Below are 110,703 nucleotides of genomic sequence, written 5' to 3'. Positions count from 1 at the left end.
CCGGGAAGAAGGACGCGAGCGGCACATCCAGCGCCTTCGCGAGGCAGGCGAGTGTATGTTCGGTCCGGGCCGAATCGGCGGATGACGCGGGCCGCTGGTTCGGCCCGTGCGAGCAGCGGAGCGCCATCGCTCAGGCCGCCCGGTGGCCGAGCTGGATCGCCTTGGCGATCTGCGATCGCTTGGCGGCGTAGCCCGGGGCGACCATCGGGTAATCGGCCGGCAGCCCGTATTGGAGGCGGTAGCGCTCCGGGGTGAGCCCGTGGGCGGTGAGGTGGCGCTTCAGGGTCTTGTAGGACCGGCCGTCGATGAAGCTGATCAGGCCATCATGCTGGATCGAGGCCTCGACCTGCCCCGCATTCGGCCCGGCCCAGCTCGATCCGACCTTCGCCTGGCCGTCGCGCAGATCCGAGATCGCCATGTGCACCTGATCGATCAGATCCGGCAGATCCGCGATGCCGACGGCGTTCCGGGACACGTAGGCCGCCACGATGGCACCGACCTTCTGCAGCATGAAGGTGGGGTGGTGTTCTTTGAGGTTGTCCATTTCGAGCATCGCCATCTGTTGAACCTCTGCGGGATCGTCGAGTTTTTCCCGTAGTGCCTTGCGGCAGATCGGGAATCGCTCGGATCCGAGAGGCGCTCGGGAGACCGAACTATTGTTTACCTCAAGTACGTTTCCCGTCACTTCTTGAGGATGCAGATGATATACAATATGTGTCGATTCGTGCTTGTCCGATGGCGCGAGGATTCTTGACCAGCTGCGCAAACGGGTGGGCGTAGGGGTAAATTTACCAATGCAGCCGCTGTTTTCGACCGACGGTACGCACCCCAAAGACAGCTTCCCGCTCTGGCGCGACCTCCTGCGCCAGCGGCAGTTGCCGATCGAGGTCGAGCGCCTCGATGATTCTCCGTTCGAAGGCCGGCTCGATGTCGCCGCGGTCGGCCCGCTGCTTCTGACCCGCATCGCGCAGGGCGCTGTCCGCAACGAGGCCACGCCCGAACTCCTGCGGCGCCTCAGGAAGGGCGACACGCTCGTCGTGCTGTTCAAGCTCGCCGGATCCCTGCTCGTGCAGCAGGACGAGCGCACGGCGGGCCAGCGGCCGGGCGATGTCTGCGTGCTCGACCACCGTCCGGCCGTGCTCGAATCCGGTCCGGGCAGCCAGTCCATGTTCCTGGAACTGCCGCGGCAGCGCCTGGAGAGCCGGCTCGGGCCCGCCCGGCTCTACACGGCCCTGCCCATCGGCGCGGAACTCGGCTCCGCGACGCTCGTCAGGACGTTCTTTCACGATCTGATCCAGGTGCGGCGACAGCTCACCCCGGACGCCGCGGCCCGGATGGCGGATGTCGGTGTCGATCTGATCGTGGCCAGCATCGCCGAGCGGCTGGCGCAGGAGGTGCCCCAGCCCCTGCACGGCACCGTCGTGGTCCAGCGGGCCAAGGCCTATGTCGAGGCCCATCTCGGCGATCCCGACCTGGACCCGCCCCAGCTCGCCGCCGCCATGGGCGTGTCGCTCCGGCGCCTGCAGGAGCTGTTCCACGAGCACGGCCAGCCGATCTCAGACTGGATCTGGCACCGGCGCCTGGAGGCGGCCGCCCGGCGGCTGGCCGATCCGAGCTGCGGCCATCTGCCGATCGGGACGCTCGCCTATGGCTGCGGCTTCGCCAGCCAGGCGCACTTCGCCCGCCGCTTCAAGCACCATCATGGACTGACGCCCAGCGAATACCGGCAGGGCGCCGTCTCGGTGCGGATCTGAACCGCCGTCCCGGCCGGGTCCGGGCCGGCGCCGGTCAGACCGCGCGGTCGTTGCGTCGCAGGCTCGCCGGCATGGCGAAGAGCGCGAGCGCCGCGGCCACGAGGCAGAGCGCGCCGATGCCGTAGAGGGCGGGCGTGGTCGAACCGGTCAGGTCCTTGACCCAGCCGACCATCACCGGGCTGACGATGCCGCCGAACTGGCCGAGGGTGTTGATCAGCGCGATCCCGCCCGCCGCGCCGACGCCGGTGACGAGCTTGGCCGGCAGCGTCCAGAAGGTCGGGATCGAGGCCACGATGCCGGCCCCCAGCAGGGCGAGCGCGAACATCAGCGGCACGATGTGCTTGTCGAACAGGCCGGCGCCGAAGAAGCCGAGCGCCGCCGCGATGGCGAGCCCCGCGACGAATTTCGGCCGCTCCCCCGAGGCGTCGGAGAGGCGCCCGACCACCACCATGCTGATCGCCCCGCAGATGTAGGGGATCGCCGTCAGGAAGCCCACGGAGGCGGCCTGCGCGCCGCTCGCGGTCTTGATCAGGTCCGGTCCCCAGAAATTCAGGCCGTAGGAGCCGATCTGCAGCAGGAAGTAGATCAGCGCGATCATCAGGAAGCCCGGCTGGCGGATCGCCCCGAGGAGCGAGTGGTCGCCGATCTCGCGGTTGTGGTGGGCGATGCGGCTCGACAGGAGCGCCTTCTCGGGCTCGGACAGCCAGCCCGCATCGGCGATCCGGTCCTCGAGCCGCGTCAGCACCAGGAGGCCGAGGACGAGGCAGGGCAGGCCGCCGGCCAGGAACAGCCATTGCCAGCCGGCCAGGCCCCCGACGCCGTTGAGGCCGCCGAGGATCAGCCCCGCCACCGGCGCCCCGAAGATGCCCGAGAAGGCCGAGGCCACGAACATGAAGGAGGTGATCCGGCCGCGATGCGAGGCCGGGAACCACAGGGTCAGGTAGTAGAGGATGCCCGGTGCGAAGCCCGCCTCCATGGCGCCGATCAGGAAGCGCAGGGCGTAGAAGTGCCACTCGCTGCGGATGAGGATCATCAGGGCCGTGGCGATGCCCCAGGAGATCATGATCCGGGCGATCCAGCGCCGTGCCCCGACCCGGTAGAGCATCAGGTTCGAGGGCACCTCGAAGATCACGTAGCCGATCACGAACATGCTCGCGCCGAGGCCGTAGGCGACGTTGCTGAAGCCGAGGTCGCTCTGGAGCTGGAACTTGGCGAAGCTGATGTTGATGCGGTCGAAGAACGCGAACATGTAGCAGATCATGATCAGCGGCATGAGCCGCCACGCGACCTTGCGGATGACGGCGTTCTCGGCCACCGCGCCGGCCTCGACGGCCTCCGGCGACCCGGACAGGGCTGCGGTCATGGTTTCCTCCGGGGTTGTTTTTTTGGACTTGGGTGAGCGGTGTCGCCTTCGGATGGGCGGCTTCCGGTGGTTCGGTTAGGCTTGCGTGAATCGGACCGCCAGCCAGGGCGCGGGCCCCTCCCCCCTCTGCGGGGGAGGGTGGCCCCTGCGTCAGCAGGGGTCGGGCCGGGACGAAGTCCCGAAAGAGGGGAGCGACGCTTCAGGACTGGACGCGACCCGCATGACGGGCACAGCACGATCCTGCACCGTCGCGCCGCCCCTCTCCCGACCCCCTTCGGGGGCCACCCTCCCCCGCGGAGGGGGGAGGGAGGGCGTCGCGTCCGTCAGAGACATCAGCGCTTCACCGTCGTGGGTTCACGCCGCCCTGGCGGGCGGCGGATGCAGGTCGCTGGCGCGTCCGGCCTTGGCGACCTGGCCGGGCACGTCGTGGCCGACGAGGCGGGGCAGGTCCCGCGACAGGCCGATCAGCGCGGCGAGGTCCAGGCCGGTCGGCACGCCCATCTCGTGGGCCATGTTGACCAGATCCTCGGTGCAGATGTTGCCGGTGGCGCCGGGGGCGAACGGGCAGCCGCCGAGGCCGCCGAGCGCCGCGTCGAACCGCCGGGCGCCGGCCTCGTAGGCGGCCAGCACGTTGGCGAGGCCGAGGCCGCGCGTGTTGTGGAAGTGGAGCGTCAGGCGCCCGGACCCGACCAGCGGCAGCACCCGGGCGACCAGCCGTTCCACCTGCCGGGGATTGGCCATGCCGGTGGTGTCGGCGAGCGTCACCCCGTCGACGCCGAGCGACAGGTAGCGCTCCACCTGAGCCAGGACCTTGTCGGCGGGCTGGTCGCCCTCGAACGGGCAGCCGAAGGCGGTGGCCACGGTGGCGTTGGTGCTGACCGGCGCGCCGTGCACCGCCTCCATGATCCGCGCGAAGCCGGCAATCGAATCGGCCGGGCTCATGCCCATATTGGCGCGGTTGTGGGTCTCGCTCACCGAGGCCACGAGGTTGACCTCGTCGACCTTGGCGGCGAGCGCCCGCTCGGCGCCCTTCGGGTTCGGCACCAGGGCGACGTAGACCGTCCCGGGCCGGCGCCGGATCCCGGCGAAGACCTCGGCGGCGTCTGCGAGCGCCGGCACGGCCTTCGGCGAGACGAAAGAGGAGACCTCGATCCGGGTGAAGCCGGTCTGCGCCAGGGCGTCGATCAGACGGATCTTCTCCTCCGTCGGCACGAAGGCGGCTTCGATCTGGAAGCCGTCGCGGGTGGCGACCTCCTGGACGATCAGCGTGTCGCTCGTCGGGGTGCGGGTCGGGGCGCTCATGCCACGGCTCCCTTCGCGCGCAGGGCGGCGATCCGCTCCGGGTCGAGGCCGAGTTCGGACAGAACCGCGTCCGTGTGGGCGCCGAGCGCCGGGCCCTGCCAGCGGATTTCGCCGGGGGTGTCGGACAGCTTCGGCACGATGCCGGGCATCTTCACCGCGGTCCCGCCGGGCAGCTCGGCCTGGAGGATCATGTCGCGGGCCTGGTAGTGCGGGTCGGCCACGATGTCGGCCACCGAGTAGATCCGGCCCGCCGGCACGTCGGCGGAATCGAGGGCCGCGAGCGCCTCCTCGACGGTCTTGGTCTTCGACCAATCGGCAATGACGCCGTCCAGCATGGCGGATTGCTTGGAGCGGCCATCGTTGTTGCGCAGGCCAGGATCCTCGGCGAGGTCGGGCTGGCCGATCGCCGTCATCAGGCGGCGGAAGATTGGGTCGCTGTTGCCGGCGATGACCACGTAGCCGCCGTCCCGGGTGGGATAGGTGTTCGACGGGGTGATGCCCGGCAGCGCCCCGCCGGTGCGGGTGCGGACCTCGCCCAGCAGATCGTATTCCGGGACGAGGCTCTCCATCACGTTGAACACGCTCTCGACGAGGGAGACGTCGATGACCTGGCCGGCGCCCTGGCCGGTCTTGACCCGCAGGAGCGCCATCAGGGCGCCGATCACCCCGTGGAGCGAGGCGAGGGTGTCGCCGATGCTGACCCCGACCCGCGCCGGGGGCGAATCCGGGCTGCCGGTGGTGAAGCGGATGCCGCCCATCGATTCGCCGATGGCGCCGAAGCCCGGGCGGTCGCGGTACGGGCCGGTCTGGCCGTAGCCCGAGATCCGGACCATCACGAGGTTCGGGTTGAGGGCCGAGAGCACGTCCCAGCCCAGCCCGAGCTTCTCCAGCCCGCCGGGGCGGAAGTTCTCGACCACCACGTCGGCGCTCCGGGCGAGCTGCTTGACGATGTCGAGGCCTTCGGGCGACTTCAGATTGACGGCGATCGATTTCTTGTTGCGCGACTGCAGGTACCACCAGAGCGAGGTGCCCTCGTGCATCTTGCGCCACTTGCGCAGGGGGTCGCCCTCGCCCGGGGGCTCGACCTTGATCACCTCGGCGCCGAACTCGGCCATCAGGCGCGTCGCGAACGGCGCGGCGATGAGCTGACCGAGTTCGAGAACACGGATACCGCTCAGCGGACCGGACATGCGCTCCTCCCTGTTTTGTTGACCGATGAATACTATCGCACCCGGGTGGAAGTCCAAACGCCATCCATCATCGTGCGTTCTCCGGCGGAGAACGCTGGGCCGCGGCGGCGCACAGGTGGTCGCGCAGGAGGGCGGCGGCCGGGGGCAGGAAGCCGGGGCGGACGACGAGGCTCAGCGTGCGCTGCGCCCAGGGGTCGGTGAGCGGCACCGCGGCGAGGCGCATCGACGGTCCGAGCAGGGCGTAGACGGGCTCCGGCACCGTGCCGAGCCCCAGCCCGACCTGCGCCATCCGGCAGATCGCGTCGAAGCTCGGCACGTGCATCCGCAGGCGGAGCGGCCGGCCGAGGCGCCGGGCCTCGTCGCGCAGGGCGGCGTAGATCGAGCTCTCCGCGTGCAGCCCGACATGGTCGTAGTCCAGGGTGTCGGCCAGGGCGACGGCGCCGCGCGCGCTCAGGGGATGGCCCTCCGGCATCACCAGGACGAGGCGGTCGGTCCGGTACGGGCAGACGGCGAGCGTGCGCGTGTCGGTCCCGCCCGCGCAGATGCCGAGATCGGCGAGCCCCTCCTCGACCCCCGCCACCACGCCGCCGCTCGGGCGCTCCTCCAGGTCGACCCGGATCCCGCCCTGGGCGGCCAGGAAGGCCCGGAGATCCTCGGGCAGGAATTCCACGATGGCCGAGAGGTTGGCCAGCACCCGCACGAAGCCGCGCACGCCCCTGGCATGCTCGGCGAGTTCCAGAGCGATCTGCTCGGCGCTCGCCAGCATCCGGCGGGTATGGTGGAGCAGCGTCTCGCCCGCCGGCGTCAGGCGCATGCCCCGGGGCTCCCGGGTGAGCAGCGCGCAGCCGAGGGCGTGCTCCAGCTCGGCGAGCCGCTTGCTCACCGCCGAGGGGGCGATGGCCGCCCGCCTGGCCGCGCCGTTGAGCGTGCCCTCCGCGCAGATCGCCGCGAACAGGCGCAGCGTCTTGAGGTCGAGGCGGCTCAGGACCGCGGCGGCGGGCAGGTCGGCGGACATCCGGTCTCCCCCGAAACCGAGGCGGTCAGTCCCGCGATCCGACCGGCTGGCCGTAATGGCCGTGGCCGAGCTTCGCGCCCTGCCGGTTGACCCGGCCGAAGCGCAGCACCGCCTGCTCCAGATAGGCGATCGCGTCGACGAGATGGGTGCGCGCCGACGCGATGGTGTCCTCCCCCTCCTCGACCGGGGTCTCGGCGAGCTTCACGGCGGCGATCAGCACCCGGTCGCGCTCGTCCTCGATCCGCGGGTCGCGCTCGACATGGCTGCGGACCCGGGAGTCGTAGGCCTCGATGACCGACCAGGGCAGCGCGTCCTTGCCGGCCGGGGCCCGGAAGGCCAGGGCGTGGCGCCGGGCGGCCGCGCTGGCGGCCCTGACGTGGTCGGCGAGTTCTGCATCCATGCCTGGTCTCCGCGGCACTGCTCCGACGTCGCCAACGTGTTCCGGCGCCCTCCGTTGCCCTTACCGGCCGGCGGCGGCGCCCTTCAAGGCAGGCGGGGGTGGGGCTTACCTTGGTGGATCGACTCCGCGGATCGACTCGGCGGTTCGAATCGGTATCTGTCGATGCCGTGATCGACGGGCCGGGATTCGCCCGGCGAACGGGGGACGGAATGACGACGACATCCTTGGCCGGCGCGCTGCGCCAGCCCTCCTCGGCGGCGCGCCTCCTCGGCGTGATCGCGATGCTGCTGGTGGCCGCCGGCCTGTCCGGCTGCGGGGCGGTCAACCAGGTGCCGACCCTGCAGGAGCAGGCGAAATCCGCCTGGAGCGAGGTGCAGAACCAGTACCAGCGCCGGGCCGACCTGATCCCCAACCTCGTCGAGACCGTGAAGGGCTACGCCCAGCAGGAGAAGGACGTGCTGATCGGCGTCACCGAGGCGCGCGCCAAGGCGTCGAGCGTGAAGGTCGACGCCGCCACGGTCAGCGACCCGCAGAAGTTCAAGGACTACCAGGACGCGCAGAACCAGCTCTCCGGCGCGCTGGGGCGGCTGCTCGTGACCGTGGAGCGCTATCCCGACCTGAAATCGAACCAGAACTTCCTGGCCCTGCAATCGCAGCTCGAAGGCACCGAGAACCGCATCGCGGTGGCCCGGCGCGACTACATCACCGCCGTCCAGGCCTACAACACCGAGGTGCGCACGATTCCCGGCCGCTGGATCGCGGCCATCCTCTATCCGGACGCCAAGCCGATGGAGACCTTCACGGCCACGCCCAACGCCGACCGGCCGCCGAACGTGAAGTTCTAGGGACCGTCCGTGGGCCAAGGCATCCCGACGCGGGTGCGGCTCGCCCTCGCGCTCGCCGTCATCGCCGCCTGCCTGGCGGTCTATGCGGTCGGGGCGCTGGCGGCCGACCTGACCTTTCCGCCGCTCACCGGCCGCGTGGTCGACGCGGCCGGCATCCTCACGCCGGACCAGCGCCAGGCCCTCGACGCCAAGCTGAAGGCGCACGCGGACAGGACTTCGGACCAGGTCGTGGTCGCGACCGTGCCGAGCCTCCAGGGCACGACGATCGAGGATTACGCCAACCGCCTGTTCCGGGACTGGAAGCTCGGGCAGGCCAAGACCAACAACGGCGTCCTGCTCCTGGTGGCCCCGAAGGAGCGCAAGGTCCGCATCGAGGTCGGCTACGGCCTCGAAGGCGCACTCACCGACGCCCTGTCCCGGACGATCATCGCCGGCGCGATCACGCCGCGCTTCAAGACCGACGATTACTTCGGCGGCCTCGACGCGGGCGTCGACGGGATCCTGTCGATCCTGGCGGGGGACGCCGAGGAGTGGCAGCGCAAGCCGGAGGTGCGCGCCGACGAGGTCGATCCCGTGCAGGTCGGGATCTTCATCCTGCTGCTCCTGATCGTGGTGGTGGCCGCCTGGCGCATGACCCGGATCGCCGGACGGGCCGGGCGCGGCGGCGTGGTGGTGATCCCGACCGGTTCCGGCTCGGGCGGGTGGGGCGGCGGCTTCTCGGACGGCGGCGGCTCGGGCGGTGTCGATGACGGCTTCTCCGGCGGGGGCGGCTCGTCGGGCGGCGGGGGAGCCTCCGGTGACTGGTAGCCCCGCGGATGCGCTGACGCCGGAGGTGCAGGCCCGCCTCGCCCAGGCCGTGGCGCGGGCCGAGGCCGGCACGTCCGGCGAGATCGTCGTGATGGTGGTCGCCCGGGCGGGCGCCTATCGCTCCCTCGTCCTGCTGGCGACCCTGGTGGCGGCCCTGATCCTGCCCTGGCCGCTGATCGCACTGACGGCCTGGAGCGCGGTCTCCCTCTGCCTGGCGCAGGCGGCCCTCGTGGCCGCGGTTCTCCTGGCGAGCCTGAACGCGCGGCTGCGGCTCGCCCTGGTGCCGCGCCGCCTGCGCGGCGACCGCGCCCGGGAGGCGGCGCGCCGGGCCTTCCGGTCCCGGGGCCTGAACCGCACCCGGTCCCGCACCGGTGTGCTGCTCTACCTGTCGCTGGCCGAGCGGCACGCGGAGATCGTCACCGATCTGGGCGTGCTCCGGCACGTCCCGCAGGCCACCTGGGATTGCATCCTCGCCGATCTCACCCGAGCCCTCGGCCAGGGCGCGACCGAGGCCGCCCTGACCGCGGCGATCGCGGCCATCGGGGCCTGCCTGGCGGAGCATCTGCCGGCCGGTCCCGGCGATCCGGACGAGTTGCCGAACCGGGTGATCGTGGTCGCCTGAGGCGCCGCAGCCGGCGCTCGCGCTATCGACGGTTCGTGGCGGCCGGCCGCGGGACACGGCGACACCGGGGGACGGCCGCGCTTTTGTGCGCCGCCGCACAAAATGTTTCCGGCGCCGTAACCACGTGAGACCACGGGCGATTTCCCCTTCGAGGCTTCGTGCCCCGGGGCGCCCGCCCGCAGGGGCGCCGAGACCCGACAGAGAGCGCTGCCGGCAAGGCTGGCCGCGCTCGAGGAGAGCCCGATGAAGATCCTGATCGCCGCGACGCCGCTCACCGGCCACCTGAATCCGCTGCTCGCCATCGGCCGCACCGTCGCGGCGCGCGGCGACGATGTCGTGGTGCTGACCGACGAAGCCTTCCGCGGGAAGGTCGAGGCGGCGGGCCTGCGCTTCACGGCCTACGCGGATGACGGCGCGGCCACGTTCCGGGAGACCACGCTGCCGGCCGGTCCGGAGCGTTACCGGCGCGAATTCGAGCGGCGCTTCATCGATCCGATGCCCGGGCAGGCGGCGGTGCTGCGCCGCCTGATCGCCGACGAGGCGCCGGACGTGATCGTGGCCGGCAGCATGTTCCTCGGCGTGCTGCCGCTGCTCCTCGACACGGCGCCCCGGCCGCCGATCGTGACCGTCAATATCAGCTTCCTGTTCCTGGAGCGGCCCGACCACGCCCCGGTCGGCCTCGGCCTGCCCCCCGCCCGGGACCAGGCCGAGCAGGTCCGCTACGCTGCCCTGAAGGCCGGGATGGACGCGGCCTTCGCCAACCCGGTGCGCGCCTACACGGACGGCCAGCTCGCGCGGCTCGGCCTGCCGCCGCTGCCCGCCTCGCTGCCCCATTCCATCGTCGTGCTGCCCGACCTGTTCCTCCAGCCCACCGTGCCGGGCTTCGAGTACGATTACGGTGCGCTGCCGCCGGGTCTGCGCTTCATCGGGCTGCTGCAGCCGCCCGCCCCGCCCGCGCCGCTGCCGGAATGGTGGCCGGAGCTGGAGGCGGCGAACGCCGCGGCCAAACCCGTCGTTCTGGTGACCCAGGGGACGCTGGCCAACGCGGATTTCGGCGAGCTCATCGAGCCGACCCTCGCGGCCCTGGCCGACCGGGACGATCTCCTCGTCCTGGCCACCACCGGCGGACGGCCCGTCGAGACCCTGCGCGGGCCGATCCCGGCCAACACGCGGGTCTCGCGCTTCCTGCCGTTCCGGGATCTGCTGCCGCGGGTGAGCGTGCTCGTGACCAATGGCGGCTACGGCAGCGTTTCGCAGGCGCTGGCCGCCGGCGTGCCGATCGTGTCCGCGGGGCTGACCGAGGACAAGGCGGAGGTGAACGCCCGGGTCGGCTGGTCCGGGGTCGGCCTCAACCTCGCCACCAACGCGCCGAGCCCGGACGCAGTGCGGGACGCGGTCGGCCAAGTGCTCGCCGAGCCCCGATTCCGGCAGCGCGCCGGCGCCCTGCAGGCGGCCTTCGCGACCCGGGACGCCATGGCGGGCATCCTGACGGCGGTGGACGACCTCGCCCGCTCCGGGCCGGTCCGCGGCGGCCGGACCGGCGTCGCGGTGCCGCTGGCGCGGTCGGCATGACTACCCCCGCCGAATCAGAGGCCCTGCGCGTCGTCGTCGATCTCAACCGCTGCCAGGGCTACGCCCAGTGCTGCTACGCGGCCCCCGAGGCCTTCAGCCTCCACGGCCACGAGATCCTGTTCTATGATCCCGCCCCGCCGGCCGAACGGCGCGGCGCGATCGAGCGGGCGGTCCAGGCCTGCCCGGTCCGCGCCATCAGCCTCCAGGCCGGCCCCGATGACGGAGACGCGCCGTGAGCCCAGAGCCCGCCGGCATCGTCGTGGTGGGCGCCTCCCTGGCGGGCCTGCGCGGGGCGGAGGCCCTGCGGCGGGGCGGCTATGACGGGCCGCTCACCCTCGTCGGCGCGGAGCCTCACCGGCCCTACGACCGCCCGCCCCTGTCGAAGCACGTGCTGGCCGGGGCGCTGGATGCGGGCGCGACCCGCCTGCCGGAGCTGACCGCCCTCCGGGCCCGCTGGCGGCTCGGGACGGCGGCCGTGGCCCTCGACCGGGCGGCCCGCACGGTCCGCCTCGCCGATGGTGCGGTGCTGGCCTACGACAAGCTCCTCGTGGCCACCGGCGCCGAGGCCCGGCCCTGGCCGGCCGCGACCGGGGGCGGCCTGACCGGCATCCACACCCTGCGCGGCCGCGACGACGCCCGCGCCCTGCGGGCGGCCCTGGTCGCCGGCCCGCGGCGGGTGCTCGTCGTCGGCGGCGGGCTGATCGGGTGCGAGGCGACCTCGTGCCTGCGCGACCTCGGCCTCCCGGTCACCCTGGTCGATCCCCATCCGACGCCCCTGGCCAACGCCCTCGGCACTGTTGTCGGCGGCGTGATCGCCGATCGCCTGCGCGACGCGGGCGCCGTGTTCCGCCCCGGCACGCAGGTCCGGGCCTTCGAGGGCGACGCGTCGGGCCGGGTCGTCCGCGCCCGGTTGGCGGATGGCAGCGCCATCGAGGCCGATCTCGTCATCGCGGCCCTCGGGGCGACCCGCGCGACCGGCTGGCTCCGGGGCGCCGGGCTGATGGCCGATCCCGGAGGGCTCACCTGCGACGAGGCCTGCCGCGCCCGCGACGCCGACGGCACGCCCTGCCCGGACATCTACGCGGCCGGCGACGTCGCCCGCTGGCCGATCCCGCTCTACGGCGACCGGCTGGTCTCGGTGGAGCATTGGGGCAACGCCGTCGCGCAGGCCAGCCACGCCGCGCGCAACATGCTGGCCGGTCCCGGGGACCAGCGTCCCTACGCGCACCTGCCGGCCTTCTGGTCGAGCCAGTTCGGGATCAACATCAAGCTGGTCGGCCTGACCGCGGGGGCGGACACGGTGGCCGTGGTGCAGGGCTCGCTCGCCGCGCGGCGGTTCCTCGCCGTCTACGGCCGGGGCGGGCGCAGCATCGCGGCCGTGTCCTTCGATCAGGCCCGGTGGCTGCCCGCCTACGCCGAGGCGATCCTGACGGGCAGCCCCGTCCCGCCGATCACCGACGCCACCGACCAGCCCCGCATCGCCCGGGCCGATCCCGGATTCCCGCCGCCGCGCCGGGCGGCCCCGGCACCGTCCCTGGCCGAGACCGCCCATGCCTGACGACGCCCTGTTCGCCGCCGTGACGGACCCGGCCAACCGGGCCGATCCCTATCCGCTCTACGCCCGTCTGCGGGAGCGGCCGGTCGCCCGCCAGCGCGACGGCAGCTACGTGGTGAGCGGCCACGCGGCGATCCGCGCCCTGATCTTCGATCCGCGGCTGAGTTCCGAGGATCTGCCGCCGTTCCGGCGCCCGCCCACCGGCAATCCGATCCGCGACTGGATCCTCAATCCGATCCGCAGCCGGATCGCCAGCGCGCACCGGCCCCTGATCTTCCGCGATCCGCCGGACCATGACGCCCTGCGCGCGGCGGTGATGCGGGAATTCACCATTCCGCGGGTCCAGGCCCTGCGCCCGCGCGTGGTCCGGGAGGTGGACGCGCTCCTCGACGCCTGCCGGGGGCGCGAGCGGATCTGCCTCGTGGACGACCTGTCCTATCCGCTGCCCGTCTCGGTGATCTGCGACTTGCTCGGGGTGCCGGAATCCGACGAGCCGCAGTTCCAGACCTGGGCGACGCAGCTCGCCACGGCCCTGGAGCCCGACGCCCGCGGCGACGTCGAGACCCGCCGGCACACGGTGGCGGCCTTCGACGCGATCTCGGATTACATGCGTGGCCTCATCCGGGAGAAGCGCCGCCGCCCCACGGGCGACATGCTGAGCGGGCTGGCCGCCCCCGGGCCGGGCGGACGGAAGCCGATGAGCGACTTCGACCTGATCGCCACCGCGATCCTGCTGCTGGTCGCGGGCCACGAGACCACCGTGAACCTGATCACCAACGCCATGCTGACCCTGCTCCGCCATCCGGAGGAGCTGGCGCGGCTGCGCGCCGATCCCGAGCGCGCCCCGCGGCTGATCGAGGAGGTGCTGCGCTTCGAGCCGCCGGTGCATTTCCGGACCCGCAAGGCCCTCGGCGCGATCACGCTGGCGGGCGAGACCATCCCGAAGGGCGCGCCGATCATCCTGCTCTTCGCCGCCGGCAACCGCGATCCAGCCCGCTTCGACGCCCCCGACCGCTTCGATCCCGACCGCCCGGACCTCGAGCATTTCGGCTTCGGCGGCGGCCTGCATTACTGCGTCGGCGCGCCCCTCGCCCGGATCGAGGCGGAGATCGCCCTGGTGGCCCTGAGCCGCCGCCTCGTCGCCCCGCGGCTGATGCACGATCCGCCGCCCTACCGCCCCGGCGCCTCCCTGCGGGGCCCCGAGCAGCTCCATATCGGCATCGACGGGATCGACTGAGCCGGCGTCCGGCGCGCGGTCGTGCCCCTGTGGGCTCCAATGATCACATCACGCTGACGGATGCGCGCGCGGACGCCGGGCCGGCCCTGATCAGGCGTGAAGATTTGGTGAGGACCACGGTTTCACGTGAAACATCTGTAAACCATGACCCTCTCCGCCGCGTACGGCGTGTTCAGCGCCGCACCGAAACCGGCCCGTTCATGCCCGGCCAGTCGGAATAGCCGTTGGCCCCGCCGCCGTACCAATAGGCCTTCGGCGCCTCGGCGATGGGGGCGCCGGTGGCGAACCGCGCCACGAGATCGGGATTGGCGAGGTAGGAACGGCCGAAGCTGAACAGATCGGCCCGGCCGGCGGCCAACTCCTTCTCGGCGAGATCGAGGGTCAGCCCGTTGTTGCCGATATAGGCGCCCTTGAACCGCCGGCGCAGGGCCGCGAGGTCGACGCCCTCCGGCGCGTCGCGCGTCTGCTGCGTCACGCCCTCGATCGCGTGGACGTAGAGGAGCCCGAACCCGTTGAGCGCGTCGATATAGGCCCCGTAGGTGGCGTTCGGATCGGAATCGAGGGGCGTCTCGCCGGGCTGGGTCGTGGCGGGCGAGATCCGGATGCCGACACGGTCGCCCCCGCCCCAGACCTCGGTCACCGCCTGGACGACTTCCAGCGGGAAGCGCAGGCGGTTCTCGATGGAGCCGCCGTAGCGGTCGGTCCGCCGGTTGGTCGAATCGCGGACGAATTGCTCCAGCAGGTAATTGTTGGCCGAGTGGATCTCGACGCCGTCGAACCCGGCCCGTTTGGCGTTCTCGGCCGCCCGGCGGTAATCCGCCACGATGCCCGGGATCTCGTCGGTCTCGAGGGCGCGCGGCGTCACGTGGGGTTTCATGCCCTCGCGGGTGAAGGCGGTTCCCTCCGGCCGGATCGCCGAGGCCGAGACCGGGGGCTTCCCGCCCGGCTGCAGGTCGGGATGCGAGATCCGCCCGGTATGCCAGAGCTGAAGGAAGATCAGCCCGTCATTCGCGTGGATCGTCCGGACGATCCGCGACCAGCTCTCGACCTGCGCATCGGACCAGATCCCCGGCGTGTACGCGTAGCCCACGGCCTGGGGCGAGATGTTGGTCGCCTCCGCGATGATCAGACCGGCACTCGCCCGCTGGCCGTAATAATCGGCGGCGAAGTCCGGGGGCACGCCGTCGTCGTTCGAGCGGCTGCGGGTCAGAGGCGCCATCACGACGCGGTTCTTGAGGCTCAGGCCACCGATGGTGACGGGCTGGAGGATCGGGCTGTTCGGCATAGGAACTCGCAAAAAGGGCTCGGCGATATGGGCGGCGGCGCGCGCGCCCGAGGACGGCACTAGGGACCGCCCCGCATTCTGACGAAGGGACGGAGAACCCTGCCGCCAGGCTGACAACCGGTGTGGACCGGGTGCGGGTTCCGCCTGGGCGCGCGGCTGCGGCGTGCCGGCCCGCATCGGGACGAAGCGCCGCTGCATCGGAACTTGGCCGTACCAGACGGGGCTTACCCTCCGAGACGGCCGCGCGCGGCCCTCACCCCGATCCCATCTGGAGCTCCTCGCCATGAAGGCACTGTGCTGGCACGGCCGAAACGACATCCGCTGCGACACGGTCCCGGATCCGGTCATCGAGGATCCCCGCGACGTGATCATCAAGGTCACGAGCTGCTCGATCTGCGGCTCCGACCTCCACCTGATGGACGGGCTCATGCCGACCATGAAGAGCGGCGACGTGCTCGGCCATGAGTTCATGGGCGAGGTCGTCGAGGTCGGTCAGGGCTTCACCATGTTCAAGAAGGGCGACCGGATCGTCGTGCCGTTCAACATCAACTGTGGCGAATGCCGGCAGTGTAAGCTCGGCAACTTCTCAGTGTGCGAGCGCTCGAACCGCAACGCCGAGATGGCCGCGGCGCAGTTCGGCTACACGACGGCCGGGCTGTTCGGCTACTCGCACCTCACCGGCGGCTATGCGGGCGGCCAGGCCGAGTATGTGCGCGTGCCCATGGCCGACGTGGCGCCGATGAAGGTGCCGGACGGCATGGACGATGAGTCGGTCCTGTTCCTCACCGACATCCTGCCCACCGGCTGGCAGGGCGCCGAGCATTGCGAGATCCAGGGCGGCGAGACCATCGCGATCTGGGGCGCCGGGCCGGTCGGCCTGTTCGCGATCCAGTCGGCCAAGATCATGGGGGCCGAGCGCATCATCGCCATCGACACGGTGCCGGAGCGCCTCGCGCTGGCCCGGAAGGCCGGGGCCACCGACATCATCGACTTCATGAACGAGGACGTGTTCGAGCGCATCAAGGAGATCACCAAGGGCCAGGGCGCCGACGGCGTGATCGACTGCGTCGGCATGGAGGCGAGCGGCGGCCATGGCGGCCTCACCGGCATGCTCTCCGCCGTCCAGGAGACGCTGACCGCCACCGAGCGGCCCTATGCCCTCGCCGACGCGATCAAGGCGGTCCGGCCCTGCGGGATCGTCTCGGTGCCGGGCGTCTACGGCGGCCCGATCCCGGTCAACATGGGCTCGATCGTGCAGAAGGGCCTGACCCTGAAGAGCGGCCAGACCCACGTGAAGCGCTACCTCGAGCCGCTGACCAAGCTGATCCAGGAGGGCAAGATCGACATGACCAGCCTGATCACCCACCGCTCCCACGACCTCGCGGACGGGCCGGACCTCTACAAGGCCTTCCGGGACAAGACGGATGGCTGTGTGAAGGTCGTGTTCCACCTCTGAGGCGCCGGTGCCGTTCCCGATCGCATCGCGACCGGGAACGGCCGTCGGTCCGCGTTCCGTCGCGTGCCCCCCGGCGGGTGCGCTCCGGGCGGCGGATCACCGGCCCCGGCACATGGGCGCGGGACAGCGGTTGCACCCCTTTTCCGCGACGCGCGAGACCCGGCGGCATCGCCCTGACGGTGCCGGCCTGGGCGCGTCCGGCAGCGGTCCGATCGGTGGGCCGCAGCGATCCTCGATCTGCAATCGGCACAGATCTGATCTCCGGTGTTCGAAGACAGGCCCCAGCCCACCGGACACTTTAACCAGCGGTTACAAATTATATAGACAGATTTGCATTTCTAAAATGAGGAAACTCTCCTCAAAATCAAATAATAAGTAAAACAACGCCTTCATTTTTTGCGATCAATCGCCCGCGATCTATTTAAAAGCGAACAAAAGCGATAGAAAATCTTGTACCCAGAAGAACAAAAACGACGTAAGAGGGCAGCCGTTCCGTCTGGTTCGTAGACATTCGGCAAGCAAGCGACAGCCACCAAGCGGGGGAGCGCACTGTCAAATGGCGATTTTTTCTGATCGGTGGACGGCCTCGAAGCTCGACGCCTTGGACCGGTCTCAGGCCGTGATCGAGTTCGGGGTCGACGGGACGATCCTGACGGCCAACAAAAACTTCTGCGACGCGCTCAACTACCGGATCGAGGAGATCCGCGGCCAGAAGCACGAGCGCCTGGTCGATCCGACCTATCGCGACAGCGCGGCGTATCGGGAGTTCTGGTCGGCGCTGCGGGGCGGCGTGTTCCAGGCGGGCGCGTTCAAGCGTATCGGGAAGGACGGCCGCGAGGTCTGGCTGCAGGCCACCTACAACCCGGTCCTCGGCCGCGGCGGCAAGCCGGTCCGGATCGTCAAGTTCGCCAGCGACGTCACCGAGCAGGTGATACGCACGATCGCCTATGAGGGTCAGATCAACGCCATCAACCGGTCGCAGGCCGTGATCGAGTTCGGGGTCGACGGGACGATCCTCACCGCGAACGACAACTTCCTCACCGTGATGGGCTACCGGCTGGAGGAGATCGTGGGCCACCGCCACAGCCTGTTCATCGAGGCGACCGAGCGCGACGGTGCCGCCTACCGGACCTTCTGGAGCCGCCTGGCCAGCGGCCACTACGAGCTGGCCGAGTTCCGGCGCGTCGCCAAGGACGGGCACATCGTCCACATCCAGGGCTCGTACAATCCGATCTTCGACCGGGACGGACGCCTCCTCAAGATCGTCAAGTTCGCCACCGACGTCACCGCCCTGGCGCAAGACCGCGACCGCCGCGCCGAGTTGCAGGGTGTCATCGCCCGCGACCTGAACGCCATCGCGGAGGCCTCCGCGAACGTCTCGCAGCAGGCCGGACAGGCGGCAGGCGCCGCGACGGAGGTCGGCAGCGAGATCCAGGCGGTCGCGTCCGGGGCCGAGCAGCTCGCCACCTCGGTCACCGAGATCAGCAGCCAGGTTGCGCAGGCGTCCGAGATCTCCGGCCGGGCCGTCGATCAGGCCAGGAACACGCAGACGATCATCGGCGGCCTCAGCGCGGCGGCCACGCAGATCGGCGAGGTCCTGGCGTTGATCCAGAGCATCGCGGCGCAGACGAACCTCCTGGCCCTCAACGCCACCATCGAGGCCGCCCGCGCGGGGGATGCGGGACGGGGCTTCGCGGTGGTCGCCGCGGAGGTCAAGGCCCTGGCCGACCAGACGGCCCGGGCGACCGAGCAGATCGGGACACAGGTCGCCGGGACCCAGGAGGCCACCCGGGAGGCCGTGACGGCGATCGGCACGATCCAGGCCACGATCGTGCGGCTGAACGCGGTGGCGGGGGCGATTTCATCGGCCGTCGAGGAGCAATCCGCGGTCACGCGCGCGATGTCGGCGAACATGCAGACGGCCGCGCAGGGGGTCGGCGCGATCGCCAGCGGCCTCGGCGCCATCGCCCATTCGGCCCGGGAGGCGGACCAGGCCACGCAGAAGCTGCGCACCGCCGCCCAGAGCCTGGCGTAACCGGACGCGCGGGCGCGGCGCACCGTTGACGGACCCACGCCCCACGCCGACAAGGGCGCGGGATTCCGGGCGCGGCCAAGGCCGGGCCGCGGTCCGGACCGGCGGGACGCGCCATGTGCAATCTCTACAGCCTGCGCACCGGACCGGCGGCGCTGCGCCGCGCCCTCGGAATCGCGCAGGACCGCACCGGCAACCTGCCGCCGCTGCCGGCGATCTTCCCCGACCAGATGGCGCCGGTCGTCCGGACCGGCGAGGCCGGACGGACCCTCGCGATGCTGCGCTGGGGCATGCCCGGTCCGAAGGCGTTCGGCGAGCCCCTGGTCACCAACGTGCGCAACGTCGGGAGCCCGCATTGGCGGCCCTGGCTGGGGGCCGGCCATCGCTGCCTCGTGCCGGCCACCGCCTTCAGCGAATATGCCGACACCAAGCCGCGCAAGACGCCGGTCTGGTTCGCCCTCGGGGCGGACCGGCCGCTCTTCGCCTTCGCGGGGATCTGGCGGCCCTGGACCGGCATCCGCGGGACGAAGCGCGAGAACCCGGACCGGGTCGAGGCGGAGCACACGCTGTTCGCCTTCCTGACCACGGAGGCCAACGGCGTCGTCGGACCGGTTCATCCCAAGGCGATGCCGGTCCTGCTCACGACACCGGAGGAATGGGCGACCTGGCTCGAAGCGCCGGCCGCGGAGGCGCTCCGCCTGCAGCGCCCGCTGCCGGATCCGGAGTTGCGGGAGGTGGCCCGGGGGGCGCGGTCGGACGGGCCCGACCCGGAGGCGGAGGACGCGCCCTGAACCGCGGTCGACCCGGCCCTCACCCGCCCGCACGGCCCGTGGCGGCCGCGGCCGTCACTGAACCGGGTCGCCGTGCCGTCCCTGCAGCAGGCGGATGGCCTCGCCCAGCACCGTGTGGAGGTCCGCCGCGCCCTGTGGACTGAGGGGCAGGCCGACCCGCTGGCCGTGGATCGTGTCGAGCACGACCACGGCGAGATCCTCGCCGATCAGCAGGTTGGGCTGGGGCAGGCAGAGCGGCAGGACGAAATCGCCCTCCACCTCGCCGAGGATGTCCACCGCGTCGGCGGGGCGGAAGGGCGGCTTCGTCTCGGTCATAGCGGCTCCCCTCCGCGATCCCGCTCCGGCAGGCGCAGCGACCGGACCGTGAGCCTGTCGATCTCCAGCGACCCGATCTCCAGGGCGCCGATCCGGGCGCGGCCCACGGAGAGACGGCCGATGGCGAAGGCCCCGAGCGCCACCGCGCCGAAGGCCACCACCCCGAGGGCCAGCGCGCCGATCGCCGAGGCGCCCACCGCCCCGGCCCCGACGGCGCCGGCGCCGAGCACCGCCGCATCGCGGGCGAGCGGGGCGCCCGGCTGCCCGCTCGTCGTCTCAAGCACCCTCGATGCGCGCATGTGCGACCCTCTCACGGCCGGTGGGAGACCCCGTATACCCGACGTTAACCGGGTTTTCACGTTAACCGGACGACGGTGAAGCCCGATCCCGGCCGGCCCGGACCACCCATCCATCCGCCCGAGAGGACGCCGCCGTGTCGCACCTGTTCCCGGCCATCGCGATCTTCGCCTTCGGTTGCCTGCTGATCCACGTGGGGCGCGCCTATGCCCGCGCCACCACTCTGATGCTCTCGGCCACCGCGCTGATGCTGAGCGTGGCCCTGGGCACCGTGGTCTGCCAGCGGATCGGCGTTCCGGGCGGCCGGGCCATGCCGTCCCTGGCGGCCGCCATGGGTCCCAGTCAGTAGAGCCGCGTCCGGTAGGCCTCGGCGATCGACGCCTCCGCATCCGCGACCTCCGCGGCCGCCGTCTGCTCGGCGAGGATGCGGCCGAGGCTCGGGAAGGTGCTGCGCGCGACGTGGCGCGCCGGATCCCACAGGCCGGCGCGGATCATCGCCTTGCCGCAGTGGAAGAACGCCTCCCGCACCTGCACTACGAGTCCCGCCGCCGGGACCTTGCCCGCGGCGGCCAGGGGTTCGAGCAGCGCCGGATCGCGCGTCATCGCGGCGGTGCCGTTCACCCGCAGGGTCTCGTTGATCCCCGGCACCAGGAAGATCAGCCCGAGCCCGGGGCTGTCGAGCAGGTTGACGAACGTGTCGATCCGGTTGTTGCCGCGCCGGTCCGGGATCACCAGGGTGCGCGGGTCCGGGACGGCCACGAAGCCCGGCGCGTCGCCCCGGGGGCTGGCATCGACGTTGCCCGCGGCATCGGCGCTCGCCACCACCACGAACGGCGACAGGGCGATGAACCGCCGGGCGTAGGCGTCGAGATGGTCGAGCACCTTGCGGGCCGCCAGGGGCCCGACGGCGCCGAACTGCGCGCGCAGCGCCGTCGCATCGGAGGTCGCGGAGGGATCGGGCGTTTCGGCGTCCATGGGTACCTCGTCGCCCCCCCGACTCGCCCGGTAGGGGCGGCCGCGTCAAGGGCGATCAGGGCCAGACCCGGATCGCCACCGGGCGGCGCAGCAGGTCCCGGTCGGAGGTGATCGTGCAGCCCTCGGTCCGCAGGCTGGCATAGGTCAGGAGCGCCGAGTCGCCAACATCGTCGAAATTGCGCCCCCGTGCATCCGGGTCGAGGAGCGACGGGTAGGCGATCAGCGGCCCGGTCGCCGTGCAGGGATCGTCGTAGAGGGTCGCGCCCGCGACGAGCAGGCGCGGGCTGTCCCAGGCGATCAGGTCGCGGGAGCTGGTCCAGTAGAAGCCGGAGCGCGCGAAACCTTCGCCGGCCTTGGCCATAAAGACCGCGATCCAGGCGCCGCTGGCCCGGTGGCGGACCACCGCCCCGACCGGACCCGGGAACGGCCCCACCGGCCGGCAGGTGGCGGGCCTGGGCGCCGGCGCCCGGTAGGGATCCGGGAAGGCGGCGGTGAAGCCGGTGCCGGTCCAGGCGCGCCAGCGGGTCGGGTCGGCGGGATCGTCGCTGCGGAACAGGCAGACGCCCGCCTCCTGGTCGCTGCCGGGGCGGGTCCAGCCCGTGGTCGAAGCCATAACATAGCGCCAGCGCCCGTCCGCGACGATGTTCGAGGGGTTGAAGAAGCCCCGGTGCCGCCCCTGGTCGACCTCCTGCCGGAACGGGGCGCCGGCCACCACCACCGGCGGGCTCTGCCGCGTGAAGCTGCGCCCGCCATCGGTCGAAGCGGCGGCGGTGATCGTGTTGTACCAGCAGGCCATGTAGGAACCGGCCGAGCAGCGGCCGGGATGCTCGTTGGCCTGGTATTCGTGGTGCAGGAGCGCGGCGACGCGGGTGCCATCCTCGGTCCAGGTCGCGGTGATCCAGGACCGGTCGTCATAGGCCGCCGGATCGGCCTTCTCGCCCGAATCGAGCACCACTGTGCAGTCGATCGTGAGATGGCCGAGATCCGGGCCCCGGAGCGCCCGGTTGCGGTAGTGCAGGCCGTAGAGCGCCACCGCACCGGACGCATCGCGAAAGGCGCGCGCCGGCGCATCCGGGACATCGGCCCCGTCGCAGGCATCGCGCCCGGCCTTGAAGACCGGCGACGGCGGCCCGACCAGCGTCAGGGCGGACAGGGGCGGCTCGGAGGCGGCCCGGGCCGCCGGGGACAGGAGCAGGGGGACCGCCAGGAGCGTCGCGGCGCGCAGGCCGGGACGCAGCCGGCTCCCTCCCCTCTCTGCGGGGGCGGGTGGGCCGGCCGTCAGGCCGGGTCGGGAGAGGGGAGCGCGGGTGCCGGAGCGGTCACGACAGGCGCGAAACCCTGACGCGCCGCGCGGCCCCTCTTGCGGGACTTCGTCCCGCCCCGCCCGGCTTCCCAGGGTCCCCTCCCCCGCCGGAGGGGGCGGGAGAAGCGGCGTCGCCGTGAGCACCCGCCTGGTCAACCGATACGCCCAGCCCATGGTGGTCATCCGGGTGCGTCCCGGCCGCGCCTGGACAAAGCGCCCGAGATTCGCTTGAGAACCGTTACAGAGTGCTTGCCGTCCGGCCGCCGTCCGAAAGTTCCTCATGCTCCTTCTGATCCTCGGGCTCGTGCTGTTCCTGGGCACGCACGCCTTCTCGATGGCCCGCCACCGGCGCGCCGCGATCGTGGGCCGGATCGGCGAGAACCGGTACAAGCTCGGCTACACCGCCCTGTCGCTGCTGGGGCTGGTGCTGGTCGGGATCGGCTTCCACGATTACCGGCTCGCCGGCTACATTCCGGTCTGGGACCCGCCGATCTGGACGCGCCACCTGGCCCTGACCCTCGTCTGGCTCGCCTTCATCTGCCTCGCCGCCGCATATCTGCCGGGCCATATCCGGGCGAAGGCCAAGCACCCGATGCTCCTCGCCGTGAAGATCTGGGCGACCGCGCACCTCCTCGCCAACGGCGACCTCGGCTCGATGCTCCTGTTCGGCGGCTTCCTGGCCTGGGCGGTGGCGGCCCGGATCAGCGCCAAGCGCCGGGCGCTGGCCCCCGGGGCGGTGGTGGCCCAGCACGGCGGCGCCGTCGCGGCCCCGATGGGCTGGCGCAACGACATCCTCGCCCTGGTGATCGGCACGGCCGCCTGGTTCGTCTTCGCCCGCTACCTGCACTACCCGCTGATCGGCGTTTCGGTCTGGCCGGGGACCGCCTGAGACGCGCCCTGTCGCCATCGCGGCCCCCGTGTGTTAGGCGCGGGGCCCGATCGAGGTACGAGGTGGCCCGCTGAAATCATGCGGGCCGGGACATGATGGCCGAGAACAACGAGTTCCTCCGCGAGGTCGACGAGGATTACCGCCGCGACCGGATCCTCCAGATCTGGAAGCGCTACAGCGGCGTGATCATCGCGCTCGCCGTGCTCGTGGTGGCGGGCGTCGCCGGCTGGCGCTACTGGCAGAATCAGCAGCGCGTGGCCGCCGAGACCGCCTCGGTGCAGTTCGACGACGCCAACCGCCTGGCCCGGGACGGCAAAGTCGCCGACGCCGACAAGGCCTTCGACGCCCTGGAGGCGCAGGGCCCTGCGGGCTACCGCCTCCTCGCCCGGTTCCGCGCGGCGGCCGAGACCAGCAAGCGGGACCCGGCTGCGGGGGCCGCGGAATTCGACACGCTCGCCGGCGATACCGGCCTCGGCGACGGCCTGCGCGACCTGGCGCGCCTGCGCGCCGCGCTGCTGCGCCTCGACGGGCCGAACCCGGATCCGGCGCTCGCCAACCTGCAGGGCTTGGCCGCCGGCACCCCGTTCCGCCACACCGCCCGCGAGATGCTGGGCCTCGCCGCCCTGAAGAAGGGCGACTACGAGGAGGCCGGGCGCTGGTTCGACCAGATCGTGGCCGATCCCGACACCCCCCGGAACTTGCGCGAGCGCATCGAGGTCTACGCGGCGATCGTCGCCGGCGGCCCCGTCACGGTGACCGAGGCCAAGCCCGAACCCGCCGCCCCGCCCCCGCCGATCACACGCTGATTCGCTTCGGACTTCGAGACACACCATGGACATGCCGACCGTCGCGATCGTCGGGAGGCCGAACGTCGGCAAGTCGACCCTGTTCAACCGCCTTGTGGGCAAGAAGCTCGCGCTGGTCGACGACCGCCCGGGCGTGACCCGCGACCGGCGGGAGGGCGACGTGACCTTCGGCGGCCTCCGGTTCCGGGTGATCGACACCGCCGGCCTGGAGGAGTCGGACGCCGCGACCCTCATGGGCCGGATGCGGATGCAGACCGAGGCGGCGATCCTCGCCGCCGACGTGGTGCTGTTCGTTATCGACGCCCGCGCCGGGGTGCTGCCGGCCGACCAGCCCTTCGCCGAGCAGGTGCGCCGCGCCGGCTGCCCGGTCATCCTGATCGCCAACAAGGCCGAGGGCGGCACCGGGCTCGCCGGGGCCTACGAGGCCTTCACCCTCGGGCTCGGCGACCCAATCCCGTTCTCGGCCGAGCATGGCGAGGGCCTGGGCGAGCTGCACGAGGCGCTGAAGGGCGCCCTGCCCCAGACCGACGACGAGGACGACACCGACGCGGACGCCCCCGGCGGCCGCGCCCTGAAGGTCGCCATCGTGGGCCGGCCGAATGCCGGCAAGTCCACCCTGATCAACCGCATGCTCGGCGAGGATCGGCTGCTGGTCGGCCCCGAGGCCGGCATTACCCGCGATTCGATCTCGCTGGACTGGGAATGGCGCGGGCGCCGGATCAAGCTGCACGACACCGCCGGCATGCGCCGCCGCGCCCGGATCGACGACAAGCTGGAGAAACTCGCGGTCTCGGACGGGTTGCGCGCCGTGCGCTTCGCCGAGGTGGTGGTGGTGCTGCTCGACGCCACGATCCCCTTCGAGAAGCAGGATCTGACCATCGTCGACCTCGTGGAGAGCGAGGGCCGCTCCCTCGTGATCGGCCTCAACAAGTGGGACCTCGTCGCCGACCAGCCGGGCCTGCTCAAGCAGCTGCGCGAGGATTGCACCCGGCTGCTGCCCCAGGTGCGCGGCGTCGCGGTGGTGCCGCTCTCGGGGCTGGCCGGCGACGGCGTCGACAAGCTGATGCAGGCGGTGGTCCAGGCGGCGGAAGTCTGGGACAAGCGGATCTCGACCTCGCGCATCAACGACTGGCTGAACGAGGCGACCTCGCGCAACCCGCCCCCGGCGGTGTCGGGCCGGCGGATCAAGATCCGCTACGCCACCCAGGTGAAGAGCCGGCCGCCGCATTTCGCCCTGTTCGGCAACCAGCTCAATGCCCTGCCGAAATCCTACACCCGCTACCTCGTCAACGGCCTGCGCGAGGCCTTCGAGCTGCCGGGCACGCCGATCCGGCTGAGCTTGCGAACCTCGCAGAACCCGTTCGACAAGGGCTGACGGCGGCCGAACGGCAGGATCCCCGGCACGTCCGCATCAACGTCAGCGGGCCGCTTCGGCGATCCAGTCCACGGCCGCCGCGAGGGCTGCGCGCTCGTCCTTCCCGTCGGCCAGCGCCGCCTCGTAGGCCGCGACCTGACCGTCCGCGCTGGTGCCGTCCGCGACGATCGCCCGGGCGCGGGCGACATCCGCGGTGCAGCCGAGCGCCGCCGCGTCCTCCGCCACCAGGGCGAGCAGAGCCTCCAGGGCCTCGGGGAACGGCACCGCTTCCGCTGTTGCCTCGTCGATCAGGCTCGCGCGCACGCCGCTGTGCTGGGCCCGCCACAGGTTCTCCGAGGCCAGCGCCCGCGAGACGCTGGTCAGGCCGGCATTGAGTTCTGGCCGGCGCACGCACAGGCGCACGAGGCAGCGGTACAGAGCGGCGACGCACAGGCAATCGTCAAGGCGGGTGCAGGCATCGGCGATGCGCAGTTCCAGGGTCGGGAACTTGATCGACGGCCGGAGGGACCACCACAGAAAGCTCGCATCGGCGATGGCACCCGAGCGGGTCATGATATCCACGAACCGCGCGTGGGCGGCCGCGTCGGCGAAGAGCTCGGGCAGGCCGGTGCGGGGCAACTCCCCGAATACGCTGAGCCGGTAGGCCATCAGCCCGGTCGCCTCCCCCTGCCAGAACGGCGAGGAGGCCGACAGCGCCAGCAGCAGCGGCTGGAACGGCAGCAGCCGGTTCATCAGGTCGACCCGCGCGTCGGGGTCGGGCACCTCGACATGGACGTGCATGCCGCAGATCAGCGCCCGCCGGGCCGCGATGCCGACATCCGACAGGATGCCCTGGTAGCGTTCGCCGTCGGTGGCGGTCTGGCGCGACCAGCGGGCGAGCGGGTGGGTGCCGCAGGCGAGCAGGCTGAGACCGTTCTCCGCCGCGATGCCGGCGAGCTGCGCCCGCTGCCCGCCCAGGTTTTCTCGCGCGGCCTGCGCATCGTCGAGGGGCGGCGTGCACAGCTCGACCTGGGCGGCGACCAGCTCGCGCCCGGTCTCGGGCAGTTCCGCCTTCACCCGGGCGTGGAAGCCGGCCAGATCGCCCCGGGGCGTGCCGCGGGTCTCGGCATCGGCGAGGAAGTATTCTTCCTCGATGCCGAAGCGGTAGCTATGGGCGCTCATCTGCGTCTCCGGCCGGCCATCGCACCCACATAGCAGCAGCAGGATCGGTTTCGACGGTGGCGCGACGACCTATCCGGCGACGACCGGAAGGCCGAGGGTGCGCGCGACGGCAGCCATCTTGTCGTCGAACGTCGCCAACGTTGCGGAGACGCGCCGGCACAGGGCGAAGTTGAGGGCCTCGGGCGTCCGAAGCGTGATGTCGAGGCGGCGCAGGAGGCTTGCAGCGGCCGCCGCATCCGTCGGGTCGAGGTCGACACGCTCGGCGACCGTGTCGCTCCAGCCGTCGAGATCCGCGAAGGCCATCCGTGCACGTTCGGCAGCGATCTCGCCCGTTCGCACCCGACGGCCGAGGGCGGACGCGAATTCCGCCGCCGCGAAGTTGCTGACGACGGGGATGGGCGCCAAGGCCCGGAAGGGCGCGTCGGCGCGTGCCGTCAGCGGGTCGTCCGTCAGCAGGGCGACCAAGACACCGGCGTCGAGATCGGCCCTTACCACTCGTCGTCGCGAAGGGCGCAGACCAGCTGCCCGGCATCCTGCACGGGTGCCCGCATCGGCACGCGCCGCAGGGCGAGCCAATCCAGGTCTTCGGCGGTGATCGGACGTCCGGCCCGACGGATCGGGTTCAGCGTCGCCACCGGATGCCCGTCGCGCGTGATCACGACGCCCTCGCCCGCGAGCGCGCGGTCGATCAGGTCCGTGAGGTTTCGCTCCGCATCCTGGACGCTGTGCTCGCTCATACCCGATGATAGGAAGCGCGCCGGTGCCCTGTCCAGCGATTCAGGCCGCCCGCAGCGCCCCGCCCACCAGCCAGGCCGGGTCGAACCAGCGGTCGGCCTCGCCGTCGTAGGGCAGGCGGGTGATGTCCCAGTTCTGAATGTACTTGGCGTAGACGTTCCACACCGCGATGCCGCCGCCGACGAAGATCCGCCGGCCCGGGTAGCGCGTGAGCACCGCTTCCGGATCCTCGTGGCTGCGGATCACGTCGATGGTGCGGTCCTTGAAGGCGAAGTCCGGGACCGAGGCCACGGTCTTCGGCCCGGCGATCAGCACGTGGCCCATGGTCAGCGCGAAGAAGCGCGTCACGTCCTCCACGAACAGCGGGTCGGTGTTGCCCTCCCAGGGCAGATGCCCGTTCAGGCCGAGCTGGCCGCGCAGGCCGATCGCACAGATGCAGCGGACGTCGATCATATGTTTGGTCCGGTTCGCCAAGCCAGCGCACCACGCGGATCCCACCCATCCCCTCATCCTGAGGTGCTGCGCAGCAGCCTCGAAGGAGGGCTCCAGAGATCGCGCGCCACCTGGAGGGCTCCTTCGAGGCCCGCTGGCGCGGGCACCTCAGGATGAGGGTGTTGGGTGGGATCAGGTGTTGCGCAACAACAGGTCAGGTCATTCGGGCGCGCGGAACTGCAGCACCCGGTCGGTGGGGAAATCGTAGAGCTTGCCGGTCTCGCTCCAGTCCGGCGCGGCCAGCCGCACGAAGTGGGGGGCGAGGTCCTCGGGCGTCTTGAGCGTCTCGGGATCCTCGCCCGGCATGGCCGAGCGGCGCATGCCGGTGCGCAGCGGCCCCGGGTTGAGCAGCATCGCCCGGATGGCGGTGCTCTCGTTCTCGGCCGCATAGGTGCGCACCAGCGCCTCCAGCGCGGCCTTCGAGACCGAATAGGGCCCCCAATAGGCCCGGCATTTCGAGGCCGCCCCCGAGGAGACGAAGATCGCCCGGCCGGCATCGGACATGCGCAGCAGCGGGTCCAGCGAGCGGATCAGGCGCCAGTTGGCGGTGACGTTCACGTCCATCACCTGGCCCCAGACCTTCGGGGTGATGTGGCCGATCGGCATGAGCGCGCCGAGGATGCCGGCATTGCCGACCAGGATGTCGAGGCGCTTCCAGCGCTCGTTGATCGCCGCGCCGAGGCGGTCGATCGCCTCGTAATCGGCGAGGTCGAAGGGCACCAGCGTGGCGCTGGAGCCGGCCGCCCGGACGGCGTCGTCCAGCTCCTCCAGGGCACCGACCGTACGGGCCACCGCGATCACGTGGGCGCCGGCCCCGGCGAGCGCCAGGGCGGCGGCGCGCCCGATGCCGCGGGATGCGCCGGTGACGACCGCGACGCGGCCTTCGAGCTTTCTCTGAGGATCAGCCATGCCGTGGACCTAGCGCATTTCAGCGCCAGGAGGACCGAAAAATTCCGGTTTCAAAAGGTCCGTGACCTTTTGCGGGGCGGGGTGGAAGCCTGCACAGACCCAGGGGCTCCGCCAAAGGGCTTGCCCTCTGGGAACCCCGTCTCGCGAGGTCAGTCCGCCTCGGCCAGCATGGCGAAGCGCTTCGGGCCGGCGATGGAGAGATCGGTCAGGCCGGTCGGGTAGTCGCCCGTGAAGCAATGGTCGGTGTATTGCGGGCAGGCCGAATCCCGCGCCTCCTCGCCCATCGCCCGGTAGAGGCCGGGGATCGACAGGAAGGCCAGCGAATCCGCGCCGATATACCTGCGCATGCCCTCGAGGTCGTGGGTCGCGGCGAGTAGCTTTTCCCGCTCGGGCGTGTCGATCCCGTAGAAGTCCGGATAGGTGATCGGCGGCGAGGCGATCCGGAAATGCACCTCGGCGGCACCGGCCTCGCGCATCATCCGGACGATCTTCACCGAGGTGGTGCCGCGCACGAGGCTGTCGTCGACCAGCACGATGCTCTTGCCTTCGATCGCCGCGCGGTTGGCCGAGTGCTTCATCCGCACGCCGAGTTCGCGCACCGACTGGGTCGGCTGGATGAAGGTCCGGCCGACATAGTGGTTGCGGATAATCCCCATCTCGAACGGGATGCCGGTCTCCTGGGCGAAGCCCAGCGCCGCGGGGACACCGGAATCGGGCACCGGCACGACGATGTCGGCGGCCACCGCAGCCTCGCGGGCGAGTTCCCGGCCGATCGCCTTGCGCACCGCGTAGACGCTCTTGCCGTTCACCACCGAATCCGGCCGGGCGAAATAGATGTACTCGAAGATGCACGGCCGCATCGGCATCGCGTCGGCGAAGCGGATCGACTCGACGCCGTCCTCGGAGATCACCACGACCTCGCCGTTCTCGACGTCGCGGATGTAGCGGGCGCCGATGATGTCCAGCGCGCAGGTCTCGGAGGCCAACAGGTAGCGGCCGTCGAGCTCGCCCAGCACCAGCGGGCGGATGCCCAGCGGGTCGCGGGCGCCGATCAGCTTCTTGTTGGTGAGCGCCACGATGGCGTAGGCGCCCTGGATCGCCTGCAGGGCGTCGATGAAGCGCTCGACGATCCGCGGCTTCCGGGAGCGGGCCGCGAGGTGGAGGATCACCTCGGTGTCGGAGGTCGACTGGGTGATCGCGCCGTCGCGCACGAGGTCCCGGCGGATCGACAGGGCGTTGGTGAGATTGCCGTTATGGGCGACCGCGAGGCCGCCGCTGGCGAGTTCGGCGAAGAGCGGCTGGACGTTGCGCAGGATCGTCCCGCCGGTGGTCGAGTAGCGCACGTGCCCGATGGCGGCGCGGCCCTTGAGGCGGGCGATGGTCTCGCCGTCCGAGAACGAGTCACCCACCAGGCCCGGGCGCCGCTCGGAATGGAACACCGAGCCGTCGAAGGAGACGATGCCGGCCGCCTCCTGGCCCCGGTGCTGCAGGGCGTGCAGGCCCAAAGCCACGATGGCCGAGGCCTCCGGATGGCCGAAGATGCCGAAGACGCCGCACTCCTCGCGGAGCGTATCGCCGTCGAGATCGAAATCGGCCTGCGGGTTGGCGGCGTGTGACATGCTGCGGTCGATCCCTCACGGGTCCCGGCGGCGACGGGCCGGCGCGCCGGTCGCCGCGGATGCAATCCGTTCGTCCCCGGACCCGCTATCTAGGCGTTCCACGCGCCGCAGCCTACGGCGAATACCGCAGATCAGCGTCGCGTCGGGGCCGGTGCGGTCTCGGTCCGGCGCTGGGGCAACGGGTCGGTCTCGGCCGGGGCGTCGGCGGCCTCGTTGGGCGGGGTGACGACCTTGGGCTTCTTGAACTGCTTCAGGAAGCCTTCCGGGTTCTCAGGGAGCTGCGCCACCAGGGCGTCGCCGGATTTCTCCAGCATCGGGCGCGAGCGCGCCTGCGCGGCCCAGTCCGGCACCTTGCCCTGCACCAGCCAGGACAGGAACACCCAGCCGATCACGCAGATCAGGAAGCCGCGGGCCGCCCCGAACAGGAAGCCGAGCGAGCGGTCGACCGCGCCGATGCGCGAATCGAGGACCACGTCCGAGATCTTCACCGTGATGATCGACACCACGATCAAGGTCCCCAGGAAGATCGCCGCGATGGAGGCGACGAGCGCCACGGTGTCGCTGCTCACGTGCTGCTTCACCGTGGGAAGCAGCATCGGATAGAGGGTCCAGGCGACGGCGGCGGCCGCCACCCAGGCGACGATCGCCAGCACCTCGCGGGTGACGCCACGCACGGCCGCGAGCAGCGCGGAGACCGCGACGATGCCGAGCACGACGAGATCCAGGACGGTAAACGGCATCGTTGAGCTTTTTCGTACCCGCGGGGATGCCATGCCGGCCATGCGGCTCCCCCGGACCGCGGTCGATTTATACCAAGCCGGACCTCGGCCGTCACCCTAGGGGGGTCGACCGGGCAGCCTCTGTGCCACGAATGCATCAATTCTCGTTGCAGCAAAGTGTGTGCAACGCTGGCGTGCCGGGCGCGACGACGGCATTTTGACGATCACTGCGTCAGCCGCGGCCAGCCGCGATCGTTCGATCGCTGACTGGAAAATGGCTGGGCGATGCGTCCATCAACAGCCGTCAAAAAATCTATCCGCTCCGATGAGCATATCACGACCGTTCTTGGGTACCGGAAAGCCGTACCCGTCCCCGGATTTCTCCCATCGCAAGTCGCCAGACAGGTGATAGGGACTGACATACAGCTCCATACCTATCTTTTGGAGGGCTAGGTAAAGCGCCTGAACGGCGTCAACGCCAGCAGCAAAGCTTTCCCTTGCTTGGCTTGGCCATTCGATCCTATATCGACACATCCACATCCCATCTTGCAATTCGGGAGCATGAATAGAGACATCGATGCGCTTCTCGCCCCCCGAAGACATCGACGTCAGATTTCTGATTGCGATGATCATGCTTGGCGCCTCAGAAATTTAGTGGTGGAATCGGATGGCCGCGCTCGCAGGCAACAAGCCTGACCATTGCCTGAGCGTAGCAAGTGCGTAGTCCTGTAAATTTACAAACACTTAAATCGCGGCGGTATTGTTCGTCGCAATCTTTTTGAGAAGCGGCGAGCGCAAGCGGTAGATTTGTCTGGACATTCTGATTCTGCGGCTATGAGACCGCATCAGTAACGTTGCCATCTGTCCACCGCCCGGCGCCCGTCTGCCCAGCACGCACGCGCGGCTGATTTGGATTATATTCCTTGAATAAAACTGTGTCTTTGATGACGGCCATTCTCAATTCCAGCAAGCAAAGCTCTATTTGTCTGCTGGCAATTTCTGATCTGATTTTGAGACCGTTTTTCATATCCCGCCCCCGAGAACAAGATGGTCATATATAATTATATTCCTATTATCAAGCGCTCGGTTCGTTGAGGACTGGGCGAGCAACGTTCGATGGCGTCACCAAAGTCGGCGAGATTGCAGAGGAAGTATCCGCGCCAGGACCAGGCGCCGGTATTGAAGTATCCCCTGTCTAACCGCCCCAAAAATTTCTCCGCTGACTTCCAACTCTTCGCTCCCCGCCCCAGATTGATGTCCATCGGAGATCCAAGACGGCACGTGTTGCGTGTCGGCAGGGCATCAATGAGATGATATGCGTTGCGGAATGACCGAGCCCAAACCCATCGACGGCGCCCACGGCGCCCGCCTGACGATCGACCTCGGGGCGATCGTGGCGAACTGGCGGATCCTGGCCGACCGAGGGGGCGCCCCCTGCGCCGCCGTGGTGAAGGCCGATGCCTATGGCTGCGGGATCGGGCGGGTCGGGCCGGCCCTGTGGGCGGCCGGGTGCCGGACGTTCTTCGTCGCCCACCTGTCGGAGGGGGTCGCCGCCCGGGCCGTCCTGCCGGAGGCGGCGATCTACGTCCTGAACGGCCTGCTCCCGGGCACCCTCGAGGCCTACGCGGCGCACGGGCTGCGCCCGGTGCTCGGGAGCGTCGCGGAGATGGCGGACTGGGCTTCGTTCTCGGCCGGACGCCGGCCCGCGGCACTCCACGTCGATACCGGCATGAACCGCCTGGGGCTGCCGGTGCCGGAGGCGCTGGAGCTGGCCGGCACCCCGGGCATCGCCGCCTGCGGCATCGACCTGCTGCTGAGCCACTTCGTCAGCGCCGAGAAGCCGGAGAACCCGGTCAATGCCCGGCAGATCGCCGACTTCGCCCGGGTCCGGGCGGCCTATCCGGGCCTGCTTGCCTCGCTGGCGAATTCGTCGGGGGTGTTCCTCGACGGTGCCGGGCACGACCTGCTGCGGCCGGGCTACGCCCTGTTCGGCGGCAACCCGAGGCCGGGATCCATCAACCCGATGTGCCCCGTCGTCCGGCTGGAGGCCCTGATCGCCCAGGTGCGCGCGGTGGAGACCGGCGCCACGGCCGGCTACAACGGCCGCTGGACCGCTTCCGCCCCGAGCCGGCTGGCCACCCTGTCGCTCGGCTACGCCGACGGTTTCCCGCGGGCGATCAGCGGGCGGGGTCAAGCCCTGGTCGGCGGCGTGCCCTGCCCGATCCTGGGCCTCGTCTCCATGGACCTGATCATCCTCGACGTCACCGCGGCGCCCGCGGCCGAGCGCGGCGCGACGGCCGTGCTGATCGGCGACAGCCTGGATATCGACACGGTCGGCCAGGCCGCCGGCACGATCGGCTACGAGATCCTCACCGGCCTGGGTTCTCGATATGTTCGAACTTATGTAGGCTGAACCGATATCCCCGCGGACAGGCCGGACAGCCGGCGCCGGACCCGAATGGCCAAGATCCACCAGACCTTCGTCTGCCAGTCCTGCGGGGCGGTCTACAACCGCTGGCGCGGGCGCTGCGAGGCGTGCAACGGCTGGAACACGATCGTCGAGGAGGCCGCCGCCGCGCCGGGCCAGTCCGGGCCGGTCGCGACCCGGCCGTCCCGGGCCCGCGGCCGGGTCTTCCCGCTGGAGGGGCTGACCGGCGAGGCCAAGGAGGCGCCGCGCATGCCCTCCGGGATCGGCGAGCTCGACCGGGTGACCGGCGGCGGCTTCGTGCGCGGCTCGGTGATCCTGCTCGGCGGCGATCCCGGCATCGGCAAGTCGACCCTGCTGATGCAGGCCTCCGCGGCGATGGCGGGCACCGGCGAGCGGGTCGCCTACATCTCGGGCGAGGAGGCGGTGGGGCAGGTGCGCCTGCGGGCCGAGCGGCTGGGCCTCAGCACGCACCCGGTGCAGCTCGCCGCCGAGACCAATGTGGAGGATATCGTCGAGACCCTGAGCCAGGGCCGGCCGCCGGCCCTGGCGATCATCGACTCGATCCAGACCATGTGGACCGAGACCGTCGAATCGGCCCCCGGCACGGTCACGCAGGTCCGCTCCTCGGCCCAGGCCCTGATCCGCTTCGCCAAGACCACCGGCACGGCGGTGATCCTGGTCGGGCACGTCACCAAGGACGGGCAGATCGCCGGCCCCCGGGTGGTGGAGCACATGGTCGACGCGGTCGCCTCGTTCGAGGGCGACCAGGGCCACCATTTCCGGATCCTGCGCGCGGTGAAGAACCGCTTCGGACCCACCGACGAGATCGGGGTGTTCGAGATGACCGATGCCGGGCTCGCCGAGGTGCCCAACCCCTCGGCCCTGTTCCTGGCCGGCCGCGACCAGCAGGCCGCCGGCACCGCGGTCTTCGCCGGGATGGAGGGGACGCGGCCCCTGCTGGTGGAGATCCAGGCGCTGGTGGCGCCCTCTTCGCTGGGCATGCCGCGCCGGGCGGTGGTCGGCTGGGACCCGAACCGGCTGTCGATGGTGCTGGCGGTGCTGGAGGCCCATGGCGGCATCCGGCTCGGCACCCACGACGTCTATCTGAACGTCGCCGGCGGCTTACGGATCACCGAGCCGGCGGCGGATCTGGCGGTGGCCGCTGCCCTGGTCTCGTCCCTGTCGGGGGCGGTGCTGCCGCCCGAGACGGTGTATTTCGGCGAGATCGGCCTGTCCGGGGCGATCCGGCCGGTGGCCCAGGCGGGCGCCCGGCTGAAGGAGGCCCAGAAACTCGGCTTCGCCAAGGCCCTCATTCCGCAGGGACGCGGCGAGGGCGACAAGGCCCTGTCGGTGGAGACCCTGCGCCACATCGCCGACCTGGTGGCGGGGATCAGCGCGGGCGCGCCGCGGAAGGGCTCCGGACCGCGCGGGCGGGCCCAGACGCGCTACGCCGACGAGGAGGTGTGAGGGGCTTTCCCCTCCCCCCGGATCTACGGACGACACAGGTTTGCGGCACCAGCGCTGTTTCAAGCCGCGACGCGCCCCTCGCCCGCACGGGAGAGGGGACCGGAGCCTCCTGCCGCAACGGCCTGACTGCGGCCACGAATGAAACCGGTGTGGCCCGTAGCCCGTGGATGTTCGGTGGGGTTGGGCGGTGCGGGAGTTCCCCACCGCCGGCTCCTCCCCACGAGGGGGAGGAGCGCGGGTCGATGATGCGAGCGGAGGGATCCGCCCGGTCTGTCAGGCCGCGAGGGAGCGCAGCACGTAGGGCAGGATGCCGCCGTTGCGGAAGTATTCCAGCTCGTCGAGGGTATCGATCCGGCAGGTCAGGGGGACCTGCTTCACCGAGCCGTCGGCGGACTTGATCTCCGCGGTGAGCGTCTGGCGCGGCTTCAGCTCGCCCGCCAGCCCCTTGATGGTGACGGTCTCGTCCCCCTTCAGGCCGAGCGACTGCCAGGACGTGTCGCCCTGGAAGACCAGCGGCACCACGCCCATCCCGACGAGGTTCGAGCGGTGGATGCGCTCGAAGCTCTCCGCCACCACGGCGCGGACGCCGAGCAGCTTCGTGCCCTTCGCCGCCCAGTCGCGCGACGAGCCGGTGCCATATTCTTTGCCGGCGAAGATCACCAGCGGCGTCCCCTGCTCCGCGTATTTCATCGCCGCGTCGTAGATGAACATCTTCTCGCCGGTGGGCTGGAAGTGCGTCCACCCGCCCTCGACCACGCCGCCGGAGGCGTCCCGCACCATCTGGTTCTTGATGCGGATATTGGCGAAGGTGCCCCGCATCATCACCTCGTGGTTGCCGCGCCGCGTGCCGTACTGGTTGAAGTCCTGCACGCGCACCTGATGCGTCTGCAGGTATTCACCGGCCGGGGAGGCCGCGCGGATATTGCCCGCCGGCGAGATGTGGTCGGTGGTGATCGAGTCGAGGAACAGGCCGAGGATGCGGGCCTCGGCGATGTCCTCCACCGGCTTCGGGGTCTTCTCCATGCCGACGAAGTACGGGGGGTTCTGCACGTAGGTGGAGCCGGGGTTCCACGCGAAGGTCTCGGCCTCGGTGACCTCGACGTCCTTCCAGTTCTGGTCGCCGCCGAACACGTCCGCGTAGCGGGACTTGAACAGCGCCGAGGTGATGTTCTGCTCGATGAACTGCTGCACCTCCTCCGAGGACGGCCAGATGTCCTTGAGATAGACCGGCTTGCCGTCCGAGCCCTGGCCCAGGGGCTCCGTGGTGATGTCGATCTGCATCGAGCCGGCCAGCGCGTAGGCGACCACGAGCGGCGGCGAGGCGAGGTAGTTCGCCCGCACGTCGGGGTTCACCCGGCCCTCGAAGTTGCGGTTGCCCGAGAGCACTGCGGCGGCCACGACGTCGTTGTCGTTGATCGCCTTGGAGATCGCCTCCGGCAGCGGGCCGGAATTGCCGATGCAGGTGGTGCAGCCGAAGCCGACGAGGTTGAAGCCGAGCGCGTCGAGGGGCTCCTGCAGGCCGGCCTTGTCCAGATACTCGGCGACCACCTGCGAGCCGGGGGCGAGCGAGGTCTTCACCCACGGCTTGGAGCGCAGGCCCTTGGCGACGGCGTTGCGGGCCAGCAGCCCCGCGCCGATCATCACCGAGGGGTTCGACGTGTTGGTGCAACTGGTGATCGCCGCGATCACCACGTCGCCGTGGCCGATGTCGAAGTTGGTGCCCTCGACCGGATAGCGGCGCGCGATGTCGGCGGCCTTCTTGAACTCGCTCTCCATCGAGGCCGCGAAGCCGGGCTTGGCGCCGTCGAGCAGCACCCGGTCCTGCGGACGCTTCGGGCCGGCGAGCGAGGGCCGGACCTCGCCCATGTCGAGCGCCAGCGTATCGGTGAAGGCCGGGTCGGGGGTGTTGGCGTCGCGCCACATGCCCTGCGCCTTGGCATAGGCCTCCACCAGGGCGATCCGCTCGTCGGACCGGCCGGTGACCTTCAGGAAGTCGATGGTCTTCCGGTCGACCGGGAAGAAGCCGCAGGTGGCGCCGTATTCCGGGGCCATGTTGGAGATCGTGGCCCGGTCGGCGACCGCCATGTCGTCGAGGCCGGGGCCGTAGAACTCCACGAACTTGCCGACCACGCCCTTCTTGCGCAGCATCTGGGTGACGGTGAGCACGAGGTCGGTGGCGGTGGTGCCCTCGGGCAGCTTGCCCGACAGCTTGAAGCCCACGACCTCGGGGATCAGCATCGACAGCGGCTGGCCGAGCATGGCCGCCTCGGCCTCGATGCCGCCGACGCCCCAGCCCAGCACCGCCATGCCGTTGACCATGGTGGTGTGCGAATCGGTGCCGACGAGCGAATCCGGGTAGGCCACCTCGGACCCGGCTTCGGACTTCGACCAGACGGTCTGCGACAGGTATTCCAGATTCACCTGGTGGCAGATGCCGGTGCCCGGCGGGACCACCGAGAAATTGTCGAACGCCGATTGGCCCCACTTCAGGAAGGTGTAGCGCTCGCCGTTGCGCTCGTATTCCAGGGCGACGTTGTCGGCCAGCGCCTTCGGGGTGCCGAACTCGTCGACGATCACCGAATGGTCGATGACGAGGTCCACCGGCACCAAGGGGTTGATCTTCTGCGGGTCGCCGCCGAGCGCCACCATGGCGTCGCGCATGGCCGCGAGATCGACCACCGCGGGCACGCCGGTGAAGTCCTGCATCAGCACCCGGGCCGGGCGGAAGGCGATCTCGACCTCGGCCTTGCCCTTCTGGTCGAGCCAGCCGACGGCGGCCTCGATATCGGCCTTCTTGACCGAGCGGTCGTCCTCGTAGCGGAGCAGATTCTCCAGGATCACCTTCATGGAGAAGGGGAGCGCGGTTGCGGAGGCGAGGCCGTTCTTCTCGGCCGCGGGGATGGAGTAGTAGGTGTAGGTCTTGCCGCCGGCTTCGAGCGTCTGGCGGGCCTTGAAGCTGTCGAGTGAGGGCACGGCTGGTTCTATCCTCGCTGCGGTTGTCGAACACGCGCAGGCAAGTCCTGCGCTAGGAGATCCGTGTTCGGCCTGTTTAGCGCCCGACGGGCGCGCGCCGCCCCGGGAGTGCCCGGGCAGGAGACGATGCGCGGGGGCGATTTGGACGCCCGTGGAGCCGCGCGGCGCAGCCAGGTAGGGATATAGAACGTTTCGAATCTGGCCGCTACCGGGTCGCGATGACAGGCGCGTTTTCCTGTCCGGGTGGCGCGGGGGCGCCCGTCTGCGCATGGCCCGAGAGCGGGGTCACGCATCTGCGTGGGAGACGCGGGCGGCCGGACTCGCCCTCCTGCGGGGGAGGAGGGTCACACATCTCCGGCCGCTGGGTTCCCTCCTCCCCGCCAGGGCTGCGACATTCACACATCGCTGGCCGAGACGCTCTCGTCCCCCTTGCGGGGAGGAACCGGAGGTGGGGGTGGCGCAGGATGCGGCGCGGCGGTGCCTTCTGCACCACCCCCACCCCTGACCCCTCCCCGCAAGGGGGAGGGGAAAAGCGCTCCGTTGTCATGATGTTGATGTCAGACTGAGACGTGTGAATCCGGCAGCCCCAGCGGGGCGGAATGGGCCCTGCGTCGGCAAGGGCCGGGGGAGGCCGACGCGCCTGGGTCCGGCCGTGACCCGCCTCGGGCCTAAACGGAGCGCTTGGCCACGGTCGCGCGGGGCGCCCTGACGGATCCGAGGATCGCCGGCCGTTCGGCGGGCGCTTCGCCCATCCGGTAGGCAGACCGCAGGGCCGCTTCCGCCCGATCCGCGGCGGCCTCGTCGGCCGCGTGGACGATTCCGAGCAGACCGCCCGACGACCCCGGGGCGGCGAGATCCGTGAATCCGACCCGGGGGTCGATGGAATCCTCCGGGCGGGTCCGGCCGCCACCGAGCCCGATCACCGCCAGCCCGATCGCCCGGGTCGCGATGCCGGCCACCGTCCCGGCCTGATGGACCGGCCGCTGCACCGGCGCGGCGGGCAGGTGTTTCTCCGGCTCGTCCAGGAGATCGGCCGGACCGCCCAAAGCCGCGACCATCCCGGCGAAGATCTCGGCCGCGCGGCCCGAGGCCAGGACCGCTTCGAGCCGCTCCGCGGCGCCTTCGGCGTGCTGCGCGAGCCCCCCGGCCACCAGCATCTCGGAGGCCAGCGCGAGCGTGACCGCGTGGAAGCGCGGCTCCCGGCGCAGGCCCTTCAGATAGGCGATGGCGTAGGCGACCTCGATGGCGTTGCCAGCGGCGCTCGCCAGCGGCGCGTCCATGTCGGTGATGAGCGCCGCCGTGCGCAGGCCCGCCCCCTCCGCCACCGTGACGATGCTCTCGGCCAGCGCCCGCGCTTCGGGCAGGCTCGCCATGAAGGCGCCGGAGCCCTGCTTGACGTCCATCACCTGTCCGTCGAGCCCGGCGGCGAGCTTCTTCGAGAGGATCGAGGCGGTGATGAGATCCAGCGACTCGACGGTCCCGGTCACGTCGCGGATCGCGTAGAGGCGCCGGTCGGCCGGGGCGAGGTCGGCGGTCTGGCCGATGATCGCGCAGCCGACTCGGGCGACGACGTCCCGGAAGGTGTCGAGCCCCGGGGTCGCATCGTAGCCCGGGATGCTGCCGAGCTTGTCGAGGGTGCCTCCGGTATGGCCGAGGCCGCGCCCGGAGATCATCGGCACATAGCCGCCGCAGGCCGCCACCATCGGGGCGAGGACGAGGCTCACCGTGTCGCCGATGCCGCCGGTGGAGTGCTTGTCGAGCACCGGCCCCGGCAGCGCCCAGGTCAGCACCCGGCCCGATTCCGCCATCGCCCGGGTCAGCGCCACCCGCTCGGGCAGCGCGAGGCCGCGGAAGAACACCGCCATGGCGAAGGCCGCCGCCTGCCCCTCGCCGACTGTGCCCCGCGTGAGGCCCGTGACGAAGGCCCCGATCTCCGCGGCATCCAAAGTCAGGCCGTCGCGCTTGGCCCGGATGGTTTCCTGCGGGAGGCGCATGCTCAGAGCCCCCGGGCCTGCATCAGGGCGCCGAACAGGCTGCTCGCCCCGAGCCGGAAGGTTTTTGGAGTCACCCAGTCGGGGCCCATGATCCGATCGGCCAGGGCGAGATAGGCGGCGGCGTCGGCGACGCTGCGCAGGCCGCCCGACACCTTCAGGCCGGCGGGGCTGCCGCGCGCCAGGATCTCCGTCAGCATCAGTTCGGCGGCCTCCGGGGTCGCCGAGACCGGGCTCTTGCCCGTGGAGGTCTTCAGGAAGTCGGCCCCCGCCTCCAGGGCGAGCCGGCTCGCCGCCCGGATCGTCACCGGATCGGCGAGTTCGCCCGTCTCGAGGATCACCTTGAGGGTCGCGGATCCGCAGGTGTCGCGCACGGCCTCGACCATGTCGCGGGCCAGCGCCGCATCGCCCCGCTGCAGGGCGCGATAGGGCAGGACGAGGTCGATCTCGTCCGCGCCGTCGCGCAGGGCCTCGGCGGTGTCGTCGGTGGCCCGGGCGCAATCCTCGCCGCCGTCGGGGAAGTTGATCACCGTGGCGATCCGGAGGCCGGTGCCGGAGAGCGCCCGGGCGCCCTGCGCGACGAAGCGCGGCCAGACGCAGATCGCGGCGACACCGCCGGCCTTCGCGTCCCGGCACAGGGCGTCGATCTTCGTCTCGGTGCAGGTCTCGCCGAGATCGGTGAGATCGAGGAGCGGCAGCGCCCGGCGGGCGACCGCGCCGGTCTCGGGATCGGTCATGGCGTGTCTCCGGCGGGCGGATCTCTGGCGGGCAGGTCTCCGGCGGGCAAGCCGGCCACGAACGCCCGGATCAGGCGGCCGAGATCCGCCGCGGCCCGGGCCGCCACCGCTTTGGTCTCGGCGTGGTGCGGGGCGCCCCCGGCGATCCCGGCGGCGAGGTTGGTCACCACCGAGACCGCCGCCACCGGCAGATCGAGGAAGCGGGCGAGGATGACCTCGGGCACCGTCGACATGCCCACGAGGTCGGCCCCGAGGATGCCGGCCATCCGGACCTCGGCGGGCGTCTCGAAGCTCGGGCCGGAGAACCACGCGTAGACCCCCTCCCCCAGCGGCAGACCGCAGGTGGAGGCCGCCGCGCGCAGGCGCGCACGCAGGTCCGGGTCGTAGGCCTCGGTCATCGGCACGAAGCGGGCATCGCTCGCCTCGCCGATCAGCGGGTTGAGGCCCGACAGGTTGATGTGGTCGGACAGCAGCACGAGGCTGCCGGGGCCGGTCTCCGGCCGCAGGGATCCGGAGGCGTTGGTCAGGAGCAGGCGCCGTGCCCCGATCTGTCGCGCGCAGGCGAGCGGCACGCGCATCACCGCCGGGTCGCCCCGCTCGTAGGCGTGCGCCCGCCCCTCGAAGACCAGGACGGGCCGCCCGGCGAGCGTGCCGCGATGAAGCCGGCCGCCATGGCCGCTGACCCCAGCCCCCGGGAAGCTCGGGATCGCCGCGTAGGCGAGGGAGACGGCGTCCTCCAGGGCGGCCGCGATCCCGCCGAGGCCGGTGCCGGTCACGAGGGCGCAGGCGTAGTCCCCCGCGAAGCCGGCGGCACGCAGCGCGTCGAGGGCGGCGGCCTCACTCACCGAGCGTCTCCGGACCGAAGGATTCGGGCAGCAGGTCCGCGAGCGTGAAGGTTCTGGCGATGCCGTCCGGGGTGGCGGCGTGGATCGGCGTGTCCGGCCCCGCGAATTCCCGGATGCGCTGGCGGCAGGCGCCGCAGGGCGTCACGAGGCCCGCGCCGTCCCCGCAGACGAGGATCGCCGCGATGCGCCGCCCGCCGGCCGCCACCATGGCGGCGATCGCCCCGGCCTCCGCGCAGGTCCCGACCGGATAGGCCGCGTTCTCGACGTTGCAGCCGGCATGGAGGACGCCGCGCTCGTCGCGCAGCGCCGCGCCGACCCGGAAGCGGGAATAGGGCGCGTGCGCCCGCTCCCGGACCGACCGCGCGGCCGCCAGCAGGGCCGCCCCCTCATCCGCTTGTGCTGAATCCGCAGCCTGCATGGCCGATCTTTGGCACCCGCCGGGGCTGGATGTCGAGGGTCATGGTGGGCCGGAGGAGGCGTCGCGATGCGCGCATCGCTCAGCCTTGTGTCGGACACGCGGCCGAAATATTTACACCATCCTGTACAGCTGAGGATGGGTATGAGCCAGGTCAGCTACACCGAGTTCCGTGCGCACCTCGCGACCTACCTCGACCGTGTCGAGGAGGATCGGGCGGAGCTGATCGTGACCCGGCAGAACCGCCCAGACATGGTGGTCATGCCGCTGGCCGAGCTGAACAGCATCCGCGAGACGCTGCACCTGCTCTCGACGCCGGCGAATGCCAAGCGTCTTCTGGACGGTGTCGCACAGCTTGATGCCGGGGCCGGCACCGAACATAGCCTCATCGAGCCGTGAAGCTCGTCTGGTCAGTGACGGCCTGGGAGGATTACCTGCACTGGCAGGCGACCGACCGGGATACGCTTGTCCGCATCAATGATCTGATCAAGGCCAGCATGCGAACGCCTTTCTCGGGCGTTGGGAAAGTCGAACCTTTGCGAGGCAACCTCAAAAGATGGTGGTCGCGCCGGATCACCGGGGAGCACCGCCTCGTGTATCGCGTGAAAGGCGTCGGAGAGGATCAAGTCCTCGAGATTGTCCAATGCCGCTGGCACTACGACGCCTGAAGCGGGCGCGGCCTGTCGCAATGTGGTCGGGACGAGCGCCGGAAGTCTGACTTCACCGCTTCAGCGCGCCGACGGCTCAGCCCCGAGCAGACCCGCCACCTGCCGCAGCGCCGCGTCGTCCCGCGGGCCGATCAGCGCGTAGGCGGTGTCGCCCGCGTTCCAGGAGATGACGTCGCCGTCGTCGGAGCCGGTAAGGGCCGTGGCTCCCCCGCGGAGGCCGCGCGTGGCGAAGAGCGACGCCTCGCCGAAGCCCCCGGCCTCCAGGGCGATCTCGATGCCGGTGCCGTGGCGGGCGGGGAAGATCTGGATGTCGCGCACCCGCCAGCCGTCCGGGAGCGTCGGCAGGTCGATGCCCGTGACGGCGCGCAGGCGCGTCCGATCGTAGACCGGCCCCTCGGCCTGGCCCGCGGCCTGTCCCGTCACGCTCTTGCGCAGCTGCGCCACGGCGCGGGCCTGCCGGGCGTCGGCGATCAGGACCGGATCCGGCGTCGCCGCCTGGGTGTCCGGCACGCCGAACCGCCCGATCTCGTCATGGGCGAGCCAGCCCGCGCCGACCAGCACCGCGATGGCGGCGGCCCGCTTGAGGCGCGCGGCGACCCGGCGCCAACGCAGGTTGCGGTCGAACCGGCGCGCCAGGACGACGGTCCGGTCGGGCCCGGGCCCCGGGACCCGGGCGAAGCAGGCCCGCAGGGCGTCGCGATCGTGCATCTCGGCCATCACCCGGGCGGCGGCGGCGGGATTGGCGGCCAGATGGGCCTCGACGTCGAGGCGGCGCATCGGGTCGATCTGGCCGTCGACGAAGGCGATGAGATCGTCGTCTGTGATCGGATCGATCATCGTGGGGTCCTCGAATCCAGCGTGCCCCGGAGGCGATCCGCCGGTCGCAATCGTCAGTGGGCGCCGGCACCCCTCGGTGCCGGTCCATCGTCATGCCTGTGCTCAGGACTCCCCGGCGGCGCGCCGGAGGGGCCAGGCGGACCGGCCCCGCGGCGGCGCGTCGGAGACCACGAGCCGGAGGGTGGAGGGCGGCCCGCGCCGCGTCTCGGAGGCCGTCGCACCGGCCTCGGATTCCCCGGCAGCCCGGGTCCCCTCCTCGAAGGCCCGCAGGGCCGCCCGGCCGCGGCCGAGGCGGGACATCAGCGTGCCGATCGGGATGCCGAGCACGGACGCCGCGTCGGCATAGGCCATGCCCTCCAGGGTGACGAGGTGGAGCGCGGCGCGCTGCTCCTCCGGGAGGGTCAGGAAGGCCTGCCGGATCTGGGCGAGGCGGACCTGCCCCTCCTGGGCCGGGGGCGCCGTGTCCTCGGCCATCCGCACCAGCGTATCGGCGTGGCGCGCCTCGACCTGCCGGCGGCGCTGCTCGTCGATGAAGGCGTTGTGCAGCACCGTCATCATCCAGGTGCGCAGGTTGGTGTTCGGGCGGAGCGTGCCCTGCATTTCCAGGGCGCGCACGAGCGTGTCGTGCACGAGATCGTCGGCCCGCAAGGCGTCGCGGGTGAGGGACCGGGCGTAGCGCCGCAGGGGCACCAGCAGGTCGAGGATGTCGGGGTGCGTCTGCGTATCCGATGCCATGGGGTGTGAACGCCGGGGCGCGGCGCTTTAATCCCGCCGGCGGGCGTTCAGGCCCGGTCGAGGGCGGCCGCGATGCCGGCGATCACCCGCGGATCGGTGGGCTCGACCTGCGTGGCGAAGGCCGCCGCCAGGGTGCCGTCCCGGGCGACGAGATATTTGTGGAAGTTCCAGTGCGGGGTCTCGGACGGGCGCTCGGCGGCGGCCCAGCGGTAGAACGGGTGAGCGGCCGGGAGCTTCACGTGCGTCTTGGCGGTGAGCGGGAAGGTGACGCCGTGGTTCTTTCGGGCGGCCTCGGCGATGGCAGGCCCGTCCAGCGGCTCCTGATTGCCGAAATCGGGGGACGGCACGCCGATCACCGTGAGACCCCGGTCACCGAAGCGCGTCCACAGGGTCTGGAGATTGGCGAGCTGCCCGGCATAGCCGCAGGCGGTGGCGGTGTTGACCACCAGGATGGGCTTGCCCGCATAGGCCGAAAGCGGCATCGGGCCGCCCTCCGGCGTCGCGAAGGCGAAGTCGGTGGCCCGCGTGGCCTCAGCGGCGCGGGCGCCGCCGGCGAGGCCGGCGCCGATCAGGATCAGGGCCTCGCGGCGCAGCAGCGTCATGGGGGCGGCCTCGTTTCGCGCAGGACCCAATACCGGTATCCCGCTGAGCGATAACGCGCCAGGCCGACCCGCGTTTTGCCCGCCGGGAGGGCGGCTTCGTCGCAGTCGCGGGGCAAGCCGTCCCGGCGGGGGGACCGGCTCAGGCCGCCCGGACGGTTTCGAGGAAGTCGTGGACCTCAGCGTCGAGCCGCCGCGCCTGCACCGAGAGGTCCGAGGCGGAGCCGAGCACATGCGCGGCGGCCGCCCCTGCCCCCTGCGCCGCCCGGGCGACGCCCGCGATGTTGTGCGTCACCGCGCCGGTGCCGGTCGACGCGTGCCCGACGTTCCGGACGATTTCCTCGGTGGCCGATCCCTGCTGCTCGATCGCGGCGGCGATCCCATCGGCCAATGCGCTGATCTCCTTGATGCGGGAGACGACCACGACGAGGGCCCCGGAGGCGTCCCCGGTGCAGGATCGGATCTCCCCGATCTGGCGGGCGACCTCCTCGGTGGCCTTGGCGGTCTGAGCGGCCAGTTCCTTGACCTCGGTCGCCACCACGGCGAAGCCGCGGCCGGATTCCCCGGCCCGGGCGGCCTCGATGGTGGCATTGAGCGCCAGAAGGTTCGTCTGTGCGGCGATACCCGAGATGAGGCCGACGACGTCGCCGATCCGCGCCGCGCTCGCCTGCAGGCTCTGCATCAGGTCCGAGGATTTCCCGGCTTCGGCGACGGCCGCGCTGGCGACGCCGGTCGACGCCTGCACCTGGCGGCCGATCTCGCCGACCGTCGCGCCGAGCTCCTCGGCGGCGGCCGCCACCGTTCCGACATTCGCGGCCGCCTCCTCGGCCGCGACGGCCACCGAGGTCGATTGGCTCGCCGTCTCGGCGGCGGCCGCGCTCATGGTCTCGGCGGTGGATTGCAGTTCGGCCGCCGCGGCCGTGACGGCGCGCACCACACCCCCGACCGCCGCCTCGAAGCGGTCGGCCATCTCCCGCATCGTGGCCTTGCGCTGCGCCTCGTGGGTGGCGTGCGCCTGGGCCGCCTCCAGTTCCAGGGTCTTGGCGCGCGCCAGGCCGTCCCGGAAGACCTGCACGGCGTCGGCCATGGCCCCGATCTCGTCGCCTCGGCCTACGCCGGGTACCTTGGCCGAGAGGTCGTCCGCGGCGAATTTGCGCATCGCATCCGTTATGGCGCGGATCGGCTTGGCGATGCCGAGTTGCAGCAGCACCAGCCCGGCGAGGGCAATCACCGTCATCAGGCCGAGGCCGCCGAGACTGGCCAAGCGCGATGTGGCGATGGCCTCCGCGGCGGCGACGGCGCGTTCCTGCATCAAGGCGCGCTCGGTCTGTGCGATCTCGGCCGTCTTCGCGCGGATGCTGTCCATCAGCGCCTTGCCCGCGCCCGCACTGACCTGACGGCGTGCCTCCTCCCGCGTCGCGGCATCACCCATCAGCGCGATCTCGCTGTCGGCGATCTCGTGGCTCCAGCGCTCGGCCGCGCTCCTCAGCGCCGCGAGCCGGGCCTGTTGCACGGGATTGTCCGCGGTCAGTTGCTGGACAGCCGCCCACGTCATCGAAAAGGTCTGTTGACCCGCCGTTTCGGGCTCGAGGAAGCGCGGATCCGCGGAGATCAAGTAGCCGCGCAGGCCGGTCTCGCGATCGATCATCGCGGCGCTCATGCGCTCGACCTCGACCAGCAACGCCTGCGTGTGCGCGTTCCGCTCCTCGGTCTCCTCGATTCGCGCTATATTCTTTATTGAAATCGCGGAGACGACAATCATTACAGCCATCAGCGCGCTTATCACGAGCGCGATCTTGACGCTGATTCTCATTTTTACCAAATGAAATGGCATGATACGCCCCCTCCCGGCACGGTTTTCCGTGATCGTCTGGGCCTCCCGAACCCAGACAAAGACGCATATAGTCCGCACGTGAAGGTCTTATTATTGCTAAAATAGCAGATATTCGTAGCATCTGGACAAAATCACGGCTTGAATGCCGCGATATTATACCGATACAGACCTTTAGTTGTGATTCGCGCCCTGGACGATTACTGAACGACGGCCTGCCGCAGCGATGGCGCGCGGTGGCCCGCTCACTGATAGGCCTGTTGTAGGTCGATCGAGCAATCCCGGCCGATCGCCTCATAGGTCTCGGCGAGCCAAGACCGTGCCGCCCCGCGGCCCTTGTCGCGCAGGCGCTTGAAGACGGTCCAGCGGGCGTCGAGCTTGGAGGCGGCGTTGTAGTCCTCCAGGGCGTCGGTGCCGTCGATCCGATGCACCAGGACCCGGCGGTACTGCCCCTGGCCGAGGGTGCCCTCCTCGATCAGCCCGTCGACGAAATCGATGGCGCGCAGTTCCCGCATCAGATTGGCGTTGAAGGTGATCTCGTTGAGCCGGTCGCGGATCTCGCGCTCCGTGCGCGGGGTCTCGCGCCGCTCGACGGGGTTGATCTGGACGAGCACGATGTCGCGGGTCTGGGCGCCCCGGTGCAGGGGGTAGAGCGGCGGATTGCCGAGATAGCCCCCGTCCCAGTAGGGCACGCCGTCGATCTCCACCGCCTGGAAGACCGTGGGCAGGCAGGCCGAGGCCATCAGGTGGTCCACGGTCAGGCGCTCGCGCTCGAACACCGCGAGCTTGCCGGTCCAGACGTTAGTCGCCGAGACGAACACGCCCGCCGTGTCGGCCGCGCGCAGGCGCTCGAAATCGACCTGCTCGGCCAGGGCCTTGCGCAGCGGGTTGATGTTGAGCGGGTTCGACACGTAGGGGCTCGGCGACAGCATCTTGGACCAGAATTCGGCCACCGGGTTTCCCTTCCACAGGTTGAACAAGCCGCTGACGAGGTGGCGCTGGGCCGGGCCGAGGTCGCCGTCGAGGCTCACCTCCCGCCAGAATCGCTCGAGACCCTCGCGGGCCCCGTCCGGGCCGCCCTTGAGCCAGCCATCCACCAGGACGACGGCGTTCATCGCCCCCGCGCTCGCCCCCGTCACCGCCTCGAAGCCGAGGCGCCCGTCCTCGATCAGGGCGTCGAGCACGCCCCAGGTGAAGGCGCCGTGCGCCCCGCCCCCCTGCAGCGCCAGGGCGACCGGCTTCTCGGCCCCGGGGCCGGCCAGCATGTGGCCCGGCATCTGCCCCGGCTGCGCGTCGATCGCGTCCGAGACGGGCGTCTCCGGCACGGCGGTGGCGGGATTGTGCGGCTCGGCGCCGCCGAAGTGCTGGCTCATGTCGGCCTCCTGGGTCAGACCGTTAAAATGGATATGCTGCAGCGCAGCATCAACCGCGCGGCAGGGTTGCGGCCCGCCGCCCGGCGGCGCGCCCGCGCGAGCGGATCGGCAACAGCGGCGGACGAAAACCCCGCCGGCCGCACGGCAAACTCGACATCCGCGCGCAGATGCGACATGAGATCCGCGATGTTGTCCTGCGCGATGCTGTCCCGTGGGGCACCGGCTTGACGCCGCGCCGGGTCGTCCGCACCTCCCCCGCGGCAGCCCCGAAGTTCCGGCGCGGCGTGTCCCCGGGACAGGCCCGACGGCTCTGACGGCTCCGGCGCCTCGCGAGGCGCGCACGCGAAGGTCCACGATGGAAGTCATGGAAGCCACCCGTTCCGACACCGCCGCCGAAATCCCCGCCGCCGGGAACCCCCTGGCCGCGGGCGGCCCGGAGATCGCCGGCCCCGCGCCGCGCCACCGCACGGTCGGCGTCACCGTCGGCGCGGGTGAGGGCGCGGTCATGGTCGGCGGCGGTGCGCCGATCGTCGTCCAGTCGATGACCAACACCGACACCGCCGACATCGACGCCACGGTGGCGCAGGTCGCCCAGCTCGCCCGGGTCGGCTCGGAGCTGGTCCGCATCACCGTGGACCGCGACGAGGCGGCGGCCGCCGTGCCGAAGATCCGCGAGCGCCTGGACCGGATCGGCGTCCACGTGCCCCTGATCGGCGACTTCCATTACATCGGCCACAAGCTGCTCGCCGACCACCCGGCCTGTGCCGAGGCTCTGGCCAAGTACCGGATCAACCCCGGCAACGTCGGCTTCAAGGACAAGAAGGACACCCAGTTCTCGACGATCATCGAGCAGGCGATCAAGTACGGCAAGACCGTGCGGATCGGTGCCAACTGGGGCTCGCTGGACGGCGAGTTGCTCACCCACATGATGGACGAGAACGCCAAGGCGCCCCGGCCGATCGATGCCCGCGCGGTGATGCGCGAGGCGATGGTGCGCTCGGCGATCGGCTCCGCCGACCGCGCCGTGGAACTCGGCCTGCCGCAGAACCGGATCATCCTCTCCGCCAAGGTCTCGGCGGTGCAGGACCTGATCGCGGTCTACCGCGAGGTGGCGCGGCGCTCCGACTACGCGATCCATCTCGGCCTCACCGAGGCCGGCATGGGCTCGAAGGGCCTGGTCGCGGCCTCGGCGGCCATCGGCGTGCTGCTCCAAGAGGGGATCGGCGACACGATCCGCTACTCGCTCACCCCCGAGCCCGGCGGCGACCGGAGCGTGGAGGTGAAGGCCAGCCAGGAACTCCTGCAGACCATGGGGTTCCGCACCTTCGTGCCGATGGTGGCGGCCTGCCCCGGCTGCGGCCGCACGACCTCGACCACCTTCCAGGAGCTGGCCCGGGACATCCAGAACTGGATCGTCACGTCCATGCCGGAATGGAAGAAGACCTATCCGGGGGTCGAGGGGCTGAACGTCGCCGTGATGGGCTGCATCGTGAACGGCCCGGGCGAATCGAAGCACGCCGATATCGGGATCTCCCTGCCCGGCACCGGCGAGACCCCGACCGCGCCGGTCTTCATCGACGGCAAGAAGGCGATGACGCTGCGCGGTGCGACGCTCGCCAAGGATTTCGAGACGATCGTGATCGACTACATCGAGCGCCGCTTCGGCCAGGGCGGGACGCGCACCGCCGCGGAGTGAGGTTCGGGTCGCGGGGGAACGCGCTGCCCTGCGATTTTGCCGTCATGGCAACGCATATCCGCCGCGCATCCTCCCTCCCCCCTTTGCGGGGGAGGGTGGCCCCCGAAGGGGGTCGCGAGAGGGGAGCGACGGTGCAGACAAGGCTTTGGCCTTCAAACCTGCTCCGCGCCGTCCTGAGGCCGCACTCCCCTCTCCCGACCCGGCCTGACGGCCGGCCCACCCTCCCCCGCAGAGGGGGAAGGGAGCGCGCGCGATTCCTCTGAGACCCCGGCCTTCGATGCGCAGCTGCGACACGGCGATCTTCGCGTCGCACCCGGTTCCCGGCCGACCGAGGCCGTGATAGCAAGGCGCCACGATCCCGTGAGCGGTCGGCCCGGTGGCCGGCCCGCGCGGTTCGGCGGAGTCTTCGCGTTTTCTGCCCGGCCCCGACTGGCCCCTGAGCCGAACCGCGAAGCGCCGGCCACGCCCGAGCTTCCGACATCCGCATGAGCCAAACCTTCGCACCCGGCGTAGCACCCCAGCCCGCGCCCGACGCGTCCGACGGCGCGCGGCCCGCGGCCGAGGGGGCCGAGAACCAGACCTTGACGCAGGGCCCGGCCACCTCCGGCACCCTCGACGCCCCAGAAAAAGCCGAGACCCGGCAAGGCCATGCGGGCTTCTGGACGCTGCTCGTCGGCTCCGTCGGCGTCGTTTACGGCGACATCGGCACGAGCCCGCTCTACGCGTTCCGCGAGGCCCTGGTCCCGGCCCGCACCGACGGCATCCTGCTGCCCGAGGAGGTGATCGGCACCGTCTCGCTGATTCTGTGGGCGCTGTTCCTGATCGTGACCGTTAAGTACGTCGCGATCCTGCTGCGCATGGACAACAACGGCGAGGGCGGCATCCTCTCGCTGATGGCGCTCGCCCGCAAGGCACTGGGCGGCTCGCGCATCGTGTTCATGCTCGGGCTGCTCGGGGCCTCGCTGTTCTACGGCGACGCGGTGATCACCCCGGCGATCTCGGTGCTCTCGGCCGTGGAGGGCCTGAAGCTCGTCACCCCCGCCCTCGACGATTACGTGCTGCCGATCACCGTGGTGATCATCGTGGCGTTGTTCCTCGTGCAGAACCGCGGAACCGGCAAGGTCGCGGCCTTCTTCGGCCCGGTGACCATCGTGTGGTTCGTCGCGATGGCGCTGGCGGCGCTGCCGCATATCGCCCTGCACCCGGAGGTGTTCCGGGCGCTCAATCCCTGGCACGCCGTGGTCTACCTGCTCGGCCACGGCACCGGGGCGCTGGTGGCGCTGGGCGCGGTCTTCCTGGCGGTGACCGGGGCCGAGGCCCTGTTCGCCGATCTCGGCCATTTCGGGCGCAAGCCGATCCAGCTGGCCTGGATCGGCCTGGTCTTCCCGTCGCTCGCCCTCAACTATCTGGGCCAGGCCGCCCTGGTGCTGGAGAAGCCCGACACCGCCGACCCGTTCTTCCAGCTCGTGCCGGCCTGGGGCCTGCTGCCGATGGTGATCCTCGCCACGATCGCCACCGTGGTGGCGAGCCAGGCGGTGATCACCGGCGCCTTCTCCCTGTCCCGGCAGGCGATCCAGCTCGGGCTGCTGCCGCGGCTGGAGATCCGCCACACCTCCGAGTCCCATGCCGGCCAGATCTACCTGCCGCAGATCAACGGGCTGCTGATGGTCGGCGTCGTCCTGCTGGCGGTGCTGTTCAAGACCTCGTCGTCGCTGGCCTCGGCCTACGGCATCGCGGTGACCGGCACGATGCTGCTCACCGCCGCGCTGACCTTCCTGGTGATGTGGCGCATGTGGAACTGGTCGCCGGTGGCGGCGGCGGCGGCGATGCTGCCGTTCATCGTGGTCGAGTTCCTGTTCCTGCTCTCCAACCTGATCAAGGTGGTGGAGGGCGGCTACGTGCCCCTGCTGCTCGCGGGCGGGCTCGTGGTGGTGATGTGGACCTGGGTGCGCGGGGTCACGATCCTGTTCAACAAGACCCGCAAGACCGACGTGCCCCTCGTCGAGCTGGTCGGCATGCTGGAGAAGAGCCCGCCCCACCACGTGCGCGGCACCGCGGTGTTCCTGACGAGCGACCCCGAGATCGCCCCGGCGGCGCTCCTGCACAACCTCAAGCACAACAAGGTGCTGCACGAGAAGAACGTGATCCTCACCGTGGAGACGGTGGACACGCCCCGCTCCAACGAGGCCGACAAGGTCCGGATCGAGCCGGTGGGCCCGCATTTCTACAAGGTGGTGATGAAGTTCGGCTACATGGAGACGCCGAACATCCCGAAGACCCTGGTGCTGCTGCGCCGCCAGGGCTTCAAGTTCGACATCATGGCGACCTCGTTCTTCCTGTCGCGCCGCTCGATCCGGCCGGCGGCGCATTCGGGCATGCCGCTCTGGCAGGACCGGATTTTCATTACGCTGGCCAAGAATGCCAACGACGCGACGGACTTCTTCCAGATCCCCACGGGGCGGGTGGTCGAGGTGGGCACGCAGGTGACGGTGTAGGAGCTGCCGCTGGTGTAGATCCGCATGGGGGATTATCGACATCGCCTGTCGAGGGCGAACCGGCATGCCGATCAACGTCAACAATTCCGAAGCCGATGCGCTGACGCGCCGCTTGGCCGCCATGGCGGGTGTGGGCATCACGGAGGCGATCGTCATCGCCATGCGGGAGGCGATCGCGCGCAGGCACCAGAGCGAGACGCCACAGGCGACTGCGGCGCGGTTGCGCGAGAGGCATGGCATCACGCTCGACAAGGCCGCCCGGACGCCCCTTCCGAGGGAAGTTTACGACGCAATGTGGGAGCGCGGCTGATGTTCGTGGACGCCTCGGCGATCGTCGCCCTGCTGGCGGACGAGCCGGAGGCCGACCGGATCGCCACTGCGCTCGCCTCGGCCAGCCGGTGCAGAACCTCGCCGGTGGCGGTCCTCGAAACGGTGCTGGCCCTGGCGCGGCCCGACAAGTTCGACATGACGGTGGAAGCTGTCGGGCCGATCGTCCTCGAATTCCTCGAAGCCCGCGGCATCGAAGTTTGCAATCTTCCACCCGCCGACGCGACGACAGCCCTCGCCCTGTCGGCGGCGCATCGATACCGGGCAGGCCGTCACGGTCTCAACCTCGGCGACTGCCTCCACGACGCGGCGGCGCGGTTCTTCCGTGTGCCGATCCTCGCCACGGCCGACGCGTTTCGCAGGACGGATCTGGGGACCGTTCCATAAACGGTCCGCCGATGGATTGATCCTCCGTGGGCGATTTACGGGGTGGGTGTTTCCAGCCGGCGCCCCCTGCTTGCACCGCTTCTCTCCCCGCCCAGGCTCGATGATCGGATTGAGCCCGAGAGGCATGCCGCGTGCGGCGGCGCACGCGGCATGCCTCCGGCGCAGGACTCCGGCGGCCCGACGCCGCGACCTTGCGTTGCACAATCGTCCCGCGCTGGATTAGAATCATTTCTATTCCGAACCCGAAGACCCGTTCACCGGGTTAGCCCCCCATGGGCGGCTGCGTGGATCAGAGGAGCGGTCGGCGCTTCCGGCTCGGACCCGACTGAACGCCGCTCCGGCGCCGCCAGACAGGATGCATCGATGATCAAACTCACCGTGAACGGGGCTCAGCGCAGCTTCGACGGCGATCCCGACATGCCGCTGCTGTGGTACCTGCGGGACGAGCTCGGGCTCACCGGCACCAAGTTCGGCTGCGGCGTCTCGCTCTGCGGGGCCTGCACGATCCATCTCGGCGGCGCCGCGACCCGCGCCTGCATCACCCCGCTCTCGGCGGCCGAGGGCCAGGAGGTCGTCACCATCGAGGGGCTGTCGCCGGACGGCAACCACCCGGTGCAGGCGGCGTGGCGCGACCTGAACGTCGCCCAGTGCGGCTTCTGCCAGTGCGGCCAGATCATGCAGGCTGCCGCCCTCCTGAAGGACACGCCCAAACCCTCCGACCAGGACATCGACGACACGATGAGCGGCAACATCTGTCGCTGCGGCACCTACCCGCGCATCCGCGCGGCGATCCATCAGGCCGCCGGCCAGACGGCCCCCGCCAGCAAGGGAGAGCGCCTGTGATCCACGACGCACAGATGATGGCGGATCTCGCCACGGCCAAGCCGGCCCTCGACAACGTCAGCCGCCGCGGCCTTCTCGGTGGTGCCGGCGCCCTGGTTCTCGCCCTGTCGCTCCGCCCCGCCCGGGCCGACGAGACCCAGACCCAGGAGCAGAAGGAGCAGAAATTCGGCGCCGACGGCATGCCGCACGGCTGGCGCGACGATCCCAAGGTCTTCGTGTCGATCGCCCCGGACGGCACCGTCACGGTGACCAACCACCGCTCCGACATGGGCCAGGGCATCCGCACCTCGGTGGCCTTCACGGTCGCCGACGAGCTGGAGGCCGATTGGTCGAAGGTGAAGGTGGTCCAGGCCTGGGGCGACGAGACCCGGTTCGGCAACCAGGACACCGACGGCTCGCGCTCGACCCGCCACTTCTTCCAGCATTTCCGCCACGCGGGCGCCGCCGCGCGGCTGATGCTGATCCAGGCCGCCGCTAAGCAATGGGGCGTGCCGGCCTCCGAGGTGAGCGCCGTCAACCACACCCTGACCCACGCCAAGTCGGGCCGCACCCTTGGCTACGGCGCTGTGGCGCAGGCAGCCGCCGAGCTGCCGGTGCCCACCGACGTCACGCTGAAGGATCCGAAGGACTTCCGCTACATCGGAACCGGCAAGGTCGGGCTGATCGACAATTTCGACATCACCACGGGCCGGGCCGTCTACGGCCTCGACACCAAGCTCGACGGAATGCTCTACGCGGTCGTCGCCCGCCCGGCCGTCTACGGCGGCAAGGTGAAGTCGGTCGACGACAGCGCGGCCAAGAAGGTCCCCGGCGTCGTCAAAATCTTCACGATCGACGGCGGCGAGATCCCCTCGGAGTTCATGCCGCTCGGCGGCGTCGCCGTGGTGGCCAAGAACACCTGGGCGGCCCTGAAGGCGCGCGACGCCCTGAAGATCACCTGGGACGACGGCCCGAACGCCGGCTACGACACCGACGTGTTCCGCAAGGAGCTGGAGGCCGCGGCACGCAAGCCCGGCAAGGTCGTGCGCAACCAGGGCGACGTCGACGGCGCCATGGCCAAGGCCAAGACCAAGGTCCAGGCCGAGTACTTCGTGCCCCACCTCGCCCAGGCGCCGATGGAGCCCCCGGCCGCGGTAGCGCGGGTCAAGGACGGGTTCTGCGAGGCCTGGGCCTGCGTCCAGGGCCCGCAGGCGGCCAACGACCGCCTGATGAAGGCGCTCAAGCTCCCCGACGACAAGGTCAAGGTGAACGTCACGCTGCTCGGCGGCGGCTTCGGCCGCAAGTCCAAGCCCGACTACGTGGTCGAGGCGGCGCTCTGCTCGCAGGCCGTCGGCGGCGCGCCGGTGAAGCTCGCCTGGACCCGCGAGGACGACATCCACCACGGCTTCTACCACACGATCTCGGTGGAGCATCTGGAGGCCGGCCTCGACGAGAAGGGCATGCCGGTGGCGTGGCTGCACCGCTCGGTGGCGCCGACGATCGGCTCGATCTTCGCACCCGATCCGAAGCACGAGCTGCCGTTCGAACTCGGCATGGGGCTGGTCAACACGCCGCTGAACATCCCGAACATGCGGCTGGAGAACCCCGAGGCCGCCGCCCATGTCCGCGTCGGCTGGTTCCGGTCGGTGTCGAACATTCCGCACGCCTTCGCGATCCAGTCCTTCGTGTCGGAACTGGCGCACGCCGCCGGCCGCGAGCCGAAGGAATACCTGCTGGACCTCCTCGGCCCCGACCGGAAGATCGACCCGACCGAGATCGGCGACGTCTGGAACTACGGCGAGGACCCGAAGCGCTACCCGATCGACACCGGCCGCCTGCGCGGCGTGATCGAGGCGGCCGCGAAGGGCGCCGGCTGGGGACGGGACATGCCCAAGGGAACCGGCCTCGGCATCGCCGGCCACTACAGCTTCGTCACCTACACGGCGGTGGCGGCCGAGGTGGAGGTCGACGACAAGGGCCAGGTGAAGGTGAAAGCGATCGACATCGCGGTGGATTGCGGGCCGCAGGTCAACCCGGAACGCATCCGCTCGCAGATGGAGGGTGCGGTGGTCATGGGGATGGGGCTCGCCCTCACCTCCGAGATCACCTTCAAGCAGGGCCGCGCGGTGCAGAACAACTTCGACGGCTACGAGATCATCCGGATCGACGCCGCCCCGAAGGTGATCCGTGTGCACCTCGTGTCGTCCGGAACCTTTGACGGCCCCCTCGGCGGCGTCGGCGAGCCCGGCGTGCCGCCGGTGGCGCCGGCCATCGCCAACGCGATCTTCGCGGCCACGGGCCGGCGGGTGCGGCAATTGCCGATCCGCGATCAGCTCAGCGCCTGAACCCGCAAGGCTGGTGAGACGTTGGGGGCCGCGGGGGATCCGCGGCCCTTTTTTTGGAAAGAACCCGACACGATGATGCGTTCCGCCGCCCTCACGGCCTGCCTGATCCTGACGGCGGCCCCCGCCCTCGCCTCGCCCTGCGGCGACCGGATCGATGGCGTCTCCAAGCGGGTCCAGTCCGAGCTGACCCAGTCGATCTCCGCCTCGACCAGCGGCCAGGGCAACGCCGCCAAGCGCGGCAGCGAGGGGATGACCGGCACGGAGGGGGAGCGGGCGAACGAGTCGCCGCAGGCCCCGCCTGACAAATCCGCCCAGGCCGGCCAGGGAGCGGACGCCGCCCAGCAGGCGAAGGTCGCCCTGGACGAAGCGCGCACGGCGGATTCGAAAGGTGACGCCACGGGCTGCGAAGCGGCCCTGTCCCGCGCCGAGCAGCAGTTGAAGAAGACGCCCTGAGGCGCCGAAGCTCGGCAGGGGTTGAGGTCACGGTTCCAAAAAGGTCCGTGACCCAGCCCTGTCAGGGTGTTTGCCCCGTAGGGTGGGTGAGATCGCGATCTGGAAGGGAGAAGCGCCCCTTGCCCGGACGCCTGGAACGAGATCCGGCGATTGTCTTGCGGGTGCGAGGCCGAGCCCCTGCGCTGAGGCGTGCCCGGATGCGCCGGGGTTACGCCCTGGCACCCTGCCAAAGGGCTCACCCTCTGGAATCCCGCGTTGGCGTTCGATCCGCAGCGCTCACCGCTCGAGGGTGCTGATCTCGATCACGACGTTTCGGTGCCGAGCCCGCGAGGCGTCGCCGTAGCCCGCCGCCGCCAGCAGGAATGCCCCCGGACCTCGCGGGGCTGCGCGGACCTGTTGCCCGGCCCGGCGAAACTGGCCTTTCGCGGGAGAGAGCCCCGGCGCGCGCCCCCGGAGCGGCGCAGCCTCAGGCCGCCTTGGCCGCCAGGGCCTGGCGGTGGCCGCTCAGGCCGGCACAGAGATCGTCGATCTCCGTGAGGTTCAGGGCCTCGCCGGTCCGGCCGGCGATCGTGTCGATCAGGTGGTCCTGGCGCGGGTCGAAGGGATGTCCCTGCATCCGGTAGAATTGATAATAGCGCAGCGCCGCCAGCACGGTGTCGCGCTCGCGGTCGGTTACGGTGAAGTGCTGCATGGGTCGTCGCTTCCCCTGTGGCTTCAACGAACGCCCGGGAGGGCCGCGATGCCGAACCCGAGCTTGGCCGTTGTAACTGGTGGGCAACGGGCCGAACAGTTCTTGACAGGTCGCGGCGACGTGATTCGCGTCATTTGAGATTTTGGTCCTCGCCAGGGAATCCCGCGACGAATCGAAAAGGCCAAGCCCCGCAAGCCGTTCCGGCTGCGCCGGGCGCCTCACAATCCGAGATCGGCGAGATAGCGCGGCAGCGCCTCGCTCGCCGGCCCGTAGCGGGCCATGTCGAACGCGTCGGCGTTGTCCGAGGGATCGAGGTTGATCTCGCAGGTCGGGATCCCGAGCGACCGCGCCTGCCGCACGTAGCCGGCCGCCGGGTAGACCGCCCCCGAGGTGCCGACCGCCACGAACAGGTCGGCGGCCGCCAAAGCCGCCTCGATCGCGTCGCGGTGCATCGGCATCTCGCCGAACCAGACCACGTCGGGCCGCATCCGGCCGGCGGTGCCGCAGGCCGGACAGGCCTCCGCCCGGCTCAGGTCCGCCCGCCAGGGCGTGACCGCGCCACAGGCGCAGCAGCGGGCTTTGAGCAGCTCGCCGTGCATGTGAATGATCCTCTGGGAGCCTGCCCGCTCGTGCAGGTCGTCGACGTTCTGCGTGCACAGGAACAGGGTCCCGCCCCGCTCGGTGAGACGCGCCTCGGCCCGCGCCAGGGCGACGTGCGCGGCGTTGGGCGCGGCCGCGATCACGCCGCGGCGGCGGTGATCGTAGAAGTCGAGCACCGTGTCGGGATCGGCCGCATACGCTTCCGGGGTGGCGAGTTTCATGGGATCGAACCGCGCCCAGATCCCGCCGCGGTCCCGGAACGTGCCGAGCCCGCTCTCGGCCGAGACGCCGGCCCCGGTCAGCACGAAGATCTTTTTTGGAGTGCTCATGCGGCGCTCTCCGCTGAAGGGCCGGATCTGTCCGCCGGCTGGCTGCGCGGCTTCTTTCGCAGCTCGGGCCAGGGCGCGATCCTGCCGGTCCCGTACCACCCGGGAGACACGAAATGTCTGATGGTGCGCTGCTGATCATCGATGTCCAGGACTCCTCGTAACCGGTCGCGTGTCCAGGGCGGAGCCCTGGGTGCCTTCAGGGGTTCCACCCCCGGAACCCCGCCAAAGGGCATGCCCTTCGGGAACCCGTGACCGCTCTGGACCCCACCGGACGGCTGTGCCCTCCTCGCATCGTCCGAATCGGCGCGGACGATGCATCGGCCTGTCCCGACAGGCGCCGGGTGGCGCGGAGGAGTGAGCGGCATGCCCGAATTCGATCTCGCCATCCGCGGCGGCACGGTCGTCACGGCGAGCGACACGGTGCGGGCGGATGTCGGCGTGCGCGGCGGACGGATCGTGGCGGTCGCCGAGGGCATCGCCGACGCCGCCCGGGTGATCGACGCCTCCGGCCTCCTGGTCCTGCCCGGCGGCATCGACAGCCATGTCCACATCGCCCAGGATCCGGGCCCCGGCATCGTCATGGCCGACGACTTCGCCAGCGCCACGCAGGCGGCGGCGGCCGGCGGCAACACCTGCGTGATGCCCTTCGCGGTCCAGCCCCGGGGCGGGTCGCTGCGCGGCGCGGTCGACGCCTATCGCGCCAAGGCCGAGGGCCAGTGCCACGTGGACGTGGCGATCCACATGATCATCTCGGACCCGAGCGAGGCGGTGCTCGGCCAGGAGCTGCCGGCGCTGGTGGCCGACGGCTACACCTCGTTCAAGGTGTTCATGACCTACGACGACCTGGTGCTGAACGACCGCCAGCTGCTCGACGTGTTCCACGTCGCCCGGCGCGAGGGCGCCCGGGTGATGGTCCACGCCGAGGGCTACGACGCGATCCGCTATCTCAGCGACCGGCTGGAGCGGGCCGGCGAGACCAGGCCCTACGGCCACGCCCTGTCCCGCCCCGAGGTGGTCGAGCGCGAGGCGGCCCACCGGGCCATCAGCCATGCCGAGCTGATCGATCTGCCGATCGTGATCGTCCACGTCTCGGGTCGCGAGGCCACCGAGCAGATCGCCTGGGCGCAGGCGCGCGGCCTGAAGATCCGGGCCGAGACCTGCCCGCAATATCTCACCCTCACCGCCGACCACATGAAGGGGCTCGGCCTCGACGATCCGATGGCGGGGGCGAAGTACGTCTGCTCGCCGCCGCCCCGCGATGCGGAGAGCCAGGAGGCGGTCTGGTCGGGGATCCGGCGCGGGATCTTCGACGTGGTCTCCTCGGACCACTCGCCGTTCCGCTACGACGACCCGCAGGGCAAGCTGAACCCGCGTGGAAAGACCTCGTTCCGCTGGATCCCGAACGGCATCCCGGGCATCGAGACCCGGCTGCCGGTGTTCTTCTCCGAGGGCGTCTCGAAGGGGCGGATCAGCCTCAACCAGTTCGCCGCCCTCACCGCAACGAACCACGCCAAGATGTATGGGCTGTACCCGCGCAAGGGTTCCATCGCCCCGGGCTTCGACGCGGACCTGACCCTCTGGGATCCCAACAAGCGCGAGACGATCCGCCAGGAGATCCTCCACCACGGCTCCGACTACACGCCGTGGGAGGGGTTTGACGTCACCGGCTGGCCGGTGATGACCATCGCGGGCGGGCAGGTGATCGCCGAGGACGGCAGGGTGCTGTCCGAGCCCGGGCGCGGGCGGGTGCTCGACCGGGCGGTCGATCCGGCGGAGCGGCGGGGCGCATGAGGGCCCCTGGCCCGGCCCTTGCTCCGCGGAAACGGGCTTCAAAGATTGGCAGTCCGGATCTCCCACGCACCCTCCCTCCCCCCTCTGCGGGGGAGGGTGGCCCCTGCGTCAGCAGGGGTCGGGTGAGGGGAACCCGGCATCAGGAAAGAGCAGAGCCGTGGTGAGCAGCGCGTCTTTGCCGGCATCGTCGCTCCCCTCTCCCGACCCCCTTCGGGGGCCACCCTCCCCCTCTGTGGGGGAGGGAGACGCGCGGATCCGGCCGCTCGTATGATCCAATGGAGACGTGTGAAGGCGGTCGGGAAGCGGGGGAGCTTCGCATGAATGTCGAGCTGATCGGCCTGACCAAGCGCTACGGCGCGGCCATCGCGGTCGATGGCATCGACCTGAAGGTGCCGTCGGGGTCCTATTGCTGCCTGCTCGGGCCTTCCGGCTGCGGCAAGACCACGACCCTGCGGATGATCGGCGGCCACGAGCGCGCCAGCGCGGGCGACGTGGTGATCGGCCCGAAGGCGGTGGGCGACGCCGCACCGGCCGCGCGCGGCACCGCCATGATGTTCCAGAGCTACGCCCTGTTCCCGCATCTCGATGCGCGCGACAACGTCGCCTTCAGCCTCAAGATGCGTGGAATCGGCAAGGCCGAGCGCCGGGCCAAGGCGATGGCGATGCTCGACCTCGTCCAGATGAGCCACCTCGCCGGGCGCCTGCCGGCCCAGCTCTCCGGCGGCCAGCAGCAGCGCGTGGCTCTGGCCCGGGCGCTGGTCACCGGCCCGAAGGTGCTGCTGCTCGACGAACCACTCTCGGCGCTGGACCCGTTCCTGCGGGTGCGGATGCGGGTCGAGCTGAAGCGGATCCAGACCGAGCTGGGGCTGACCTTCATCCACGTCACCCACAGCCAGGAGGAGGCGATGGCGCTAGCGGACCTCGTGGTGGTGATGAATGCCGGCCGGATCGAGCAGGCCGCCGACCCGCGCACGGTGTTCGAGCGGCCGGCCACCGCCTTCGTGGCCCGGTTCATCGGCGGCCACAACGTCATCCGCCTGCCCGACGGGATGATCGCCGTGCGGGCGGACCGGATGCGGCTGGGTGCAGAGGCCGGCCCGGAGGCGCGGCCGGCGCGGGTGGTGGCGGTCGAGTACCAGGGCACCAGCGTCCATGTCGGCCTCGACGCCGACGGGCTGGAGCGCGCGCCCGAGTGCCCGGCCGCGCTGACCGCGATCCTCAGCGACGCCGCCTTCGCCGCGCGCCCGCTCAGGCCGGGCGACACGGTTCCGGTCGGCTGGGACGTCGCGGCCGCCCACCGCCTCGACGCGTAACCAGTACGGAGACGACCATGGACCTGTTCCCGAAGCCGAGCCGGCGCACGCTGCTCAAGGGCGCCGCGGTTCTGGCGACCACGCCGGTGACCGGCTTCCCGGCGGTGCACGCGGCCGAGCCGGTGACGCTGCGCTACCTCGGAACCGCAGTGAGCCAATCGGCCGACATCGCCCGGAAGGTGAAGGAGGATCTGGGGATCACCCTCGACTACATACCGGTGGTGACCGACGAGGTGACCAAGCGTGTCGTCACCCAGCCGAACGCCTTCGACCTCGTCGACACCGAGTATTTCAGCCTCAAGAAGATCATCCCGTCGGGCAACCTTCAGGGCATGGACGCCAAGCGGATCAAGCTCGCCGACAAGATCTCCTCGGTGTTCACCAAGGGCGAGGTCGCCGGCAAGACGATCGGCGACCAGGGTACGGCGCCCAAGAAGGTGTTCTACCTCAAAGGCCAGACCGGCAAGACCTTCGCGTCCGCGCCGACCGAGTGGCTGACCCTGATCCCGACCACCTACAACGCCGACACGCTGGGCATCCGGCCCGACCTGATCAAGCGGCCGGTGGAGAGCTGGAAGGATCTGCTCAACCCCGAGTTCAAGGGCAAGGCGTCGATCCTGAACATCCCGTCCATCGGCATCATGGACGCCGCCATGGTGGTGGAGGCCACCGGCGACTACACCTACGGCGACAAGGGCAACATGACCAAGCCCGAGATCGACCGCACCATCAAGGTGCTGATCGAGGCCAAGCGCGCCGGCCAGTTCCGGGCCTTCTGGCAGGACTTCAACGAATCCGTGAACCTGATGGCCTCCGGCGAGACGGTGATCCAGTCGATGTGGTCCCCCGCCGTCACCAAGGTGCGGGCGCAGGGCGTGGCCTGCATCTACCAGCCGCTCAAGGAAGGCTACCGCGCCTGGGCCCAGGGCTTCGGCATCCCCAAGACCCTGAGCGGGAAGAAGCTCGACGCGGCCTACGACTTCATCAACTGGTTCCTGTCCGGCTGGGCCGGGGCCTACCTCAACCGCCAGGGCTACTATTCCGCGGTCCTGGAGACCGCGCAGGCGAACATGCAGCCCTATGAATGGGCCTTCTGGATGGAGGGCAAGCCCGCCGAGAAGGACATCCTCGGCCCCGACGGCACGCTGATCGAGAAGGCCGGCGCCACCCGCGACGGCGGCTCCTTCGACCAGCGCATGGGCGCGGTCGCCTGCTGGAACGCAGTGATGGACGAGAACACCTACATGGTGCGCAAGTGGAACGAGTTCATCGCCGCGTGAGCGAGATGCGCGCACACGGTCCCGCACCGGATCTCGGGCAAGCCCGAGATCCGGCTCCCTCCCCCCTCTGCGGGGGAGGGTGGCCCCTGCGTCAGCAGGGGTCGGGAGAGGGGCAGCGCGACGGTTCAGGATTCCACTCCTGTCGCACTCTTTCCGGAAGCGGCGCTCCCCTCTCCCGACCCGCTGCGCGGGCCACCCTCCCCCGCAGAGGGGGGAGGGTGGCCGCTGCGCCGTCGAGGGCGATCCGGTGAGCGACCTCGCCCTCCCCCACACCGCCGAAACCGTTGCTGTGCCGGTCGCGGCCGCCCCCCGGCGCCGTCGGCCGAGCCTCGCCTATCTCCAGGCCGCGCCGCTGGCCCTGGTGTTCCTGATCTTCCTGGTAGTCCCGCTGCTGCTCACCGGCATCGTGTCGTTCTGGGAGTACAACGAGTACGCGATCACCCCGGCGCTGACCCTGCAGAACTACGCCGACCTGTTCGACGGCTGCCTGTCGGCCGACCTCTGCACGACACTGCGCACCTATCTCTCGACCCTGAAATTCGTCGCCCTCACGCTGGCGATCACCCTGCCGCTCGGCTTTTCCATCGCCTATTTCCTGGCCTTCCATGTCCGCTCGGACACGGTGCGGATGGGCCTGTTCCTGCTCTGCACGATCCCGTTCTGGACCTCGAACGTGATCCGCATGATCTCGTGGATTCCGCTGCTCGGCCGCAACGGCCTGGTCAACGACACGCTCCGCAGCCTCGGATTGATCAAGGCGCCGATCGAGGGCCTGCTCTATTCCGACTTTTCGGTGGTGCTGGCCTTCGTGCACCTCGACACGGTGTTCATGATCGTGCCGATCTTCAACAGCTTGGCCCGGATCGATCGGTCGCTGATCGAGGCGGCGCGCGATTGCGGCGCCTCGGGGTCCCAGGCCCTCTGGAACGTGGTGCTGCCGCTGGCCAAGCCCGGCCTCGCCATCGGGTCGATCTTCGTGGTCACCCTGGTGATGGGCGACTTCGTCACGGTCGGCGTGATGGGCGGCCAGCAGATCGCCAGCGTCGGCAAGGTGATCCAGGTGCAGATGGCCTACCTGCAATTCCCGGCCGCCGCCGCCAACGCGGTGGTGCTGCTCGCCGCCGTGCTGCTGATGATCCTGGGGCTCACCCGGATGATCGACCTGCGCAGGGAGCTGTAGGATGGACCGCCCCCGCGGCTTCGCCTTCTACGGGCTCGCCGGGATTTTCTCCCTCTACGTCCTGTTCCTGTACGGGCCGACGCTGACGATCCTGGCTCTCAGCTTCCAGGGGCCGTCCGGCGGCCTGACCTTCCCGATGAACGGGGTCTCGACGCACTGGTTCGCCAAGCTGTGGGCGGGAGTCGGCGTCGTCGACATCTGGGCGGCGCTCCGGCGCTCACTGCTGCTCGGGCTGGTGGTGATGGCGCTCACCGTCGCCCTCGCGTTCTATGCCGGCCTCGCCTTCCGCAAGGGGTTTGCAGGCGCCGGCTTGGTCTTCGCCCTCGCGGTGTCGAGCCTGATCGTGCCCTCGATCGTGGTCTCGCTCGGGATCGGGCTGGAATTCCGGCTCCTCGACGACGGGATCAAGGCGCTGGCGGAGGCCACCGGCTGGGGTGTCCTGCAGGACCACGGCACCGTCATGGGCCTCTTCACGTCGGCGCTGGGGGCGCATCTCACCTGGACGCTGCCGTTCGGGCTGCTGATCATGTTCGCGGTGTTCAACCGGTTCAGCCCGGCCTACGAGGAGGCCGCCCGCGACCTCGGCGCCACCGGGGCGCAGACGCTCCGGCACGTGGTGGTGCCGATCCTGGCTCCCGCCCTGATCGGCGTCGCCCTGTTCGGCTTCACCCTGTCCTTCGACGAACTCGCCCGCACCAGCCAGGCGATCGGCGGCCGCAACACCCTGCCCCTGGAGCTGCAGGGCCTGACCACCACGGTGACGACGCCGGAGATCTACGCGCTCGGCACCACCACGACGGCGTTCTCCGCCCTGGTGATCGGTACGGCGCTCGGCCTGACCGTGTGGCTGCAACGGCGCCGGGCCCGGCGGGCGCTGGCGGAGCCGCGGCCGTAGAGGTCTTGGGCTTGGATACGGCCAAGTTCCTACAGAGCCGTTCGACCCGGTCGATAAAATCTCCAGCGCGCTCTGGGCCAGACCTGCTCTCGATGTAGGCGTAGATGTCCAAGAGATCCGTACGCGCCAGCGGATGAAAATGGACGCTACGCGCCACGCTTGGCAGCTTTCATCCGCCCGGCGTGGTGGGCGCGCAGCTCGGCGAACACCTCATCGGCGGGAATAGCCGGCCGAGGATCGTCCAGCGCCTCCTGCACCTTCTGTCGAAGGACGATATCCAACGCCGCCTCCTCGCGGTCGAGCGCTCGCAGACCGGCCCGCAGCACCTCACTGACGCTGGCATAACGGCCGGATCTCACGCGGGCGTCGACCCCCTCCTGCAATTCGCCGAGGGTTACCGTCACGGGCTTGCTTGCGCGCATCAATCAAGCTTCCTTTGGCCCTTGCTGAACACGCGTATGACTTTATCATACTTTGACGGGCTGATCAGGAGCCTAAGTCGATGCGATCGTCATTGAAGGAGGCGCTCGAACGACGGGGGCAGGACCGAAACGAGGCCGGCGACCGCCGCCCTTCCGGTATCCCCATTGATCTCGTTCTGTGGGCGCCAGGCGCGATCGAGCATCCGGTCAGCCTTGTGCGGGCGCTGGTGACCTTCGGCCTGGATTTGCGCGAGGCGCACGACGGGGTCGATCGATTGGCTGCCAGGGAGAGCGTCGCCGCCACCCTGATCCTGACGCCGGAGAGCGAATCGTTCTTTTCCCTGCAAAAGCTCGGCGTGACCGCGGCCGCCCCGGCGGGAGATGCGACCCCGCCGACCGGCGCGACCGCAATTCCCGGGGATGTGCTGAGCGCGATCGATGCGTGGCGCTTGTCCAGGCCGGAGCAACCGACACGGGACGAGGCGATCCGCATCATCTTCCGGCGGGGCCTCGCAACCGCGTAGCGCGGCCCCACCCAAACGTTGCAAATCCACCCCCATCCGTGTATGCGCACGGCGCGCCCTCCGACACCCTTGGAGGCAGGGGCGCACCGGGAAGGTCACAGCCGTCCGCGTCGGGCGGCTTTTTCGTTTTCCGGATCTCGTCATCATCTGAAGGATCACGCCATGAGCGCAGTCAAGACGCTTGAGGCCGTGGCACGCGACCGGGTCGGCAAGGGGGCCGCCCGGGCCGTTCGTCGCCAGGGTCAAGTTCCCGCCGTCGTGTACGGAGGCGGCCAGCCGCCGCAATCCATCGCCATCGACCTCGTGCGCGCCCGCACGCTGATCTATGCCGGCGGCTTCAAGACCACGCTGTTCGAGATCAAGGCCGGCGGCAAGACCGTCCGGGCGATCCCGCGCGACTTCCAGCTCGACCCGGTCTCCGGCGTCCCGCTGCACGTCGACTTCCTGCGCGTCGTCTCCGGCCAGACCGTCACCGTCGAGGTGCCGGTGCACTTCATCAACGAGGACGAAGCCCCCGGCATCAAGAAGCTCGGCGGCACCCTCAACATCGTCGCCCACACCCTGACCCTCGACGTCGCCCCGGACCAGATCCCGGACGCGATCGAGGTCGACCTGACCGGCCGCGAGATCGGCGACGTGATCCACGTCTCCGACCTCAAGATCCCGGCCGGCACCCACACGGGCGAGCCGACCGACCCGGTGGCCAACATCGTGCCGCCGACCGTGCTCGGCGCCGAGGTGGAGGCCGAGGAAGCCGCCATCGCCGAGGCGCAGTCGGCCGAGGCCGCCGAGGAGAAGGCCGAGGCCGAAGCCGAGGACGCCGAGGGCGAGAAGAAGGACGGCGAGGAGGCCTGAGCCGCCTCGCGCCCTGTCTGCACACCGAGAGCCCCGGCCCAGCCGGGGCTCTCTTCGTTTCAGGGATAGAGGCGCGCGCGGCTCCAGCCGTCACCGGTCCGGGTGAAGCGGACCCGGTCGTGGAGGCGGAAATCGCCGTTCTGCCAGAACTCGACGCTCACCGGTGCGATGCGGAAGCCGGTCCAGTGCGCGGGCCGGGGGATCGGCCCGTCGCCGTAGCGCTCGGAGAGTTCCGCCACCGCGCCCATCAGGGTGGCGCGGTCGGCGAGCGGGCGGGATTGCTGGCTGGCGATGGCGCCCAGCCGGCTCTCCCGGTGGCGGCTCGCGAAATAGGCGTCGGCCTCCTCCGGCGTCACCGGCGCGACCGCGCCCCGGGCGCGCACCTGCCGCCGCAGGCTCTTCCAGTGCAGCACCAGGGCGGCCTTCGGGTTCTGCGCCAGTTCCTGGCCCTTGGCGGATTGCGTGTTGGTGTAGAACACGAAGCCCTGCGCATCGAAGGCCTTCAGGAGCACCACCCGCACGTCGGGCAGCCCGTCCGACCCGGCGGTGGCGAGCGCCATGGCGTTCGGATCCTCGGGCTCGGCGGCCTCAGCCTCCCTCATCCACGCGGCGAACAGCGCGACGGGATCGTCGCTCCGGGTGAAGTCCGCGCCGTGCGGGTCATCGGTCCTTAACTGATCCACGCCAAGACTCCTGCTGCCGCGTCCAGGGCCTGAGGGGGCTCCGACATCGGCGTGTTCGGTCGAGCGGAAAGCCCGTCGTGAGTCAGGTGTAATGCGGCGATGCGCGTGTAAAGAGCCGAGCGGGCGGTGGCGCCTCTGCGCGCCCGGAGCGGCCCTGTCGATGCTGCTGGTCGTGGGCGGCTGCAGCCAGCCGCTGCTCGTCTTCCACGGCGAGGGCGAGGCACAGGCCCGCGTCGCCGAGGAGCCCCTCGTGACGGGCAGCATCGAGAAACGGCCGCTGAGCTTCGGGAGCGACCTCGCCGAGGAGGATTGGCGGCGGGCCCGGGCGGCCCTAACGGTCGCCCTCGATCCGCAGGGCAACGGGCGCCCGGTGAAATGGGACAATCCCGAGACCGGCCTGCACGGCACCGTCAATCCCACCGGCCTGCCCTACGTCGCCGAGGACCTCATCTGCCGCAACTTCCTCGCATCCGTGATCGGGCCGCAGCGCAGCCGCTTCGTCCGCGGCACCGGCTGCAAGCCCTCTGGCGGCGCCTGGGCGCTCAAGCGCGTCCGGACCGTGACGGGATCCGAACGCTCCTGACGACAGCCCGTGACCGGACCCTGATCGGGGTCCGGCGGTTCAGGGGATCAGTAGGGATACCCGTAATACGGCCGCATCCGAAGGCGCGGCTGGGCTGCCGGCGGGGCGACGTAGCGCGCGGCGGCTTCCGGATCGTAGGCCCGGATGTAAGGGTCGAGGGCCGGGTCGCGGTAATTGCCGTTGTTGACCCCGGCCGAGCGGTCGTTGCCGCTGAGGGCCGCGTAGGGCGAGAGCCCGCTGCCGCTGTCACCGCCACCACCGCCGCCGAACGCGAAGGCCGCGCCAGGAATGGCGACGAGGAGCATCGCCGCCAGCGGCATCGTCAGCGTCTTGCGCGTCATGTCCGGTCTCCACACACCCTCTTTACGGGCAAACGGCTCTGCAGAACGTGGGGTTCCCGGTCGTGCCCCGTACCGGCCGCGCGCCACGGTCGCACGATGGTACGACAGAGGTCTACGATCTCGGATGAACGGGATCAATTTTTGATGACGCCTGCCGAAATCGCTCCGCATCGCCCGCTTATGCCGGTGGACAACGGGCCGGTCTTGCTTGATCGTGCCGCCGAGCAACAGCTTCCGAGCCCGCGTCGACCGTATTGACGGCCGTCCGAGGGCGCTTTCAGGACCCTCGCCGTGAGCCTCGTGACGGAATCCGATAGGCCCGGCGCGAGGCTGTCCGGCTGATGGAGCGGGCGATCGGCGGTGCGGACCGGCCTCCGGCGGGCGGCCGGGCACCGGCCCGACCGGACATTCATGCGGCCGGGCGGGACACCGTCGTGCGGTCGGTCACCGTGCGGCTCGACCGCCGATCCCTCCGCGGCTGGCATATCCGCCTCCTCGACCAGATCGGGCAGCGGCCCGACCGGCGTGTCCGGGTCTCCTGGATCACGGATGCCGGCGGCCTGCCCGCGAACGCGGAGCTGCTGTTCCGGCTGGAGGCGGCGATCCACGGGTTGCCCCGCCCGGGCCTGGCCACCGCGGCCGAGCCGGTCGCCCTCGCGCCCTACGAGACCGGCCCCAGCGACGACGGGGATGGCCCGGAGATCGTCCTCGACCTCTCGGGGGCGTCCGCGGCGCCGGCCCGCGCGCCGAATGCCGCGCCGGTCTGGCGGCTGGATTTCGACGGGGTACCAGGGGAAGCGGGCCTGCTCACCGCCCTGTTCGCCCGGCGGGCGCCGGTGGCGGCCCTGCGCGGACCGGACGCCGCGCCGGTGGCCGTGGGCCGCCTCGGCGCGGAATCCCACACCGTCATGCTCGCCGCCTTCGAGGATTACCTCGCGCGGACGATCACCCTGATCGCCGCCGCCCTCGACGGGGCCGGATCGCCGACGCTCCCCGACGGCGCCGAGGCGCCGCTGCAGCCGGGCAGGCCCTTCGACCTCGACGGCCTCGGCGCCGGCCGGCGCGCCGCCGGGGGGCTCGCCCGGCTGATCGCCCGCCGGCTCTACGCCCTGTGCTTCCACAGCACGCAGTGGCGGGTGGGCTGGCGCCGGGTGGTCGGCCCCGACCTGATCGACCTGCGCCGCCATCCGGAGGGGGGCTGGATCGATCTGCCCGACGACGGGCGCCGCTTCTACGCCGACCCCTTCGCCATCGCCCGGGACGGGGCCGTGACGCTGTTCGTCGAGGAGTTCGACTATCGGCGCGGCAAGGGCGTGATCTCGGCGGTACGCTTCGAGGCCAACGGCCCGCGGGGCCGCCCGGAGCCGGTCCTCGAACTCGAGACCCACCTCTCCTATCCGTTCGTGTTCGAGGCGGACGGGCAGGTCTGGATGATCCCGGAATCCCACGCCTCGGGGACGATCGATCTGTACCGGGCCACGGATTTCCCGCGGGGCTGGGTCCACGAGGCCGTGCTGGTGGACGGCGTCGTGGCGAGCGACGCGACCCTGCTCCGCCACGGCGGCCGCTGGTGGCTGTTCGCCACCGTCCGGGCCGGCGGCGGCAGCTATTCCGACACCCTGCATCTCTGGCACGCCCCGCATTTCCGCGGGCCCTGGACGCCGCACCGGTGCAACCCGGTGCTGATCGATGTCGGCTCAGCCCGCGCTGCCGGGCCGGTGGTGGTCCGGGACGGTGCCCTGATCCGGCCGGTGCAGGATTGCCGCGGCGGCTACGGGGCGGCGCTGGGCCTGGCCCGGATCCTGCGCCTCGACGAGGGCGGCTATGCCCAGCGGGTCGAGACGCGCCTCGGGCCCGGCGCCGCCTGGCCGGGCTCCCGCCTGCACATGCTGAGCGCGGCCGGGGGCTTCGAGTTCATCGACGGATCGCGCCGGGCCCGGCCGCGCCTGCTGGCGTAATCCCCCACCCGTCGCCCGCTTGTGCCGAACGGCACGCACCCACGGCTCGCATCCCGGCGCCGCCCGCGCTAAGCGGGGGCGGCACGTGCGCGCCCCTTGGAAGAACCGCCGGGAGGATCTTCATGGCGAGCCCCGTCGAACATGCGAGCTTCCTGCCGCCCGTCCTGACCTTCCTGTCGGCCGCGGTGATCGGCGTCCCGATCTTCCGGCTGATCGGCCAGAGCGCCGTGCTCGGCTACCTCGTGGCCGGCGTGCTGATCGGGCCCTCCGGCCTGTCGCTGATCGCCGAGCCCGACACCGCCGCCAGCGTCGCCGAGATCGGCGTGGTGCTCCTGCTGTTCATCGTCGGGCTGGAGCTGCACCTGTCGCAGCTCGTCTCGATGCGCCGCGACATCTTCGGCCTCGGGACGGCGCAGCTCGTGGTCTGCGCGCTGGTGCTGGGCGGGGCCGGCGTGCTGGCGGGCCTCAAGCCCGGCGCGGCCGCGGTGATCGGCCTCGCGCTGGCCCTCTCGGCCACCGCGGTGGCTCTGCAGCTCCTGGAGGAGCGGGGCGACCTCGGCAGCGCCTATGGCGGCCGGGCCTTCGCGGTCCTGCTGTTCCAGGATCTCTCGGTGGTGGGCATCCTGGCCCTGATGCCGCTCCTCGCCTCCGCGGGCGGGGGAACCGACGGATCCTGGCTGGGCGAGGCGGCCATCTCCACCGGGAAGGCGCTCGCGGCGATCCTGGCGGTGGTGCTGGTCGGCCGCTACGGCCTGAACCCGTTCTTCCGGCTGCTCGCGGCCAGCGGCGCCCGCGAGGTCATGACCGCGGCGGCGCTGCTGGTGGTGCTCGGCACCGCGCTGCTGATGGAGCAGGTCGGCCTGTCGATGGCCATGGGGGCGTTCCTCGCCGGCATCCTCCTCGCCGAGTCGAATTTCCGCCACCAGCTCGAGGCCGACATCGAGCCGTTCCGCGGGATGCTGCTCGGTCTGTTCTTCATGAGCGTCGGCATGTCGATCGACGGCAATCTCGTGCGCGAGGTCTGGCCGGTCCTGTTCGGTGCGACGCTGGGCGCCATCCTGGTCAAGGTCGCCCTCGTCGCCGGCCTGTTCCGGCTGTTCGGCTCGGACACGCTCGGGGCGCTCCGGGGCGCGGCCGTGCTGGCGCCGGCCGGCGAGTTCGCCTTCGTGCTGCTGCCGCAGGCCGAGGATCTCGGCCTCACCGGGGCCACGGCGACGCGCTTCGCGGTGGCGCTCGCCGCGCTGACCATGCTGATCGGGCCGATCGCCGCCAAGGGCCTCGACAAGCTGATCGAGCGGCGCAGCGCCCAGGGGCCGGTCGATCTGGAGGAGCCGTCCACGGAACTCACCGAGAGCGGGGACGCCCGGGTCCTGGTGATCGGCTTCGGGCGGTTCGGGCAGGTGCTGACGCAGGTGCTGATGGCCGAGGGCATCCCGGTCACCGTCATCGACAAGGACGTGGAGCAGCTCCGCGCGGCCTCCCGCTTCGGCTTCCGCATCTATTACGGCGACGGCACGCGCCTCGACGTGCTGCGCGCCGCCGGAATCGGCCGGGTCGAGCTGGTCTGCATCTGCGTCGACGACCGGGAGGGCGCCCTCAAGATCGTCGACATCGTGCACGAGGAATTTTCCAGCGTGCGCACCTTCGTGCGCGCCTACGACCGCCTGCACGCAGTCGAGCTGATGAACCGGGACGTGGACTATCAGGTCCGCGAGACCGCCGAATCCGCCCTCGCCTTCGGGCGTGCGGCGCTGGAGGGGCTCGGCCTGTCGCCGGAGGCGGCCTCCGCCCGGGCCGAGGACGTGCGCAAGCGCGACATCGCCCGGCTCGTCCTGCAGCAGGCCGGCGCCCTGCCGGACGGCGCCGGCTGGATGCGCGGGGCCGCGGCGGGACTGAAGCCCGAGCCGCTGACCGTCCCGGTCCGGCCGGCCCGGGCGCTCAGCATCGAGACCCGCGACCTCGTGGGCAGCGACCGGCGCGAGGCGGCCGAGCGCCTGCTGGAGAAGCCGGCGCTCGCCCCGCAGGACGCCGATGCCGCGGAGGCGGAGGGCGATCCGGAGGCGGAACTCGAGGCGGAAGGCAGCGCCCGGGATGCGTGACGGCACCGATGTCTGACGGGCCGCCCCCGGCGGAGACGGGCCGCTTCGTCACCGGATCGATCCTCCGGCACGTCGTGGTGATGGCGGCCACCGGCTCGGTGGGGCTGGTGGCGATCTTCGCCGTCGACCTGCTGTCGCTGCTCTACGTCTCGCGGCTTGGCGACCCGAACCTGACCGCGGCGGTCGGCTTCGCCGGGATCGTGCAGTTCTTCGCCACCGCGGTGAATATCGGCCTGATGATCGCCGCCGGGGCCCTGGTCGGGAAGGCGGTGGGCGCGCACGACCCGGCGGCGGCGCGCCGCTACGCGACCTCGGCGCTGACGCTCGGCTGCCTCGGCGCCGCCGTCATCGCAATCCTGATCGCGCTCCTCGCCACGCCGCTGCTGACCCTGATCGGCGCCCGCGGGGAAGCCCTGCGCGTGGCTGAACTGTTCCTCGACATCACCCTGCCGTCGAACCTGCTGCTGGCCGCCGGGATGCTGTCCACGGGCCTGCTGCGCGCGGTCGGGGCGGCGCGTCAGGCGATGCTGGTCACGCTGGGCGGCGCCCTGGTGACGGCAATCCTCGATCCGCTGCTGATCTTCGCGGCGGGCCTCGGCGTGGAGGGCGCGGCGATCACGGTCTGCGTGGCGCGGGCGACCTTCGTGGCGGTGGGCCTGCTTGGGATCGCCCGGCACGGGCTCCTCGGCCTGCCCCGCCCCGCCGACCTGCGGGCCGACGCCGCCGCCCTGTCGGGGGTCGCCGGACCGGCGATCCTCACCAACCTCGCGCCGTCGGCGGCGAGCGCCTTCCTGGCACGCCTTTTTGCCGGCTACGGGACCGACGCCATCGCCGCGGCCTCGGTGATCGACCGCCTGACTCCGGTGGCCTTCTGCGGCTTGTTCGCCCTGTCGGGGGCGATCGGGCCGATCCTGGCGCAGAACTGGGGGGCGGGCCGGTTCGACCGGATGCGCGGCGTACTCCGCGCCGCGGTCGGCGTGACGCTCGCCTACGTGGCCCTGGTCTGGCTGACCCTGGCGCTCGCCCGCGGACCGCTCGCCGCCCTGTTCGGCCTGCACGGGGTCGCGGCCGAACTGTTCGGCTTCTTCTGCCTCGCCGGGGGCGCGATCTGGTTCTTCAACGGGCTCCTGTTCCTGGGCAACGCCGCGTTCAACAACCTCGGCTTCCCCCTGCGCTCGACGCTGCTGAACTGGGGGCGGGCGACGCTGGGCACCGTCCCGCCCGGGTTGCTCGGCGCGGCCCTCTACGGCCCCCGGGGCGTGGTGGCCGGCATGGGGCTCGGCTCGCTGGTCTTCGGGGTGCTCGGCCTCCTGCTCGCCCGCCGGACCGTCGACCGGCTGGAGGGCGCCGGCCCGCGGCTGGGCACTCCGGGGGCGTCGCTGCGGGCCACGGCCCTGCCGGCCGGCCACGTCCATCCGGGGCCGGTGGGCTGAGGCTGCGGCCGGACCGCGCTGGAATGAACACAAGTTCTGCGGGTCAGAACTGGTATTTCCCCGCACAACGGGTCACGATGCTGCGCCCCGGCCGGTCCGGCTGCGGCAGGATCGAGGCGTCATGTTCAACCCGCTCGAGATGTTCCAGACCCAGGGCGAAGCCGGGTTCCAGGCTCTGGGCCAGCCATTCGGCCTGACGACCGAGCAGACGGCGCGCGCGTTCGAGGCGTTGATGCCGGCCCTGACCCTCGGGCTCCAGCGCAGCGTCGGCATGGACCCGAACAGCTTCGGGCGGATGTTCGGCCTCCCCGAGGCGGCCCGGCCCGCGGCCCCGCAGGGGCTCGATGCCCTCAGCCAGATGTTCGGCTCGGCCCAGCTGCTGCAGGGGGTGCTGCGGCAGGCCTCGGCCACGAGCGGCGTCGGCGCCCAGGTCCTGCGCCAGATGCTGCCGATGATGGCCGGCGCCGTGGTGGCCAGCATCGTCCACGTGATGCTGAACCAGCCGCAGGGCGAGCCGGCCCAGGCCCGGGCGAGCGCGCCGCCCCAGCCCGGGCCGTTCCCGTTCGGGCCGGCCTGGGCCGAGATGGCCAAGGCGTTCATGCCCCCGGCCCAGGCGCCGAAGGCCGCCCCGAAATCGGCCCCCAAGCCGTCAGGCGCGAAGCCGGCGGACGCGAAGGCGGGCGAGGCCGGCTCCGACATGCTCCAGCAGATGCTGCGCACCGGGGCCGAGGTTCAGGGCAACAACATCCGGGCGATGCAGGACCTGTTCGAGACGTTCTGGCCCTCCGCCGGCACGCCGCCCCAGGGGGCGCCGCAGGGCAACGCCGCCCCGGCCCGCGCCCCGTCGCCGCCCGATCCCACAATCTCCGACGCGGCCGCCGCCAAGAACCGGCGCGGGCGCCCCCCCGGCGGGACGGCGTGACACGGGGTCGGGCACCGGACATCGGTTGACGCGGAGGATCCGCGACGCATCTCCCGTCGCAGAGGAGATGCGCGCGATGACCGACCACCTGACCGCCTGGACCGACCGCGACGAGAGCGTCGCCGGGAATGGCGTCGCCAAGCGCACGATCCCCGGCGCCGGCGCGAGCCTCGTGCGCGTGGTGGTGCCGGCGGGCACCGCGGCGCCGCGCCACAGCCACGATCACGAGCAGTTCGTGCAGGTCCTCTCGGGCTCGGGGATCCTGGAGACCGAGCAGGGCCGCGGGCCGTTCTCCGCCGGCAGCGTGTTCCACTTCCCGGCCGGGGCCTGGCACGCGGCCGTCTTCGAGGCCGAGACGGTGCTGATCGAGACCAATCTCTCCGGGCAGGGCTGAGACCGCGACCTGACCTGACGCTGATCTGCGGCAAATTATTCTTTGCGCACGGCCAAAATGCCTGTGCTTGGTTTCGGGGGCTCCCGCGTGTAGGAATCCCCTTTCGAAAGCCCGCCCGTGAACGCCGACGAAAGGCCGGGCATCGCCCCTACCAGAACAGAGGCAGATCATGAGCGCCGGTACCGCCGCCGATAAGCACTTCTCCAACAGCTTCTTCGCCGCCCCCCTGACGGAGGCCGATCCCGAGATCGCCGAGGCGGTGGCCAAGGAGCTCGGCCGTCAGCAGCACGAGATCGAGCTGATCGCGTCGGAGAACATCGTCTCCCGCGCCGTGCTGGAGGCTCAGGGCTCGGTGCTGACCAACAAGTACGCCGAAGGCTATCCGGGCCGGCGCTATTACGGCGGCTGCCAGTTCGTGGACATCGCCGAGGATCTCGCCATCGAGCGCGCCAAGCGCCTGTTCGATTGCGGCTTCGCCAATGTGCAGCCGAATTCCGGCTCCCAGGCCAACCAGGGCGTGTTCCTGGCCCTGATGCAGCCCGGCGACACCTTCCTGGGCCTCGACCTCGCGGCCGGCGGCCACCTGACGCACGGCGCCCCGCCGAACGTCTCGGGCAAGTGGTTCAAGCCGGTCTCCTACACGGTGCGCCGGGACGACCAACGGATCGACATGGAGCAGGTCGCCCAGCTCGCGCAGGAGCATAAGCCCAAGGTGATCATCGCCGGCGGCTCGGGGTACCCGCGCCACTGGGACTTCGCCAAGTTCCGCGAGATCGCCGACTCGGTCGGCGCGTACTTCATGGTCGACGCCGCCCACTTCGCCGGGCTGATCGCGGCCGGGGTGCACCCGTCGCCGTTCCCGCACGCCCACGTCGTCACCACCACGACCCACAAGACGCTTCGTGGCCCGCGCGGCGGCATGATCCTCACGAACGACGAGGCGCTGGCCAAGAAGTTCAACTCGGCGATCTTCCCCGGCATCCAGGGCGGCCCGCTGATGCATGTCATCGCCGGCAAGGCCGTGGCCTTCGGCGAGGCGCTCAAGCCCGAGTTCAAGATCTACGCCCGTCAGGTGGTGGAGAACGCCAAGGCGCTCGCCGACACCCTGATGACGGGGGGCTACGACATCACCTCGGGCGGCACCGACAACCACCTGATGCTGGTCGACCTGCAGCGCAAAGGTCTGACCGGCAAGGCCGCCGAGGCGGCCCTGTCGCGGGCGGACATCACCTGCAACAAGAACGGCGTGCCGTTCGACACCCAGAAGCCGACCATCACCTCGGGCATCCGCCTGGGCACCCCGGCCGGCACCTCCCGCGGCTTCGGCGTCGCCGAGTTCAAGCAGATCGGCGGCTTCATCGTCGAGGTGCTGGACGGTCTCGTGGCCAAGGGCGAGGCCGGCGATCCGGAGGTCGAGGCCTCGGTGAAGAGCCGCGTCCACGCCCTCACCGATCGGTTCCCGATCTACGGCTGAGGAATCCGACGCGGGGCGGCCTTCCGGCCCGCGGACGTGTGGATTAGGAAACGGCCGCGGTCCTGACGGGTCCGCGGCCGTTTCCATGCGCCGAGTACGAAACCCATGCGGTGTCCCTATTGCGGCGGCTCCGAGACGCAGGTGAAGGACTCGCGGCCCTCCGAGGACGGCGCCGCGATCCGGCGCCGCCGGGTCTGCCCGGACTGCGCCGGCCGCTTCACCACCTTCGAGCGGGTGCAGCTGCGCGAGGTCGTGGTGCTCAAGCGTTCGGGCAAGCGCGTGCCCTTCGACCGGGACAAGCTCCAGCGCTCCATCGACGTGGCGCTCCGGAAGCGCGCGGTCGAGCCGGAGCGGATCGAGCGCTTGGTCAGCGGCATCACCCGGCAGCTCGAGAGCGCGGGCGAGCCGGAGGTGACCTCCGAGGCGATCGGCGAATTGGTGATGGCGGGGCTGAAAGGTCTCGACGACGTCGCCTACGTGCGCTTCGCCTCGGTCTACAAGAATTTCCGCGAGGCCAAGGATTTCGAGGCGCTGCTCGGCACTCTGGGCGACGGCACCCTGCCGCCGGAGGCCGCGCCGGACGCGGACCCTGAGATCGCGCCGGAGCCCCGGGCCCCGGGCCGCCGCCGCGCCGCCCGCCCATGAGCGACGATGCGACCTTCATGCGCCTCGCCCTGGCGCTGGGCCGGCGGGGTCTGGGCACCACGTGGCCGAACCCCTCGGTGGGCGCCGTCGTGGTCGAGCCGGGGACCGGCCGCATCCTCGGGACGGGGGCGACGGCGCCGGGCGGGCGCCCGCACGGGGAACCCCTGGCGCTCGCCGCCGCGGGGGAAGCCGCCCGGGGCGCGACCCTCTACGTCACCCTGGAGCCCTGCTCGCATCACGGCCGCACGCCGCCCTGCACCGACGCGATCCTGGCCGCCGGGATCGCCCGGGTGGTCAGCGCCGTGGAGGATCCGGACCCGCGGGTGGCGGGGCGCGGCCATGCGCGCCTGCGCCAGGCCGGCGTGGCGGTCGAGACGGGTCTGCTGCGGGACGAAGCGGCGCGCGACCATATCGGCCATATCACCCGGGTGACGCGGGGCCGGCCGGCCGTACACCTCAAGATCGCCCGCACCCGGGACGGTTTCTGCGCCGCCGCCGGCCCCGAGCGCCTGCGGATCACCGGCCCGGTGGCGGACGGGGCGGTGCATCTCTGGCGGGCCCATGCCGACGCGATCCTGATCGGCATCGGCACCGCCCGGGCCGACGATCCGTCGCTGACCGTGCGGCTTCCCGGACTCGCCGGGCGCTCGCCCCTGCGGATCGTCCTCGACACGCATCTGCGGCTCTCGCCGGCGAGCGTCCTCGCCCGGACCGCCCGCGACACGCCGACCCTGGTGCTCGCCACCCGCTCAGCCCCCGCCCATGCCCGACGCGCCCTGGAGGCGCTGGGCGTCGCGGTCGCCACCGTCGCGGCGGACGCGGCCGGCGGGATCGACCTGCCGGCGGCGCTCGCGCATCTCGGCGCGCGCGGCTTGACCCGTCTGTGCAGCGAGGGCGGCCCCCGCCTTGCGGAGGCGCTGGCGCGCGCCGATCTGATCGAGGCCTGCACGCTGGTCACGGGACCGGCGGAGTTGGGCCCGGCCGGCGGCCTGCCGGCTCTGGGACCCGCCCTGACCGCTGCCCTGGCGGAGAGCGGGTTCCGCGAGATCGAGTCCCTGCGGCTCGGCCCCGACACGGCCGTGACCTACGAGCGCACCAGGAGTTGAGCGATGTTCACCGGTCTCGTCAGCGCCGTCGGCACGGTGGTCTCGGTCTCGGGTGAGGGCGACCTGCGCCGGGTCGCGATCCGCGCCCCCTACGATCCGGCCACGATCGCGCTGGGCGCCTCCATCGCCTGCGCGGGCCCGTGCCTCACGGCGGTATCGGTGGAGCCGGCCGAGGGCGGCTGCGTCTTCGCGGTGGACGCCGCCGCCGAGACGCTGATGCGGACCACGGTCGGCACCTGGGCCAGGGGCACGCGGATCAACCTCGAGCGCTCCCTGAGGATCGGCGACGAACTCGGCGGCCACCTCGTCACCGGCCATGTCGACGGCCTCGCCGAGATCGTGGCGCGGGAGAGCGTCACCGCGGATGCCTGGGGCGCCAGCGAGCGCTTCACCCTGCGGGCGCCGGCGGCTCTGGCGAAGTTCATCGCCGAGAAGGGCTCGGTCTGCCTCGACGGCACCTCGCTCACCGTGAACGGCGTCACCGGCGACCGGTTCACGGTCCTGCTGATCCCGCACACCCTCCAGGTCACTACCTGGGGCGAGCGCCAGGAGGGCGACCGGCTCAACCTGGAGGTCGACCTGATCGCCCGCTACGCCGCCCGGCTCGCCGAGGCGCGGGCCTGAACCGGCCTCAGCGCGGCGGGATCGAGTAGGTCCCCGTGGCGTGACAGGCGAGATCGGCGCTGCCCGCGGCGGTGATCAGCACCTCGCCCACGGCGAGCCGGCGGCCGAGCTTGAGCAGGCGGCACTCCGCCAGGAGGTCCCCCGGGCCGGGCTTGCGCAGGAAGTTGAAGCTCAGGCTCGTGGTCACGGCGAGGGCCACCGGGCCGATATTGGCGAGGATCGCCGCGTAGAGGGCGTAATCGGCGAGCGCCATCATGGCCGGACCCGAGACCGTCCCGCCGGGGCGGAGGAAGCGCGCCTGCGCCTCCAGCCGCATCCGCGCCGTCAACGGACCCACCGCCTCGAGATGGTAGGCGCGGCCGCCCGCCTGCATCTGCGGGAATTCCCGGTCGAGGAACGCATTGGTCTCCGCGAGATTCAGGGGCGTGGCGGTCATGGAGCCTTGCAGCACGGGGGCGGCGGCGGTCGCCACAGGGTTGATGGACGATCGCCTTTCCGCGCCCCAGAGGGGCTGACGGATTCAGAGATCGCGCGAAGGTTCGTTGCCGCTGCGAAGAGAAATCTCCTCGGCGCTGCGCCGCGCCTTCGCCCCCCCCCCTGTGCGGGGGGAGGAAGACGCCCCTGGCACCGGTCGTCGCTCCCGTCCGGAAGCACCGTGTGAACCTCGTCCACCCCTCGGCAAAGGGAACCAGCGCCGCGTCTCTCCCCGCGGCCACCCGGCCGCGAACGCCCTACGCCATCGTGATGTAGTCGCGCAGCGCCTGGTGCTCGGCCTCGACGGTGGCGATCTTGCGCGCGACCACGTCGCCGATCGATACGAGGCCGATCAGATGCCCATCCTCGCAGATCGGCACGTGGCGGAAACGGCCGTCCGTCATCAGGCCCATCACCTCCTCGATCGTCGTGCTCTTTCCGCAGGTCGTGACGGCGCTGGTCATGTGGGCGGAGACGGGCGCGTCGAAGGCCGAGCCCCCGTGCCGGGCAAGCGCCCGCATGATGTCCCGCTCCGAGATGATGCCGGCCACCGACCCGTCGGCATGGGCCACAACCAGGGCCCCGATGCGCCGGTCGGCGAGGATCTGGATGACCTCCTCGAGGGTCCTGTCGGGGCTCACGGTGACGACGGAGCTGCCCTTCTCGGCGAGGATGCGTGCGACGGTCATGGCTCTCTCCCTTGCGATGCGTTCGGTGCGCTGTCGGCCGGGTAGGCCCCGGCTCCTTCACATTATGGCGAGTGTGTGGCCGTTCCGATCGGTTGGCAAGGTGCTCAGGTGCGTGGCGCCTCCCGCGGGTCGAGCAGGGGGAACATCAGGAAGCCCACGATGAAGCCGCCGAGATGCGCGTCCCAGGCGACGGAGGCGCTCTCGCCCACCAGCGGCACGCTGACGAGGCCGAACAGCAGGTTGGTGACCAGCCAGATCGCCAGGAACGAGACCGCCGTCCGGTTGCGCAGGAGTTCGGGGATCGGCTCGACGGGGCGGCGCGGCGGCAATTGCCAGGGCGGACCGCCATAGCCGGAGACCGGCGGCTGGAACACGAAGCGGGCGGCGGCCGCCATCAGGGCCGAGATCCCCGCCGAGGCGCCGACCAGCGGCCCGGCACTCAGAGGATCGATCAGCAGGTGCAGCAGGCCGCCGGCCGCGGTTCCGGCAAGCGCGATCAGCCCGTACCGCCAGGCTCCGCAGCGGCGGGCCACCGGTGAACCGAAGGCGGCGAGCCACACGCTGTTGAAGATCACGTGCATCCACGAGCCGTGCAGCAAGGCGTAGGTGACCAGGCTCCAGGGCTGGAACGCGTGCTCGCCGACGATGTAGCGGGCGAACGCCTCGCGGGCCGCCTGCAGCCCGGGATCACCCGAATCGGCGGCCGCGCGAATCACCTCCGAGGCCTGACCGGGATCGAACCACAGCGTCCAGCGGGCCGGGACCAGGGCGAGGTCCAGGACGAGGCGGATGTCCCAGGTCTCCGGCAGCAGGAACTCGCGCACGGCCTGGATCGCCATGAGCAAGCCGATCGAGAGCGTCACCACCCCCGGCATGTTGAACACGGGGACGCGGCTCTGACGCGGGAATTCGGGGGAGGCATCCATCGCGGCACCATGTCGGGGCGCGGGGCGGGTGGGCAAGCCCCGGCGACGTATTGAATCCGGCAGATGCATCCTGCCGCGCCCGCCTTGGCTAGTTCCGGAGACTTGTAGAGACGTGCTCAGGTCTGATCGCCCGCGCGGGTGATCGGTTCCAGCGGGCGGCCGCCCCCGCGCCGGTCACCCGCGACGGCAGGGCGTCGCGATTGTCTCGCCGGGTCCGAAGCGGTACGGCCGACGCACCCGGCCGGCACGGGGCGTGCGCCCGGACGCCGTGAGTGCCCGGAACGGTCGGCGACAGCCTCGCGGATGTGCCAGAACGATCCAGGGATGAACCAGAGGCGTTTAGAGTCGGGACACCGATGAAGCATCCCACCAGCCGCATGCTCCATGCTTACTGGGAGCGTTTGCGCGGAGAGCGCGCCGCGCCGGAGCGCGCAGAGATCGAGCCGGGGGAGATCCGGCACCTTCTGGCCGACAGCCTGATCCTGGAACTCGACATGTCCGCCTGCTCGGCCACGGTCCGGCTCGCGGGGACGCGGGTCTGCGCCCTGTACGGCCGCGAGTTGAAGGGGCAATCCTTCACCCAGCTGTGGGGCGCGCAGGCGGCCGATCCCTGGCGGATCGTCGAGATCGTGGCCAGCGACACCCTCGGCGTCGTGGCCGGCCTGCGCGGCACCAACGGGGCCGGCGAGACGGCCGACCTCGAACTCCTGCTCCTGCCCCTGCGCCACCGCGGCCGCACGCAGGTCCGGGCGCTCGGCGCCCTCAGCCTCGACGGCGCGCCGCCCTGGATCGGCCTGCGCCCGCTGGTGGAGGCGGAAACCACCTCCCTGCGCATTCTGCCCAGCCGCCGGCCGGAGGCCGCGCCGCCGCCACGCCCGGCCATCCGGTCGGGCGCCAGCTACCCGGGGCCCGTGCGCCGCGGCCATCTCCTCGTCCACGCCGGCGGCAGGGGGTGAGATCTCCGGTCGGAGCCGACGTCAATGGGAAGACTATAACGCTGAAAGGGAAAAAGGGTTTCGTAACAGTCCCGGTCTAGTCTGTAGCTTCGAAGATCGCGGCGGAGGACCAATCCCGGGATGATCGCGGTCGACCTCACCGCCGGAGCGGAACTGCGCGGAGTGCCTGATCCGGCGCGGGGCGCCTCGGACGAGCGCCGCCACCAGCGCGTGCGGATCGCCGTGCTCGGCCGCTACATGCTGGCGGACCGGCGCGAATATCCCTGCCGGACGGTGGACATGTCGCCGGGCGGCGTGCGCCTCGCCTGCGCGGTGCGGGGCGAGGTCGGCGAACGGGTCGTGCTCTATCTGGAATATATTGGCCGGATCGAGGGCGTGATCGCCCGCACCTGCGCGGACGGGTTCGCGGTCCAGCTCAACGCCACCCCGCGCAAGCGCGACAAGCTCGCCTCCCAGCTCACCTGGCTCGCGAACCGGGAGATGCTGGGCCTGCCGGAGGGGCGGTCCCACGAGCGCCTCGTGCCGACCCAGCCGGCGGTGGTCCTGCGCGTCGACGGCACCCAGGAGATCAAGGCCCGGCTCATCGACATCTCCATGTCGGGCGTCGCGATCGCCTGCCCGTTGTCGCTGCCCCTGGGGACCGCCGTGACCGTGGGCAGCACGCCGGGGCGGCTGGTGCGCTACTTCGAGGGCGGGTTCGGCGTGCAGTTCCTGCTGCCGCTCTCCCCCGACCGCTTCCATGCCGGGATGACGCTGTAGAGGCCGCCGCTCATATCTTCTTGGCGAGCTGCGCCGCCGTGTCCTCGGCCGGGCGCGCGAGATCCAGGGCGCCGAGGAAGCGGTTCTGCGCATCCATCACGTACACGATGGCGGTGTGCTCCATCGTGTAGTCGCCCTCCTTGCCGGGGACCTTGCGGGCATAGGCGCGGTACGCCTTCTCGGTGGCGGCGACCTGCTCGGGGCTGCCGGTGAGCCCGGTGATGCGCGGATCGAAGCTCGACAGATAGGTCTTCAGGCTCGCCGGGTCGTCGCGCTCGGGATCGACCGTGACGAAGGCCACCCGCATGTGCGCGGCCTTGGGACCCAGGGCGGCCAGCACATCCGAGACCTGCTGCAGGGTCGTTGGGCACACGTCCGGGCAATGGGTGAAGCCGAAGAACACCAGGTGCGTCGCCCCGGCGAAATCGCGCTCGGTGACGGTGCGGCCGTCCTGATCGACCAGGGTGAACGGACCGCCGACGCCGGGCACGCCCACCGGAGCCCGCTCAGGCATGAACGCGAACACCGCGGCCCCGGTGATGCCGACGAGGCCGAGGCAGAAGGCGAGGAGCGGGACGAGGGCGCGACGCATGGGACGGTTCCGACCTCCGGGCGGAGGCTGGCACAGCACAGAATCGCGCACCGAGGCAAGCCGGCCGGATGTCGCCGGCCCTCAGATCTGGCCCGTCAGGGCTTCGGCGCCGGCTCGCCCGCGGGGCTGGCGGGGGAGGCCCCCTTCGGCGGCTCCTTGCCGAGGTAGATGTATTCCGGCGCGGCCCGGAGCTGATCCTTGGTCGTGTCGATGCGCGCCTGCAGACTCTTGCCGTCGGTGCGGTCGAGCTTCAGCACGGAGGGGTCGACGGCCACGTATTTCGAGCCGAGCCCCAGGAAGCCGCCGACCCCGATGACCCAGGACTTCACCGCGCCCTTCTGATCGAGGACGATGTCGGCGATCTGCCCGATCGTCTCGGCGGCGCCGTTCACCACGCTCGTGCCGATGAGCTTGCTGGCGACCATGTCGTCGGGGGTCTGGGCTACGAAGGTCGGGCGCAGGTTGTCGGCCATGGTGGCGGGCTGGCCGGGCACCGGCGCCGCGGCGCTGTCCGCGTTCGTTCCGGCATTCTGGGCCGAGGCGGTGGCGAGGCCGGCCAGCAGCAGGGCCGAGGCGAGGAGCGGGGTGCGCATCGGATCAGGTCTTTCGGGAAGGGCCGCGAACAAGGGTGGCGCCGCCTTAAGGTTCTGGCGGGGCTTAAGTTCCGCGGATCGGCGGCGGGTTCGGCGGATCGCCGGCCGCTTTGCCGGCTGAGCGTTGCCGCCGCGGGCCTTTGACGGTGCGGCGCCCAATCCCCACAAGGCGGACCCATGCTCCGCCTCGCCCTCTACCAGCCCGACATCCCCCAGAACACCGGCACGATGCTGCGCATGGCCGCCTGCCTCGGCCTCGCCGTGGAGATCGTGGAGCCCGCGGGCTTCGACGTCTCGGATCGGCACCTGCGCCGCTCCGGCCTCGACTATCTCGACCACGTGGCGATCACCCGGCACCGCGCCTTCGCGGCCTTCGAGGCGTGGCGGGCCGGGGCCGGCATCCGGCTCGTGCTCGCCACCACGGCGGGCGCCCTGCCCTACACGGATTTCGCCTTCCGCCCGGACGATTGCCTGATGGTCGGGCGCGAATCCGCCGGGGTGCCAGAGGCGGTGCATGCCGCCGCCGACGCCCGGGTGGTGGTGCCGATCCGGCCGGGCCTGCGCTCCCTCAACGTCGCGGTGGCGGCCGCGATGATCGCCGGGGAGGCCCTGCGGCAGACGGCGGGGCTATTGCAACCGGAGATCGAGGGCACGCCCGGGCGCCCTGCCCCCCCTTGATCGAGGAGGTCGCGGCGTTCGGCACGCCGATCCCGGCGGCGGACGACGGGTCCTGGTTCGCCGCCGAGTTCGCCGCCGTGGTGCGGATGGCCGCCTCCTGAGCGGCCTCCTCCGCGAGCCGCCGCCGCTCCTCCGCGTAGCCCCCGGCGATGACGAGATCGACCAGCCGCCGGGTCAGCCGGAAGGCCAGCCAGAACAGGGCGAGGCAGACGGCCGTCGCGGCGGCGGCCTTGAGCGGGTCCACGGGACTCCTCCGGAGATCTCCCCTATGTCGGGGCCCTCCTTGAACCGCGGCCGATCGCGTTGCAATTGGACTTCGCGCCGAGATCGGCCCCAGACCATGTCGTGTCGCGCTCCCGTGCCGGACCCGGTGACCCGGCGCGGGAGCCCCCCTGATCAGGCGGATCCCTTGCGCGAGACCTTCCACATCGAAGTCCTCGGACCGGAACCCGACGAGGTCCAGACGCGGATCTCCGTGCGCGTCGGCACCCTCGCGGGCGCCCAGGAGCGGGCGCTGCGGCTGTTCGCCCGCGCCCGGGTGCCGCAGCGGTCGGGCGAGCCGGCCCAGGCGGTCCGGGTCATCGACGGCGCCGGTCGGGAGGTGTTCTATCGCTCGCGCTTCGACGAGGGGGATTGAGGCGTCCGGAGTCCCGCCATGCGCACGGCCCTGATCCTGCCGGCCCTCGTCCTCGCGGCCTGCGCGCTGTTCCTGCGCAGCTACACCCTGCCCCCGGCCCCCGACCGGCGGGGCGGCACGACGCTCCTGCTGTCCTGGCCGGATCGCCCGGTCTTCGGCAGCCCGCGCGCCGCCTGCCTCGCGGCCCCGGCGGACCAGCGGGTCCTGCCCTGCCTGATCGCCTCGGTCACCCGCGCCCGCGACGACGGGATCGCGCTGGCACAGCTGCCGTTCTGCGCGACCTGCTACGCCCTGTCGGGGCGGATCGCGATCATCGGCCGGGACGAGGCGGCGACGCGGGCGCGGCTCGGAGAGATCGCCCGGTTCGGCTGGTAAGGCGGGCCCGGGCCACGGCCGCGCGGGCCCGCTCCAGCGCCCGGGCCAGCGGGAACAGGGGATCGTGCCCGGCCGCGACCAGGAGATGGGCGATCGGCCGGCGCTCCGTCCAGAAGGTGGAGCCGAGGGCGAAATCCGGCGGGGCGCAGGAATCGATCCGGTCGATGTCCCACGCGCCGGAAACCACCGCCGCGGTCAGGCGGTGGACGAGCTGGACACCGGGGGCGCCCTCCGTTTCCGTCTCGTCGTGGGCGATCTTCAGGACCCAGGCCTCGGAGCCGGTGACCGGCAGGATCAGGGAGGCGAGCGTCCGGTCCGCCCGGCGCAGGCGCGCGATCCGCACCCCGTCCGCGGCGCCGAGATCGGCCAGGGCGGCGCGCAGGAAGGCGACCTCCGCCGGCCGCTGACCCAGGCCGGTGCCGGCCCGATCCTTCCAGCCGGCCGCTTCGAGGGCGACGTGCTCGTCCAGGGCGCGGTCGAGGCCGGCCGGCGTGTCCACCATCTCCAGGGCCACGGCCCCCTCCGCCTCCAGGCGCGCCTGGGCACGGCGCAGCTTGCGCCGCCTCTGGCCGGAGAGGTGGCCGAGATAGGCCGCCCGCGCCTCCGGCGTGCGGGCGGTCAGATCGAGCAGGCCGCGGGCATGCGGCCAGTAGGCGGCACGGGCCGCCCCGCGCGCCGCCAGAAGCTGCGCCAGGGGCCCGTCAGCGGGGGCGTTCGGCAGGAGAAGCCGTGGCGGCAGGCCCAGCGCCCGGGGCGCGGCGAGCAGACCCGCGAGCGCCGTCTCCGGATCGGCGCCGTCGAGGAGCGGCGCGCCGAACGGACAGTAGCCGTGGGTCCAGCCCATCAGCAGCGGAAGCGGCAGGCCCCAGCGCCGCCGCGACACCCGGAACGGCCAGGCGGCGCGGAACCGCGCGCCCGGCTCCTCGGGGGGCCGGTCGGCGACGATCAGGAGACGCACCCCCGCCCCGAAGGCCCCGCGGGCGGCGAGCGCGTAGCCCGCCTCGTAGAACGGGTTCCGGATGCGGGCGGCGGCGCCCAGCGCCCGCCAGGCCGGGATCCAGGGCGCCGCCGGATCCAGGGGCCGGATCGCCGCAACCAGGCCCTGCGGGAGTGCGGCGGTGTCCGGCATTGCGACGCCGTCAGGTCGCGAGCCGGTGGCGGATCGCACCGGCGAAGCCCAGCACGTCGTAGCGCCACGCGGCGGCCCCGGCCCCGGCGGCGAGCAGGACCATGCGCAGCACCTGCCCCGGGGGCAGGAGGCCGCCCGGCATCAGGGCGATCCCGGCATTCACGGCGCCGCAGGCCAGGGCGAGCCCGGCGATGCCGGCCATGTCGGCCAGGGGCAGCGGCATCGTCGTGCCCTCCCGCCTCGCGCCGAACACCAGCACGAGGCAGGCCGCGCTCTGCCCCCCGGCGAAGGCGAGCGCCGCCCCGGGGGCGCCGAAGGTCGGGATCAGCAGGAGCGAGAGCGCCGCCACGGTGGCCAGGGTGGCGAAGGCGGCCGCCGCCTCGAGACCGCTGGTCCGGGTGAAGTAGATCACCTGTCCGAAATAATAGGCGCGGAACATCATCAGGATGCTGGCCAGGACCAGCACCGGGGCGAGCTGGCGGGCCTCGGCCCGGTAGTCGGGCCCGAGCAACACGGTGACCACAAGCTCGTCGAAGCAGAGGAAGAACACGGCGCCGAAGGCCGCGATCAGCGTCATCGCCCGGGCGGCGTCGCTCAGCACCCCCGAGGCCGCCTCCATGCCGCCGGTCCGCGCCTCGCGCTTGGCGATCGAGATCAGCGACAGGGCGATCGCCTCGCCGAACACGATGAAGCTCTGCCGCAGGAAGTCGGCCAGCGCCCCGTAGGCGCCGAGCCCCGCCGGCCCCACCGTCTTGGCGATGATCAGCCGGTCGAGGCTCTGGGCCAGGGCCGCGGTCCCGAAGGAGAGCACCAGGGGCCAGCCATAGGTGAACAGGCGCAGGGCCTCGGCCCGGCTGCCGCGGCCGGGCATCATCGGCGCGATGGTGGCGGCGGCCGGGAGCGAGGCAACCGCGTTGGCGGTCGCCACCGCGAAGGCGAGGTCGAGCGGATCGGCCGCGCGGTGCAGCGCCAGGCTGCCGAGGCCGAGGATCAGGACCGCCCGGCTCATCACCGAGGCCGCCACCGCCCCGACCCGCAGGCGCGTGCGCGCGATCTCGGTCGCGCCCTCGAACAGGGTGGTGCCGCAGGCCAGCGCCAGGATCGCGGCCGCCATCCGGCCCGGAACCAGGCCGAGCCCGGCCGCCAGCACGCTGCCGAGCCCGGCCAGCAGCAGCGTACCGGCCAGGATGCGCACCACGGTGCCGATCTGGGCCGGCTCGCGGGCCTCGTCGTAGAGGGCGAAGAACGCGAATTTCGGCCACTGGCAGGTCGCCCCGTAGAGCACCAGCGCCCAGGACAGGACGTACAGGTAGGTGCCGTAGCTCGCCGCCGGCGCGAGCCGGGTGAACACCGCCACCGAGGCCATGTTCAGGGCGGCGGCGAAGCCGCGCGAGCCGACATAGATCAGGCTGTGCCGGGCGATCATGATCGGGGCTCGGAGGCTCGTGTCCTCTCGCCCCGCTGGCCTATGATTTTCACAGGCCCGGATTGAAGCAGGGCGCGGACACCGCGCATCACCCTCCCCCCTCTGCAAGGGAGGGTGGCCCCCGAAGGGGGTCGGGTCGGGACGAAGTCCCGCAAGGGGGGAGCGACGGTGCAGAAGAAAGCGTAAGCCTTCATGAGGGCCACGCCCTTTTCTGAGCCCGCGCTCCCGAGCGGCCAGGACGGCCGCGCGGATCCTTCACAGGCATGCGCCAACCCTGCCCCGCCCTGGCACGGTCCGGTCCCGCGACGGGACGTATGGCGAGAGCCTGATGCATAACGGCCCGACCGGTGCAGCCGCCATGCCGGGCCATCAGCCCGCCCGCCGGATCAGGGACGTGCCGGTCATCTCGGCCGGCTGGTCAAGGCCCATCAGGGCCAGCAGCGTCGGGGCCACGTCGGCCAGCCGGCCATCGGCCAGGGACACCCCGTCGACGCCCACGAGCGTCACGGGGACCGGGTTGAGGGTATGGGCGGTGTGCGGCTCGCCGGTCTCGGGATCGCGCATCGTCTCGCAATTGCCGTGGTCGGCGGTGACGAGCAGCGCCCCGCCCTGGGCCGTCACCGCCTCCACCACCCGGCCGAGGCAGGCATCGACGGTCTCCACGGCCTTCACGGCGGCCGCGAGGCTGCCGGTATGGCCGACCATGTCGGGATTGGCGAAGTTCAGGATGATGAGGTCGTAGGCCCCCGAGCCGATCGCCGCCACGGCACGGTCGGTCAGCTCCGCGGCCGACATCTCCGGCTGGAGATCGTAGGTCGCGACCTTCGGCGACGGCACCAGGACCGCGTCCTGGCCCGGGAAGGGAGCCTCGAGCCCGCCGTTCATGAAGTAGGTGACGTGGGGGTACTTCTCCGTCTCGGCCATGCGCAGCTGGGTCCGCCCGGCCCGGGCGACTGTCTCGCCGAGCCCGTTCGGCAGGTCGAGGGGCCCGAAGAGGGTCTCGGCGAAGGCGTCGATCTCGAGGCTGTACTGGACGATGCCCAGGGCGGCGGCGAACCGGATCGTCCCCGCGCGGGGGAAGCCCGCGAAGGCCGGATCGAGGAGGGCCTCCAGGATCTGCCGGGTCCGGTCGGCCCGGAAGTTGAAGCTCAGGAGGCCGTCGCCGTCGCGCATGCCGGCGAAGTCGCCGATGACGGCGGGCCGCATGAACTCGTCCGAGATGTCCGCCGCGTAGGCCGCGGCCACCGCCTGCCCCGCCCGCGCGAACCGGGTCCCGCGCCCGGCGGTGAGGGCATCGTAGGCGATCTGGACCCGCTCCCAGCGCCGGTCGCGGTCCATCCCGAAATAGCGCCCGCACAGGGTGGCAATCCGCGCCCCCGGCGGCAGGGCGGTCTCCACCGCGGCGATACAGGCGGCGGCGGAACGGGGCGGCATGTCGCGCCCGTCCGTGAAGCCGTGGAGCCGGACCGGCACGCCCGCCGCGACCAGCAGGCGGGCCAGCGCCACCGCGTGGTCCTGATGGGCGTGGACGCCGCCCGGGGACAGGAGGCCGACGAGGTGGCAGGTCCCGCCGGAGGCGCGCAGGCGCTCGATGAACCGGCCCAGGGCCGGGTTCGCGGCCAGCGACCCGTCCGCCACGGCGGTGTCGATGCGCGGCAGATCCTGCAGGACGACGCGGCCGGCGCCGATATTGAGATGGCCGACCTCGGAATTGCCCATCTGCCCCTCGGGCAGGCCGACATCGGCCCCGAAGGTCCGCAGCCGCGCCCGGGGGCGCTCCCGCATCAGCCCGTCGAAGACCGGCGTCCGGGCCTGGCCGACGGCGTTGTCGGCGATCTCCTCCCGGAGGCCCCATCCGTCGAGGATCACGAGCATCACGGGGCGCGGGGTGCTGTCGGGCACGGTCACGACTCTCCTGGGCTTTCGGCGCGCAGCCGGGTCCTGCGGGCCGCGCGAGGCCGGACCCATGCGCGTGTCGATAATCGGCTTGGCCGCGCGAGACCACAGCCGCGGAGGCGGATCCGGTCACGGCCATGCGAAAGCGTCCCGATTCTGACAGCGCCGACTACGCATCGACGGGACCGCGGCATCGACGGGACCGCGGGCGCCCCCCGACCCGCCGGATCCCGGCGACCGTCCGATTTTCCGGCTCGGATCGTCGATGGCGGCGACCCGATGACCTCGAAGCCCCCCCCGGAGACTGACCAGGGATAACCGGAGCTAGAATACCTTGACTGATTGGCGCGGCTTCCAGGTCGTGCTAACTTGTCGAATGTGCTTGACAGGGATTCACCTGCCGTGTCCTTGCCCGAAATCGTGAGTTCCGAGACGAGCGCGGATCTGGCACTCGACATGGTCGGCCGGGCCTACCTGGCTCTGGCACTTCTCTACGAAACGGCTCATCCGGGGGAGTTCGACGACGTTCAGCGAAAGATCCGCGCGTTCGTCGAGGACAATTTCCGCATCGTCCAGGATATGAACCGGGGCGAAACTCTCACCGCCGGGACCGTCGAGGGCGCGTCTCACCTTGTGAACAGCATCCTGGCCGAGGCCGAGAACAAGATCGCGGCAATGATTCGGCCATCCCGGCATATGCGCGGTCAGACCATTACTTGATATCGCGCGCCGAGATCGGCAAGTGTTGCAGTCGAGCCATAATCCGGCGATAAATGATCCGCCGCCTCGATGCGCCGTGGCAGCAATAGCTCCAAACGTCGACAGTCTTAAAAGAGCGTGTTACCTGGCGGCTGGACAGCAATAAAACTACAAGCGTGATGATGGACAGCGACGATTGCGAGCGGGCCGTACGCAGTGCGGATATCGCGCTGGAGATCATGGTCCGGGCCTATCATGCTCTCGCAGTCGTCTACGAGTTATCCAATCCCGGTGCCTACACGGCGCTTCACGGCACGATGATGCCCTACCTGCGGGACGGTTTCAGCCCCGGAGCGCCGCGGGATGCCGCCGATCCGCAGGCCGCCGAGATGGTGTCCCTGGCCCTGGAGCGCATCGGCTGCGCGCTGGACGACGTTCGCTCCGACGTGGCGGCGGTCCATCGGTAAGGGCAGATACGCCCGATACAGCATCGCATACGTCGCTCTGACGACTGGCCCATCCGGCGGCCGGCCGCATCTCGACGGCCGCGCGCGAGACGTCAAAGGGCAGTGGCGGATTCGACGAAAAAACGCCTGACCCTGTGACTTCGCACGGGCACAACCGTAATGCCGTGACTGTACCGCTGCAAGTTCCCAGCAGCGCCTGTACAAGTTGGACCGAAACGCTGACAATTTCAGTAATATTGCAAAACAATTGACCAAAAACGTAGCTTGATGCTTGATTTGACCGTGCTTGACTCCGGACCTGATTTTTCCGAAGACTCTACGCCGATCACAAATCTAAAATATTTGCTTCAGCACAATCGAGCGCGAGGACCGAGAGGTGACGCAGGCTTTCGATACAGCGGATGACATGCGGGGTCTTTTGCGGCGCGATCGTCTGACCTGCACATGGGTCACGCCGTCCGGCGATTTGGATCTCGATACGCTTGGCGATGTCTTGGCATTCTTGCAAAATACCGTCGCAAATCTGGCTGTCATTACAAAAGATAACGATCTAGAAAATTTGAAGATCATCGGATTTCCGTCGTCAAAACTATTCGATACGTCGCCAAGCACGCAGCCTGGCCAAGTGCCAGGGAATGATTGTGGCCGAGCCCGCGAAGAGACCACTGGAGGTCATTCAAGGTCAGCGCAGGCGCCGGACATCCTCATCGTTTCGGGCGAAGATCTTCAAACACAGGACATCATAGAAAAATTTTGCGGATGTAAATTCATTTTATTTGATGGCGTTCGGAAAACCGCCGGGGGACGCGCCGCCTTCGAAAGGCTGGCCTCTGAAAAAAGATACTCTTTCGTCAATATGAATGCGGAGACCGATTACGCGCTGTTTATGCATCGCGCATTGAAGCCGACATTGCCGGTCCATTTCTTTACAATCGTACTCAATGGCGAGCCATTCATCCGATATCACGAGCATATGTTCCAAAGACTTCCATTTGAATGGCGTTGGCATATCGTCGAAGAGGTCGCTCAACTCACGCACGACACGGCGTGGAGTGTCGCGACGGGCGGCAACGTTCCGCAATCTTTCCATGCGAACGGGCGCAGCATTGACGGCACAAGTGCATACATCGATGACATAGCCGACCGATTTCCGAACAACGTGACTGTTTATAGGAAAAAGCCTGGCCATTTCTGGGACGGAAAAATCGAAATGGTGCGAGCGCCCCTCGCCAACTTGAATGAAGACTGCCTCCTGTGGCAGTTGGACTCCGACGAATTATGGAACCCCCGGCAAATCATCGCGATGCGATCGGCGTTTTTAGCGGATCCGTCGCGCACGGCCGCGTGGTTCTGGTGTAATTACTATGTCGGACCCCAATTGGGCATATCGACCCGGAACAACTATGCTCAAAACCCCAACCAAGAGTGGCTAAGGGTTTGGAACTATAAGCCCGGGATGGTTTGGCATGCTCATGAGCCGCCCATCCTGTTGAAGGCATATGATAACGCGGGCGATGTTCAGTTTCGCGACATGGGCAGAGAAAATCCTTTCTCCCACGCCGAAACCGAATCGCTCGGGGCCGTGTTCGATCATCTTTCCTACGTCCTCGAGTCGCAGCTCGCATTCAAGGAATCTTATTACGGGCTTAAAGGCGCCCTCAATCAATGGCGCAGACTTCAAGAGACCCAGCACTCAGCGGGCGATGAATCGGGGTCTTTAAGAGATTTTCTTTCGTGGGTGACGGACGATACCCAATATCGCTCCGTTCGAGCACTCGGTTGGAAACCGATTGCAGCTTATGATCAGTCCGCCAAATGCTGGACTTGGAATTTGCGATAACGGCTTATGGCCGACCGCGACAGGGGCGTTCACGCCGGAGGCTGAACACCGCGCATCGGCACGAGGGGTCCCGGCGCTTCGTTCCGGCAGCTGGCCGCACGGTCCGGGTCAAACGCCAATCGACCAACGAAAGCCGATCGATAAACGCCATCGGCTCGGCTCGCTCGCCCGGGGCGGCTTGCGCCCGCTCGCAACCTGGTGAACGGCTCAATCACGGTGAGAGGCGGCCTCGAGAAGCACCGTTCGCGCCGCGCGGCGCACGGCTGGGCCGGCGGAGCGCCGTCCTGCGAGGGGCTGCCTGAACACGATCCAGGCCTATCCTCGCGCGCGATCCGAACGCTCCCGGGCAACCCGGATCGCCACGACCGCCCAAGTCCCGGAGAGCCGTACAACGTCCAGCCTGTCCAGGTGGAGGGGCACGTGAAATCTCGCTGCCTGCAGCGCCGGACGGGGGTCCGCAGACGCGCGTCCCGCCGCGCTGAAGCATCGTCCCGAAGGGTGGCCGCCGGCTTTCGGCAAAAGACGATGCGCGTGCGCGCTTTCGCGCCACGCGCTCCCGGCCCGTCATCCGGCTGTCGCGGCGCCCTGCGATGGGCGCCGCATGTTGGAGGGCCTCTCATGTCCGCAAGTCGCCGCCAGATCCTTCTCAGCGGAGGCGCCGGTCTGGTCGGGCTGGCCTCGGGCCTCGCGCGGCCCGGCCTGAGCCGCGCCGCCGACCGGCCGGTCCTGAGCCACGGGCTGCAATCGGGCGATGTCGGCACCGACTCGGCCGTGGTCAGGGCCCGGTCCGACCGGCCCGCCCGGGCGATCATCGAGTGGGCGACCACCGAGCGCTTCTCCGAGATCCGCGGCGGGGTCTTCGCCGACGCCCTGCCCGAGACCGACGGCACCGTGAAGGTGGCGCTCACCGGTCTGCCGGCGGGCCAGGACGTGTTCTACCGGGTCCGCCTCCAGGACGTCGCCGCGCCGACGATCGTCGGACCGGCCCAGGTCGGGCGGTTCCGCACCGCGCCGGCGGACCGGCGCTCGGTCTCGTTCTGCTGGTCGGGCGACACGGCGGGCCAGGGCTGGGGCATCGACGAGACCCGCGGCGGCATGACCGTCTATTCCGCCATCCTGAAGAACCGGCCGGACTTCTTCATCCATTCCGGCGACACGATCTACGCCGACGGGCCGATCCAGCCCGAGGTGAAGCTCCCCGATGGCAGCCTCTGGCGCAACCGGGTGACCGAGGCGGTCGCCAAGCCGGCCGAGACGCTGGAAGAATTCCGCGGCCGGCACAAGTACAACCTCACCGACCGGAACGTGCTGGCCATGAATGCCGCCGTGCCGATCCTGGCGCAATGGGACGACCACGAGGTCACCAACAACTGGTGGCCGGGCGAGCCCCTGACCCGGGCCGAGCACCTGAAGAAGAAATACACCGACCCGAACGCGCTCGCCCTGCAGCTGCGCGCGTCGCGGGCGTTCCACGAATACATGCCGATGCGCTTCGAGCCCTCGGAGCCCGGCCGGGTCTATCGCAGGATCGGCTACGGCCCGCTGGTCGATGTGTTCATGCTCGACATGCGCTCCTACCGGGGCCCGAACGGCGAGAACCGCCAGACGGAATACGGCCCCGACGCCTACTTCCTGGGGCCGCAGCAGATCGCGTGGCTGAAGCGGGCGCTGCTCGATTCGCGCGCCACCTGGAAGGTGATCGCCGCCGACATGCCGCTGGGCCTCGTGGTGACCTACGACGTCGACCGCAATTTCGGTTCGGAGGCGGTGGCGCAGGGCGACGGACCGCCCCTCGGGCGCGAATTGGAGATCGCCGACCTGCTGCGCTTCATCAAGAGCGCCGGGATCCGCAACACCGTCTGGCTCACGGCCGACGTGCACTACACGGCGGCGCATTACTACGACCCCGACAAGGCGCAGTTTCAGGATTTCGACCCGTTCTGGGAGTTCGTCTCCGGGCCGCTGCACGCCGGCACCTTCGGCCCGAACGCCCTCGACGACACGTTCGGCCCGCAGCTGCGCTTCGTGAAGGCGCCCGACAAGGGGCAGGTCAACCTGTCGCCGGCCGCGGGCTACCAGTTCTTCGGCCATGTGGCGGTCGACGGCGCCACCGAGCAGATGACCGTGACGCTGAAGGACGCGGCCGACACCGACCTCTGGCACGTCACCCTGGATCCCGCGAAGGCGTGACGGTGCCCCGCGCGGGGCGCGATCAGAAGAAGATCGGCCGCGCGCTGGCGGAAATCTCGCCGAGCACCGTGCCGGTGGCCGGCTCGACCTCCTTGAGCACCACGTCGTAGCCCCAGAGGTCGGCGAGGTGCTGGAGCACGCGCTTGGCGTCCTCCTTCTGCAGGGTGATCTTGTTGATCGCCTTGTGGTGCAGGATCAGGCGCCGGTCGCCCTCGAGATCCACGTCCACCACCTCGATGTCGGGATCGAGCCACGCGACGTCGTACTGGCGGGCGAAGGACCGGCGCATCTTGCGGTAGCCGCGCTCGTCGTGGATCGCCTCCACCCGCAGTTCCGGCTCCTCCGGGTCGTCGACCACGTGGAACAGGCGCAGGTCGCGCATCAGCTTGGGCGACAGGAACTGCTGGATGAAGCTCTCGTCGCGGTAATTCTCCCAGCAGTCGCGCAAAACCGCCATCGGATCGCCGGTGCCGGCGATCTCGGGGAACCAGTCCCGGTCCTCGTCGGTGGGCTGCTCCACGATGCGGGCGATGTCCTGCATCATCGCGAAGCCGATCGCGTAGGGGTTGTGGCCGCCATAGGAGCGGTCGTCGTAGTTCGGCTGCCGGATGACGTTGGTGTGCGACTGGAGAAACTCCAGATAAGCGGCCTCGCCGATCTGACCCTGCGCCGAGAGCGCGTTCATGATCCGGTAGTGGACGTAGGTGGCGCAGCCCTCGTTCATCACCTTGGTCTGGCGCTGCGGGTAGAAATACTGCGCGACGAGGCGGACGATCCGCAGGATCTCGCGCTGCCACGGGCGCAGCCGGGGGGCGACCTTCTCCAGGAAGTAGAGGATATTCTCCTGCGGCAGTTCGAGCAGGGCTTTGCGCCGCTCGGCGACCAGGTCCGGCCGCACCGCGCCGACCTTCTGCGGCAGGGTCCGCCACAGGTCGTTGTAGATCTGCTCGCCGTGCTCGATCCGCTCACGCTCCCGCCGCTGCTCCGAGGCGAGGTCCGGCCGCTTCTTGCGCGGATAGCGGTGGACGCCCTGGCTCATCAGCGCGTGGGCGGCGTCGAGCATCTGCTCGACCGCCTGGTGGCCGTAGCGCTCCTCGCAGCGGGTGATGAAACCCTTGGCGAAGTCGAGGTAATCCAAGATCCCTTCGGCATCCGTCCATTGCCGGAACAGGTAGTTGTTCTTGAAGAAGTGGTTGTGGCCGAAGGCCGCGTGGGCGATGACCAGCGTCTGCATGGTCGCCGTGTTCTCCTCCATCACGTAGGAGATGCACGGGTCGGAGTTGATGACGATCTCGTAGGCGAGCCCCATCAGGCCCCGGCGATAGCCGGCCTCGTGCTGGGCGAAGTGCTTGCCGAACGACCAGTGCTTGTAGAACAGCGGCATGCCGATCGACGCGTAGGCGTCGAGCATCTGCTCGGCCGTGATGATCTCGATCTGGTTCGGATACCAGGACAGGCCGAGCTGCGGCCCGGCCACCGCCTCGCAGGCGTCGTGGATCCGCCGGATGGTGTCGAAGTCCCAGTCGTTGCCGGTGAACAGGGGTTTCTGGCCACCGGAGATGATCTGGGGCGTCCGTGCCTTGACGAGCGTCATGCGGCCTCCCGTGTCTTCGGACCGTGCCCCGCACCGGCGCGGGACAGGAGCTCCCTCCCCCCTCTGCGGGGGAGGGTGGCCCCTGCGTCAGCAGGGGTCGGGAGAGGGGAGCGAGGGTGCAGAACGAAGCTCTGGCCTACACGAGAGCTGCGCCCCTTCCGGAAGCCGGGTTCCCCTCTCCCGACCCCCTTCGGGGGCCACCCTTCCCCGCAGAGGGGGGAGGGAGACGCGGCGCGGGTCATCTCACGCCTCCGCCTCGGCCTTGGCGTCCTTGCGGCCGAACAGCTCGCGGAACACCGGGTAGATCTCCCGCCGGTGGTTGACCTTGCGCATGGCGATCGGGCCGCCGGCCTTGGCAATCGCCTCGTAGGTCCGCCACAGGGTGGTGCGGTGCTCCACGAACCCGGCGCGGGGGCCGTTCTCGTCGCCGACCTCCAGATAGGCGAAGTGCTGGCAGGCCGGCAGGATATGCGCCCGCAGGAGGTCCGTCGAGGTCGGCGCGTCGGAGGAGACGTTGTCGCCGTCCGAGGCCTGGGCGGCGTAGATGTTCCAGTCGTTGGGGTCGTAGCGCTCGGCGATGATGCGCTTCATCTCCACGAGCGCCGAGGAGACCAGCGTACCGCCGGTCTCGCGGGAGCCGAAGAAGGTTTCCTCGTCGACCTCGGTGGCCCGGTCGGTGTGGCGGATGAACACGATCTCCACGTGGCGATAGCGGCGGGTCAGGAAGATGTGCAGCAGGATGTAGAACCGCTTGGCGAGGTCCTTCATGTGCTCGGTCATCGAGCCGGACACGTCCATCAGGCAGAACATCACGGCCTGCGCGATCGGCCGCGGATACGGCTCGAACCGGCGGAAGCGCAGGTCGATCGGGTCGACATAGGGGATCCGCTTCGACCGCTCGCGCAGCTTCAGCAGCGCCTCCTCCACGTCCGGCCGCTCCGGATCGCCCTCCGGCAGGGCGTCGAGCCGCGCCACCAGGGCCGCGACCTCGTCGGGCTTCGGCCGCTTGAGGGCGATGCGCCGCGACATCGAGTTGCGCAGGGTACGGGTGAGCGCGAGGTTGGCGGGGGAGCCGGTCACCGTGTAGCCGGCCCGGCGCAGCCCCTCCGTGTCCACCACCGCGAGGCGGCGCTTGGCGAGGTCCGGAAGCTCCAGATCCTCCAGGAAGAGTTCCAGGAATTCCTCGCGGGTGAGCACGAACCGGAACGCGTCCTCGCTGTTCTCGCCGCCCTCCCCGCCCTCGCCGGAGCCGCGCCCACCGCCGCCGCCCGGCGGCCGCTCGATCGTGTCGCCCTCCACGTAGGTCTTGTTGCCCGGCAGGATGTGATCCTGCAGGCCGGTGCCCGGCTGGCGGGAGAAGCGGGGCTCGCGCACGCCGTCCGCGGGCACGGTGACGCGGCCGTCCTTGCCGAGATCCTTGATGTCCTTCTCGCGGGCGGATTCCCGCACCGCGCGCTGGGCGACATCCTTCACGCGCCGCAGGAAGCGCTGCCGGTTGGGGAGGCTCTTGCCCCCCGGGTTCAGGCGTCGGTCGACGATGTGCATCCGCTGCGAAAACCCTCGTCCCGCGTGGTCCGGCCGGTTCTAGCCTCCCGTTATACCATGCTGCCGTCCGAAAGAGTCTTCCCTCTTTCGCACAGTCTGGTCTAACGCGCCGCTCCCGCATGATGTGTTCGGAAAAGCGGTTTTCCCTTTTCCCACGTCATGCTTGCGAGCCTCGCCGGCCGGTCGTCCGAAACTATGGCGGCGGAGGGTCCGAAACTTGTCCGCCCGGGCTGGCCCCGGGCGGATTCTTCGTCCCTCAGCCGGCCTGCTTCACCCGCATGTACCATTCCACCAGGCGGCGGACCTGCCGCTCGGTGTAGCCGCGCGCCACCATGCGGTCGACGAACTCGCCGTGCTTCTTCTCGGTGTCGCCGTCCTTCTTCGAGCCGAAGGAGATCACAGGCAGCAACTCCTCCACCTGGGAGAACATCCGCCGCTCGATCACCTCGCGCAGCTTCTCGTAGCTGGTCCAGCTCGGGTTGCGGCCGCCATGCTGGGCCCGGGAGCGCAGGGCGAACTTCACGACCTCGTTGCGGAAGTCCTTCGGGTTGGCGATCCCGGCGGGCTTCTCGATCTTCGTCAGCTCCTGGTTCAGGAGTTCCCGGTTCATGAGCTGGCCGGTCTCGGCGTCCTTGAAGTCCTGGTCCTCGATCCAGGCGTCGGCATAGTCGATGTACCGGTCGAACAGGTTCTGTCCGTAATCGTGGTACGATTCGAGATAGGCCTTCTGGATCTCGTGGCCGATGAACTCCGCGTAGCGCGGGGCCAGCTCGGTCTTGATGAATTCCAGGTACTTCTTCTCGGTCTCGGGCGGGAGCTGCTCGCGCTTGAGCGACTGCTCCAGCACGTACATCAGGTGGACCGGATCGGCCGAGACCTCGGTGGTGTCGTGGTTGAAGGTCGCCGCCAGCACCTTGAAGGCGAAGCGGGTGGAGATCCCGTCCATGCCCTCGTCGACGCCGGCGGTGTCCTTGTACTCCTGCATCGAGCGGGCGCGGGGATCGACCTCGCGGAGCGATTCGCCGTCATAGACCCGCATCTTCGAGAAGGCGTTGGAATTGGCGTGCTCCCGCAGGCGCGACAGCACCGAGAAGCGCGCCAGCATCTCCAGCGTGCCCGGCGCGCAGGCCGCGTCGGACAGTTCCGAGCTGGAGATCAGCTTCTCGTAGATGTGCTGCTCCTCCGTGACCCGGAGGCAGTACGGGACCTTGATCACGTAGATCCGGTCGATGAAGGCCTCGTTGTTCTTGTTGGTCTTGAAGGTCTGCCACTCGGATTCGTTCGAGTGGGCCAGGATCACGCCGGTGAACGGGATCGCGCCGATATTCTCGGTGCCGACATAGTTGCCCTCCTGCGTCGCCGTGAGCAGGGGGTGCAGCATCTTGATCGGCGCCTTGAACATCTCGACGAATTCGAGGACGCCCTGGTTCGCCCGGTTCAGGCCGCCCGAATACGAGTAGGCGTCGGGATCGGCCTGGGACAGGGTCTCCAGGCGGCGGATATCGACCTTGCCGACCAGCGAGGAGATGTCCTGGTTGTTCTCGTCCCCCGGCTCGGTCTTGGCGATGGCGATCTGGCGCAGGCGCGAGGGCCGGACCTTGATCACCTTGAACCGCGAGATGTCGCCGTTGAACTCGTCGAGGCGCTTGAGCGCCCAGGGGCTCATCAGGCCGGTGAGCCGCCGCCGCGGGACGCCGTAGCGCCGCTGGATCTCCTCGCCCATGGTCTCGGGGTCGAACAGTCCAAGCGGGCTCTCGAAGACCGGCGAGACCTCGTCCCCGGCCTTGAGCACGTAGACCGGGTGGACCTCCATCAGCAGCTTCAGCCGCTCGGCGAGCGACGACTTGCCGCCGCCGACCGGTCCGAGCAGGTAGAGGATCTGCTTGCGCTCCTCCAGCCCCTGCGCGGCGTGGCGGAAGAACGAGACGATCCGCTCGATCGTCTCCTCCATCCCGTAGAACTCGCGGAAGGCCGGGTAGGTCCGGATCGTCCGGTTCATGAAGATCCGGCCGAGGCGCGAATCCTTGGAGGTATCCACGAATTCGGGCTCGCCGATCGCCGCCAGGATGCGCTCGGCGGCCGAGGCATACATCAGCGGTTCGTCGCGACAGGCTTCGAGGTACTCGGAGAGCGTCATCTCCGTGTCGCGGCGGGCCTCGTACCCTCGGGCGAAGCTCTGGAAAAGGTCGTTCGTCGCATGCATCGGCATTCGATAACCCTCTCAGACCGTGACAGCTTCATCCTGTATCGGCTCGGATGCAACCGACAGGCCCGCTTTTGTCGCAGTGCGGCGAGCAAGGCGCCCGGCATGTCGATTGCTTGCAACACCTCCGGCACCTGAAGGCCGCGGAACCGAGACTCTGTGCCGTCTCAGGACGCCTGTCGAGGGCCGCAAAACTGCGCAGGCGTCGCGGATCTGTGCCGCGACTCACAGATCGGTGCCCTCTTTCTTGGCATCGTCACCCGACTTGGCCCCCGCTGCGCCGACCGTGATTTTGACGGTCTGCGTCTGGACTTGCCCGTCAGCGCCCTTCACTTCGAAAGTCACCTCGTCGGATCCGGTGAAACCGGTGTTGGGCTGATAGAACAGCGCCTGGACGGCGGCCTCCTTGTTGGGGCATCGATAGCTCGCCGGCGTTTTGAGCTTGCCGACCCTGGTGATCACCGAGCCGTTCTTCGGCGGCCCGGAGACCTTGAACTCGGGCATCGGTCCAGGAGAACAGTCCTTCTTGAGGTTGGGGGCGATCTCCAGCCGCACCGTCTTGCCGGGGGCGACGGTCTTGGATCGGCTCGCCGGGGACTGGGCCAGCGCCGGCCCGGCGAAGGCGAGGCTTCCGGCAAGCAGCGCGGCGAGCGGACGAAGGGCGATCATGACAGCGTCTCTCCGGTGCCGAAGCGGGCGCGATCTCCGGACCCATCTCCGGGCGCCCCGTCCATCGGTCAAGGACCATGTGGGGACGCCCGGGACGGGCGTCGAGGGCAGCCGGCACCTGCCGGGGCGCCTTTCCCGATCGCGCGGCGATCGCGACCGGCCCCAAGCCCTCAAGTCGTCGCGCCGAACCGCGTCCGGTTCGGCGGCGCGCGCTCTAATCCTGGAGCACCGCCGCCACGACGCCGGTGACGCGGGCGATCTGCGCGGCATCGAACTCCCCCGCCAGGGCGGCGGCGAGCCGCGCCTCGACCCGGGTGCGCTCCCCGGCCTCGGCGATGGGCGTCGGGGGGATGTCCTGCTCGGCGAGGCGGCAGACCCGGCGGATCGTCTCGGCGGCCGCGAGCAGCTTATCCCGGTCGCTGGGCCCCATCTCCCAGAGGGGGTTGCGCAGGCGGCTGATCACCCGCCGCGCGTCGCGATACTCCCGGTCGACCGTGGTGGCCGCCTCGATCTGACTGACCAGGAACATCAGTTCCAGCACTTCGGAGGCCGCCTCCGGACAGGTGCGGACGATCCGCATGATGCGGGCCATCAGTTCCTGGCTGGGCGACAGCTTGTATTTGGACGCGGGCATGCGGGCGACAACGCGAGTTCCTGCCGGAAAGTTCGCCACGCAGTTGCAAGAGCGCTGCCGCGCCGCCGGGCCGGGGGTCTTACGCCTCCGTGTCTGGCAGGACGCGCAGGTCGTCGAGCAGGGCGCGGCAGGCGCGCAGTTCCCGGAGCGCCTCCGCCAGCGCCGCGCGATACGAGGCCGCGAGCGTGCCGTCAGAGGCCGCCGCCTCGGCCTCCTGGACCAGGGGCTCGGCCGCCACCGCCTCGCCGCGGCCGACGGCCTGGACGAAGCGGACGCCGTTCTCCTTGAGCACCCGCTGCGCCCCCGCGATCGTGTAGCGCTGCACATACAGGAGCTGGCGGATGCCGGCGACGAGCTCGATATCCTGGGGCCGGTAATAGCGCCGTCCGCCCGCCCGCTTCACGGGCCGGATCTGGCCGAATCGGGTCTCCCAGAAGCGCAGGACATGCTGGGGCACATCGAGTTCCTCCGCGACCTCGCTGATCGTGCGGAACGCGTGGGCGCTCTTCTCGCCGGTCTCGGCGGTCTGTTCGGCGGCGAGGGCTGGGGGCATGGCGGTCTGATGCGGCGCGGGCGTCGATCTTGCCGGTCCGCGGGGCCGGGCTCAAGCCTTACCGGGGGGCGAAGAGAATATTGTTTGCCGCCCTGGCGCCGCCGGCACCGGTCCTCGCCGCAGTGCTGCCACGCGCCCTCCCTCCGCCTCTACGGGGGAAGGAGATGCAGGACGGTGTCCGGCCATTGCCGTCATCTGGAAGCGATGTGTGGACAGGGCAGTCCCGCACGCGGGGAGACAAGCGCGTCACCGTTGTGGCGGCCCGTCATCGAGCCGCGGGGCCCGGCTCACTCGTCGTCGTCGTCGTGGCCGTTCGCGCCGTTGAGGCCGTTGATCTTGGCCTTCAGCACGTTCGAGGGCTTGAACACCATCACCTGACGCGGCTCGATCGCCACCTCGACGCCGGTCTTCGGATTGCGGCCGACGCGCTTGCCCTTGCTGCGCACCACAAACGAGCCGAACGAGGACAGCTTCACCGTCTCGCCGCTCGCCAGACAGGCGCAGATCTCCGACAGCACGGTCTCGACCAGGGCGGACGATTCGGTTCGTGACAGGCCCACCTGATGGTAGACGGCCTCGCTCAAGTCGGCGCGCGTCACCGTCTTGCCTGCCATACGTGTCCCCTCGCCCGCATCGCTCGCCCCATGGCGTCGGGCGCGGCGATCGATGCCGCGCCGAACAGTGAAGGCGTATCCCTATGATCCGGCACGCTAATCGGCGCTCCGCCCCCGGTCAACCGCGCGGGGACGCCGATTTGTTTCAGGCGTGTCACCAGCGGATCAGAGCCGCCCCCCAGCTGAAGCCGCCGCCGATCGCCTCGATCATCACCAGATCGCCCGCGCGGATGCGGCCGTCCCGCCGGGCCACGTCGAGGGCGAGGGGGATCGAGGCGGCCGAGGTGTTGCCGTGGCGGTCGACCGTCAGCACGATCTTCTCCCGGGCGATCCCGAGCTTGTCGGCCGAGGCCTCGATGATCCGGCGGTTGGCCTGGTGGGGCACGAACCAGTCGAGATCGGCCGCCGTGAAGCCGGCCTGCGTGAAGGCCTCGACGATCACGTCGGTGACCTGCCCGACGGCGAACCGGAACACGTCCCGGCCGGCCATCCGCAGGTGGCCGGTTTTACCGGTCGAGCCCGGGCCGCCGTCGACGTAGAGCTTTTCGCGGTGCCGCCCGTCCGAGCGCAGGCTGGTGCTGAGGACGCCGCGGCCCGCCGCATCCGCCCGCGCCTCGAGCACCACCGCCCCGGCGCCGTCGCCGAACAGCACGCAGGTGGTGCGGTCCTCCCAGTCGAGGATCCGCGAGAAGGTCTCGGCGCCGATCACCAGCGCCCGGCGGGCCGCCCCGGTGGTCAGGAACTTGTCGGCGGTGGCGACCGCGAACACGAAGCCGGCGCAGACCGCCTGCAGATCGAAGGCCGCGCCCTGGTGGATGCCGAGCGCCGCCTGGATCTGGGTGGCGGTGGCCGGGAAGGTGTGATCCGGCGTCGAGGTCGCGCAGATCACCAGGTCGATGTCCTCCGCCGTCAAGCCGGCATCGGCGAGGGCAGAAGCGGCCGCCCGCGCCCCGAGGACCGACGTGGTCTCGCTCGCATCGGCGATGTGGCGCTGGCGGATGCCCGTGCGCTGGACGATCCAGTCATCCGATGTGTCGACCCGCTCGGACAGGGCTGCGTTGGTCACCACCTGCGCGGGCAGGCTCGATCCGGTCCCGACCACCACCGAACGCAGCGCCTGCGGAGACTCTATGCGGAGGGCTGACATCGCTTTCCTTCCCGGGCGGCGGGGACCTCGGACATCCCCGCTGACCGTCAACGCCTTGACCATGCTGTTCGAATCGCCACCCCCTCACGGACAGGGAGGAGCGCCGTCCCGTCTTCGCGTGAACGCCATAGAGCGGTGTGCGGGCCCGCACACCGTATCTTCTCCGGACGGTCAGGCCGGCGCCAGGGCCGCCGTCTGGTCGAGCATCTCGCGGATCGTGCGGATCATGTCGTGGCGGGCCATGTCGTGCGCCAGGTCGACCGCCGCGGCAAAGCCCTGCGCGTTCTCCGAGCCGTGGCTCTTGATGACGATGCCCTCCAGGCCGAGGAACACGCCGCCATTGGCGCGGCTCGGATTCATCTTGTCCCGGAGCGCCCGGAAGGCCTGCCGGGCGAACAGGGCGCCGATCTTGGCCGCGAGCGTCCGGGTCATGGCGGCCCGGAGATAGGTGCCGATCTGCTTGGCGGTGCCCTCGGCGGTCTTGAGGGCGATGTTTCCCGTGAAACCCTCGGTCACCACGACGTCGACGGTGCCGCGCCCGAGATCCGTGCCCTCGACGAAGCCGTGATAGGCGAGCCCCGGGTTCTCCATCTCGCGCAGCAGCCGGGCCGCCTCCTTGACCGCCTCGTTGCCCTTCATCTCCTCGGTGCCGACGTTGAGCAGGCCGACGGTCGGCCGGTCGAGGTCGAACACGATGCGGGCCATGGCCGAGCCCATCACGGCCATCTCCACGAGGTGCTCGGCATCGGTGCCGATGGTGGCGCCGACATCGAGCACGACGCTCTCGCCGCGCACGGTCGGCCACAGGCAGGCGATGGCCGGCCGCTCGATGCCCGACATGGTCTTCAGGCAGATCTTGGACATCGCCATCAGGGCGCCGGTGTTGCCGGCCGACACGCAGGCCTGGGCCTGCCCGTCGCGCACCGCCTGGATCGCCTGCCACATGGACGACTTGCCCCGGCCCTGGCGCACCGCCTGGCTGGGCTTGTCGTCCATGGCCACCGCCACGGTCGTGTGGCGGATCTCCACGCAATCCTTGAGCCGGGGCTCCTTGGCAACCAGCGGGGCGATCACCGCCTCGTCGCCGAACAGCAGGAAGGTGGTGTCGGGATGGCGCTCTCGGGCGAGGGCGGCGCCCGGCACGACCGTGGAGGGCCCGTGGTCGCCGCCCATGGCGTCGAGCGAGATGCACACGCGTTGGGACATGTCGGTAGCGGGTCGCGGGTCTCGGCGGGGGATCCGGCGGGACGGGCCCCGCCGGGCGCGGCGGACCATAGCGATACCGGCCCGGCGGGCAAATGAAATCGGGCGCCGGGCGGTTCCGTTCTCCGCCCGGCGACGCCGCAGCGCCGGTTTCGAGCCGGGCTTTCCGACGGTCGATCGCATCCCCGGGTGTCCTCCGCCCTGCGGGGAGGCCAGGAGGGCGCGTGGCGGCACTGGACCGCCGTGCCCGTCGACGGGATGATGAACACACATCTGAAGGGTGAAACCGCAAGCCCGGGCCGGAGCCAGTGACCGCCGCGCCCGCCGGCGGGGGCGGTTCGCAACGGCGCCGCCGGGCACTAAGTCCGTGCCACGCGCGGCCCCGCTCCTGCGGTCGCGCCCGGGACCTCGGCATGGGTGAATCCTCTGCGACCTGGCAGCGCCGCGGCCCGATCCGCCCCGGCCTTGACCCGCTGGGCGCGATCCTCGCCCTCCTGATCGGGCCGAGCCTCCTCGCGCTGCCCCTGATGATCGCACGGCCGAACAGGATCGCCGCGGGCACGTCCCTCATGGCCTGGTCGGCCCTGCCGGCCGGCGCGGCGCTCGCCCTCCTGGTCGTTCTCGGACTCGCCGCGACGCTGCTGGCCCTGCGGATCCCGCCGCCCCTGCGGCTGGCCGCGGCGGCTGCCGCGCTCCTGCTCCTGGGCCTCGCGGCCGGCTGGGCGGCCGACCACCTGACGCCGCCCGGCGATCGCTACAGCCGGGTCTCGCCGGATGCGGGCTGGTGGCTGGCCTTCGTGGCCGCCGGCCTCGCCACCGGCGACGGGCTGGCGCGCCTGCGGCCGGGCCCCGCGATGCGGGTCGCGGCGCTCGCGGCGATCCTCGTCCTGGGGGGCCTCGCCCTGCGCTCCGGGTTCTGGGACAACCTCTCGCTCCTGCGGGAATATGCCGGCCGCGCCGACACCTTCGGCCGGGAGGTCCGGACCCATCTCGGCCTCGCCCTGTCGTCGGTGGCCGCCGCCGCCGCCCTGGGGATCCCGGCCGCCCTCCTGGCGCGCCCGATCCCGGCCCTGCGCGGGGCGCTGCTCGGGGTCCTCAACGTCGTACAGACCATCCCGTCCATGGCGCTGTTCGGGATGCTGATCGCGCCGCTTGCCTGGATCGGCCGGACCATCCCCGGGGCGGCGGGCCTCGGGATCGCGGGGATCGGCGCGGCGCCGGCCTTCCTGGCCCTGTTCGCCTACGCGCTCCTGCCGGTGGCGGCCGCGACCGTCGCGGGGCTCGACGCCGTGCCCGGGCCGGTGCGCGACGCCGCCCGGGGCGTCGGCATGACCGGGCGACAGCGCCTCGCGCAAGTGGAGCTGCCCCTGGCGCTGCCGGCGATCCTCACCGGGATCCGCATCGTCCTCGTCCAGAATATCGGGCTGGCGGTGATCGCCGGCCTCGTGGGCGGCGGCGGCCTCGGGGTGTTCGTCTTCCAGGGCATCAGCCAGACCGCGGGCGATCTCGTCCTGCTCGGGGCGCTGCCGACCGTCGCCCTGGCCAGCGCCGCCGCCGTGCTGCTCGACGCCGTCATCGAACTCAGCCGCGGGCCCGGGGCCGGGGCGGAGCGGACGCCGTGAGGCCGGATCCGATGATCGCGCTCGCCGGGGTCGGCCGCGTCTACGGCGGGCGCGCGGTCGTGGCGGAGGTCAGCCTGCAGGTCGCGGCCGGCACGATCCTGGCGATGGTGGGCACGTCGGGGTCCGGCAAGACGACCCTGCTGCGGATGATCAACCGGCTGATCGAGCCGAGCACCGGCACGATCCGGATCGCCGGCCGGGACATCCGGGACGCCCCGCCGCATGTCCTGCGCCGCGGCATCGGCTACGCCATCCAGGGGCACGGCCTGTTCCCCCACCGGAGCGTGGCGGAGAATATCGGGGTCGTGCCGCGGCTCCTCGGCTGGGACCGCCGCCGGATCGACGCCCGGGTCGACGCGCTGCTGAGCCTGTTCGACCTCGATCCGGTCGCCTACCGGAACCGGCTGCCGGCGGCCCTCTCGGGCGGCGAGCAGCAGCGGATCGGGGTTGCCCGGGCGTTGGCCGCCGAGCCGCCGGTCCTGCTCATGGACGAGCCGTTCGGCGCCCTCGATCCGATCATCCGGGGCCGGGCCCAGGCGGATCTGCTGGCGATCCAGAAGCGCTACGGCACCACCATCGTGCTGGTGACCCACGACATGGACGAGGCCCTGCGCCTCGCCGACCGGATCGCCGTGATGGACCGGGGCCGGCTCGTCCAGGAGGACGCCCCGGCGGCGCTGATCGGCGCGCCGGCGTCGGATTTCGTGCGCAGCCTCCTCGGCGTCGGCGACCGGGCCTTCCAGCTCATGGCCCTGCGCGTCGTCGACGACCTCGTCGAGCCCGGCCCGGCGCCGGGCGAGCCGATCCCGGCCGGGACCTCGGTGCGCGCGGCCCTGGCCGAGAGCCTCTGGTCGCGGCGCCCGGCCCTCCCGGTCAGCCGCGACGGCGTGCTCCTGGGCCGGGTGACGCGCGCCGCCCTCGAAGCGCAGGGCGGCAGCCCGTGAACCGGGCCTCCCAGGTAGCGAAATTCGCGCTCCTCGCCCTGCTGGGCGCGTTCCTGGTGATGCCGGAGCGCTTCGCGGGGCTGTTCCGCCCGTTCGCGCCCGGCGGCACGGCGCCGATCTACGCGCAGACCCCGCTCCTGACGCTCGCCATCGACCACCTGCTGCTGGTCGCTGCCGCGACATTGGCGGCGAGCGTGCTGGCCGTGAGCTGCGCCGTCCTGGCGACCCGCCCGGCCGGGCGCGAGGTCCTGCCCTTCGCCCGCGCGGTGGCCAATCTCGGCCAGACCTTCCCGCCCGTGGCAGTGCTGGCGCTGGCGGTGCCGGTCTTCGGCTTCGGCACGGTCCCGACCCTGATCGCCCTCGTCCTGTACGGGCTGCTGCCGATCTTCGAGACCGCGCTCACCGGCCTCGCCGGGCTCGACCCGGCCCTGATGGAGGCCGCCCGGGGCATGGGGCTGACCGACCGCCAGCGGCTCGTGCAGGTGGAGCTGCCGCTCGCCCTGCCGATGATTCTCTCCGGGATCCGGCTGGCCGCCGTCATCGGCCTCGCCACGGCGACCATCGGCTCCACGGTGGCGGCCAGCACCCTGGGCGAGGTGATCGTCTCGGGCCTGCTCACCGGCAACACCGCCTACGTCCTGCAGGGCGGCCTCGTGGTCTCGGCGCTGGCGATCCTGACCGACGCGGCCTTCCGCGCCCTGGAACGGGCAGCGGCACGACGGGCTGGATTTCGTTCCTAGAAGCGACGAGAAATCCGGCGGGGCCGTACGCGCGGCCCTGGGGCGTGGAACCCCCTGTCTGATGGTTGCTGCCGACCAGAACGGCACGCGCATCCTTGACCCCGCGGTCGGGGTGCCTGCGGCGCATGTCCAGGCGTTCCGGCGCGAAAGGTCGTCGGGACCGTTCAGACACGGTTTTCCAACGCCCCGGTTCGGGAGGGTCCAGGGCTCGTGTGCGGGGGCGCACCGCAGACCAAGGCCCGCCGGAAGGATGCGCCGTGGGCTCCAGCGATCCCGAGACGCGCATGCGCCAGCTCGCCCAGCTGCGCGCGGCCTACGACGCCTCCTGTTCGCGCCTGCCGGACGACGTCGGCAGCGCCGCACGCCATTCCAAGGCCCTTCTGAGGCGCAACCTCGTCATGCCGGGCGGGGTGCAGGACGGCAAGGGCGCGCGGACCGGCGGACCCTCCAGCGAGGGGCTCTGACCGGAGGACGATCCTCCGACGCGGGACACTTCGGAAGAATGCCACGCGATCGCAGCCCGGCCCGGACGTAGAAGCGCAACGTTACCGAGCGTTCCACCACCTGACGCAAATCGATCCGCTGCCGATCCCGACGACCGCGCATGTTTCCGCAGCACATATCAATTTGTGTTGAATATTTTTTACAACGGATTCAATAATCGACCGGCGATGCCGATTCGAACGGTGCGAAATCGGCAGCGATATCGCGAACGAACAATCTTGAACGCGCCGAACTGGGAGATCGCCATGACGTTTGAAAGGAGCCTCATCACATCATCGGCACGATGTGCGGCCGCGGCATTCGGTTTCCTGCTGCTCGTCCCGGTCACGGCAGGGGCCGAAGACATGGCGCGTCAGGGCGAATTCCGGATCACCTATACGGCGATCAACCCGGCCGTGCCGAAACCTGTGTCGATCGGCAACAACCGGTCGGCCTCGGCCATGATCCTCACGATGACCGCCGTCAACGAGGCGGGCAGTGGGCTCCTGCACAACATGGCCGGGCGCTGCTCTTCGAGCCCGCTGGTCGACAGCGGCGCGAAGACCTTCGAGAATCACGGCTACTGCGACTACGTCGATGCCGACGGGGACCACGTCTACGAGAAGTGGGACTATCCGGTGCAATCCATGGCGGCCGTGAGCGAGGGGACGGGCGCGTGGATCGGCGGTACCGGCAAGTTCGCGGGCCTGACCGGCACGATGACGATCCGCTCCCGGCGGCTGAACTCCCCCGTCGACGGCGCCACTCAGGTCGTCGGCGAGAAGCGCGGCAGCTACAGCCTCACCGACACGGTCGCGAGCGCCAAGCCGGATTGACCGGGCCGGGCTCCGGATCGGCGGGACAGGCGGCCCGACTTGACGGTATGACACCGGGCATGACGGCATCCATGACGCCCGCCGATCGCGACCGGTTCGAGAAGTGCCTGGCGCTCGCCGCGCAGGGCGCCACGGACGGCGAGCGCGCGGCGGCCCGGGCGGCGGCGGCGCGCATCGCCGCCGGTGCCGGCCTGACGCTGGCCGAGGCGACCCGCGCGGCGCCGCGTCCGCAGGCGGCCCGGCCCACCGGGTCGCCGCCGCCCCGGCGCCCCTATTCCTGGGCCCAGCCCCGGGAGCCGGTGAGGCCGATCACCGTCGCGGAGTTGCTGCAGCAGAAAGCGGAGACCGAGGCCTGGCGCCGGCGGGCCTCCACCGCCGCGGAGCGCCGACGGCGGCAGACCCGCGCGGAGCAGGACGCCTACACGGCGGAGCAGCGCGCCCGGCAGGCCGAGCGCGACCGGGACTGGGCGCACACCCGCGGCGGCGTGGCCGGGGCGCCCACCGAAGAGCCCTAGACCCTTGGTCCCGACAGCGCGCGGCCTCGGTTCGCGTGCGGCGTCACTGTTTCACCAGCTTGCACGTGCTCTCCGACAGGGGCTGGAACGCCTGCGCGCCGGGGATGGTCTTCAGGATGGTGTAGAAGTCCCACGGTCCGTGCGAATCCGCAGGCGCCTTCACCTGCGCGAGGTACATGTCGTGGACCATGCGGCCGTCCGGGCGCAGCGTGGCGTTGCGCGCGAAGAAGTCCTGGATCGGCAAATCGCGCATCTTGGCCATGACCCGCAGGCCGTCATCCGTCCCGGCGGCTTCGGCCGCCTTGAGGAAGTGGAGCACCGCCGAATAATCGCCGGCCTGCACCATGGTCGGCATCCGGCCGTCCATCCGTGCGGCGAAGCGCCGGGCGAAGGCCCGCGTCTGCTCGTCCATGTCCCAGTAGAAGCCCGTCGTCAGGATCATGCCCTGGGCGGCCTGCAGCCCGACGGAGTGGATGTCGGTCAGGAAGATGTTGAGCCCGCCCAGCGTCTGGCCGCCCTGCGGGATCCCGAACTCGCTCGCCTGCTTGATGGTGTTGATCGTGTCGGCCCCGGCATTGGCCATGCCGATGATCTTGGCGCCCGACCCCTGCGCCTGCAGCAGGTAGGAGGAGAAATCGGCGGTGGGGAACGGATGCTTGACCGAGCCGAGCACCCGGCCGCCCTTCGC

General features: G+C 70.6%; 112 protein-coding genes and 1 pseudogene (2 of these 113 running past the window's edge). 58 read left to right on the top strand and 55 right to left on the bottom strand.

The features are described from left to right. Together AC3IF3_RS13955 and AC3IF3_RS13950 are read right to left on the bottom strand one after the other, a co-directional pair. Positions 1-127, bottom strand: the 5' portion of a protein-coding gene (locus tag AC3IF3_RS13955; protein ID WP_489229249.1) for a hypothetical protein. It extends 125 nt beyond the left edge of the window; 127 of the gene's 252 nt are visible here — the first part of the coding sequence; it begins with the start codon at positions 125-127; its stop codon lies beyond the left edge, outside the window. A 3-nt stretch (positions 128-130) separates the two neighbouring features. Further along, entirely contained in the window at positions 131-544 is a 414-nt protein-coding gene (locus AC3IF3_RS13950; RefSeq protein WP_489220334.1) for a Ros/MucR family transcriptional regulator, read from the bottom strand. 250 nt (positions 545-794) lie between these two features. Between AC3IF3_RS13950 and AC3IF3_RS13945 the strand changes: the two genes are divergently transcribed. Continuing rightward, positions 795-1,754: a helix-turn-helix domain-containing protein gene (locus AC3IF3_RS13945; protein ID WP_243964777.1), complete on the top strand. Its 960-nt coding sequence runs from the start codon at positions 795-797 to the stop codon at positions 1,752-1,754. 34 nt (positions 1,755-1,788) lie between these two features. Here AC3IF3_RS13945 and AC3IF3_RS13940 read toward each other — a convergent pair whose 3' ends face one another. The 5 genes from AC3IF3_RS13940 to AC3IF3_RS13920 all read right to left on the bottom strand — a co-directional run bounded on the left by AC3IF3_RS13940 (position 1,789) and on the right by AC3IF3_RS13920 (position 7,024). After that, entirely contained in the window at positions 1,789-3,117 is a 1,329-nt protein-coding gene (locus AC3IF3_RS13940) for an MFS transporter (protein ID WP_243964775.1), read from the bottom strand. A 354-nt stretch (positions 3,118-3,471) separates the two neighbouring features. Continuing rightward, positions 3,472-4,419, bottom strand: a complete 948-nt coding sequence (locus AC3IF3_RS13935; RefSeq protein WP_489216657.1) for a hydroxymethylglutaryl-CoA lyase — start codon at positions 4,417-4,419, stop codon at positions 3,472-3,474. After that, positions 4,416-5,609 (bottom strand): CaiB/BaiF CoA transferase family protein, encoded by a 1,194-nt coding sequence (locus AC3IF3_RS13930; protein ID WP_243969038.1) that lies wholly within the window; start codon positions 5,607-5,609, stop codon positions 4,416-4,418. The genes AC3IF3_RS13935 and AC3IF3_RS13930 overlap by 4 nt, the downstream gene beginning before the upstream one ends. Before the next feature lie 67 nt (positions 5,610-5,676). Continuing rightward, entirely contained in the window at positions 5,677-6,624 is a 948-nt protein-coding gene (locus AC3IF3_RS13925) for a LysR substrate-binding domain-containing protein (RefSeq protein WP_489216655.1), read from the bottom strand. A gap of 25 nt (positions 6,625-6,649) precedes the next feature. Then, positions 6,650-7,024 (bottom strand): hypothetical protein, encoded by a 375-nt coding sequence (locus tag AC3IF3_RS13920; protein WP_489216653.1) that lies wholly within the window; start codon positions 7,022-7,024, stop codon positions 6,650-6,652. 281 nt (positions 7,025-7,305) lie between these two features. Here AC3IF3_RS13920 and AC3IF3_RS13915 point away from each other — a divergent pair, with 281 nt between their 5' ends. From AC3IF3_RS13915 to AC3IF3_RS13885, 7 genes are all read left to right on the top strand, one after another. After that, entirely contained in the window at positions 7,306-7,869 is a 564-nt protein-coding gene (locus AC3IF3_RS13915) for a LemA family protein (RefSeq protein WP_409564817.1), read from the top strand. A 33-nt stretch (positions 7,870-7,902) separates the two neighbouring features. Next, a complete protein-coding gene (locus AC3IF3_RS13910; protein WP_489220333.1) occupies positions 7,903-8,676 on the top strand; it encodes a TPM domain-containing protein in 774 nt (257 codons plus the stop codon). Further along, positions 8,666-9,298, top strand: coding sequence for a TPM domain-containing protein (locus tag AC3IF3_RS13905; protein WP_489229248.1), 633 nt, complete (start codon positions 8,666-8,668; stop codon positions 9,296-9,298). The genes AC3IF3_RS13910 and AC3IF3_RS13905 overlap by 11 nt, the downstream gene beginning before the upstream one ends. A 243-nt stretch (positions 9,299-9,541) precedes the next feature. Next, on the top strand, positions 9,542-10,870 hold the full coding sequence (locus AC3IF3_RS13900) for a glycosyltransferase (RefSeq protein WP_489229247.1): 1,329 nt from the start codon (positions 9,542-9,544) through the stop codon (positions 10,868-10,870). After that, entirely contained in the window at positions 10,867-11,106 is a 240-nt protein-coding gene (locus tag AC3IF3_RS13895; protein WP_489229246.1) for a ferredoxin, read from the top strand. Before AC3IF3_RS13900 ends, AC3IF3_RS13895 begins: the two co-directional genes overlap by 4 nt. Next, positions 11,103-12,428 (top strand): NAD(P)/FAD-dependent oxidoreductase, encoded by a 1,326-nt coding sequence (locus tag AC3IF3_RS13890; protein WP_489229245.1) that lies wholly within the window; start codon positions 11,103-11,105, stop codon positions 12,426-12,428. The genes AC3IF3_RS13895 and AC3IF3_RS13890 overlap by 4 nt, the downstream gene beginning before the upstream one ends. After that, positions 12,421-13,662: a cytochrome P450 gene (locus AC3IF3_RS13885; protein WP_489229244.1), complete on the top strand. Its 1,242-nt coding sequence runs from the start codon at positions 12,421-12,423 to the stop codon at positions 13,660-13,662. The genes AC3IF3_RS13890 and AC3IF3_RS13885 overlap by 8 nt, the downstream gene beginning before the upstream one ends. Positions 13,663-13,834: 172 nt before the next feature. On the opposite strand, the gene AC3IF3_RS13880 is transcribed toward AC3IF3_RS13885, so the two are convergent. After that, a complete protein-coding gene (locus AC3IF3_RS13880) occupies positions 13,835-14,947 on the bottom strand; it encodes an alkene reductase (RefSeq protein WP_489229243.1) in 1,113 nt (370 codons plus the stop codon). A gap of 283 nt (positions 14,948-15,230) precedes the next feature. On the opposite strand from AC3IF3_RS13880, the gene AC3IF3_RS13875 reads away from it, so the two are divergent. The 3 genes from AC3IF3_RS13875 to AC3IF3_RS13865 all read left to right on the top strand — a co-directional run bounded on the left by AC3IF3_RS13875 (position 15,231) and on the right by AC3IF3_RS13865 (position 19,226). Further along, positions 15,231-16,403, top strand: a complete 1,173-nt coding sequence (locus AC3IF3_RS13875; RefSeq protein ID WP_489229242.1) for a zinc-dependent alcohol dehydrogenase — start codon at positions 15,231-15,233, stop codon at positions 16,401-16,403. A 556-nt stretch (positions 16,404-16,959) separates the two neighbouring features. Beyond that, on the top strand, positions 16,960-18,438 hold the full coding sequence (locus AC3IF3_RS13870) for a methyl-accepting chemotaxis protein (protein ID WP_489229241.1): 1,479 nt from the start codon (positions 16,960-16,962) through the stop codon (positions 18,436-18,438). 113 nt (positions 18,439-18,551) lie between these two features. Continuing rightward, entirely contained in the window at positions 18,552-19,226 is a 675-nt protein-coding gene (locus AC3IF3_RS13865; RefSeq protein WP_489229240.1) for an SOS response-associated peptidase, read from the top strand. Between the two features lie 54 nt (positions 19,227-19,280). Here the strand turns inward: AC3IF3_RS13865 and AC3IF3_RS13860 are convergent, their stop codons facing one another. Then, positions 19,281-19,541 carry a hypothetical protein gene (locus AC3IF3_RS13860; RefSeq protein WP_243969064.1) on the bottom strand — a complete coding sequence of 87 codons (261 nt, stop codon included), beginning with the start codon at positions 19,539-19,541 and terminating at the stop codon, positions 19,281-19,283. Next, complete coding sequence (locus AC3IF3_RS13855) at positions 19,538-19,840, bottom strand: hypothetical protein (protein WP_489229238.1); 303 nt, start codon at positions 19,838-19,840, stop codon at positions 19,538-19,540. The genes AC3IF3_RS13860 and AC3IF3_RS13855 overlap by 4 nt, the downstream gene beginning before the upstream one ends. A gap of 134 nt (positions 19,841-19,974) precedes the next feature. On the opposite strand from AC3IF3_RS13855, the gene AC3IF3_RS13850 reads away from it, so the two are divergent. After that, a complete protein-coding gene (locus AC3IF3_RS13850; protein ID WP_243969068.1) occupies positions 19,975-20,187 on the top strand; it encodes a hypothetical protein in 213 nt (70 codons plus the stop codon). Here AC3IF3_RS13850 and AC3IF3_RS13845 read toward each other — a convergent pair. Further along, positions 20,181-20,813 (bottom strand): pyridoxamine 5'-phosphate oxidase family protein, encoded by a 633-nt coding sequence (locus AC3IF3_RS13845; protein ID WP_489229236.1) that lies wholly within the window; start codon positions 20,811-20,813, stop codon positions 20,181-20,183. The genes AC3IF3_RS13850 and AC3IF3_RS13845 overlap by 7 nt on opposite strands. Before the next feature lie 55 nt (positions 20,814-20,868). Continuing rightward, positions 20,869-22,299 carry a hypothetical protein gene (locus tag AC3IF3_RS13840; RefSeq protein WP_489229235.1) on the bottom strand — a complete coding sequence of 477 codons (1,431 nt, stop codon included), beginning with the start codon at positions 22,297-22,299 and terminating at the stop codon, positions 20,869-20,871. 97 nt (positions 22,300-22,396) lie between these two features. Between AC3IF3_RS13840 and AC3IF3_RS13835 the strand changes: the two genes are divergently transcribed. The 3 genes from AC3IF3_RS13835 (at position 22,397) to der (ending at position 25,186) form a co-directional block, all read left to right on the top strand. After that, entirely contained in the window at positions 22,397-23,005 is a 609-nt protein-coding gene (locus tag AC3IF3_RS13835) for an NnrU family protein (protein ID WP_489229234.1), read from the top strand. 95 nt (positions 23,006-23,100) lie between these two features. Then, entirely contained in the window at positions 23,101-23,811 is a 711-nt protein-coding gene (locus AC3IF3_RS13830; RefSeq protein ID WP_489220331.1) for a tetratricopeptide repeat protein, read from the top strand. Between the two features lie 25 nt (positions 23,812-23,836). Continuing rightward, positions 23,837-25,186 carry a ribosome biogenesis GTPase Der gene (gene der / locus AC3IF3_RS13825; protein WP_489229232.1) on the top strand — a complete coding sequence of 450 codons (1,350 nt, stop codon included), beginning with the start codon at positions 23,837-23,839 and terminating at the stop codon, positions 25,184-25,186. 42 nt (positions 25,187-25,228) lie between these two features. Here der and AC3IF3_RS13820 read toward each other — a convergent pair whose 3' ends face one another. The 8 genes from AC3IF3_RS13820 to AC3IF3_RS13785 form a co-directional block, all read right to left on the bottom strand. Beyond that, positions 25,229-26,347 (bottom strand): carboxylate-amine ligase, encoded by a 1,119-nt coding sequence (locus AC3IF3_RS13820; protein ID WP_489229230.1) that lies wholly within the window; start codon positions 26,345-26,347, stop codon positions 25,229-25,231. A gap of 69 nt (positions 26,348-26,416) precedes the next feature. Then, entirely contained in the window at positions 26,417-26,842 is a 426-nt protein-coding gene (locus AC3IF3_RS13815) for a type II toxin-antitoxin system VapC family toxin (protein WP_489229229.1), read from the bottom strand. Further along, positions 26,836-27,084 (bottom strand): type II toxin-antitoxin system Phd/YefM family antitoxin, encoded by a 249-nt coding sequence (locus AC3IF3_RS13810; protein ID WP_489229228.1) that lies wholly within the window; start codon positions 27,082-27,084, stop codon positions 26,836-26,838. The genes AC3IF3_RS13815 and AC3IF3_RS13810 overlap by 7 nt, the downstream gene beginning before the upstream one ends. A gap of 40 nt (positions 27,085-27,124) precedes the next feature. Continuing rightward, entirely contained in the window at positions 27,125-27,535 is a 411-nt protein-coding gene (locus AC3IF3_RS13805) for a dihydrofolate reductase (RefSeq protein ID WP_243969081.1), read from the bottom strand. 198 nt (positions 27,536-27,733) lie between these two features. Further along, positions 27,734-28,483, bottom strand: coding sequence for an SDR family NAD(P)-dependent oxidoreductase (locus AC3IF3_RS13800; RefSeq protein ID WP_489229227.1), 750 nt, complete (start codon positions 28,481-28,483; stop codon positions 27,734-27,736). 149 nt (positions 28,484-28,632) lie between these two features. Next, positions 28,633-30,102, bottom strand: coding sequence for an amidophosphoribosyltransferase (gene purF, locus AC3IF3_RS13795; RefSeq protein ID WP_243969085.1), 1,470 nt, complete (start codon positions 30,100-30,102; stop codon positions 28,633-28,635). 131 nt (positions 30,103-30,233) lie between these two features. Continuing rightward, positions 30,234-30,842, bottom strand: coding sequence for a CvpA family protein (locus tag AC3IF3_RS13790; RefSeq protein WP_489229226.1), 609 nt, complete (start codon positions 30,840-30,842; stop codon positions 30,234-30,236). 273 nt (positions 30,843-31,115) lie between these two features. Further along, the gene (locus AC3IF3_RS13785; protein ID WP_489229224.1) at positions 31,116-31,454 is read right to left on the bottom strand and encodes a DUF6968 family protein; all 339 of its coding nucleotides are present in this window, start codon (positions 31,452-31,454) and stop codon (positions 31,116-31,118) included. Between the two features lie 694 nt (positions 31,455-32,148). On the opposite strand from AC3IF3_RS13785, the gene alr reads away from it, so the two are divergent. Both alr and radA read left to right on the top strand, forming a co-directional pair. Further along, entirely contained in the window at positions 32,149-33,234 is a 1,086-nt protein-coding gene (gene alr / locus AC3IF3_RS13780; RefSeq protein ID WP_489229222.1) for an alanine racemase, read from the top strand. A gap of 45 nt (positions 33,235-33,279) precedes the next feature. Beyond that, positions 33,280-34,716, top strand: a complete 1,437-nt coding sequence (gene radA / locus AC3IF3_RS13775) for a DNA repair protein RadA (RefSeq protein ID WP_243973365.1) — start codon at positions 33,280-33,282, stop codon at positions 34,714-34,716. 273 nt (positions 34,717-34,989) lie between these two features. Here the strand turns inward: radA and acnA are convergent, their stop codons facing one another. From acnA to cdd, 5 genes are all read right to left on the bottom strand, one after another. Continuing rightward, entirely contained in the window at positions 34,990-37,689 is a 2,700-nt protein-coding gene (acnA, locus tag AC3IF3_RS13770; RefSeq protein WP_489229220.1) for an aconitate hydratase AcnA, read from the bottom strand. A gap of 668 nt (positions 37,690-38,357) precedes the next feature. Continuing rightward, the gene (gene deoA, locus AC3IF3_RS13765; protein ID WP_489229219.1) at positions 38,358-39,683 is read right to left on the bottom strand and encodes a thymidine phosphorylase; all 1,326 of its coding nucleotides are present in this window, start codon (positions 39,681-39,683) and stop codon (positions 38,358-38,360) included. A gap of 2 nt (positions 39,684-39,685) precedes the next feature. Further along, positions 39,686-40,417: a deoxyribose-phosphate aldolase gene (gene deoC, locus AC3IF3_RS13760; protein ID WP_489229218.1), complete on the bottom strand. Its 732-nt coding sequence runs from the start codon at positions 40,415-40,417 to the stop codon at positions 39,686-39,688. Beyond that, positions 40,414-41,262 (bottom strand): purine-nucleoside phosphorylase, encoded by an 849-nt coding sequence (locus AC3IF3_RS13755; protein ID WP_489229217.1) that lies wholly within the window; start codon positions 41,260-41,262, stop codon positions 40,414-40,416. Before AC3IF3_RS13755 ends, deoC begins: the two co-directional genes overlap by 4 nt. Then, positions 41,255-41,680 (bottom strand): cytidine deaminase, encoded by a 426-nt coding sequence (gene cdd, locus AC3IF3_RS13750; protein WP_243973358.1) that lies wholly within the window; start codon positions 41,678-41,680, stop codon positions 41,255-41,257. Before cdd ends, AC3IF3_RS13755 begins: the two co-directional genes overlap by 8 nt. A gap of 66 nt (positions 41,681-41,746) precedes the next feature. Between cdd and AC3IF3_RS13745 the strand changes: the two genes are divergently transcribed. Together AC3IF3_RS13745 and AC3IF3_RS13740 are read left to right on the top strand one after the other, a co-directional pair. Beyond that, positions 41,747-42,076, top strand: a complete 330-nt coding sequence (locus AC3IF3_RS13745) for a type II toxin-antitoxin system Phd/YefM family antitoxin (protein WP_489229216.1) — start codon at positions 41,747-41,749, stop codon at positions 42,074-42,076. Further along, on the top strand, positions 42,073-42,345 hold the full coding sequence (locus AC3IF3_RS13740) for a Txe/YoeB family addiction module toxin (protein ID WP_489216600.1): 273 nt from the start codon (positions 42,073-42,075) through the stop codon (positions 42,343-42,345). Before AC3IF3_RS13745 ends, AC3IF3_RS13740 begins: the two co-directional genes overlap by 4 nt. Before the next feature lie 60 nt (positions 42,346-42,405). Here AC3IF3_RS13740 and AC3IF3_RS13735 read toward each other — a convergent pair whose 3' ends face one another. From AC3IF3_RS13735 to AC3IF3_RS13710, 6 genes are all read right to left on the bottom strand, one after another. Further along, entirely contained in the window at positions 42,406-43,182 is a 777-nt protein-coding gene (locus AC3IF3_RS13735; protein WP_489216598.1) for an anti-sigma factor family protein, read from the bottom strand. Positions 43,183-43,284: 102 nt separating this feature from the next. Beyond that, the gene (locus tag AC3IF3_RS13730; RefSeq protein WP_489229214.1) at positions 43,285-43,917 is read right to left on the bottom strand and encodes a sigma-70 family RNA polymerase sigma factor; all 633 of its coding nucleotides are present in this window, start codon (positions 43,915-43,917) and stop codon (positions 43,285-43,287) included. Between the two features lie 47 nt (positions 43,918-43,964). Beyond that, positions 43,965-44,519, bottom strand: a complete 555-nt coding sequence (locus AC3IF3_RS13725) for a glutathione peroxidase (protein WP_489229212.1) — start codon at positions 44,517-44,519, stop codon at positions 43,965-43,967. A gap of 139 nt (positions 44,520-44,658) precedes the next feature. Then, on the bottom strand, positions 44,659-46,287 hold the full coding sequence (locus AC3IF3_RS13720; RefSeq protein ID WP_489229210.1) for a methyl-accepting chemotaxis protein: 1,629 nt from the start codon (positions 46,285-46,287) through the stop codon (positions 44,659-44,661). Positions 46,288-46,592: 305 nt separating this feature from the next. Beyond that, positions 46,593-47,720, bottom strand: coding sequence for a patatin-like phospholipase family protein (locus AC3IF3_RS13715; protein ID WP_243973351.1), 1,128 nt, complete (start codon positions 47,718-47,720; stop codon positions 46,593-46,595). Between the two features lie 14 nt (positions 47,721-47,734). Next, positions 47,735-47,896, bottom strand: coding sequence for a hypothetical protein (locus tag AC3IF3_RS13710; RefSeq protein ID WP_489229209.1), 162 nt, complete (start codon positions 47,894-47,896; stop codon positions 47,735-47,737). Between the two features lie 179 nt (positions 47,897-48,075). Here AC3IF3_RS13710 and ispG point away from each other — a divergent pair, with 179 nt between their 5' ends. From ispG to AC3IF3_RS13675, 7 genes are all read left to right on the top strand, one after another. Continuing rightward, the gene (ispG, locus tag AC3IF3_RS13705) at positions 48,076-49,416 is read left to right on the top strand and encodes a flavodoxin-dependent (E)-4-hydroxy-3-methylbut-2-enyl-diphosphate synthase (protein ID WP_489229207.1); all 1,341 of its coding nucleotides are present in this window, start codon (positions 48,076-48,078) and stop codon (positions 49,414-49,416) included. A 485-nt stretch (positions 49,417-49,901) separates the two neighbouring features. After that, on the top strand, positions 49,902-51,911 hold the full coding sequence (locus AC3IF3_RS13700; RefSeq protein ID WP_489229205.1) for a potassium transporter Kup: 2,010 nt from the start codon (positions 49,902-49,904) through the stop codon (positions 51,909-51,911). Positions 51,912-51,975: 64 nt separating this feature from the next. Further along, positions 51,976-52,221 carry a type II toxin-antitoxin system VapB family antitoxin gene (locus AC3IF3_RS13695; protein ID WP_489229203.1) on the top strand — a complete coding sequence of 82 codons (246 nt, stop codon included), beginning with the start codon at positions 51,976-51,978 and terminating at the stop codon, positions 52,219-52,221. Next, complete coding sequence (locus AC3IF3_RS13690) at positions 52,221-52,625, top strand: type II toxin-antitoxin system VapC family toxin (RefSeq protein WP_489229201.1); 405 nt, start codon at positions 52,221-52,223, stop codon at positions 52,623-52,625. Before AC3IF3_RS13695 ends, AC3IF3_RS13690 begins: the two co-directional genes overlap by 1 nt. A gap of 363 nt (positions 52,626-52,988) precedes the next feature. Beyond that, complete coding sequence (locus AC3IF3_RS13685) at positions 52,989-53,468, top strand: (2Fe-2S)-binding protein (RefSeq protein ID WP_243973339.1); 480 nt, start codon at positions 52,989-52,991, stop codon at positions 53,466-53,468. Beyond that, positions 53,465-55,792 carry a xanthine dehydrogenase family protein molybdopterin-binding subunit gene (locus tag AC3IF3_RS13680; RefSeq protein WP_489229199.1) on the top strand — a complete coding sequence of 776 codons (2,328 nt, stop codon included), beginning with the start codon at positions 53,465-53,467 and terminating at the stop codon, positions 55,790-55,792. The genes AC3IF3_RS13685 and AC3IF3_RS13680 overlap by 4 nt, the downstream gene beginning before the upstream one ends. 72 nt (positions 55,793-55,864) lie before the next feature. Beyond that, positions 55,865-56,245, top strand: coding sequence for a hypothetical protein (locus AC3IF3_RS13675; RefSeq protein ID WP_489229197.1), 381 nt, complete (start codon positions 55,865-55,867; stop codon positions 56,243-56,245). A 466-nt stretch (positions 56,246-56,711) separates the two neighbouring features. Here the strand turns inward: AC3IF3_RS13675 and AC3IF3_RS13670 are convergent, their stop codons facing one another. Beyond that, positions 56,712-56,936, bottom strand: coding sequence for a hypothetical protein (locus tag AC3IF3_RS13670; RefSeq protein WP_489229196.1), 225 nt, complete (start codon positions 56,934-56,936; stop codon positions 56,712-56,714). Between the two features lie 218 nt (positions 56,937-57,154). Further along, complete coding sequence (locus tag AC3IF3_RS13665; protein WP_489229195.1) at positions 57,155-57,865, bottom strand: Sir2 family NAD-dependent protein deacetylase; 711 nt, start codon at positions 57,863-57,865, stop codon at positions 57,155-57,157. A 363-nt stretch (positions 57,866-58,228) separates the two neighbouring features. Here AC3IF3_RS13665 and hydA point away from each other — a divergent pair, with 363 nt between their 5' ends. The 5 genes from hydA to AC3IF3_RS13640 all read left to right on the top strand — a co-directional run bounded on the left by hydA (position 58,229) and on the right by AC3IF3_RS13640 (position 64,324). Further along, entirely contained in the window at positions 58,229-59,656 is a 1,428-nt protein-coding gene (hydA, locus tag AC3IF3_RS13660; protein ID WP_489229194.1) for a dihydropyrimidinase, read from the top strand. Positions 59,657-59,973: 317 nt separating this feature from the next. Then, positions 59,974-60,969, top strand: a complete 996-nt coding sequence (locus AC3IF3_RS13655; protein WP_489229193.1) for an ABC transporter ATP-binding protein — start codon at positions 59,974-59,976, stop codon at positions 60,967-60,969. A 17-nt stretch (positions 60,970-60,986) separates the two neighbouring features. After that, positions 60,987-62,249: an ABC transporter substrate-binding protein gene (locus AC3IF3_RS13650; RefSeq protein WP_489229192.1), complete on the top strand. Its 1,263-nt coding sequence runs from the start codon at positions 60,987-60,989 to the stop codon at positions 62,247-62,249. Positions 62,250-62,496: 247 nt separating this feature from the next. Further along, positions 62,497-63,429: an ABC transporter permease gene (locus tag AC3IF3_RS13645; protein ID WP_489229190.1), complete on the top strand. Its 933-nt coding sequence runs from the start codon at positions 62,497-62,499 to the stop codon at positions 63,427-63,429. Position 63,430: 1 nt separating this feature from the next. Then, the gene (locus tag AC3IF3_RS13640) at positions 63,431-64,324 is read left to right on the top strand and encodes an ABC transporter permease (protein WP_489229189.1); all 894 of its coding nucleotides are present in this window, start codon (positions 63,431-63,433) and stop codon (positions 64,322-64,324) included. A 19-nt stretch (positions 64,325-64,343) separates the two neighbouring features. Here AC3IF3_RS13640 and AC3IF3_RS13635 read toward each other — a convergent pair. Together AC3IF3_RS13635 and AC3IF3_RS13630 are read right to left on the bottom strand one after the other, a co-directional pair. Next, positions 64,344-64,481: pseudogene (locus AC3IF3_RS13635) on the bottom strand (type II toxin-antitoxin system RelE/ParE family toxin); the annotation flags it as partial. Then, complete coding sequence (locus tag AC3IF3_RS13630) at positions 64,471-64,746, bottom strand: type II toxin-antitoxin system ParD family antitoxin (RefSeq protein WP_489216572.1); 276 nt, start codon at positions 64,744-64,746, stop codon at positions 64,471-64,473. The gene AC3IF3_RS13630 and the pseudogene AC3IF3_RS13635, both read right to left, overlap by 11 nt. Before the next feature lie 92 nt (positions 64,747-64,838). Here AC3IF3_RS13630 and AC3IF3_RS13625 point away from each other — a divergent pair, with 92 nt between their 5' ends. Then, on the top strand, positions 64,839-65,270 hold the full coding sequence (locus tag AC3IF3_RS13625) for a hypothetical protein (RefSeq protein WP_489229188.1): 432 nt from the start codon (positions 64,839-64,841) through the stop codon (positions 65,268-65,270). Positions 65,271-65,432: 162 nt separating this feature from the next. Beyond that, positions 65,433-66,125 (top strand): 50S ribosomal protein L25/general stress protein Ctc, encoded by a 693-nt coding sequence (locus tag AC3IF3_RS13620; protein WP_243973314.1) that lies wholly within the window; start codon positions 65,433-65,435, stop codon positions 66,123-66,125. A 59-nt stretch (positions 66,126-66,184) separates the two neighbouring features. Here AC3IF3_RS13620 and pdxH read toward each other — a convergent pair whose 3' ends face one another. After that, positions 66,185-66,808: a pyridoxamine 5'-phosphate oxidase gene (gene pdxH, locus AC3IF3_RS13615; RefSeq protein WP_489216568.1), complete on the bottom strand. Its 624-nt coding sequence runs from the start codon at positions 66,806-66,808 to the stop codon at positions 66,185-66,187. A 160-nt stretch (positions 66,809-66,968) separates the two neighbouring features. Between pdxH and AC3IF3_RS13610 the strand changes: the two genes are divergently transcribed. Further along, the gene (locus tag AC3IF3_RS13610) at positions 66,969-67,391 is read left to right on the top strand and encodes an RT0821/Lpp0805 family surface protein (RefSeq protein WP_489229187.1); all 423 of its coding nucleotides are present in this window, start codon (positions 66,969-66,971) and stop codon (positions 67,389-67,391) included. Between the two features lie 47 nt (positions 67,392-67,438). Here AC3IF3_RS13610 and AC3IF3_RS13605 read toward each other — a convergent pair whose 3' ends face one another. Next, on the bottom strand, positions 67,439-67,732 hold the full coding sequence (locus AC3IF3_RS13605) for a hypothetical protein (RefSeq protein ID WP_243973310.1): 294 nt from the start codon (positions 67,730-67,732) through the stop codon (positions 67,439-67,441). A 341-nt stretch (positions 67,733-68,073) separates the two neighbouring features. Between AC3IF3_RS13605 and AC3IF3_RS13600 the strand changes: the two genes are divergently transcribed. From AC3IF3_RS13600 to AC3IF3_RS13560, 9 genes are all read left to right on the top strand, one after another. Next, positions 68,074-69,690: a glucosamine inositolphosphorylceramide transferase family protein gene (locus tag AC3IF3_RS13600; RefSeq protein ID WP_489229185.1), complete on the top strand. Its 1,617-nt coding sequence runs from the start codon at positions 68,074-68,076 to the stop codon at positions 69,688-69,690. Between the two features lie 122 nt (positions 69,691-69,812). Continuing rightward, positions 69,813-71,789, top strand: coding sequence for a monovalent cation:proton antiporter-2 (CPA2) family protein (locus AC3IF3_RS13595; protein WP_489229184.1), 1,977 nt, complete (start codon positions 69,813-69,815; stop codon positions 71,787-71,789). A gap of 8 nt (positions 71,790-71,797) precedes the next feature. Next, on the top strand, positions 71,798-73,222 hold the full coding sequence (locus tag AC3IF3_RS13590; protein WP_489229183.1) for an MATE family efflux transporter: 1,425 nt from the start codon (positions 71,798-71,800) through the stop codon (positions 73,220-73,222). A 121-nt stretch (positions 73,223-73,343) separates the two neighbouring features. Beyond that, entirely contained in the window at positions 73,344-74,144 is an 801-nt protein-coding gene (locus tag AC3IF3_RS13585) for a DUF937 domain-containing protein (RefSeq protein WP_489229182.1), read from the top strand. A gap of 76 nt (positions 74,145-74,220) precedes the next feature. Continuing rightward, positions 74,221-74,538: a cupin domain-containing protein gene (locus AC3IF3_RS13580; RefSeq protein ID WP_489216554.1), complete on the top strand. Its 318-nt coding sequence runs from the start codon at positions 74,221-74,223 to the stop codon at positions 74,536-74,538. Between the two features lie 169 nt (positions 74,539-74,707). Next, positions 74,708-76,012: a serine hydroxymethyltransferase gene (gene glyA, locus AC3IF3_RS13575; RefSeq protein ID WP_243973299.1), complete on the top strand. Its 1,305-nt coding sequence runs from the start codon at positions 74,708-74,710 to the stop codon at positions 76,010-76,012. A 105-nt stretch (positions 76,013-76,117) separates the two neighbouring features. After that, entirely contained in the window at positions 76,118-76,657 is a 540-nt protein-coding gene (gene nrdR / locus AC3IF3_RS13570) for a transcriptional regulator NrdR (RefSeq protein WP_489216551.1), read from the top strand. Then, positions 76,654-77,763, top strand: coding sequence for a bifunctional diaminohydroxyphosphoribosylaminopyrimidine deaminase/5-amino-6-(5-phosphoribosylamino)uracil reductase RibD (gene ribD / locus AC3IF3_RS13565; protein WP_489229181.1), 1,110 nt, complete (start codon positions 76,654-76,656; stop codon positions 77,761-77,763). The genes nrdR and ribD overlap by 4 nt, the downstream gene beginning before the upstream one ends. A 3-nt stretch (positions 77,764-77,766) precedes the next feature. Beyond that, entirely contained in the window at positions 77,767-78,387 is a 621-nt protein-coding gene (locus AC3IF3_RS13560; RefSeq protein ID WP_489229180.1) for a riboflavin synthase, read from the top strand. Between the two features lie 7 nt (positions 78,388-78,394). Here the strand turns inward: AC3IF3_RS13560 and AC3IF3_RS13555 are convergent, their stop codons facing one another. The 3 genes from AC3IF3_RS13555 to AC3IF3_RS13545 form a co-directional block, all read right to left on the bottom strand. Next, positions 78,395-78,823 (bottom strand): PaaI family thioesterase, encoded by a 429-nt coding sequence (locus AC3IF3_RS13555; RefSeq protein ID WP_489229179.1) that lies wholly within the window; start codon positions 78,821-78,823, stop codon positions 78,395-78,397. A 295-nt stretch (positions 78,824-79,118) separates the two neighbouring features. Continuing rightward, positions 79,119-79,550 carry a CBS domain-containing protein gene (locus AC3IF3_RS13550; protein WP_243973284.1) on the bottom strand — a complete coding sequence of 144 codons (432 nt, stop codon included), beginning with the start codon at positions 79,548-79,550 and terminating at the stop codon, positions 79,119-79,121. Positions 79,551-79,654: 104 nt separating this feature from the next. Then, positions 79,655-80,476: a rhomboid family intramembrane serine protease gene (locus tag AC3IF3_RS13545; RefSeq protein WP_489229178.1), complete on the bottom strand. Its 822-nt coding sequence runs from the start codon at positions 80,474-80,476 to the stop codon at positions 79,655-79,657. 356 nt (positions 80,477-80,832) lie between these two features. Here AC3IF3_RS13545 and AC3IF3_RS13540 point away from each other — a divergent pair, with 356 nt between their 5' ends. Both AC3IF3_RS13540 and AC3IF3_RS13535 read left to right on the top strand, forming a co-directional pair. Then, positions 80,833-81,432 (top strand): PAS domain-containing protein, encoded by a 600-nt coding sequence (locus tag AC3IF3_RS13540; RefSeq protein WP_243973278.1) that lies wholly within the window; start codon positions 80,833-80,835, stop codon positions 81,430-81,432. Positions 81,433-81,552: 120 nt separating this feature from the next. Then, positions 81,553-82,191, top strand: coding sequence for a PilZ domain-containing protein (locus AC3IF3_RS13535; protein WP_243973277.1), 639 nt, complete (start codon positions 81,553-81,555; stop codon positions 82,189-82,191). Positions 82,192-82,201: 10 nt separating this feature from the next. On the opposite strand, the gene AC3IF3_RS13530 is transcribed toward AC3IF3_RS13535, so the two are convergent. Beyond that, the gene (locus AC3IF3_RS13530; protein WP_489216541.1) at positions 82,202-82,783 is read right to left on the bottom strand and encodes an SCO family protein; all 582 of its coding nucleotides are present in this window, start codon (positions 82,781-82,783) and stop codon (positions 82,202-82,204) included. Positions 82,784-82,878: 95 nt separating this feature from the next. Continuing rightward, positions 82,879-83,376 (bottom strand): PRC-barrel domain-containing protein, encoded by a 498-nt coding sequence (locus AC3IF3_RS13525; RefSeq protein WP_243973271.1) that lies wholly within the window; start codon positions 83,374-83,376, stop codon positions 82,879-82,881. A 177-nt stretch (positions 83,377-83,553) separates the two neighbouring features. On the opposite strand from AC3IF3_RS13525, the gene AC3IF3_RS13520 reads away from it, so the two are divergent. The 3 genes from AC3IF3_RS13520 (at position 83,554) to AC3IF3_RS13510 (ending at position 85,066) form a co-directional block, all read left to right on the top strand. Further along, positions 83,554-84,054: a tRNA (cytidine(34)-2'-O)-methyltransferase gene (locus AC3IF3_RS13520; protein WP_489229177.1), complete on the top strand. Its 501-nt coding sequence runs from the start codon at positions 83,554-83,556 to the stop codon at positions 84,052-84,054. Between the two features lie 409 nt (positions 84,055-84,463). Continuing rightward, positions 84,464-84,691, top strand: a complete 228-nt coding sequence (locus AC3IF3_RS13515; RefSeq protein ID WP_243973268.1) for a hypothetical protein — start codon at positions 84,464-84,466, stop codon at positions 84,689-84,691. 18 nt (positions 84,692-84,709) lie between these two features. Next, on the top strand, positions 84,710-85,066 hold the full coding sequence (locus AC3IF3_RS13510; protein WP_489229175.1) for a hypothetical protein: 357 nt from the start codon (positions 84,710-84,712) through the stop codon (positions 85,064-85,066). Here the strand turns inward: AC3IF3_RS13510 and AC3IF3_RS13505 are convergent. From AC3IF3_RS13505 to gpmI, 3 genes are all read right to left on the bottom strand, one after another. After that, entirely contained in the window at positions 85,002-86,195 is a 1,194-nt protein-coding gene (locus tag AC3IF3_RS13505; RefSeq protein ID WP_489229173.1) for a GNAT family N-acetyltransferase, read from the bottom strand. The genes AC3IF3_RS13510 and AC3IF3_RS13505 overlap by 65 nt on opposite strands. 10 nt (positions 86,196-86,205) lie before the next feature. Then, positions 86,206-87,621 (bottom strand): lipopolysaccharide biosynthesis protein, encoded by a 1,416-nt coding sequence (locus AC3IF3_RS13500; RefSeq protein ID WP_489216529.1) that lies wholly within the window; start codon positions 87,619-87,621, stop codon positions 86,206-86,208. Positions 87,622-87,990: 369 nt separating this feature from the next. Beyond that, the gene (gene gpmI / locus AC3IF3_RS13495; RefSeq protein WP_489231296.1) at positions 87,991-89,496 is read right to left on the bottom strand and encodes a 2,3-bisphosphoglycerate-independent phosphoglycerate mutase; all 1,506 of its coding nucleotides are present in this window, start codon (positions 89,494-89,496) and stop codon (positions 87,991-87,993) included. Positions 89,497-89,919: 423 nt separating this feature from the next. On the opposite strand from gpmI, the gene AC3IF3_RS13490 reads away from it, so the two are divergent. The 4 genes from AC3IF3_RS13490 (at position 89,920) to AC3IF3_RS13475 (ending at position 94,713) form a co-directional block, all read left to right on the top strand. Beyond that, positions 89,920-90,237, top strand: coding sequence for a hypothetical protein (locus tag AC3IF3_RS13490; protein WP_489229171.1), 318 nt, complete (start codon positions 89,920-89,922; stop codon positions 90,235-90,237). Between the two features lie 158 nt (positions 90,238-90,395). Beyond that, a complete protein-coding gene (locus AC3IF3_RS13485) occupies positions 90,396-90,683 on the top strand; it encodes a hypothetical protein (RefSeq protein ID WP_489216525.1) in 288 nt (95 codons plus the stop codon). A gap of 376 nt (positions 90,684-91,059) precedes the next feature. Further along, on the top strand, positions 91,060-92,523 hold the full coding sequence (locus tag AC3IF3_RS13480; protein ID WP_489229170.1) for a hypothetical protein: 1,464 nt from the start codon (positions 91,060-91,062) through the stop codon (positions 92,521-92,523). Positions 92,524-93,141: 618 nt separating this feature from the next. Further along, entirely contained in the window at positions 93,142-94,713 is a 1,572-nt protein-coding gene (locus tag AC3IF3_RS13475; RefSeq protein WP_489229169.1) for an alkaline phosphatase D family protein, read from the top strand. 22 nt (positions 94,714-94,735) lie between these two features. On the opposite strand, the gene AC3IF3_RS13470 is transcribed toward AC3IF3_RS13475, so the two are convergent. The 9 genes from AC3IF3_RS13470 to plsX form a co-directional block, all read right to left on the bottom strand. Next, positions 94,736-96,307: a SpoVR family protein gene (locus AC3IF3_RS13470; RefSeq protein WP_489229167.1), complete on the bottom strand. Its 1,572-nt coding sequence runs from the start codon at positions 96,305-96,307 to the stop codon at positions 94,736-94,738. Positions 96,308-96,550: 243 nt separating this feature from the next. Then, positions 96,551-97,852 carry a YeaH/YhbH family protein gene (locus tag AC3IF3_RS13465; protein ID WP_243964694.1) on the bottom strand — a complete coding sequence of 434 codons (1,302 nt, stop codon included), beginning with the start codon at positions 97,850-97,852 and terminating at the stop codon, positions 96,551-96,553. 256 nt (positions 97,853-98,108) lie between these two features. Beyond that, positions 98,109-100,061 carry a PrkA family serine protein kinase gene (locus tag AC3IF3_RS13460; protein ID WP_243964696.1) on the bottom strand — a complete coding sequence of 651 codons (1,953 nt, stop codon included), beginning with the start codon at positions 100,059-100,061 and terminating at the stop codon, positions 98,109-98,111. A 219-nt stretch (positions 100,062-100,280) separates the two neighbouring features. Then, positions 100,281-100,724 carry an Ig-like domain-containing protein gene (locus AC3IF3_RS13455; protein WP_243964697.1) on the bottom strand — a complete coding sequence of 148 codons (444 nt, stop codon included), beginning with the start codon at positions 100,722-100,724 and terminating at the stop codon, positions 100,281-100,283. A 214-nt stretch (positions 100,725-100,938) separates the two neighbouring features. Beyond that, the gene (locus AC3IF3_RS13450) at positions 100,939-101,358 is read right to left on the bottom strand and encodes a hypothetical protein (RefSeq protein ID WP_489216518.1); all 420 of its coding nucleotides are present in this window, start codon (positions 101,356-101,358) and stop codon (positions 100,939-100,941) included. A gap of 79 nt (positions 101,359-101,437) precedes the next feature. Then, on the bottom strand, positions 101,438-101,911 hold the full coding sequence (locus tag AC3IF3_RS13445) for a MerR family transcriptional regulator (RefSeq protein ID WP_489229165.1): 474 nt from the start codon (positions 101,909-101,911) through the stop codon (positions 101,438-101,440). A 287-nt stretch (positions 101,912-102,198) separates the two neighbouring features. Continuing rightward, on the bottom strand, positions 102,199-102,525 hold the full coding sequence (locus tag AC3IF3_RS13440) for an integration host factor subunit alpha (RefSeq protein ID WP_243964700.1): 327 nt from the start codon (positions 102,523-102,525) through the stop codon (positions 102,199-102,201). A gap of 154 nt (positions 102,526-102,679) precedes the next feature. Further along, entirely contained in the window at positions 102,680-103,672 is a 993-nt protein-coding gene (locus AC3IF3_RS13435) for a beta-ketoacyl-ACP synthase III (protein ID WP_489229163.1), read from the bottom strand. Between the two features lie 171 nt (positions 103,673-103,843). Beyond that, positions 103,844-104,878, bottom strand: a complete 1,035-nt coding sequence (gene plsX / locus AC3IF3_RS13430) for a phosphate acyltransferase PlsX (RefSeq protein ID WP_243964704.1) — start codon at positions 104,876-104,878, stop codon at positions 103,844-103,846. Positions 104,879-105,288: 410 nt separating this feature from the next. Here plsX and AC3IF3_RS13425 point away from each other — a divergent pair, with 410 nt between their 5' ends. The 6 genes from AC3IF3_RS13425 (at position 105,289) to AC3IF3_RS13400 (ending at position 110,015) form a co-directional block, all read left to right on the top strand. Beyond that, complete coding sequence (locus AC3IF3_RS13425) at positions 105,289-106,497, top strand: ABC transporter permease (protein ID WP_243964705.1); 1,209 nt, start codon at positions 105,289-105,291, stop codon at positions 106,495-106,497. Between the two features lie 11 nt (positions 106,498-106,508). Then, the gene (locus AC3IF3_RS13420; protein ID WP_489231295.1) at positions 106,509-107,441 is read left to right on the top strand and encodes an ABC transporter ATP-binding protein; all 933 of its coding nucleotides are present in this window, start codon (positions 106,509-106,511) and stop codon (positions 107,439-107,441) included. A 59-nt stretch (positions 107,442-107,500) separates the two neighbouring features. Next, the gene (locus AC3IF3_RS13415; RefSeq protein ID WP_489231294.1) at positions 107,501-108,181 is read left to right on the top strand and encodes an ABC transporter permease; all 681 of its coding nucleotides are present in this window, start codon (positions 107,501-107,503) and stop codon (positions 108,179-108,181) included. A 257-nt stretch (positions 108,182-108,438) separates the two neighbouring features. Beyond that, on the top strand, positions 108,439-108,645 hold the full coding sequence (locus AC3IF3_RS13410; RefSeq protein WP_243964706.1) for a hypothetical protein: 207 nt from the start codon (positions 108,439-108,441) through the stop codon (positions 108,643-108,645). Positions 108,646-108,852: 207 nt separating this feature from the next. Continuing rightward, positions 108,853-109,500, top strand: a complete 648-nt coding sequence (locus AC3IF3_RS13405; RefSeq protein WP_489229160.1) for a hypothetical protein — start codon at positions 108,853-108,855, stop codon at positions 109,498-109,500. A 59-nt stretch (positions 109,501-109,559) separates the two neighbouring features. After that, positions 109,560-110,015 (top strand): hypothetical protein, encoded by a 456-nt coding sequence (locus AC3IF3_RS13400; RefSeq protein ID WP_489229158.1) that lies wholly within the window; start codon positions 109,560-109,562, stop codon positions 110,013-110,015. Positions 110,016-110,058: 43 nt separating this feature from the next. On the opposite strand, the gene AC3IF3_RS13395 is transcribed toward AC3IF3_RS13400, so the two are convergent. Further along, positions 110,059-110,703, bottom strand: partial view of an ABC transporter substrate-binding protein gene (locus AC3IF3_RS13395; RefSeq protein ID WP_489229157.1) — the 3' portion only. It continues 561 nt past the right edge of the window; the window shows 645 of its 1,206 coding nt (coding positions 562-1,206); the start codon falls outside the window, past its right edge; it ends in the stop codon at positions 110,059-110,061.

The sequence above is a fragment of the Methylobacterium sp. J-118 genome (assembly GCF_057836565.1).
Note: the sequence above shows the minus strand (reverse complement) of the source record. Positions and strands in the feature narration are given on the sequence as shown.

Bases quoted from the DNA above. Each gene is read 5' to 3' on its own strand.
- AC3IF3_RS13600 (WP_489229185.1), top strand. From the start codon at position 68,074: ATGGAGCGGGCGATCGGCGGTGCGGACCGGCCTCCGGCGGGCGGCCGG.
- AC3IF3_RS13845 (WP_489229236.1), bottom strand. From the start codon at position 20,813: ATGGACGCCGAAACGCCCGATCCCTCCGCGACCTCCGATGCGACGGCG.
- AC3IF3_RS13435 (WP_489229163.1), bottom strand. From the start codon at position 103,672: ATGTCAGCCCTCCGCATAGAGTCTCCGCAGGCGCTGCGTTCGGTGGTG.
- AC3IF3_RS13465 (WP_243964694.1), bottom strand. From the start codon at position 97,852: ATGCACATCGTCGACCGACGCCTGAACCCGGGGGGCAAGAGCCTCCCC.
- AC3IF3_RS13535 (WP_243973277.1), top strand. From the start codon at position 81,553: ATGATCGCGGTCGACCTCACCGCCGGAGCGGAACTGCGCGGAGTGCCT.
- der (WP_489229232.1), top strand. From the start codon at position 23,837: ATGGACATGCCGACCGTCGCGATCGTCGGGAGGCCGAACGTCGGCAAG.
- AC3IF3_RS13595 (WP_489229184.1), top strand. From the start codon at position 69,813: ATGGCGAGCCCCGTCGAACATGCGAGCTTCCTGCCGCCCGTCCTGACC.
- AC3IF3_RS13920 (WP_489216653.1), bottom strand. From the start codon at position 7,024: ATGGATGCAGAACTCGCCGACCACGTCAGGGCCGCCAGCGCGGCCGCC.
- AC3IF3_RS13525 (WP_243973271.1), bottom strand. From the start codon at position 83,376: ATGCGCACCCCGCTCCTCGCCTCGGCCCTGCTGCTGGCCGGCCTCGCC.
- purF (WP_243969085.1), bottom strand. From the start codon at position 30,102: ATGTCACACGCCGCCAACCCGCAGGCCGATTTCGATCTCGACGGCGAT.
- AC3IF3_RS13935 (WP_489216657.1), bottom strand. From the start codon at position 4,419: ATGAGCGCCCCGACCCGCACCCCGACGAGCGACACGCTGATCGTCCAG.
- AC3IF3_RS13685 (WP_243973339.1), top strand. From the start codon at position 52,989: ATGATCAAACTCACCGTGAACGGGGCTCAGCGCAGCTTCGACGGCGAT.
- AC3IF3_RS13405 (WP_489229160.1), top strand. From the start codon at position 108,853: ATGCCGATTCGAACGGTGCGAAATCGGCAGCGATATCGCGAACGAACA.
- AC3IF3_RS13790 (WP_489229226.1), bottom strand. From the start codon at position 30,842: ATGCCGTTTACCGTCCTGGATCTCGTCGTGCTCGGCATCGTCGCGGTC.
- AC3IF3_RS13810 (WP_489229228.1), bottom strand. From the start codon at position 27,084: ATGAGCGAGCACAGCGTCCAGGATGCGGAGCGAAACCTCACGGACCTG.
- AC3IF3_RS13730 (WP_489229214.1), bottom strand. From the start codon at position 43,917: ATGGCATCGGATACGCAGACGCACCCCGACATCCTCGACCTGCTGGTG.
- plsX (WP_243964704.1), bottom strand. From the start codon at position 104,878: ATGTCCCAACGCGTGTGCATCTCGCTCGACGCCATGGGCGGCGACCAC.
- AC3IF3_RS13670 (WP_489229196.1), bottom strand. From the start codon at position 56,936: ATGCAGCACTTCACCGTAACCGACCGCGAGCGCGACACCGTGCTGGCG.
- AC3IF3_RS13610 (WP_489229187.1), top strand. From the start codon at position 66,969: ATGCTGCTGGTCGTGGGCGGCTGCAGCCAGCCGCTGCTCGTCTTCCAC.
- AC3IF3_RS13550 (WP_243973284.1), bottom strand. From the start codon at position 79,550: ATGACCGTCGCACGCATCCTCGCCGAGAAGGGCAGCTCCGTCGTCACC.
- hydA (WP_489229194.1), top strand. From the start codon at position 58,229: ATGCCCGAATTCGATCTCGCCATCCGCGGCGGCACGGTCGTCACGGCG.
- AC3IF3_RS13695 (WP_489229203.1), top strand. From the start codon at position 51,976: ATGCCGATCAACGTCAACAATTCCGAAGCCGATGCGCTGACGCGCCGC.
- AC3IF3_RS13725 (WP_489229212.1), bottom strand. From the start codon at position 44,519: ATGACGCTGCTGCGCCGCGAGGCCCTGATCCTGATCGGCGCCGGCCTC.
- AC3IF3_RS13445 (WP_489229165.1), bottom strand. From the start codon at position 101,911: ATGCCCCCAGCCCTCGCCGCCGAACAGACCGCCGAGACCGGCGAGAAG.
- cdd (WP_243973358.1), bottom strand. From the start codon at position 41,680: ATGCAGGCTGCGGATTCAGCACAAGCGGATGAGGGGGCGGCCCTGCTG.
- AC3IF3_RS13745 (WP_489229216.1), top strand. From the start codon at position 41,747: ATGCGCGCATCGCTCAGCCTTGTGTCGGACACGCGGCCGAAATATTTA.
- AC3IF3_RS13505 (WP_489229173.1), bottom strand. From the start codon at position 86,195: ATGCCGGACACCGCCGCACTCCCGCAGGGCCTGGTTGCGGCGATCCGG.
- AC3IF3_RS13895 (WP_489229246.1), top strand. From the start codon at position 10,867: ATGACTACCCCCGCCGAATCAGAGGCCCTGCGCGTCGTCGTCGATCTC.
- AC3IF3_RS13840 (WP_489229235.1), bottom strand. From the start codon at position 22,299: ATGACCACCATGGGCTGGGCGTATCGGTTGACCAGGCGGGTGCTCACG.
- AC3IF3_RS13915 (WP_409564817.1), top strand. From the start codon at position 7,306: ATGCTGCTGGTGGCCGCCGGCCTGTCCGGCTGCGGGGCGGTCAACCAG.
- gpmI (WP_489231296.1), bottom strand. From the start codon at position 89,496: ATGCTCGTGATCCTCGACGGATGGGGCCTCCGGGAGGAGATCGCCGAC.
- AC3IF3_RS13630 (WP_489216572.1), bottom strand. From the start codon at position 64,746: ATGCGCGCAAGCAAGCCCGTGACGGTAACCCTCGGCGAATTGCAGGAG.
- alr (WP_489229222.1), top strand. From the start codon at position 32,149: ATGACCGAGCCCAAACCCATCGACGGCGCCCACGGCGCCCGCCTGACG.
- AC3IF3_RS13830 (WP_489220331.1), top strand. From the start codon at position 23,101: ATGGCCGAGAACAACGAGTTCCTCCGCGAGGTCGACGAGGATTACCGC.
- AC3IF3_RS13720 (WP_489229210.1), bottom strand. From the start codon at position 46,287: ATGGCTGTAATGATTGTCGTCTCCGCGATTTCAATAAAGAATATAGCG.
- AC3IF3_RS13870 (WP_489229241.1), top strand. From the start codon at position 16,960: ATGGCGATTTTTTCTGATCGGTGGACGGCCTCGAAGCTCGACGCCTTG.
- ispG (WP_489229207.1), top strand. From the start codon at position 48,076: ATGGAAGTCATGGAAGCCACCCGTTCCGACACCGCCGCCGAAATCCCC.
- deoA (WP_489229219.1), bottom strand. From the start codon at position 39,683: ATGCGCCTCCCGCAGGAAACCATCCGGGCCAAGCGCGACGGCCTGACT.
- AC3IF3_RS13500 (WP_489216529.1), bottom strand. From the start codon at position 87,621: ATGATCGCCCGGCACAGCCTGATCTATGTCGGCTCGCGCGGCTTCGCC.
- AC3IF3_RS13450 (WP_489216518.1), bottom strand. From the start codon at position 101,358: ATGCCCGCGTCCAAATACAAGCTGTCGCCCAGCCAGGAACTGATGGCC.
- AC3IF3_RS13880 (WP_489229243.1), bottom strand. From the start codon at position 14,947: ATGCCGAACAGCCCGATCCTCCAGCCCGTCACCATCGGTGGCCTGAGC.
- AC3IF3_RS13800 (WP_489229227.1), bottom strand. From the start codon at position 28,483: ATGGCTGATCCTCAGAGAAAGCTCGAAGGCCGCGTCGCGGTCGTCACC.
- AC3IF3_RS13580 (WP_489216554.1), top strand. From the start codon at position 74,221: ATGACCGACCACCTGACCGCCTGGACCGACCGCGACGAGAGCGTCGCC.
- AC3IF3_RS13510 (WP_489229175.1), top strand. From the start codon at position 84,710: ATGCGCACGGCCCTGATCCTGCCGGCCCTCGTCCTCGCGGCCTGCGCG.
- AC3IF3_RS13455 (WP_243964697.1), bottom strand. From the start codon at position 100,724: ATGATCGCCCTTCGTCCGCTCGCCGCGCTGCTTGCCGGAAGCCTCGCC.
- AC3IF3_RS13585 (WP_489229182.1), top strand. From the start codon at position 73,344: ATGTTCAACCCGCTCGAGATGTTCCAGACCCAGGGCGAAGCCGGGTTC.
- deoC (WP_489229218.1), bottom strand. From the start codon at position 40,417: ATGACCGATCCCGAGACCGGCGCGGTCGCCCGCCGGGCGCTGCCGCTC.
- AC3IF3_RS13675 (WP_489229197.1), top strand. From the start codon at position 55,865: ATGATGCGTTCCGCCGCCCTCACGGCCTGCCTGATCCTGACGGCGGCC.
- AC3IF3_RS13865 (WP_489229240.1), top strand. From the start codon at position 18,552: ATGTGCAATCTCTACAGCCTGCGCACCGGACCGGCGGCGCTGCGCCGC.
- AC3IF3_RS13700 (WP_489229205.1), top strand. From the start codon at position 49,902: ATGAGCCAAACCTTCGCACCCGGCGTAGCACCCCAGCCCGCGCCCGAC.
- AC3IF3_RS13475 (WP_489229169.1), top strand. From the start codon at position 93,142: ATGTCCGCAAGTCGCCGCCAGATCCTTCTCAGCGGAGGCGCCGGTCTG.
- AC3IF3_RS13485 (WP_489216525.1), top strand. From the start codon at position 90,396: ATGATGGACAGCGACGATTGCGAGCGGGCCGTACGCAGTGCGGATATC.
- AC3IF3_RS13875 (WP_489229242.1), top strand. From the start codon at position 15,231: ATGAAGGCACTGTGCTGGCACGGCCGAAACGACATCCGCTGCGACACG.
- AC3IF3_RS13805 (WP_243969081.1), bottom strand. From the start codon at position 27,535: ATGATCGACGTCCGCTGCATCTGTGCGATCGGCCTGCGCGGCCAGCTC.
- AC3IF3_RS13460 (WP_243964696.1), bottom strand. From the start codon at position 100,061: ATGCCGATGCATGCGACGAACGACCTTTTCCAGAGCTTCGCCCGAGGG.
- AC3IF3_RS13900 (WP_489229247.1), top strand. From the start codon at position 9,542: ATGAAGATCCTGATCGCCGCGACGCCGCTCACCGGCCACCTGAATCCG.
- AC3IF3_RS13785 (WP_489229224.1), bottom strand. From the start codon at position 31,454: ATGATCATCGCAATCAGAAATCTGACGTCGATGTCTTCGGGGGGCGAG.
- AC3IF3_RS13650 (WP_489229192.1), top strand. From the start codon at position 60,987: ATGGACCTGTTCCCGAAGCCGAGCCGGCGCACGCTGCTCAAGGGCGCC.
- glyA (WP_243973299.1), top strand. From the start codon at position 74,708: ATGAGCGCCGGTACCGCCGCCGATAAGCACTTCTCCAACAGCTTCTTC.
- AC3IF3_RS13425 (WP_243964705.1), top strand. From the start codon at position 105,289: ATGGGTGAATCCTCTGCGACCTGGCAGCGCCGCGGCCCGATCCGCCCC.
- ribD (WP_489229181.1), top strand. From the start codon at position 76,654: ATGAGCGACGATGCGACCTTCATGCGCCTCGCCCTGGCGCTGGGCCGG.
- AC3IF3_RS13655 (WP_489229193.1), top strand. From the start codon at position 59,974: ATGAATGTCGAGCTGATCGGCCTGACCAAGCGCTACGGCGCGGCCATC.
- AC3IF3_RS13885 (WP_489229244.1), top strand. From the start codon at position 12,421: ATGCCTGACGACGCCCTGTTCGCCGCCGTGACGGACCCGGCCAACCGG.
- AC3IF3_RS13620 (WP_243973314.1), top strand. From the start codon at position 65,433: ATGAGCGCAGTCAAGACGCTTGAGGCCGTGGCACGCGACCGGGTCGGC.
- AC3IF3_RS13640 (WP_489229189.1), top strand. From the start codon at position 63,431: ATGGACCGCCCCCGCGGCTTCGCCTTCTACGGGCTCGCCGGGATTTTC.
- AC3IF3_RS13545 (WP_489229178.1), bottom strand. From the start codon at position 80,476: ATGGATGCCTCCCCCGAATTCCCGCGTCAGAGCCGCGTCCCCGTGTTC.
- AC3IF3_RS13710 (WP_489229209.1), bottom strand. From the start codon at position 47,896: ATGTCGCATCTGCGCGCGGATGTCGAGTTTGCCGTGCGGCCGGCGGGG.
- AC3IF3_RS13560 (WP_489229180.1), top strand. From the start codon at position 77,767: ATGTTCACCGGTCTCGTCAGCGCCGTCGGCACGGTGGTCTCGGTCTCG.
- AC3IF3_RS13555 (WP_489229179.1), bottom strand. From the start codon at position 78,823: ATGACCGCCACGCCCCTGAATCTCGCGGAGACCAATGCGTTCCTCGAC.
- AC3IF3_RS13590 (WP_489229183.1), top strand. From the start codon at position 71,798: ATGTCTGACGGGCCGCCCCCGGCGGAGACGGGCCGCTTCGTCACCGGA.
- AC3IF3_RS13820 (WP_489229230.1), bottom strand. From the start codon at position 26,347: ATGAGCGCCCATAGCTACCGCTTCGGCATCGAGGAAGAATACTTCCTC.
- radA (WP_243973365.1), top strand. From the start codon at position 33,280: ATGGCCAAGATCCACCAGACCTTCGTCTGCCAGTCCTGCGGGGCGGTC.
- AC3IF3_RS13930 (WP_243969038.1), bottom strand. From the start codon at position 5,609: ATGTCCGGTCCGCTGAGCGGTATCCGTGTTCTCGAACTCGGTCAGCTC.
- AC3IF3_RS13665 (WP_489229195.1), bottom strand. From the start codon at position 57,865: ATGAGCACTCCAAAAAAGATCTTCGTGCTGACCGGGGCCGGCGTCTCG.
- AC3IF3_RS13540 (WP_243973278.1), top strand. From the start codon at position 80,833: ATGAAGCATCCCACCAGCCGCATGCTCCATGCTTACTGGGAGCGTTTG.
- AC3IF3_RS13925 (WP_489216655.1), bottom strand. From the start codon at position 6,624: ATGTCCGCCGACCTGCCCGCCGCCGCGGTCCTGAGCCGCCTCGACCTC.
- AC3IF3_RS13530 (WP_489216541.1), bottom strand. From the start codon at position 82,783: ATGCGTCGCGCCCTCGTCCCGCTCCTCGCCTTCTGCCTCGGCCTCGTC.
- AC3IF3_RS13855 (WP_489229238.1), bottom strand. From the start codon at position 19,840: ATGCGCGCATCGAGGGTGCTTGAGACGACGAGCGGGCAGCCGGGCGCC.
- AC3IF3_RS13605 (WP_243973310.1), bottom strand. From the start codon at position 67,732: ATGACGCGCAAGACGCTGACGATGCCGCTGGCGGCGATGCTCCTCGTC.
- AC3IF3_RS13690 (WP_489229201.1), top strand. From the start codon at position 52,221: ATGTTCGTGGACGCCTCGGCGATCGTCGCCCTGCTGGCGGACGAGCCG.
- AC3IF3_RS13440 (WP_243964700.1), bottom strand. From the start codon at position 102,525: ATGGCAGGCAAGACGGTGACGCGCGCCGACTTGAGCGAGGCCGTCTAC.
- AC3IF3_RS13950 (WP_489220334.1), bottom strand. From the start codon at position 544: ATGGACAACCTCAAAGAACACCACCCCACCTTCATGCTGCAGAAGGTC.
- AC3IF3_RS13715 (WP_243973351.1), bottom strand. From the start codon at position 47,720: ATGAGCCAGCACTTCGGCGGCGCCGAGCCGCACAATCCCGCCACCGCC.
- AC3IF3_RS13520 (WP_489229177.1), top strand. From the start codon at position 83,554: ATGCTCCGCCTCGCCCTCTACCAGCCCGACATCCCCCAGAACACCGGC.
- AC3IF3_RS13945 (WP_243964777.1), top strand. From the start codon at position 795: ATGCAGCCGCTGTTTTCGACCGACGGTACGCACCCCAAAGACAGCTTC.
- AC3IF3_RS13860 (WP_243969064.1), bottom strand. From the start codon at position 19,541: ATGACCGAGACGAAGCCGCCCTTCCGCCCCGCCGACGCGGTGGACATC.
- AC3IF3_RS13940 (WP_243964775.1), bottom strand. From the start codon at position 3,117: ATGACCGCAGCCCTGTCCGGGTCGCCGGAGGCCGTCGAGGCCGGCGCG.
- AC3IF3_RS13400 (WP_489229158.1), top strand. From the start codon at position 109,560: ATGACGGCATCCATGACGCCCGCCGATCGCGACCGGTTCGAGAAGTGC.
- AC3IF3_RS13420 (WP_489231295.1), top strand. From the start codon at position 106,509: ATGATCGCGCTCGCCGGGGTCGGCCGCGTCTACGGCGGGCGCGCGGTC.
- AC3IF3_RS13835 (WP_489229234.1), top strand. From the start codon at position 22,397: ATGCTCCTTCTGATCCTCGGGCTCGTGCTGTTCCTGGGCACGCACGCC.
- AC3IF3_RS13735 (WP_489216598.1), bottom strand. From the start codon at position 43,182: ATGATCGATCCGATCACAGACGACGATCTCATCGCCTTCGTCGACGGC.
- nrdR (WP_489216551.1), top strand. From the start codon at position 76,118: ATGCGGTGTCCCTATTGCGGCGGCTCCGAGACGCAGGTGAAGGACTCG.
- AC3IF3_RS13415 (WP_489231294.1), top strand. From the start codon at position 107,501: ATGCCGGAGCGCTTCGCGGGGCTGTTCCGCCCGTTCGCGCCCGGCGGC.
- AC3IF3_RS13470 (WP_489229167.1), bottom strand. From the start codon at position 96,307: ATGACGCTCGTCAAGGCACGGACGCCCCAGATCATCTCCGGTGGCCAG.